This is a genomic window from Paraburkholderia diazotrophica, assembly GCF_038900755.1.
Lineage (GTDB): Bacteria > Pseudomonadota > Gammaproteobacteria > Burkholderiales > Burkholderiaceae > Paraburkholderia > Paraburkholderia diazotrophica_A.
In genome coordinates this window covers 912,550-1,026,288 of record NZ_JBBPEN010000001.1, presented here as the reverse complement: position 1 = coordinate 1,026,288, position 113,739 = coordinate 912,550, and the positions used below count along the sequence as shown (strand labels likewise).

At 63.6% G+C, this 113,739-nt stretch carries 102 protein-coding genes and 2 pseudogenes (1 of these 104 only partly in view); 39 read left to right on the top strand and 65 right to left on the bottom strand.

Annotated elements, in window-relative coordinates:
* Positions 1 to 77 precede the first annotated feature (77 nt).
* The 5 genes from AABE10_RS04765 (at position 78) to AABE10_RS04745 (ending at position 5,926) form a co-directional block, all read left to right on the top strand.
* Complete coding sequence (locus tag AABE10_RS04765) at positions 78 to 860, top strand: 2Fe-2S iron-sulfur cluster-binding protein (RefSeq protein ID WP_342932108.1); 783 nt, start codon at positions 78 to 80, stop codon at positions 858 to 860.
* An 11-nt stretch (positions 861 to 871) separates the two neighbouring features.
* Positions 872 to 1,873, top strand: coding sequence for a xanthine dehydrogenase family protein subunit M (locus AABE10_RS04760; protein WP_342932107.1), 1,002 nt, complete (start codon positions 872 to 874; stop codon positions 1,871 to 1,873).
* The gene (locus AABE10_RS04755; RefSeq protein WP_342932106.1) at positions 1,870 to 4,086 is read left to right on the top strand and encodes a xanthine dehydrogenase family protein molybdopterin-binding subunit; all 2,217 of its coding nucleotides are present in this window, start codon (positions 1,870 to 1,872) and stop codon (positions 4,084 to 4,086) included. Before AABE10_RS04760 ends, AABE10_RS04755 begins: the two co-directional genes overlap by 4 nt.
* A gap of 883 nt (positions 4,087 to 4,969) precedes the next feature.
* A complete protein-coding gene (locus tag AABE10_RS04750) occupies positions 4,970 to 5,248 on the top strand; it encodes a hypothetical protein (RefSeq protein WP_342932105.1) in 279 nt (92 codons plus the stop codon).
* A gap of 90 nt (positions 5,249 to 5,338) precedes the next feature.
* A complete protein-coding gene (locus AABE10_RS04745; protein ID WP_342932104.1) occupies positions 5,339 to 5,926 on the top strand; it encodes a nucleotidyltransferase family protein in 588 nt (195 codons plus the stop codon).
* A gap of 102 nt (positions 5,927 to 6,028) precedes the next feature.
* Here AABE10_RS04745 and AABE10_RS04740 read toward each other — a convergent pair whose 3' ends face one another.
* Entirely contained in the window at positions 6,029 to 6,376 is a 348-nt protein-coding gene (locus AABE10_RS04740) for a hypothetical protein (RefSeq protein ID WP_342932103.1), read from the bottom strand.
* 22 nt (positions 6,377 to 6,398) lie between these two features.
* Between AABE10_RS04740 and AABE10_RS04735 the strand changes: the two genes are divergently transcribed.
* On the top strand, positions 6,399 to 7,115 hold the full coding sequence (locus AABE10_RS04735; protein WP_342932102.1) for a PIG-L family deacetylase: 717 nt from the start codon (positions 6,399 to 6,401) through the stop codon (positions 7,113 to 7,115).
* Positions 7,116 to 7,300: 185 nt separating this feature from the next.
* Entirely contained in the window at positions 7,301 to 7,447 is a 147-nt protein-coding gene (locus AABE10_RS04730; protein WP_162849268.1) for a hypothetical protein, read from the top strand.
* Between the two features lie 65 nt (positions 7,448 to 7,512).
* Here the strand turns inward: AABE10_RS04730 and AABE10_RS04725 are convergent, their stop codons facing one another.
* From AABE10_RS04725 to nthA, 3 genes are read right to left on the bottom strand one after another with little or no spacing between them, the layout of a single operon-like run.
* Entirely contained in the window at positions 7,513 to 7,890 is a 378-nt protein-coding gene (locus AABE10_RS04725; RefSeq protein ID WP_342932101.1) for a nitrile hydratase accessory protein, read from the bottom strand.
* Positions 7,887 to 8,564 (bottom strand): nitrile hydratase subunit beta, encoded by a 678-nt coding sequence (nthB, locus tag AABE10_RS04720; RefSeq protein ID WP_342932100.1) that lies wholly within the window; start codon positions 8,562 to 8,564, stop codon positions 7,887 to 7,889. The genes AABE10_RS04725 and nthB overlap by 4 nt, the downstream gene beginning before the upstream one ends.
* Positions 8,561 to 9,226 (bottom strand): nitrile hydratase subunit alpha, encoded by a 666-nt coding sequence (nthA, locus tag AABE10_RS04715; protein ID WP_342932099.1) that lies wholly within the window; start codon positions 9,224 to 9,226, stop codon positions 8,561 to 8,563. Before nthA ends, nthB begins: the two co-directional genes overlap by 4 nt.
* Positions 9,227 to 10,258: 1,032 nt before the next feature.
* Between nthA and AABE10_RS04710 the strand changes: the two genes are divergently transcribed.
* Positions 10,259 to 11,905, top strand: coding sequence for an NRAMP family divalent metal transporter (locus tag AABE10_RS04710; RefSeq protein ID WP_342932098.1), 1,647 nt, complete (start codon positions 10,259 to 10,261; stop codon positions 11,903 to 11,905).
* A 271-nt stretch (positions 11,906 to 12,176) separates the two neighbouring features.
* On the opposite strand, the gene AABE10_RS04705 is transcribed toward AABE10_RS04710, so the two are convergent.
* The 3 genes from AABE10_RS04705 to AABE10_RS04695 all read right to left on the bottom strand — a co-directional run bounded on the left by AABE10_RS04705 (position 12,177) and on the right by AABE10_RS04695 (position 13,968).
* Positions 12,177 to 12,395 carry a hypothetical protein gene (locus tag AABE10_RS04705; protein WP_342932097.1) on the bottom strand — a complete coding sequence of 73 codons (219 nt, stop codon included), beginning with the start codon at positions 12,393 to 12,395 and terminating at the stop codon, positions 12,177 to 12,179.
* Positions 12,396 to 12,673: 278 nt separating this feature from the next.
* On the bottom strand, positions 12,674 to 13,426 hold the full coding sequence (locus tag AABE10_RS04700; protein WP_342932096.1) for a peptidoglycan DD-metalloendopeptidase family protein: 753 nt from the start codon (positions 13,424 to 13,426) through the stop codon (positions 12,674 to 12,676).
* A gap of 230 nt (positions 13,427 to 13,656) precedes the next feature.
* Positions 13,657 to 13,968: a cupin domain-containing protein gene (locus AABE10_RS04695; RefSeq protein WP_342932095.1), complete on the bottom strand. Its 312-nt coding sequence runs from the start codon at positions 13,966 to 13,968 to the stop codon at positions 13,657 to 13,659.
* 237 nt (positions 13,969 to 14,205) lie between these two features.
* Between AABE10_RS04695 and AABE10_RS04690 the strand changes: the two genes are divergently transcribed.
* Both AABE10_RS04690 and AABE10_RS04685 read left to right on the top strand, forming a co-directional pair.
* On the top strand, positions 14,206 to 14,526 hold the full coding sequence (locus AABE10_RS04690; protein WP_342932094.1) for a hypothetical protein: 321 nt from the start codon (positions 14,206 to 14,208) through the stop codon (positions 14,524 to 14,526).
* A 55-nt stretch (positions 14,527 to 14,581) separates the two neighbouring features.
* Positions 14,582 to 15,331 (top strand): DUF2968 domain-containing protein, encoded by a 750-nt coding sequence (locus tag AABE10_RS04685; RefSeq protein WP_342932093.1) that lies wholly within the window; start codon positions 14,582 to 14,584, stop codon positions 15,329 to 15,331.
* Positions 15,332 to 15,470: 139 nt separating this feature from the next.
* On the opposite strand, the gene AABE10_RS04680 is transcribed toward AABE10_RS04685, so the two are convergent.
* The 9 genes from AABE10_RS04680 to AABE10_RS04640 all read right to left on the bottom strand — a co-directional run bounded on the left by AABE10_RS04680 (position 15,471) and on the right by AABE10_RS04640 (position 24,053).
* Positions 15,471 to 15,797, bottom strand: coding sequence for a DUF4148 domain-containing protein (locus tag AABE10_RS04680; RefSeq protein ID WP_342932092.1), 327 nt, complete (start codon positions 15,795 to 15,797; stop codon positions 15,471 to 15,473).
* Positions 15,798 to 16,134: 337 nt separating this feature from the next.
* A complete protein-coding gene (gene gndA, locus AABE10_RS04675; protein ID WP_342932091.1) occupies positions 16,135 to 17,544 on the bottom strand; it encodes an NADP-dependent phosphogluconate dehydrogenase in 1,410 nt (469 codons plus the stop codon).
* A 348-nt stretch (positions 17,545 to 17,892) separates the two neighbouring features.
* Entirely contained in the window at positions 17,893 to 18,525 is a 633-nt protein-coding gene (locus tag AABE10_RS04670) for a DUF938 domain-containing protein (RefSeq protein WP_342932090.1), read from the bottom strand.
* A 112-nt stretch (positions 18,526 to 18,637) separates the two neighbouring features.
* Positions 18,638 to 19,495 (bottom strand): NAD-dependent protein deacetylase, encoded by an 858-nt coding sequence (locus tag AABE10_RS04665; protein ID WP_342932089.1) that lies wholly within the window; start codon positions 19,493 to 19,495, stop codon positions 18,638 to 18,640.
* A gap of 55 nt (positions 19,496 to 19,550) precedes the next feature.
* The gene (locus AABE10_RS04660; RefSeq protein ID WP_342932088.1) at positions 19,551 to 19,814 is read right to left on the bottom strand and encodes an oxidoreductase-like domain-containing protein; all 264 of its coding nucleotides are present in this window, start codon (positions 19,812 to 19,814) and stop codon (positions 19,551 to 19,553) included.
* 141 nt (positions 19,815 to 19,955) lie between these two features.
* Positions 19,956 to 20,741, bottom strand: coding sequence for an SDR family oxidoreductase (locus tag AABE10_RS04655; RefSeq protein WP_342932087.1), 786 nt, complete (start codon positions 20,739 to 20,741; stop codon positions 19,956 to 19,958).
* 49 nt (positions 20,742 to 20,790) lie between these two features.
* A complete protein-coding gene (locus AABE10_RS04650; RefSeq protein WP_428983258.1) occupies positions 20,791 to 21,699 on the bottom strand; it encodes a glutamate/aspartate ABC transporter substrate-binding protein in 909 nt (302 codons plus the stop codon).
* A gap of 61 nt (positions 21,700 to 21,760) precedes the next feature.
* The gene (locus AABE10_RS04645; protein WP_342932086.1) at positions 21,761 to 23,020 is read right to left on the bottom strand and encodes a D-amino acid dehydrogenase; all 1,260 of its coding nucleotides are present in this window, start codon (positions 23,018 to 23,020) and stop codon (positions 21,761 to 21,763) included.
* Between the two features lie 157 nt (positions 23,021 to 23,177).
* Positions 23,178 to 24,053 carry a LysR family transcriptional regulator gene (locus AABE10_RS04640; protein WP_342932085.1) on the bottom strand — a complete coding sequence of 292 codons (876 nt, stop codon included), beginning with the start codon at positions 24,051 to 24,053 and terminating at the stop codon, positions 23,178 to 23,180.
* 169 nt (positions 24,054 to 24,222) lie between these two features.
* Here AABE10_RS04640 and AABE10_RS04635 point away from each other — a divergent pair, with 169 nt between their 5' ends.
* Positions 24,223 to 25,083, top strand: a complete 861-nt coding sequence (locus tag AABE10_RS04635; protein ID WP_342932084.1) for a polysaccharide deacetylase family protein — start codon at positions 24,223 to 24,225, stop codon at positions 25,081 to 25,083.
* Between the two features lie 175 nt (positions 25,084 to 25,258).
* Here AABE10_RS04635 and AABE10_RS04630 read toward each other — a convergent pair whose 3' ends face one another.
* Positions 25,259 to 25,513: a GlsB/YeaQ/YmgE family stress response membrane protein gene (locus AABE10_RS04630; protein ID WP_342932083.1), complete on the bottom strand. Its 255-nt coding sequence runs from the start codon at positions 25,511 to 25,513 to the stop codon at positions 25,259 to 25,261.
* A gap of 184 nt (positions 25,514 to 25,697) precedes the next feature.
* Positions 25,698 to 27,119 (bottom strand): DUF2252 domain-containing protein, encoded by a 1,422-nt coding sequence (locus AABE10_RS04625; RefSeq protein ID WP_342932082.1) that lies wholly within the window; start codon positions 27,117 to 27,119, stop codon positions 25,698 to 25,700.
* Positions 27,120 to 27,833: 714 nt separating this feature from the next.
* Between AABE10_RS04625 and AABE10_RS04620 the strand changes: the two genes are divergently transcribed.
* The 3 genes from AABE10_RS04620 to AABE10_RS04610 all read left to right on the top strand — a co-directional run bounded on the left by AABE10_RS04620 (position 27,834) and on the right by AABE10_RS04610 (position 30,265).
* On the top strand, positions 27,834 to 28,304 hold the full coding sequence (locus AABE10_RS04620; protein ID WP_342932081.1) for a hypothetical protein: 471 nt from the start codon (positions 27,834 to 27,836) through the stop codon (positions 28,302 to 28,304).
* Positions 28,305 to 28,431: 127 nt separating this feature from the next.
* Complete coding sequence (locus AABE10_RS04615; protein ID WP_342932080.1) at positions 28,432 to 29,055, top strand: LysE family translocator; 624 nt, start codon at positions 28,432 to 28,434, stop codon at positions 29,053 to 29,055.
* Positions 29,056 to 29,287: 232 nt separating this feature from the next.
* Positions 29,288 to 30,265: a 2-dehydropantoate 2-reductase gene (locus AABE10_RS04610; protein WP_342932079.1), complete on the top strand. Its 978-nt coding sequence runs from the start codon at positions 29,288 to 29,290 to the stop codon at positions 30,263 to 30,265.
* A 96-nt stretch (positions 30,266 to 30,361) separates the two neighbouring features.
* Here AABE10_RS04610 and AABE10_RS04605 read toward each other — a convergent pair whose 3' ends face one another.
* The 3 genes from AABE10_RS04605 to oxlT (AABE10_RS04595) all read right to left on the bottom strand — a co-directional run bounded on the left by AABE10_RS04605 (position 30,362) and on the right by oxlT (AABE10_RS04595) (position 34,296).
* Entirely contained in the window at positions 30,362 to 31,813 is a 1,452-nt protein-coding gene (locus AABE10_RS04605; RefSeq protein WP_342932078.1) for an aldehyde dehydrogenase family protein, read from the bottom strand.
* Between the two features lie 68 nt (positions 31,814 to 31,881).
* A complete protein-coding gene (locus AABE10_RS04600) occupies positions 31,882 to 32,922 on the bottom strand; it encodes a LysR family transcriptional regulator (RefSeq protein ID WP_342932077.1) in 1,041 nt (346 codons plus the stop codon).
* A 33-nt stretch (positions 32,923 to 32,955) separates the two neighbouring features.
* A complete protein-coding gene (gene oxlT, locus AABE10_RS04595) occupies positions 32,956 to 34,296 on the bottom strand; it encodes an oxalate/formate MFS antiporter (protein WP_342932076.1) in 1,341 nt (446 codons plus the stop codon).
* Positions 34,297 to 34,644: 348 nt separating this feature from the next.
* On the opposite strand from oxlT (AABE10_RS04595), the gene AABE10_RS04590 reads away from it, so the two are divergent.
* Together AABE10_RS04590 and AABE10_RS04585 are read left to right on the top strand one after the other, a co-directional pair.
* Positions 34,645 to 35,589: a LysR family transcriptional regulator gene (locus AABE10_RS04590; protein ID WP_342932075.1), complete on the top strand. Its 945-nt coding sequence runs from the start codon at positions 34,645 to 34,647 to the stop codon at positions 35,587 to 35,589.
* A 99-nt stretch (positions 35,590 to 35,688) separates the two neighbouring features.
* Complete coding sequence (locus tag AABE10_RS04585) at positions 35,689 to 35,946, top strand: hypothetical protein (protein WP_342932074.1); 258 nt, start codon at positions 35,689 to 35,691, stop codon at positions 35,944 to 35,946.
* Between the two features lie 97 nt (positions 35,947 to 36,043).
* On the opposite strand, the gene AABE10_RS04580 is transcribed toward AABE10_RS04585, so the two are convergent.
* Together AABE10_RS04580 and frc (AABE10_RS04575) are read right to left on the bottom strand one after the other, a co-directional pair.
* Entirely contained in the window at positions 36,044 to 36,601 is a 558-nt protein-coding gene (locus AABE10_RS04580; protein ID WP_342932073.1) for an NADP transhydrogenase subunit beta, read from the bottom strand.
* 100 nt (positions 36,602 to 36,701) lie between these two features.
* Positions 36,702 to 37,949: a formyl-CoA transferase gene (gene frc, locus AABE10_RS04575; RefSeq protein ID WP_342932072.1), complete on the bottom strand. Its 1,248-nt coding sequence runs from the start codon at positions 37,947 to 37,949 to the stop codon at positions 36,702 to 36,704.
* Between the two features lie 318 nt (positions 37,950 to 38,267).
* Between frc (AABE10_RS04575) and sucC the strand changes: the two genes are divergently transcribed.
* On the top strand, positions 38,268 to 39,494 hold the full coding sequence (gene sucC / locus AABE10_RS04570; RefSeq protein WP_342932071.1) for an ADP-forming succinate--CoA ligase subunit beta: 1,227 nt from the start codon (positions 38,268 to 38,270) through the stop codon (positions 39,492 to 39,494).
* A gap of 1 nt (position 39,495) precedes the next feature.
* On the top strand, positions 39,496 to 40,368 hold the full coding sequence (sucD, locus tag AABE10_RS04565) for a succinate--CoA ligase subunit alpha (RefSeq protein WP_342932070.1): 873 nt from the start codon (positions 39,496 to 39,498) through the stop codon (positions 40,366 to 40,368).
* Positions 40,369 to 40,452: 84 nt separating this feature from the next.
* On the opposite strand, the gene AABE10_RS04560 is transcribed toward sucD, so the two are convergent.
* A complete protein-coding gene (locus AABE10_RS04560; protein ID WP_428983257.1) occupies positions 40,453 to 41,154 on the bottom strand; it encodes a GntR family transcriptional regulator in 702 nt (233 codons plus the stop codon).
* Between the two features lie 3 nt (positions 41,155 to 41,157).
* Positions 41,158 to 41,373, bottom strand: a complete 216-nt coding sequence (locus AABE10_RS04555) for a hypothetical protein (protein WP_342932069.1) — start codon at positions 41,371 to 41,373, stop codon at positions 41,158 to 41,160.
* A gap of 603 nt (positions 41,374 to 41,976) precedes the next feature.
* Between AABE10_RS04555 and AABE10_RS04550 the strand changes: the two genes are divergently transcribed.
* Positions 41,977 to 43,380, top strand: a complete 1,404-nt coding sequence (locus AABE10_RS04550; protein WP_342932068.1) for an L-lactate MFS transporter — start codon at positions 41,977 to 41,979, stop codon at positions 43,378 to 43,380.
* A gap of 22 nt (positions 43,381 to 43,402) precedes the next feature.
* Positions 43,403 to 43,528, top strand: coding sequence for an MFS transporter small subunit (locus AABE10_RS04545; protein ID WP_087739906.1), 126 nt, complete (start codon positions 43,403 to 43,405; stop codon positions 43,526 to 43,528).
* 102 nt (positions 43,529 to 43,630) lie between these two features.
* Here the strand turns inward: AABE10_RS04545 and AABE10_RS04540 are convergent, their stop codons facing one another.
* From AABE10_RS04540 to AABE10_RS04470, 15 genes are all read right to left on the bottom strand, one after another.
* On the bottom strand, positions 43,631 to 44,854 hold the full coding sequence (locus tag AABE10_RS04540) for a HAMP domain-containing sensor histidine kinase (protein ID WP_342932067.1): 1,224 nt from the start codon (positions 44,852 to 44,854) through the stop codon (positions 43,631 to 43,633).
* Positions 44,855 to 44,976: 122 nt separating this feature from the next.
* Positions 44,977 to 45,738 carry an ABC transporter permease gene (locus AABE10_RS04535; RefSeq protein ID WP_342932066.1) on the bottom strand — a complete coding sequence of 254 codons (762 nt, stop codon included), beginning with the start codon at positions 45,736 to 45,738 and terminating at the stop codon, positions 44,977 to 44,979.
* Positions 45,738 to 46,679 (bottom strand): ABC transporter ATP-binding protein, encoded by a 942-nt coding sequence (locus tag AABE10_RS04530; protein ID WP_342932065.1) that lies wholly within the window; start codon positions 46,677 to 46,679, stop codon positions 45,738 to 45,740. Before AABE10_RS04530 ends, AABE10_RS04535 begins: the two co-directional genes overlap by 1 nt.
* Positions 46,680 to 46,764: 85 nt before the next feature.
* Positions 46,765 to 47,130, bottom strand: a complete 366-nt coding sequence (locus AABE10_RS04525; RefSeq protein WP_342932260.1) for a Rieske (2Fe-2S) protein — start codon at positions 47,128 to 47,130, stop codon at positions 46,765 to 46,767.
* Positions 47,130 to 48,032: an intradiol ring-cleavage dioxygenase gene (locus AABE10_RS04520; RefSeq protein WP_342932064.1), complete on the bottom strand. Its 903-nt coding sequence runs from the start codon at positions 48,030 to 48,032 to the stop codon at positions 47,130 to 47,132. Before AABE10_RS04520 ends, AABE10_RS04525 begins: the two co-directional genes overlap by 1 nt.
* A 7-nt stretch (positions 48,033 to 48,039) precedes the next feature.
* Positions 48,040 to 49,134 (bottom strand): branched-chain amino acid ABC transporter permease, encoded by a 1,095-nt coding sequence (locus tag AABE10_RS04515; RefSeq protein ID WP_342932063.1) that lies wholly within the window; start codon positions 49,132 to 49,134, stop codon positions 48,040 to 48,042.
* Between the two features lie 10 nt (positions 49,135 to 49,144).
* Complete coding sequence (locus AABE10_RS04510) at positions 49,145 to 50,008, bottom strand: branched-chain amino acid ABC transporter permease (RefSeq protein ID WP_342932062.1); 864 nt, start codon at positions 50,006 to 50,008, stop codon at positions 49,145 to 49,147.
* A complete protein-coding gene (locus AABE10_RS04505) occupies positions 50,005 to 50,712 on the bottom strand; it encodes an ABC transporter ATP-binding protein (RefSeq protein ID WP_342932061.1) in 708 nt (235 codons plus the stop codon). The genes AABE10_RS04510 and AABE10_RS04505 overlap by 4 nt, the downstream gene beginning before the upstream one ends.
* 1 nt (position 50,713) lies before the next feature.
* A complete protein-coding gene (locus tag AABE10_RS04500) occupies positions 50,714 to 51,436 on the bottom strand; it encodes an ABC transporter ATP-binding protein (protein WP_342932060.1) in 723 nt (240 codons plus the stop codon).
* A 51-nt stretch (positions 51,437 to 51,487) separates the two neighbouring features.
* Positions 51,488 to 52,780 carry an ABC transporter substrate-binding protein gene (locus AABE10_RS04495; RefSeq protein ID WP_342932059.1) on the bottom strand — a complete coding sequence of 431 codons (1,293 nt, stop codon included), beginning with the start codon at positions 52,778 to 52,780 and terminating at the stop codon, positions 51,488 to 51,490.
* Between the two features lie 61 nt (positions 52,781 to 52,841).
* Complete coding sequence (locus AABE10_RS04490) at positions 52,842 to 53,900, bottom strand: maleylacetate reductase (RefSeq protein ID WP_342932058.1); 1,059 nt, start codon at positions 53,898 to 53,900, stop codon at positions 52,842 to 52,844.
* Positions 53,901 to 53,922: 22 nt separating this feature from the next.
* A complete protein-coding gene (locus AABE10_RS04485) occupies positions 53,923 to 55,386 on the bottom strand; it encodes an aldehyde dehydrogenase family protein (RefSeq protein WP_342932057.1) in 1,464 nt (487 codons plus the stop codon).
* A gap of 96 nt (positions 55,387 to 55,482) precedes the next feature.
* Positions 55,483 to 56,478 (bottom strand): hydroxyquinol 1,2-dioxygenase, encoded by a 996-nt coding sequence (locus AABE10_RS04480; protein WP_342932056.1) that lies wholly within the window; start codon positions 56,476 to 56,478, stop codon positions 55,483 to 55,485.
* Between the two features lie 34 nt (positions 56,479 to 56,512).
* A complete protein-coding gene (locus tag AABE10_RS04475; protein WP_342932055.1) occupies positions 56,513 to 57,004 on the bottom strand; it encodes a hydroxyquinol 1,2-dioxygenase in 492 nt (163 codons plus the stop codon).
* A gap of 169 nt (positions 57,005 to 57,173) precedes the next feature.
* Positions 57,174 to 58,139, bottom strand: a complete 966-nt coding sequence (locus tag AABE10_RS04470) for a LysR family transcriptional regulator (RefSeq protein WP_342932054.1) — start codon at positions 58,137 to 58,139, stop codon at positions 57,174 to 57,176.
* 320 nt (positions 58,140 to 58,459) lie between these two features.
* Between AABE10_RS04470 and AABE10_RS04465 the strand changes: the two genes are divergently transcribed.
* Positions 58,460 to 58,807: a DUF3564 family protein gene (locus AABE10_RS04465; RefSeq protein WP_342932053.1), complete on the top strand. Its 348-nt coding sequence runs from the start codon at positions 58,460 to 58,462 to the stop codon at positions 58,805 to 58,807.
* Positions 58,808 to 58,932: 125 nt separating this feature from the next.
* Here AABE10_RS04465 and katE read toward each other — a convergent pair whose 3' ends face one another.
* A complete protein-coding gene (gene katE / locus AABE10_RS04460; protein WP_342932052.1) occupies positions 58,933 to 61,041 on the bottom strand; it encodes a catalase HPII in 2,109 nt (702 codons plus the stop codon).
* 303 nt (positions 61,042 to 61,344) lie between these two features.
* Here katE and AABE10_RS04455 point away from each other — a divergent pair, with 303 nt between their 5' ends.
* The 4 genes from AABE10_RS04455 (at position 61,345) to AABE10_RS04440 (ending at position 65,488) form a co-directional block, all read left to right on the top strand.
* Positions 61,345 to 61,746 (top strand): hypothetical protein, encoded by a 402-nt coding sequence (locus AABE10_RS04455; RefSeq protein WP_342932051.1) that lies wholly within the window; start codon positions 61,345 to 61,347, stop codon positions 61,744 to 61,746.
* 279 nt (positions 61,747 to 62,025) lie between these two features.
* Entirely contained in the window at positions 62,026 to 63,123 is a 1,098-nt protein-coding gene (locus AABE10_RS04450) for a ligase-associated DNA damage response exonuclease (RefSeq protein ID WP_342932050.1), read from the top strand.
* On the top strand, positions 63,120 to 64,805 hold the full coding sequence (locus tag AABE10_RS04445) for an ATP-dependent DNA ligase (RefSeq protein WP_342932049.1): 1,686 nt from the start codon (positions 63,120 to 63,122) through the stop codon (positions 64,803 to 64,805). Before AABE10_RS04450 ends, AABE10_RS04445 begins: the two co-directional genes overlap by 4 nt.
* A 101-nt stretch (positions 64,806 to 64,906) precedes the next feature.
* The gene (locus tag AABE10_RS04440) at positions 64,907 to 65,488 is read left to right on the top strand and encodes a TetR/AcrR family transcriptional regulator (RefSeq protein ID WP_342932048.1); all 582 of its coding nucleotides are present in this window, start codon (positions 64,907 to 64,909) and stop codon (positions 65,486 to 65,488) included.
* Positions 65,489 to 65,592: 104 nt separating this feature from the next.
* Here AABE10_RS04440 and AABE10_RS04435 read toward each other — a convergent pair whose 3' ends face one another.
* Entirely contained in the window at positions 65,593 to 66,378 is a 786-nt protein-coding gene (locus tag AABE10_RS04435) for a class I SAM-dependent methyltransferase (protein ID WP_342932047.1), read from the bottom strand.
* Positions 66,379 to 66,628: 250 nt separating this feature from the next.
* Between AABE10_RS04435 and AABE10_RS04430 the strand changes: the two genes are divergently transcribed.
* Entirely contained in the window at positions 66,629 to 66,955 is a 327-nt protein-coding gene (locus AABE10_RS04430; RefSeq protein ID WP_342932046.1) for a DUF190 domain-containing protein, read from the top strand.
* 180 nt (positions 66,956 to 67,135) lie between these two features.
* Positions 67,136 to 67,525: a hypothetical protein gene (locus AABE10_RS04425; RefSeq protein ID WP_342932045.1), complete on the top strand. Its 390-nt coding sequence runs from the start codon at positions 67,136 to 67,138 to the stop codon at positions 67,523 to 67,525.
* Between the two features lie 126 nt (positions 67,526 to 67,651).
* On the opposite strand, the gene AABE10_RS04420 is transcribed toward AABE10_RS04425, so the two are convergent.
* Positions 67,652 to 67,891, bottom strand: coding sequence for a hypothetical protein (locus AABE10_RS04420; RefSeq protein ID WP_342932044.1), 240 nt, complete (start codon positions 67,889 to 67,891; stop codon positions 67,652 to 67,654).
* Between the two features lie 284 nt (positions 67,892 to 68,175).
* On the opposite strand from AABE10_RS04420, the gene AABE10_RS04415 reads away from it, so the two are divergent.
* The 4 genes from AABE10_RS04415 (at position 68,176) to AABE10_RS04400 (ending at position 72,885) form a co-directional block, all read left to right on the top strand.
* Positions 68,176 to 69,024, top strand: coding sequence for an SDR family oxidoreductase (locus AABE10_RS04415; protein WP_342932043.1), 849 nt, complete (start codon positions 68,176 to 68,178; stop codon positions 69,022 to 69,024).
* An 84-nt stretch (positions 69,025 to 69,108) separates the two neighbouring features.
* Entirely contained in the window at positions 69,109 to 70,521 is a 1,413-nt protein-coding gene (locus AABE10_RS04410) for an MFS transporter (RefSeq protein WP_342932042.1), read from the top strand.
* Between the two features lie 191 nt (positions 70,522 to 70,712).
* The gene (locus AABE10_RS04405) at positions 70,713 to 72,224 is read left to right on the top strand and encodes a site-specific integrase (protein ID WP_342932041.1); all 1,512 of its coding nucleotides are present in this window, start codon (positions 70,713 to 70,715) and stop codon (positions 72,222 to 72,224) included.
* Between the two features lie 259 nt (positions 72,225 to 72,483).
* A complete protein-coding gene (locus AABE10_RS04400; RefSeq protein WP_342932040.1) occupies positions 72,484 to 72,885 on the top strand; it encodes a hypothetical protein in 402 nt (133 codons plus the stop codon).
* Positions 72,886 to 72,903: 18 nt separating this feature from the next.
* On the opposite strand, the gene AABE10_RS04395 is transcribed toward AABE10_RS04400, so the two are convergent.
* The 8 genes and pseudogenes from AABE10_RS04395 to AABE10_RS04360 form a co-directional block, all read right to left on the bottom strand.
* Positions 72,904 to 74,685, bottom strand: coding sequence for a ShlB/FhaC/HecB family hemolysin secretion/activation protein (locus tag AABE10_RS04395; protein ID WP_342932039.1), 1,782 nt, complete (start codon positions 74,683 to 74,685; stop codon positions 72,904 to 72,906).
* Positions 74,686 to 74,705: 20 nt separating this feature from the next.
* A complete protein-coding gene (locus tag AABE10_RS04390; protein ID WP_342932038.1) occupies positions 74,706 to 75,284 on the bottom strand; it encodes a hypothetical protein in 579 nt (192 codons plus the stop codon).
* Between the two features lie 60 nt (positions 75,285 to 75,344).
* On the bottom strand, positions 75,345 to 75,596 hold the full coding sequence (locus tag AABE10_RS04385; RefSeq protein ID WP_342932037.1) for a hypothetical protein: 252 nt from the start codon (positions 75,594 to 75,596) through the stop codon (positions 75,345 to 75,347).
* Positions 75,593 to 77,113: pseudogene (locus AABE10_RS04380) on the bottom strand (hemagglutinin repeat-containing protein); the annotation flags it as partial. The pseudogene AABE10_RS04380 and the gene AABE10_RS04385, both read right to left, overlap by 4 nt.
* A pseudogene (locus tag AABE10_RS04375) lies at positions 77,109 to 78,569 on the bottom strand (ShlB/FhaC/HecB family hemolysin secretion/activation protein); the annotation flags it as partial. The pseudogenes AABE10_RS04380 and AABE10_RS04375, both read right to left, overlap by 5 nt.
* 87 nt (positions 78,570 to 78,656) lie before the next feature.
* Entirely contained in the window at positions 78,657 to 78,950 is a 294-nt protein-coding gene (locus tag AABE10_RS04370) for a hypothetical protein (protein WP_342932035.1), read from the bottom strand.
* Positions 78,951 to 78,954: 4 nt separating this feature from the next.
* The gene (locus AABE10_RS04365) at positions 78,955 to 79,278 is read right to left on the bottom strand and encodes a DUF6572 domain-containing protein (protein WP_342932034.1); all 324 of its coding nucleotides are present in this window, start codon (positions 79,276 to 79,278) and stop codon (positions 78,955 to 78,957) included.
* Between the two features lie 3 nt (positions 79,279 to 79,281).
* Entirely contained in the window at positions 79,282 to 88,107 is an 8,826-nt protein-coding gene (locus AABE10_RS04360; RefSeq protein WP_342932033.1) for a hemagglutinin repeat-containing protein, read from the bottom strand.
* A 1,491-nt stretch (positions 88,108 to 89,598) separates the two neighbouring features.
* On the opposite strand from AABE10_RS04360, the gene AABE10_RS04355 reads away from it, so the two are divergent.
* Positions 89,599 to 90,183, top strand: coding sequence for a peroxidase-related enzyme (locus AABE10_RS04355; protein WP_342932032.1), 585 nt, complete (start codon positions 89,599 to 89,601; stop codon positions 90,181 to 90,183).
* Between the two features lie 7 nt (positions 90,184 to 90,190).
* Here AABE10_RS04355 and AABE10_RS04350 read toward each other — a convergent pair whose 3' ends face one another.
* On the bottom strand, positions 90,191 to 93,025 hold the full coding sequence (locus AABE10_RS04350) for a sensor domain-containing phosphodiesterase (RefSeq protein WP_342932031.1): 2,835 nt from the start codon (positions 93,023 to 93,025) through the stop codon (positions 90,191 to 90,193).
* 305 nt (positions 93,026 to 93,330) lie between these two features.
* On the opposite strand from AABE10_RS04350, the gene AABE10_RS04345 reads away from it, so the two are divergent.
* From AABE10_RS04345 to AABE10_RS04330, 4 genes are all read left to right on the top strand, one after another.
* Positions 93,331 to 93,867 carry a cupin domain-containing protein gene (locus AABE10_RS04345; RefSeq protein WP_342932030.1) on the top strand — a complete coding sequence of 179 codons (537 nt, stop codon included), beginning with the start codon at positions 93,331 to 93,333 and terminating at the stop codon, positions 93,865 to 93,867.
* A gap of 381 nt (positions 93,868 to 94,248) precedes the next feature.
* A complete protein-coding gene (locus tag AABE10_RS04340; RefSeq protein WP_342932029.1) occupies positions 94,249 to 94,695 on the top strand; it encodes a hypothetical protein in 447 nt (148 codons plus the stop codon).
* Between the two features lie 274 nt (positions 94,696 to 94,969).
* Complete coding sequence (locus AABE10_RS04335) at positions 94,970 to 96,121, top strand: porin (RefSeq protein WP_342932028.1); 1,152 nt, start codon at positions 94,970 to 94,972, stop codon at positions 96,119 to 96,121.
* Positions 96,122 to 96,519: 398 nt separating this feature from the next.
* Positions 96,520 to 96,900 carry a hypothetical protein gene (locus tag AABE10_RS04330; RefSeq protein WP_342932027.1) on the top strand — a complete coding sequence of 127 codons (381 nt, stop codon included), beginning with the start codon at positions 96,520 to 96,522 and terminating at the stop codon, positions 96,898 to 96,900.
* 1 nt (position 96,901) lies between these two features.
* Here AABE10_RS04330 and AABE10_RS04325 read toward each other — a convergent pair whose 3' ends face one another.
* Both AABE10_RS04325 and AABE10_RS04320 read right to left on the bottom strand, forming a co-directional pair.
* Positions 96,902 to 97,726, bottom strand: coding sequence for a DUF72 domain-containing protein (locus tag AABE10_RS04325; RefSeq protein WP_342932026.1), 825 nt, complete (start codon positions 97,724 to 97,726; stop codon positions 96,902 to 96,904).
* Between the two features lie 17 nt (positions 97,727 to 97,743).
* On the bottom strand, positions 97,744 to 98,532 hold the full coding sequence (locus AABE10_RS04320; RefSeq protein WP_342932025.1) for an SDR family oxidoreductase: 789 nt from the start codon (positions 98,530 to 98,532) through the stop codon (positions 97,744 to 97,746).
* 387 nt (positions 98,533 to 98,919) lie between these two features.
* Between AABE10_RS04320 and AABE10_RS04315 the strand changes: the two genes are divergently transcribed.
* Positions 98,920 to 100,032 carry a porin gene (locus AABE10_RS04315; RefSeq protein ID WP_342932024.1) on the top strand — a complete coding sequence of 371 codons (1,113 nt, stop codon included), beginning with the start codon at positions 98,920 to 98,922 and terminating at the stop codon, positions 100,030 to 100,032.
* Positions 100,033 to 100,106: 74 nt separating this feature from the next.
* Here the strand turns inward: AABE10_RS04315 and AABE10_RS04310 are convergent, their stop codons facing one another.
* From AABE10_RS04310 to AABE10_RS04275, 8 genes are all read right to left on the bottom strand, one after another.
* The gene (locus tag AABE10_RS04310) at positions 100,107 to 101,129 is read right to left on the bottom strand and encodes a 2-dehydropantoate 2-reductase (protein ID WP_342932023.1); all 1,023 of its coding nucleotides are present in this window, start codon (positions 101,127 to 101,129) and stop codon (positions 100,107 to 100,109) included.
* 167 nt (positions 101,130 to 101,296) lie between these two features.
* Complete coding sequence (locus AABE10_RS04305; RefSeq protein WP_342932022.1) at positions 101,297 to 102,097, bottom strand: fumarylacetoacetate hydrolase family protein; 801 nt, start codon at positions 102,095 to 102,097, stop codon at positions 101,297 to 101,299.
* Between the two features lie 95 nt (positions 102,098 to 102,192).
* A complete protein-coding gene (gene frc / locus AABE10_RS04300; protein WP_342932021.1) occupies positions 102,193 to 103,440 on the bottom strand; it encodes a formyl-CoA transferase in 1,248 nt (415 codons plus the stop codon).
* Positions 103,441 to 103,732: 292 nt separating this feature from the next.
* Positions 103,733 to 103,960: a hypothetical protein gene (locus AABE10_RS04295; protein ID WP_090874102.1), complete on the bottom strand. Its 228-nt coding sequence runs from the start codon at positions 103,958 to 103,960 to the stop codon at positions 103,733 to 103,735.
* Between the two features lie 106 nt (positions 103,961 to 104,066).
* Positions 104,067 to 104,498: a PAS domain-containing protein gene (locus tag AABE10_RS04290; protein ID WP_342932020.1), complete on the bottom strand. Its 432-nt coding sequence runs from the start codon at positions 104,496 to 104,498 to the stop codon at positions 104,067 to 104,069.
* A 122-nt stretch (positions 104,499 to 104,620) separates the two neighbouring features.
* A complete protein-coding gene (gene frc, locus AABE10_RS04285; RefSeq protein WP_342932019.1) occupies positions 104,621 to 105,871 on the bottom strand; it encodes a formyl-CoA transferase in 1,251 nt (416 codons plus the stop codon).
* A gap of 26 nt (positions 105,872 to 105,897) precedes the next feature.
* Positions 105,898 to 107,637 carry an oxalyl-CoA decarboxylase gene (gene oxc / locus AABE10_RS04280; RefSeq protein ID WP_342932018.1) on the bottom strand — a complete coding sequence of 580 codons (1,740 nt, stop codon included), beginning with the start codon at positions 107,635 to 107,637 and terminating at the stop codon, positions 105,898 to 105,900.
* Between the two features lie 219 nt (positions 107,638 to 107,856).
* A complete protein-coding gene (locus AABE10_RS04275; RefSeq protein WP_342932017.1) occupies positions 107,857 to 108,576 on the bottom strand; it encodes a GntR family transcriptional regulator in 720 nt (239 codons plus the stop codon).
* A gap of 271 nt (positions 108,577 to 108,847) precedes the next feature.
* On the opposite strand from AABE10_RS04275, the gene AABE10_RS04270 reads away from it, so the two are divergent.
* A complete protein-coding gene (locus tag AABE10_RS04270; RefSeq protein WP_342932016.1) occupies positions 108,848 to 109,225 on the top strand; it encodes a hypothetical protein in 378 nt (125 codons plus the stop codon).
* A gap of 221 nt (positions 109,226 to 109,446) precedes the next feature.
* Here AABE10_RS04270 and oxlT (AABE10_RS04265) read toward each other — a convergent pair whose 3' ends face one another.
* The 3 genes from oxlT (AABE10_RS04265) to AABE10_RS04255 form a co-directional block, all read right to left on the bottom strand.
* On the bottom strand, positions 109,447 to 110,772 hold the full coding sequence (gene oxlT, locus AABE10_RS04265; protein WP_342932015.1) for an oxalate/formate MFS antiporter: 1,326 nt from the start codon (positions 110,770 to 110,772) through the stop codon (positions 109,447 to 109,449).
* A gap of 497 nt (positions 110,773 to 111,269) precedes the next feature.
* Entirely contained in the window at positions 111,270 to 111,989 is a 720-nt protein-coding gene (locus AABE10_RS04260; protein WP_342932014.1) for a GntR family transcriptional regulator, read from the bottom strand.
* Between the two features lie 202 nt (positions 111,990 to 112,191).
* On the bottom strand, positions 112,192 to 112,404 hold the full coding sequence (locus AABE10_RS04255) for a hypothetical protein (protein WP_342932013.1): 213 nt from the start codon (positions 112,402 to 112,404) through the stop codon (positions 112,192 to 112,194).
* Between the two features lie 367 nt (positions 112,405 to 112,771).
* Here AABE10_RS04255 and AABE10_RS04250 point away from each other — a divergent pair, with 367 nt between their 5' ends.
* Positions 112,772 to 113,739: the 5' portion of a metallophosphoesterase gene (locus AABE10_RS04250; protein WP_342932012.1), read on the top strand. It continues 379 nt past the right edge of the window; the window shows 968 of its 1,347 coding nt (coding positions 1–968); the start codon lies at positions 112,772 to 112,774; the stop codon falls past the right edge of the window.

The following is a 113,739-nucleotide window of genomic DNA, read 5'->3' as shown; positions in this document are numbered from 1 at the left end:
CTTCGCTGCGGCGCAAGCCTGCATCGACCTCTGCGTCGGCCCGTCGCGCCGACATTATTTGGAGCAAGCAGAACATCATGTCCAGACATACTGACTGTCCGGGTTCGTGCTCGCATCACGACGCGCACGCGCCCCATCGTGACGAGCGCGACGCTGCGCCTTCCAGTTCGTCACGCCGCCGCTTCCTGCAATCGGCGGCGGCCGCCGCCGCAGTCGGCAGCGCGCCCTATGCCCAGGCGCAGACGCAGACACCACCTGCGGCCGAGCCCGTTGCGCGTGCAACAGTGCCGCCGCGCGCGGTGACGCTCAACATCAACGGACGCGACTACACGATGCAACTCGAGCCGCGCGTGACGCTGCTCGACGCGCTGCGCGAATACGCGGGGCTCACGGGCACGAAGAAAGGCTGCGACCGCGGACAATGCGGCGCATGCACGGTCCTCGCGAACGGACGCCGCATCAATTCCTGCCTCACGCTGGCCGTGATGCACGAAGGCGAAACGATCACGACGATCGAAGGGCTTGCGAGCAGCGGCAAGCTGAGCCCCGTGCAACGCGCGTTCATCGAACAGGACGCGTTCCAGTGCGGCTACTGCACGCCGGGGCAGATCTGCTCGGCGACGGCTCTGCTGTCGGAGTTCGACGCAGGCGCCGCAAGCACGGTCACGGCCGACGTGCGACGCCGCCCGTCCCAACTGACGGACGAAGAGATCCGCGAGCGCATGAGCGGCAACATCTGCCGCTGCGGCGCTTATGTGAACATCGTCGCGGCAGTGCAGTCCGCGCATCGCGGCACGGTCGGCAGTGGCACGGGCGATACGTACACCACGTTCGTCATCAAGACGAGCGACGTCGCGTAAAGGAGACCACGATGGATGCGATCTCCTACGAACGCGCCGCCGACATCGCGGGCGCCGTGCGCGCCGCGCAGCAGCCGGGCACGATGTTTATCGGCGGCGGCACCAATCTGCTCGACCTGATGAAAGGCGGCGTCACGCGGCCCGTGAAGCTCGTCGACATCACGCGCATACAAGGACTCGATACGGTCTCGACGCTGCCCGACGGCGGCCTGCGCATCGGCGCGCTCGTGCGCAACAGCGACGCCGCGAATCACGCGCTGGTGCGCGAGCGTTATCCGTTGCTGTCGCAAGCGTTGCTTGCGGGCGCATCGGCGCAGTTGCGCAATATGGCGACCGTCGGCGGCAATCTGATGCAGCGCACGCGCTGCCCGTACTTCTACGACACCGCGTTCACCGCCTGCAACAAGCGCGAGCCGGGCAGCGGCTGCGCGGCGATCGGCGGCCACAACCGCATGCATGCGATTCTCGGCGCGAGCGCGCAATGCATCGCCGTGAATCCGTCGGACATGAGCGTCGCGCTCGCGGCACTCGATGCAAACGTGCGCGTGAGCGGTCCGCAAGGCGAGCGCGTGATTCCGTTCAGCGAGTTTCACCGGCTGCCGGGCGAGCGCCCCGATGTCGACACGACGCTGCGTCCCGGCGACCTGATCACGGCCGTCGATCTGCCGCCGTCCGTCTATAGCGAGCACGCGCATTACCTGAAGGTGCGCGACCGCGCGAGCTACGCGTTCGCGCTGGTGTCCGTCGCCGCTGCGTTGCAGATGGACGGCCGCACGGTACGCAGCGCGCGCATCGCATTGGGCGGCGTCGCACACAAGCCGTGGCGCGCGAGCGCCGCCGAGCAGATGATCACAGGCCACCCGCTCTCCGACGCGACGCTCAGGCACGCAGCCGCCGCCGCGCTGAGCGAAGCGAGGCCGCAGCGCGACAACGCGTTCAAGGTGCGCCTCGCGCAAAACGCGATCGTGCGCGCGGTCAATCAGGCAGCGGGACGCGTGGGAGGTTTCGCATGAGCACGATGATCGGTCATCCACTGGACCGCACCGACGGTCTGCTGAAAGTCACGGGCGAAGCGCGCTATGCGGCCGAGTTTCCCGAAGCACGTCTTGCGCATGGCGTGCTCGTCACGAGCACGATCCCGCGCGGCACCATTCAGGCGATCGATACGGGGCGCGCGGCAGCGCTGCCGGGCGTGCTGCTCGTGATGACGTATCAGAACGCGCCGCGTCTGCCGAACGGCGGACGCCCGTCGCTCGCGCCGCCTGCGGGACGCCATCTGTCGCTGCTGCAGGACAATCAGATCCACTACAGCAACGAGCCGACTGCGGTCGTCGTCGCGGATACGCTCGAACATGCGACGGATGCCGCGCGCCAGTTGCAGGTCACCTATGCCGCGCAGCCGGCGACGCTCGATTTCTTGCAGGCAAAACCGAATGGGCACGCGCCCGACAAGCCGCAGGGCCGTCAGACGGACACCTCGCGCGGCGACTACGATGCAGGGCTCGCGGCGGGCGCGGTGCGCGTCGATGCCGTCTACACGACGCCGATGGAGCATCACAACCCGATGGAGCCGCACGCGACGATGGCCGTCTGGGACGGCCCGCAGCTGACGCTCTACGATTCGACGCAAGGCGTCACGGGCACGAAGACGGCCGTCGCTAAGACGCTCGGCATGAAGCCCGACGACGTGCGCGTGATTTCGCCGTTCGTCGGTGGCGGCTTCGGCTGCAAGGGCTCCGCGTGGTCGCATGTGGTGTTGTGCGCGATGGCCGCGAAGCAGACCGGGCGTCCCGTGCGACTGGCGCTCGAGCGGCCGCAGATGTTCGGCCCCGTCGGCGGAAGGCCGTACACCGAGCAGCGCATGGTGATCGCCGCGAAGCACGACGGCACGCTGACTGCGATGCGGCACGACAGCTTTTCGAACACGTCGATGATCGAAGACTGGACGGAGACCTGCTGCATGGTCTCGCGGATGATGTACGCGGTGCCGAACCAGGTGACGACGCATCGCCTGGTGCCGCTGAATGTCGGCACGCCGACCTTCATGCGCGCACCGGGCGAGACGACGGGTTCGTGGGCGCTCGAAACGGCGATGGACGAGCTGTCGTATCAGCTGAAGATGGACCCGGTCGCGCTGCGTCTGAAGAACTATGCAGAGGTCGATCCGCAGGAAAACAAGCCATGGTCGAGCAAGGTCTTGCGCGAGTGCTACAGCATCGGCGCGCAGCGTTTCGGCTGGTCGCGGCGCAAGCCACAGCCGCGCTCGATGCGCGATGGCGACACGCTGATCGGCCTCGGCATGGGGACGGCGACTTATCCCGCGAATCGCAGCGAAGCATCGGCGCTCGCGCGCATTCTGCCCGACGGCACGGCGACGGTCGTCTCAGGCACGCAGGACATCGGCACGGGCACGTACACGGTGATGACGCAGGTGGCGTCCGACGCGCTCGGCATCGCGCCGGAGAACGTCCGCTTCGGCTTGGGCGATTCGTCGCTGCCGAAGGCGCCTGTGTCGGGCGGCTCGCAGTCGGTCGCGAGCGTATCGCCTGCCGTGCGCGACGCGTGCGAGCAGGCGCGCGCGAAGCTCGTTTCGATGGCGCTCGCGGATCGCGGCTCGCCGCTGTACGGCTGGTCCGCGAGCGACGTGACGGTGCAAGGCGGCTGGGCGATGAGCAAGTCGGACCCGACGAAGCGCGATCCCATCGCGGCCATTCTTGCGCGCGCGGGCGGCCAGCCGATCGAAGCGACGTCCGACACGAAGCCCGGCGACGAGAAGCAGCGCTACTCGTTTCATTCGTGGGGTGCGATCTTCGCGGAGGTGCATGTCGACGCGGACCTGGGCACGATACGCGTGGCGAAGATCACGGCCGTCTACAACGTCGGGCGGATGCTGAACGTCAAGACCGCGCGCAGCCAGCTGATGGGCGGGCTGGTATGGGGCATCGGCGCGGCGCTCGAAGAGCAGACGACACTCGATACGCAGTACGGCCGCTTCATCAACGCGAATCTCGCCGAATATCACGTGCCCGTGAATGCGGATGTCGGCGCGCTCGATGTGGTCGTGCTCGACGAGCCCGATCCGCATATCAACTCGCTCGGCTCGCGGGGGATCGGTGAGATTGGGATCACTGGCGTGGTGGCTGCTATTGGCAATGCCGTGTATCACGCGACGGGCGTGCGGGTGAGGGATTTGCCGATTACTTTGGATAAGGTGATGCAGGTTTAGGTTGGTCTTTATGGCTTGCCGCCGGCATTCGCGTATGCGTGCCTTTGCGCTGGCATCCGCGATCGCGGCTCGCGGCGCGGGTGTTGCCCCCGTGCGGGGCGGCACTTGCTCTTGTTTGCAACGGCTTTTGTTTTGGTTTTTTTGCCTTTGCGCTGGCATCCGCGATGCGCCTCGCGGCGCGGGCGTTGCCGCTGCGCGGGCCGGTCTTGCTCTTGTTTGCAACGGCTTTTGTTTTGGTTTTTTGCCTTTGCGCTGGCATCCGCGATGCGCCTCGCGGCGCGGGTGTTGCCCCCGTGCGGGGCGGCACCTACTCTTCTTTGCCGCGGCAAAGAAGAGTAGGCAGAAGAAAGCCGCTCACACCAACGCTTGACCCTTACCCACGGGCTCTCAACGTCCCCGTCCTTCGACCGGCAGCACACATGGCTCATGTTCGTTGCCCGCGCGCTACCTGAACGCGTCACATGCTTCATGCTCCTGCGTTACAGCCCGCGACATCGAAGATTCTTGCGCCCCTTTGCGGCAAACGGTGTGTAGGCATTCGCGCCGCACAGGACGCCCTCTACGCGATGCGGCTCAAGTGCGGGCGTTGCCCTGTACGACACAGCAACCTCATTCACTACCGATATGCGGCACTGAAACGTCCAAAGCCCTTAGCCGCGCCACGCGTGCTTGAAGCGGGTGATGCGTTCAGCAAGAGCATTGGCAACAAGCATCAGCGAGTTACGCTGCCGCGTGATTCACGGGGACGTTGAGGGCCCGTGGGTAAAGGTCAAGTGCGGGCGGTGTGAGCGGCTTTCTTCTGCCTACTCTTCTTTGCCGCGGCAAAGAAGAGTAGGTGCCGCCCCGCACAGGGGCAACGCCCGCGCCGCAAGGCGCATCGCGGATGCCAGCGCAAAGGCAAAAAAACCAAAACAAAAGCCGTTGCAAACAAGAGCAAGACCGGCCCGCACAGCGGCAACGCCCGCGCCGCGAGGCGCAATTGCGGATGCCAGCGCAAAGGAAAAAAACAAAAACAAAAGCCGTTGCAAACAAGAGCAACGCCGCCCCGCACAGCGGCAACGCCCGCGCCGCAAGGCGCATCGCGGATGCCAGCGCAAAGGCAAAAAAACCAAAAAGCCGTCGCAGACAAAAACCGCATACGCGGATGCCAGCGGCACGCTAAGAAAACAAAGCGTCGCAGACAATAATAAGCCCTTGTGCCCCACCCCGTTGCGCCGCACAATCTCTGTTCACTCCCCTTCTGGTGCCGCCCATGGCTTATGCTTCGCTCGCCACCGGCGTGCTGCTCGCCGCCGGATATGGATCGCGTTTCGATCCGGAAGGCATCCACAACAAACTGCTCGCCCGATTGCCCGACGGCACGCCCGTCGCGTATGAATCCGCGCACCGGCTCCTGCTCGTCGTGCCGCACGTGATCGCGGTCGTGCGGCCCGGCTCCGAAATACTCGCCCGCGCCCTCAACGACGCCGGCTGTCACGTGATCTTTTCCGCCGACGCCGAGCGCGGCATGGGCGCGACCCTCGCGGCAGGCGTCGAGGCAAGCGATGACGCAGACGGCTGGATCGTCGCGCTCGCCGATATGCCGCGCATCGCCGCATCGACGGTCGAAGCCGTCGCGCGCGCAGCCGACAAAGGCGCGTCAATCGTCGCGCCCTACTATCGCGGACAGCGCGGACACCCCGTCGGCTTCGGCGTCGAGCATCGCGACGCGCTGCTAGCGCTCGACGGCGACACGGGCGCGCGGGCGCTCTTCGCGACGCACGCAGTGACCCGCATCGACGTCGACGATCCGGGCGTGCTGAGCGATATCGATACCCCCGAAGACTTGCGCAACCTGTAACGCGCTCGACCTCCCGCCAGCATCACTCGAAGACGCGCAGCCCGCGTTCAGGTGAGAAGATCCGGGACCGCGATGCGCTTCAGGTGAGCAGATTCGGGAAGCTCACCCAATACCGGCTTTCGACGGCAGCGTACAAGCACAAACGGGCACAAAACGGGCACAAACGGACATAAAACGGGCACAAGCAGATACCAGGCCGTCACGAGCGAGCATCGAACGATGCATCGGACGATGCATCAAATGGGCATCGCAAACAGGCACGAACAGCCACGAACAGGCGATGCAAGCACCGACCAGGCACGCCACTTGCAGCCCGCTGCTGCGCCGCGAAACGGGCGAGCAGCCTTCGCATCGTTGGTCTAAGCTGTCGACGACGACGTCGGCTCTCGCCATGCCGCGCAGCGAACGCGACACGCCGCCGACCGCCAACTGCATCAGCCACGAATCCACCGCACTCTTCTGCCAGGACCTCATGAGCGAAACCAGCCCGCGTCTGTTCATCGTGTCGCCGCATTTCGACGATGCCGTCTTCGGATGCGGCGCGCTGCTCGCGTCGCATCCCGACGCCGCCGTCTGCACCGTGTTCGCCGCGCCGCCCGAACAGGACATGCACACCGAATGGGACGGGAAAGCCGGCTTCGCGAGCGCGCACGAATCGATGCGCGCGCGCACGATCGAGGACAACCACGCGCTCGCCGTGCTCGAGACGATCCCCGTGCGGCTGCCGTTTCGCGACGCGCAGTATCACGACTCGCCGTCCGTCACGAAGCTTGCGGCGACACTGGAGGAAACGATCTACGGCTCGACGGCGAACACGCTGCTGATGCCGCTCGGCCTCTTTCACGACGATCATTGCCTCGTGTTCGAAGCGTGCTGCGAAATCTTGCCGCGCATGTCGCATCTCGAGTGGTTCGCTTACGAAGAGGCCATCTACCGGCAGATACCGGGGCTCGTGCAGCAAAGGCTCGTCGATCTGGCCGAACGCGGAATCGTCGCGACGCCTGCCAACCCATCGACCGATCATGCGCCCGACCACGAGCGTCAGACGCTGCTCAAGCGCGAAGCGGTCTGTGCATATGAGAGCCAGTTGCGCGCCTTCGGGCCGCACGGCTACGACGACGTGTTCGCCGCCGAGCGCTACTGGCGCCTGACCGTCGACCGCCAGCGCAGCCGCAGGCACAGGCATTGATCCGGCGGGCAACGCGCGGACATGCGCCGCGTCCATCGAGCCAGCACGCTCGCGCGTCATCGCCTACGCTAATGTAAGCAGGACGCTTCGCACCGTGCCGCCGGACCGGCGGGCCATCGAAAAGGTCCGCCATCGAAAGAGTCCGCCATCGACGAGTCCGCCACCTTCTGCCACGAGGTCATGCCATGCACACGAGTCCGATTCCCGACCCGCACGCCGATCCCACGCGCGACCCCGAGGGCGATCCCCTCACGCCGCCGTCGCCGGGCCATCACAACGACGAGCCGCAGCGTCCCGAAGGCCCGCCCGACAAGGACCCCGTCACGACGTGACAGTGCAGTGACGGCTCGCGCTCGCCAAAGTGCGAGCGTTGTCGGCCGTGCGTGGCTCGCGCGCGTTAGACCAGCTCGATCGGCTGGCCGTGTGGCGTGCGGCGCGCCGCCGCATCCCAAGCGTTCTTCCGGTCGGTCAGCCCGTCGCGCGTCACGCAGCCTTTCGCCGTCGCGATGCGTTCGAGCGCCGTCAGCCAGTGCGCGTAATACGTGTCGCCGTGATCGGGGTCGCCTTGCGCCTGCGCGTCGCGGATCGCGTCCGTCAGTTGCGCGGCCCACTCGGACCACGTGAATACGCCACGCTCATGCAGCGCGAGCGTCATCGCGAACGCCGCCGCCTGCCACGGCGCGGCGAAGACAGGGCCGGCGTCGTCGCGCGGCAAGCCGGGCAATGCGTCGAGCAGTGCGCGAGAAGGCGCAGTCGTGAAAGCCGGCGCGCTCATGCCGGCGTCTCCGCTTCCCTCTCCGCTTCCAGATACGGCTCCCAGCAATCGACGCACACGGAAGCCGCCGTCGTGTCGCGGCCCCACAGTTCGGCGGCATCGAACCGTACTGTGTACAGCCACTGCGGATCTTCGCCGCGTCCGAGCGCATTCGAATCGGGAAACACATGCGCGCCGTGCACGGTGACGATCCGGCCGCGCTTGCCCCGGCAGTAGCGCGGCAGGCGCGTATGCGTCGCCGGATTGATGAGCCGCGTGCGCACCGTGTCACCGACTGCAAAGCGCGCCGCCCGGGGCGCGGGCCGCGACACGGGGCCGCCGCGAAACAGCATCGGCTCGACCTGATCGGCGGCAAGCACGCGCGGCAACGGCGCGGCGGGATGCCGGGACTTGCCGCTGTCGATCTCGTCGGGCGTCGCAAGGCCCATGTCGATCAGCAGCTTGCGCAAGCCCGCGAACCAGATCTGGTAATAGGTGCTCGACAGATATTGCGCGGGCGGCAGGCTCTCTCGCGCGGCACGCGACATGTCGATGTTCCATTTGCCCGTCGCGCCCATCGCGATTGTCAGCGCGAGGACGTGCCGCTCCCAGTCCGCGTGGAAATACGGTTCGTCGGCTTCGGAGACGACGGGCCCGAACGACTGCATCCCGCCCAGATCCTGTGCGCCGTTCATGATCGTGCTCCGCTGCGCGCTGCGGCCTCGTGCGGCGAGAGCGGCAGGCCCGTGCCGATCATCGAGTCGCGCGTGACGAGATCCGCGAGTTCATCGTCGCTCAGCGCTTGCGTGCCCGGCGGGCACATCGGCAGCACGAGATAGCGCACTTCGGCCGTCGAGTCCCACACGCGGATTTCCGTCTCGTCCGGCAGCGCGACGCCGAACTCTTCGAGCACGCCGCGCGGATCGATCACGGCGCGCGAGCGGTAAGGCGCCGACTTGTACCAGACAGGCGGCAAGCCGAGCACAGGCCACGGATAACACGAGCACAACGTGCAGACGACGATGTTGTGCACGCGCGACGTGTTTTCGAGCGCGGCCATGTGCTCGCCCTGCCGCCCCGTATAGCCGAGCGACGCGATGGCGGCCGTCGCATCGTCGAGCAGCCAGCGGCGGAAGTCCGCATCGCGCCAGGCCTTCGCGACCACGCGCGCGCCGTTGCGCGGACCGACCTTCGTCTCATACGTTTCGATCAGCACGTCGAGCGCTTTCGGATCGACGTAGCCCTTCTCGACCAGCAGCGATTCGAGCGCGCGCACGCGCAGGTCCATCTCGGGCAGCGCGCTGCCTTCGAGCGCGTGGTGGTGATCGTCGTGATCATGCGTGGCGTCGTGGCTCATGTGCTCCGCCTCAGGAATGCGACACCGAACCAGTATGGTCGGGCAAAGCGGCGAATGCAAACGGGCGCAAAACGGGCGCAAACGGACGCAAAGCACGCCCGGCCGTCATGCCGCAAGGCCCGCCTGGAATGCGGGCTGCCCCACATATTTCTGTTCTGCTTAAGGAAGCGGATTGACTTGACTTCCCGAGCAGGCATAAAATTCTCTTATCTCAATTTGAGGGGCGTTGCCTTGGACAGTTGCAGTAGTACGTTTTCGAACAGATTCGCCGCCTGACCGGCGAGACGTCCGCGCTTCCCTCATCTAGCCGCCGTCTTGCCAGCAGGTAGACGGTGCGCGTCGCAGTTTCATCCCTCGTGCATCCTGTTTAGCGCCCTTGGCGCGTAGCGCATTCGCGCACGACCGCGGTCGCCCGTTGTGGCTTCGCGTTCGCGTGGCGGCGCTTGCGCTCACGTGCGCGTATGCCGGCGACTTGCGGCGCATCGTGGCCATTCGCATCCGGTTTGGCCGCGCATGCCGATGCGCCGTATGCGTCGCGAGCCGATGCGCGGAGCCAGGCATGCGCGCTTGCACAGACGCAATGCGCCGCGAGCCGTTCGAAATCGTGTGTCCTGTCCGTCCGATATGCCGCGCAAGACACCGCGTCCCGCGACGCCGTCAACGCATCATCAACGAAATTGGAGCCGCCATGCCCGACAGTGACAGTCAGCCGATGAACCCAGATACGCCTTTACCGACCTGAGGCAGGCAAGCCGAGCGCATTCGATCACCTCGATTCTCCGGCCCTTGCCGCCTCGCATGCACGAGCCTTCGTGCTGGAGAACCGAAATGCACTTCCTGCTTCTTTCGACATTGCCGCAAACCCGCGAAGCACGCGCGCACTACGACGCGTTCCTTTCGCTGAAAGATCGACGGCGCCGCGTACTCGCGACGGCCGTTCGCGCGTTTGACAAGATCGTTGGCCGCCTGAGCAAGCGGTCAGCGGTTTAAACGGAAATCATTCGACCAACATCCGTTCAAGGGAGAATAAAAATGGCTACTCCACCACAAGCCCTGCCGACGCGCACCGCAGTTCTCGACGACGCGCACATCGGCGACATTCGCGGCGCGTTCGGCACGATCGCGCACCACGACACCGCCCCGCGCAACAACTGGGCCGCGCGTCTGCGCACGCTGCTCGCGATCGTCGGGCCCGGCCTCATCGTGATGGTCGGCGATAACGACGCGGGCGCCTTCGGCACCTACACGCAAGCGGGACAGAACTACGGCACCACGCTGCTGTGGACGCTGCTGCTGCTCGTGCCCGTGCTGTACGTGAACCAGGAGATGGTGCTGCGCCTGGGCGCCGTCACGGGCGTCGGTCACGCGCGCCTGATCTTCGAACGCTTCGGCAAGTTCTGGGGTGCGTTCAGCGTGATCGATCTGTTCATTCTCAACGCGCTGACGATCGTCACCGAGTTCATCGGCATCACGTTCGTGCTCGACTTCTTCGGCGTATCGAAGATCGCGGGCGTGTGCATCGCGGCGGCATTGACGATGGCGGCCGTCAGCACCGGCGACTTCAAGCGCTTCGAACGGTTCGCAATCGTGCTGTGCGTGATGAGCCTGCTGCTCGTTCCCGTGCTCGTGACGATCCATCCGCCCGTCTCGCAGATGGCGCATCACCTCTTCGTGCCCGCATGGCCCGCGCACGCGAAGCTCTCGGATGTGATGCTGCTCGTGATCGGCATCGTCGGCACCACGATTGCGCCGTGGCAACTGTTCTTCCAGCAGAGCTACGTGATCGACAAGCGCATCACGCCGCGCTTCATGAAGTACGAGAAGGCCGACCTGTGGATCGGCATCGTGTTCGTGCTGATCGGCGCAATCGCGATGATCTCGTTCAGCGCGGCGCTGTTCGGCGGCAAGCCCGAACTGGGTCGGTTCACCGATGCGGGCGGCATCATCGCGGGCCTCGAAAAGTATGCCGGCCGCACGCCCGCCGTGCTGTTCGCGGTTGCGCTGCTCGACGCGTGCATCATCGGCGCGGCGGCCGTGTCGCTGTCGACGGCCTATGCGATCGGCGACGTGTTCAAGATCCGTCACTCGCTGCATCGCGGCGTCGGCGACGCGAAGGGCTTCTATCTGGTGTACTTCGGCATCGTGGCCGCAGCCGCGGGACTGGTGCTGATTCCGGGCAGCCCGCTCGGCCTGCTGACGGAAGCCGTGCAGACGCTCGCGGGCGTGCTGCTGCCGAGCGCGACCGTGTTCCTGCTCCTGCTGTGCAACGATCGCGACGTGCTCGGACCGTGGGTCAACTCGAAGCGGCTGAACCTGTTCACCGGTTCGGTGGTATGGGCGCTGGTGCTGCTGTCGATCGTGCTGACCGCGTCGGTCGTCTATCCGGACATCAGCGGACGCGCGATCATCGACATTCTCGTCGGCGGCACGCTGGTCGCCGTGATCGTGCTGGCGGCGACGACGGCATTGCGACGCGTACGCGGCATACAGCCGGCGGCAACGCCCGCGAGCATCGTCGGCGAGGCGGAGCGCGATGCGTGGCGCACGCCGCCGCTCGCCGATCTGCCGAAGCCTGTGCTGACGCTGTCGCGGCGCATCTGGATGGGCGCGTTGCGCGGCTATCTGGTGGTGGCTGTCGCGCTCGTCATCGTCAAGGTCGTGCAGCTCGCGATCGCGTGAGCAGCAGGAAACTTCCCGCGTTGTTTTCGAAGAATCCTGATACTCGCTGACAGGGGGCTGTGACACAGTATCGACCGCCGGTCCATCGTGCAGGTCACTGCCGGCGCGATGCGAAGCGACTGCGCGAAGCAGGAGCGTCGCATCGCGGTTGATGGGACGTGGACCGGCGCCAATGACCGAACGGATACGACGACGCATACGACAACGAGGCGAGCCGCGCTGCGGACTCGCCTCGTTGCATTTGCGGATCAGTTCCGCCGACAACCCGACGTCATTGCAGACGCGGGTCCTGCGGCATCGGGCCATCGTACGGCATGACGACGGGATGCAAGGGCAGCGTCACCTGGGCGGGCATCGTCACAGGCGGAAGCTTGAGCCACGCCGGCGGCTCCGGCGCTTTTATCGTGAGCATGCCGCCACGCACAGTCTTGGCGGTTTCGCGATCGAGTTCATCGACCCTCGGCAGGTCTTTCACAAGCAAAGTGTTCATGATGTGTCTCCGGCAACGGTATGTGGAATGGTGAGCGCGAGCGGCGCCGTGCTCGGTCCACTAGCTGCACGCACCATGCCATCACGCCGCGAAGCCTTGCATGACGGGGCTCGCGCCGACTTCGTCACGCCAGGGTGATTGCTGCGGACCAACTGTCGGTTGTCGAAGTGTTGTCTGGCGGATGGATGCGGGCGTGCTGCCCGCACGGGTCCATCCATCCGATGCGCTAGCGGAGAAACCGCGCCCGTTGAATAGGCGCGGCGTGCATTCATACCTGTTTATCGCGGCAGCCACCCAAGCGGATCGACGGGCTTGCCGTCCTTGCGCACTTCGAACTGGATCGACGGCACGCCGTTGTTATCCGTGCCCACTTCGCCGATCGGCTGGCCTTGCGCGACGGCATCGCCTTCCTGCACGAGCAGCCGGCTGTTCTGACCGTAAGCGGTGATCAGCGTGTCGTCGTGCTTGATGATGACGAGCGGCCCATACGCCTCGATGCCCGTGCCCGCGTAAACGACGCGCCCCGCGGCGGCCGCTCTCACCTGATCGCCCGGACGTCCGCCGATCACGATGCCCTTGGTCCTGCCGGGCACGAACGGCTTGAGAATCGGCCCGCGCAAAGGCCACGCGAGCACGCCTTGCACTGGGCCAGCAGGCGCGGCGGCGGGCGGCGGAACGGGCGTGGTGGAAGGCGTGGGCGTCGGCACAGGCGTGGTCTGTGCAAAGGACGGCGGCCCGACGCGCAGCACCTGGCCAGGCGCGACAGGCGATGACGGCGTCAGCCCGTTCCACGTCGCAATGTCTTGCGGATGCTGGCCGAACGCGCCCGCGACGCTTTGCAGCGTGTCGCCGGGATTCACGCGATAGAAACCGGCGGGCACGCCATTGGCCGCGGCGCCGCCCTGCGTCCGGTAAGTGGGCGCCGGCGCCTGCGTCGATTCCCACGGATACGTCGTGCACGCGCCGAGCATGCTCGCGGCCGCGAGCGAAACCAGAAGCTGCATGACGACCTGTTGCCGTTTTACTGTCATTTTTGTGGCCCTCGACGCGGTGTGAGACAGCGGCTCTCGAAAGCCTGCCGTCGTTTGAACGTGTAGCGGGATCGAAAATGCAATCTGCGGTGCAATTATTATGCCTCGCTCATCGGTCTGCACAATGACGGCCGGCCGACGTCGACGTATCAGGGCCGATCGACTGAAGGCATCGGGTCCACATTTAATCCGTCTGCAATCCCAATCAATCTACGCCGTCCTGCGAGCGTTCATACGCTGCCTTCCGATTCGATCACCAGAATGCGCGCCTCGCCGATGGGATGAGCGACGTGCTCGGTGCCGATCGACGCATGGAACACGTCGCCCGTCTCGAGCACTGTCGAGTGCTCGACGCCCGCTTCGCAATAGCGCATCTCCACACGGCCATCGAGCACGGCGAACACTTCTTCGCCGTCGTTGACGTGCCACTTGTACGGCTGATCGGTCCAGTGCAGGCGCGCCGTAATGCCGTTCATGTTCGCGATATCGAGCGCGCCCCACGCACGCTCGGCGGTAAAGGTTTTGCCACGGACGATTTTCATGACCTGCTCACGCGTTGTCGGTGTCGGGAGGGTCATTATAGTGGCCGTCCCCCATCGTGCACGCTGCTTGCTCCCACCCCGCAGACGACCGTTTCATGCGGTTCGCAAGCCATTGCATAGCTGAAGTGCTCGTCTATACTGAACCTGGTGTCCTGTCAGACGAATACGCGTGCGCGCGTGGCGATGCGCGAGACGGTCGGTCCACCATCAGTGGTTCGATGCCAGCGAGGAGGTCCGATGAACAAAGCCCTGTTTCTTGCCGTGCAACTGAACGTCGACGAAATGAGCGCGTCGCCCGCGCTGGTCGAATTGCTCAATGCTCATCTCGTGTTCGCCGTCGATGTCGCCGAAGCCGCCGATGCCCTCGTGCAACTGGCGAGCGTGCGCAAGCTGTCGAGCGGCGTCGAAGCGAGCGTCGAGATTCCCGCCGTCGCCGTCGAGCAGTTGCGGCAAGCGCTCGAAACCCTCAGCGAATACGACCAGTCGTGGCTGTTCGCGCTGGAACCGGACCATGCGCTATTCGACGATCTTGCGCGTCCGCAACGCACGTTGCATTGATGCGCCCGCAACCCTGACGAGGTCCGGCCTTTCGCCCGCCTATCGAGGATTCATCGTGAAAAGTCTTCTGCACATGCGTCGCGCGCCGGCCGGCAATGGCGCCGCGCGTCAGTTTCACTTCGAGGCGCCCGACGTCCCGCGCAGCCAATCCGTCCAGAGCGACGAGGAGCCGGTCAGCGAGAGCACCACGTCCGAGACTCCAGGCCCATCGTCCGTCAATCCGCCGTTGCGCCCTGTGACGCCGCTGCATGCGGTACAGCTCGCGCCCGTGCAGCCGAACGGACGCGCCGTGCAACTGGCGGACGCAGCCGACGTCGAGCGCATGCTCGACAACGAAGAGCTGACCGTGTTTCATATATTTCGCACTTTTGACTATTCGGTGAACCTGCTGTTCTATCCACGGGAATTGAAATACTTCGTCGCGCTGTTGCAGGACGACCAGTTGTGGCGCGTGCTGACCACGAGCGACATGAACACGGCGAAGCAGCTCTTTCACCACATGCAGGAACAGGCGACGCGTCTCGCCGACGGTCAGACTCGGCGCTTGCAGCTCGAAGCGCAGAACGAGCAGCTGAAGCGCCTGATCGCCGAATCCGAGACGCAGGCCGAGCGTCTGCGCCAGAGCCTGCAACGCACGTCCGCGCAGGATCAGACCGTCACGAGCCGTCAGCATCAGTTGCGCAAAGACATCGCGCAACTCGAAGCGCAGCGCACGGCCGCGCAGGCCCAGTTGAACAAGATGCATCGCCAGGTGCATCAGTTGAACGTCGCGAGCAACGAAGCGATACCGCATATGCCGCGTTGAGCGGCGGCCCTTCGTGCTCTTCGCGCTTCATGCTTGATGTGCTCTTGTCCGCGGGCACCAGACGCGACAACGCCGGCTAGGACAATCCTGGCCGGCGTTTCTTTTACCGCCTTGCTACAGTCGAAGCGTTCAGTCCGGCTTAGTTGCCGAAGAACACCGAGCGCGGACCCTTTTCATCGGCCAGCGAACGGGTCGACGCTTGCGACGTGCCGTTCGTCTGCACGCCATAGCCGGTCGTATCGGCTTGCGCGACGGCGTCTTGTGCGTGGACGCGTGCTTCGGCGGCCTGGATGTGCTTCGGGTATTCCGTGCGATCGGCCAGCGGATTGTAGCCAGCCTTCTCCAGACGGACCAGATCGGCGCGAACTTCAGCGCGCGTCAACGGCTGCTGGTTCGATTGCGCAAACGATGCGACGGGAGCGGCAACAGCGGCAGCGAGAACGACTGCGGAAATCAGGGCTTTCATGGACAACCTCCGAAAACTTGTTTTTTGATTCGCTTCGAACACCGTGTTCGTTCAGCGTTGAGACTAGTTTAAGGAGGCAAGCGACCTAGGGAAATCCCTTATTTAACGAAACTCTATTGTTCCGATTGCAACAATTGGTCGAAATCCGCGTGAAGCGAGTTTTTGAGATCGTTAAATCGCAACACTGTGTTCCAAAAGTCGTGCATCGGACGCCAGAAACGCCCTTGCACGGCGGGAAACAGAAACGCCCCAGCGCCATACGGGCGCTGGGGCGTTGCAGGAACAGCCGCTCGACGAAGCGCAAGCGAGCCGAACAGAAAACCGGCTAACCGTTCCGTCAGGACCAGTTCGCGTGGAAGCTGCCCGGCTTGTCGACGCGCTCGAACGTGTGCGCGCCGAAGAAATCGCGCTGCGCCTGAACGAGGTTCGCGGGCAGACGCGCCGAGCGGTAGCCGTCGAAGTACGCGATCGCGGACGAGAACGCCGGCACGGGCACGCCCGCCGTCGTCGCGGCGATCACGACGTCGCGCAGTGCGCCCTGGTAGTTCGCGGCGATGTCGCGGAAATACGGATCGAGCAGCAGGTTCGCGAGCGCCTTGTCCTTCGCGTAGGCATCCGTGATCTTCTGCAGGAAGCGCGCGCGGATGATGCACCCGGCGCGGAAGATCTTCGCGATCGTGCCGTAGTCCAGATCCCACTTGTACTCTTCCGATGCCGCGCGCAATTGCGCGAAGCCCTGTGCGTACGAGATCACCTTGCTGAAGTACAGCGCGCGGCGCACGGATTCGATGAACGCGGCGCGGTCGCCGGAGAACGGCTTCGCCGCCGGCCCTTCGAGCACCTTGCTCGCCGCGACGCGCTGATCCTTCAGCGACGACAGCACGCGCGCGAACACGGCTTCCGTGATCAGCGGCAGCGGCGCGCCGAGGTCGAGCGCGTTCTGGCTCGTCCACTTGCCCGTGCCTTTTTGCGCGGCGCGGTCGAGGATCACATCGACGAGGTCCTTGCCCGTCTCGTCGTCCTTCTTGCTGAAGATCTTCGACGTGATTTCGATCAGGTAGCTGTCCAGCTCGCCGTTGTTCCACTCGGTGTAGACGGCGCCCAGCTCTTCGTTCGACAGGCCGGCCACCTGCTTGAGCACCGAGTAGCTTTCGGCGATCAGCTGCATGTCGCCGTATTCGATGCCGTTGTGGACCATCTTCACGAAGTGGCCCGCGCCGTCCGGCCCCATGTACGCGACGCACGGCTCGCCGTCGGGCGCCTTGGCCGCGATTTCGGTGAGGATCGGCGCGACGAGATCGTATGCGTCGCGCTGGCCGCCCGGCATGATCGACGGGCCTTTGAGCGCGCCTTCCTCGCCGCCCGACACGCCCGTGCCGATAAAGTGCAGGCCCGACTTCGCGAGGTCCTGATTGCGGCGGATCGTGTCGGTGAAATGCGTGTTGCCGCCGTCGATCAGGATGTCCCCCTTCTCCAGCAGCGGACGCAGCGCGGCAATCGTCGCATCGGTGCCTTCGCCCGCCTTCACCATCATCAGGATGCGGCGCGGCTTTTCCAGTGAATCGACGAATTCTTCCAGCGTATAGGTCGGAACCAGCTTACGGTCGGGAAACTCCGCGATCAGTTCGTCGGTTTTCTCGCGGGTGCGGTTGAACACCGACACCGCGTGGCCGCGGCTTTCGATGTTCAGAGCCAGATTCCGGCCCATCACCGCCAGCCCCACTACGCCGATTGCCTGTTTGCCCATGTGAATTCTCCAGATTCCAGTAAGTCGTGAAGCCGCGCCAGCCATCGAGGCGCGGCGTCGAGGATGAAAGGATAAAAGAAATGCCCGGATGACGCTCGCGTGCGCCCCGTCCGCCGCCGGCCATCCCGTCCGGCATCGACGACGCGCGTGGCTTTCGACGCGCTTTCGCGTCGACGGCGCGCATCGCCGTTCACCGGATATTGTCTGCCGCTTGTCGCGCGCTCGAAAGTTCGGTGCGTTGGATGTCGCGGCGCTCGCGTTGCCTTCGCGTCATCACGATGCGCGCGCGGCACGCGATTCAAGCTTAGTCCGCGAAACGCGTCACGGCGGAGCGCATCGGCTGCGTGGTCAGACTTGCTGCGACGGCTGACGTTTCCGGAACACGAGACTGAAATTGTTCGCGGGCATCGCGATCGGTTCGTCGCACGCGAAGCCTGCCGCGTCCGCGAGCGCGACGACGTCCTCCATGTCGCGTACGCCCCATGCCGGATTGCGGCTCCTCAACTGCTCGTCGAATGCCGCGTTGCTCGGCGCAGTATGCGCGCCGCCGCGCCGGTACGGCCCGTACAGATAGAGCACGCCGCCCGGGCCGATGAGCCGCCCCGCGCCGTCGATCAGCGCCCGCGCCGATGCCCACGGCGAAATATGGATCATGTTGATGCAGACAATCGCGTCGGCGGCATCGATGCCCCATCGGGCTTCGCGCACATCGAGCGCGAGCGGCGCGCGCACGTTGGACAGACCGCTCGCCGCTGTCCACGCGGCAATCGACGCGCGCGCGCCGTCGTCGGGATCGCTCGGCTGCCAGACGAGTTGCGGCAGCGCCGCGGCGAAGTGGATCGCATGCTGGCCCGTGCCGCTCGCGATTTCGAGCACGGTGCCCGTAGCGGGCAGCACACGTTCGAGCACGGCGAGGATCGGCTCGCGGTTGCGCTCGGCGGCGGGCGCGTATTGACGCGCGTTGAGATCAGGCGTGGTCATCGTGGTTCAGTACATCGTGATCCGGTACGGACAGGTACGCATTCGTTACGCGAGGCCGCGATCATACGCGAGCGGATCGAAAGTCTCACCGGAAATCGTCCCCGCCGGCTCGTCAGCCCGCTGCAAGACTCGCCGCCAGCGCAGCGAGCGCATCGCCGCACGGCGCGTGCACTTTCAGCGACAGCAACGGATCGGCGCGCGTGCGTCCGAGATTGATCGCGGCAATCGGCTTGCCCATCTTCTGCGCCCACACGCAGAAACGATAGCCCGAATACACCATCAGCGACGAGCCGACGACGAGCACGGCATCGGCGGACTCCAGCGCATGCGTCGCGGCTTCGACGCGCGGCTTCGGCACGTTCTCGCCGAAGAACACGACGGCCGGCTTCAACAGGCCGCCGCAATCGGGACACGCGGGCACGCGAAACGCGCCGAGGTCGTGCCATTCGAGATGCGCGTCGCCATCGGCGGCGGGTTCGGCGATCACGTCGAACAGCGCGGGATTGTCGTTGATCAACCGCTGCTGGATCGACGCGCGCGTATGCTGCGCGCCGCAATCGAGACACGCCACCGCGCCGATGCTGCCGTGCAGCTCGATCACCTCGCTGCTGCCCGCGCGCTGATGCAGGCCGTCGACGTTCTGCGTAACGAGCGAACGCACGTGCGTCGCGGCTTCGAGTTGCGCGAGCGCGCGATGCGCGGCGTTCGGCTGTGCCTTTGCGACGACGGGCCAGCCGACCGTGCTGCGCGCCCAGTACCGCTGGCGCGACGCGACGGAGCCGAGAAATTCCTGCAGCGTGATGGGCGGCGAGCGCTTCCATTCGCCGTTTTCGTCGCGATAGCCGGGGATGCCGGAATCGATGCTGATGCCCGCGCCCGTCAGCACGAAGAGCCGTGGATGGCGTTCGATGAAATCTTGCAGCGCGGCGAGCGCCTGGGGTTCGATCAGCGGGGACGGGATGTCTTTCACGAGTCGGTCATGAAGTGGGCGCGGGACGGTGTTCGGACATGGACATGCGGCAGGCTCAACGCTTTGCGCGCGACTTTTGCGACTTGCGCAGCTTGTTCGCGGGCGCAGACACGGACTCGGACTCGGGCGCGGACGGCTGCGCATGCCGCGCCTCCCATGCAGCCAAAGCCGCGCGATACCGCGTGAGCTCGTCTTCGTACAGATCGAAAATACACGTATCGCAGCCGCTATGACAGCACTCGTCGGGGTCGGGCCGCGTCGGCGGCGTGGGACGCGGATCGTCGTCGGCCGGCTGACGCGCGGCCTCGTCTGCAGTCACATCCACTTCCAGAGTTCGGGAGAGCGTCCAGTATAAGTCCGGCGACGCGACGGCGCTGTGTCACGCAATACGCTCGCACTCACCTGGTCACGACCCACATCACACCGTCATCACACCGTCATCGCGCCGTCATCGCAAACATCACCCGCGCCCGACGAACGGCATCTTGCTCGCCATGATCGTCATGAACTGCACGTTCGCCGACAGCGGCAGATTCGCCATATGCAGCACGGCATCGGCGACATAGTCGACGTCCATCAGCGGCTCGACGGCGATCGCGCCGTTCGCCTGCGGCACGCCGCGCGCCATCCGCTCGGCCATCTCCGTCGCTGCATTGCCGATGTCGATCTGGCCGCAGACGATGTCATAAGGCCGGCCATCGAGCGACACCGACTTGGTGAGGCCTGTGATCGCGTGTTTGGTCGCCGTGTAGGCGATGCTCAACGGCCGCGGCGCATGCGCGGAGATCGAGCCGTTGTTGATGATGCGGCCGCCCTGCGGCGTCTGCGTCTTCATCATCGCAAATGCCGCGCGCGTGCAGAGAAACACGCCCGTCAGATTCGTATCGACGACGGAGCGCCAGTCGTCGAGTTCCATCTGGTCGATTTCGACGGGCGGCGCATTGCGGCCCGCATTGTTGAACAGCATGTCGAGCCGGCCATAGCGCAAACGGATCGCATCGAAGAGCGACGCGACGCTCGCCGCGTCCGTCACGTCGCATGCGAGCGCGAACGCGTCCTCGCCGCGCTCGCGGGCTTCGTCGGCGAGCGCATCGAGCGGCGCCTGCCTGCGTCCCGTCAGCACGACGCTGTAGCCGTTCGCGAGCAGCTTGCGCGCCGTCGCCTTGCCGATGCCGCTGCCCGCGCCCGTCACGAGCGCGATTTTGTTCCGTGCATCTGCTTGTTCCTGTACCTGCGATTGCGTCACGACTTGTCTCCAGGTTGATCTGCCCGCGACGCGCCGTGACGCATGCGCATCAATCGAGCGCGCGGTCGTTCGGCTTCGCGAACAGCTGTTTCATCTCCGCCGACAACGGGTAGTTCAGGTTGATGCCCTTCGGCGGAATCGGTTGCGTGAACCACTTCTGATAGAGATTCGCCGCTTCGCCGGAAGTTTGCAAGCGCGCGATCACGCCATCGGCGAGTTTCTTGAAGCCCGGGTCGTCCTTGCGGAACATGCAGCCATACACTTCCGACATCGGCGACGTGCCCGTGATCAGATACTCGTCCGCGTTCGCCTCTTTCGCCTTTGCGCCGTACAGCAGCGGATCGTCCATCACGAACGCGACGGCACGCCCCGTCTTGACGTTGAGGAACGACTCGGCGTGATCCTTCGCGCTGATGAGGCTCATGTTCATCGACTTCTCCGCGTTCATCTGGCGCAACAGACGCTCTTCGGAGGTGCCCGCCGTCGTCACGACCGTCTTGTTCGCGAGATCGCCGAAGTCCTTCACGCCCGAGTCCTTCTTCACGATCATGCGCACGCCGTACTGGAAGAAGCTGTTCGAAAACGCGACCTGATTGTCGCGTTCCTTCGTGTGCGTGGTCGAGCCGCATTCGATGTCGATCGTGCCGTTCTGCACGAGCGGAATGCGGTTCTGCGACGTGATGGGAATCTCGCGAACCTTGAGGTCGGGCAGATTGAGTTCCTTCTTCACCTCGTCGACGATCTTCAGCGCGATTGCCTGCGAATAGCCGATCACGTGCTGCTGTTCGTCGTAATACGAGAAGGGCACCGACGACTCGCGCACGCCCAGCGAAATCGCCCCTGTTTCGCGGATCTTCTTGAGCGTCGCGCTCGGGTCTTGCGCCTGCGCGTGGCTGCATGCGAAGGCCGTCGTCATCAGCGCGGCAAGTGCGGCTCTCGTCATCGTCGTCGTTTTCATGTCATCTCCTGTATGGTGGTGTAGCGGTTTTTGTCTATACAGCTGTTGTTGATGCAACGGTTCAGCGGTCGCATGCATAGGCCGCGATGTCGATCGATGGCTCGCGGCCCGCGATCGCATCGGCGATCACGCGAGCGCTGCCGCATGCAAGCGTGAAGCCCAACGCGCCGTGGCCCGTATTGAGCCACAGGTTGCGGTACGGCGTCCTGCCGATCAACGGTTTCGAATCCGGCGTCGCGGGACGGTGGCCGCACCAGGTCTGCGCGCTCGCGTAATCGCCGGCAGCGGGAAAGATTTCCTGCGCGTGATCTTTGAGCAGCGCGATGCGCCCCGCTCGCTGCGCGTCCTTCAGGCCCGCGATCTCGACCATGCCCGCGATCCGCAGACGCCCGCCCAGCGGCGCATACACGACCTTGCGATGCAGGTCCGTCACGCTGACGCGCGGCGTCTGGCGCGGATCGGCGTCGTGAATCGTGAGGCTGTAGCCCGTCAGCGGATAGACGGGCAGACGCACGCCGAGCGCGCCGAGCAGCGGCACGCTGCCGAGGCCGAGCGCGACGACGAACGCATCCGCTTCGATATCGCCGTCGTCCGTCCGCGCCGCGACGATGCGCGAACCTTCGCTCACGAGTTCTCGCACGCGCGTCTCGTAGCGGACCGTCACGCCGCTGCGCCGTTGCAGCACATCTGCGAGCGCCGCGCTGAAGCGCTGACAATCGCCCGCCTCTTCCGACGGCGTATGGATGCCGCCCGCGAGCAATGGCTGCGCGCGTGCGAGCGCCGGTTCGAGCGCGGCGCATTGGCACGCATCGAGCGCACGCTGGTCGGAGCCTGCCTCGATGAGCAGTTCCATCTTGTGTCGCGCGCGTTCGAACTCGTGCGCATCGCGATAGACGACGAGCTTGCCGTTGCGCACGTAGTCGAACGAGTCCGACACAAGCGGCTCGCTCTCGACGATCTCATGCAGCGCCGCCTTACTGAGCGCGCCGAGGCTCAGCAGTTCGAGCGCCGTCTGCCGCGCGCGATGGCTGCGGCACGCGAGCAGGAACGCGACGCACCAGCGCCATTGATCGATGTCGAAACGCGGAATGAAACGCAGCGCCGAGTCGCGCTTCAGGAGCCACGCGGGCAGCTTCGGCAGCACGGCGGGATCGGCGAGCGGCGCGACATAGCTGTAGCTCAGTTGCCCGCCGTTGGCGAAGCTCGCTTCGAGCGCCGCGCCGTCGCGCGCTTCGACGATCGTCACGTCGTGGCCGTCGCGGGCCAGACTCCAGGCCGTCGTCAGACCGACGACGCCCGCTCCGAGGACACACACATGCATGAATGCTCACTACCCTTGCGTTTTCATTGCAGGCGAGTGTCGCGCGCCGAAATTGCCGCATCAAATGACGGAAAGCGCGGTTGCATAACTTGAGGTTAAGTCGTTGCGCGAAGGCGCTTCGCGTCGCGTAAAAACGTCGGACGTCAGCCGGGCGTGGTTACGCGAAGCGCGCGCGCAGCACGTCGACGAATGCGTTGCCCGCCTGCGAGGCCATGCCGCCGTCGCGCGACAACGCGTACACGCCGACCGACAGCGGCGGCACGATCGGCCGCACGGTCACGGCTTCCGCGCCGCTCTTCGCGGTCAGCTCATCGAGCAGCGCATAGCCGATGCCGCGCGCGGCCAGCGCTCGGGCGACATGCCACGTGTGCGCCTCGACGGTGGGCACATGTCCGTCGAGGCCGAGCGCATGCAGCGCATTGCCGATCAGCTCGCCCAGGGGATCGACATTGCCGATGCTGATCCAGTTGCCTTCGACGAACGATTGCAGCGTCAGCGGCCCGGCTGCCGGGGTGTCGTCTCGCGGGCCGACGCACACGACGGGCGTGCGCCCCAACTCGACGGACGCGATGCCCGGCCGCGCCGGCGGATTCAGCGCGACGGCGAGATCGAGATCGCGCGTGAGCAGCGCGTTCAGCAGTTCTTCCGTGTGCCGCGTCTGAATCTTCAGCGACACGCGCGGATACGCGGCCCGGAACGCTTCGACGGTCGACGGAATCAGGCTCAAGCCGAGGCTCGGCAGACAGCCGATGCGCAAATGCCCTTCCGGTTGCAGCGCGAGATTGCGCGCGAGATCGCGGATGCTGTCGAGGCTCGTCTGCAGCTTCTGCGTTTCGGAGAACAGCAGTTCGGCTTCACGCGTCGGCTGCAGGCGGCCGTGCACGCGGTTGAAGAGCGTCAGGCCGGCGCTGCGCTCCGCATGCGCGAGCACCTTGCTCACGGCGGGCTGCGAAACGCACAGCAATTCGGCTGCCTTCGACAGCGAGCCGGTGCGCATGATGGCGTGGAAGACTTCGATGTGGCGCAGGCGCATGGCGCGGGATGGCGGTCAGCGGATCATTGGAAAGAGATCAAGCATACTGTCTTTCGACGGGCCGCCAAATCATGACGCGACACACACGAATGGTATTGTTCGCGTTTGACGTGCATCACGAGATGCCTGGCCGCCTCGCGAAACGAAAAGCCGGCAGGCGCAACGCCTCATGAATCAACCGAATCCGCCCCTTCCGCGCGCCGCCGGGTCGGCAGAGCCCGTCCGCCGCTGGCCGCGCGCCGGCAATCCGCCGATGTTCAACGCCACGCTCACGTGGCATGCGCTGATGTTCGCCGGCTGGATAGTCGCGCCGTCCGCGTGGCCCTGGTGGGTCGCGGGCATCTTTGCGAGCCATCTGGTCGTCGTGACGATCGGGCTATGGCCGCGTTCGTCGCTGCTCGGCCCCAACTGGACGCGTCTGCCCGATACGCCCCGCAACGCGGACGCCGTCGCGCTCACGATCGACGACGGCCCCGATCCCGTCGTCACGCCCAAGGTGCTCGACCTGCTCGACGCGCACGGCGTGCGCGCGACGTTCTTCTGCATCGGCGCGCGCGCGCAGCGTCATCCGGCGCTCATGCGCGAAATTGTCGCGCGCGGGCATGCGGTCGAAAACCACTCGCAGGTTCACGTGCATACGTTCTCGGTCACGCTGCCGCGCGGGCTGACGCGGGAAATCGACGCCGCGCAGCGCACGCTCGAGTCGCTGACAGGCGAGCGCCCGATGTTCTTCCGCGCGCCCGCCGGCCTGCGCAACGTGTTTCTCGAGCCGGTGCTGCAAAAGCTCGACTTGCGGCTCGCCGCGTGGACGCGCCGCGGCTTCGACACGCGCGAGCGCAATCCGCAGCGCGTGCTGGAGCGGCTCGTCGACGGGCTCGCGGCACGCGACATCCTGCTCGTGCACGATGCGACAGCGGCGCTCGGCGCGTCGGGCGAACCCGTCGTGCTGGACGTGCTGCCGCGTCTGATCGAAACGGTCCGCGCGCGCGGCTTGCGTTTCGTGACGCTGCGCGAGGCGCGCGGCGCGTGACTGTCCGACGGGCGCGCGGAAAGCGTGGCGTGGCGTGCGGCGTGCCCTCGCGTGTGCTTGCATGTGCTTGCGTGTCAGCCCCGGCGCGGTGTGCCCTCGCCTCTGCCTTTGTGTCGCCATGCCCCGTCGCGCCGCGCGCGCCGCATCGCGCCGCGCGACGCCTGTGCGGCAGCGCCTACGCGGCGCGTCGGCGGACGAGATGATAGATCACGAGCAGCACGATCGCGCCGATGATCGACGCGATCCAGCCCGCCGCCTGCCCCGGCTGATACCACCCGAGCGCGCGCCCGACATAGCCTGCCAGCAGCGAGCCGGCAATGCCGATGATGATCGTCATGATGAGACCCATGCTGTCGTCGCCCGGCTTGAGCGCGCGCGCAATCAAACCGACGATCAAGCCGACGACTATCGTACCGATGAGGGAAAGCATGCGAACCTCCGATGAAAGTGGGCACCACGGTAGACTGCTACTGCTCGATACTGCCAGACTGCGCTGCAATTCTGTATGACGGCATCGCGCGCATTGCGCGGATCGGGCCGCGATGCCGCGTAGCGCGCGCCGCCATCACAACGTGACCGCATGATGGCCCGCGTCATAGCGCCGGACGCCGCGATCAGATGCGGAAATCGGCGGACATGTCGTCGTCGGTGCGCGCCTCGATTTCTCCGCTTCGGCACGCCTTCATGAACACGTCATAGTCGCGCTCCACCTGGTCTGCATACGCTGACGCGTACTCGGCGAGCGCTTCCGCAAACTGGTCGCTGCGGCCGATATACGCGCCGATCTCGATCGCCTTGCCGCTCGCCTTCGCGTGCGCGCGCGCCAACGCCCAGCCGCACAGACGCGCATAGCCGTTCATCTGGTCGACGTCGAGGAGATCGACGTTCGGCGTCAGCTTCATGTCGCGCAGTTGACGCACATAGAAGTGCCCGCCCGTCGGCCCCGTCGACCAGCCCAGAAAAATGTCGCTTGCCGCCTGGAGCATGCGCTGCCCCTGCACGATGCGCTCGCCTTCGTGCCTGGGCTCGGACTTGCGCGAGCCCGCCTTGAAGTGCTGCGCGATCACCGAGCGCCGCGCTTCCTTCACTTGCAGGAACAGCGGCTTGCCGTGCGGATCGGCCGTGAGCAGCACGAGGCAGCGCGTGGCCACGCTGCCGACGCCCACCACCTTGAACACCAGATCATGCAGCGCGAAGTTGCCGAGCAGTTCGCGCCGGTCGTCGGAGAGCGTCTTCAGATAGCCCTCGTACATGCCGTGAATCAGCTTGCGCCAGTCGCCGAGCCTGAACCAGTCGTCCGTGGAATCGAACAGCGTGCTCGAACCGTGCACGTGAAAGAGACTGGGCGGCGCGTCGCGGATCACATAACGGTCGCCGTCGCGCTCCGCCATCTTTTCGAGCATGCTTTCGTGCGTGCGGCCGCTCGCCCGTTCCATCGCGCGCCGGATGAGCCGGCGATTCTCCGCGTTCACGGCCATGTCGACCATGCGGTCGAACGTAATGCGCTCGTACCACAGTTCCAGCGCGCCGCTTTGCGCGTACTGCGCGATGCGGTCGCGGTACTGGTTGACGGCCGTCATCACGAGATCATGGGCCGCGCCACGGCTGAACCGCATGTGCCGCGCCGCAACGACGAAGCTCGCCGCGAGCCGCTTCAGGTCCCATTCGAAAGGCGCGGCGGACACCTCGTCGAAGTCGTTCAGATCGAAGATCAACTGTCGCTCGGGCGTCGCGAAGCCGCCGAAGTTCAACAGATGCGCATCGCCGCAGACGGGCAGTGTAAGCGTCGTATGCGGCGTCATACTGAGGTCGTGCGCCTGGACGATCGCGCTGCCACGAAAGAACGCGAACGGCGACACCGTCATGCGGCCGTAGCGCAGTGGCACGAGCCGCTCGACGCGGCCTTCGCTGCTTTGACGCAGCAGATCGATCGGATTGCGGTGCATATGGCCGATCGCGCGGTGGCTGGAGCGCTTTGCGTGCTCGCGGGCCGCGCGCCCGCTGGCTTCCCGTTCCGCGATGGTGCTCGCCTTCATGCTTTTCTCCGTTCTTGTGAATCAGCTTGCATCGGGCCGCATGTCAACGGCTTGCGCCGACGATGCATCGTGACTTTTGATCGCGTCGGGCTGGCGTGAATGGTTCGCTCCGTGGTTCGCTCGTTCCGTGTTGCGCCGCACAGCGGCAGTAGCCGCGCGGGTCTCAGGTTCAGTCGCGAGCGGTTATGTCGGGTGTTGCTCGACACGCCGGCGCGTGATTGCGCGTGCCGCCGGCTGCCGCTTCCCGTCGATTCCGGCTGCCCCGCCAGATAGTAAACGTCCATCGCTGGACTGTATTAAATCTCGCGGCGCACGGGCGCGCAAGTCTACGCGCCGCCGACAGCCGTACGCGAACTGGCCGCAAGCGACACGTTGAAGTTCCCGTGAGCGACGCAAATGTGACGCGACAGGACGGCCTCGCGCATGTGCGACGGCTGAAGGCAAACGGAACGATGAAACGAAATCGATGAGCATCGCTGAATATCTGAAAGAGAACTGTGAGAACCATCCCAATGCGATAACGCGCACCGAATTTAGGACGGGTCTCATTTCCCTCGACGAACCCCGGCAACAAACTCTTCGCCTTTCGACTTCTTCCCGCAGCGTCACGCGTGCTGCGCTATCGACGTGAATCCGCTACTGCTCAAACGATCCGGCCTTGCCTGCTTCGCGCTCCTCACGGCCGCCTGCTCGTTCTTCGTCCCTCGCGCCCCATTGTCGCAAGTCACACCCGCCGGTAACGCACTCGTCATCGCCGCCGCGCGTGAGTTCCCGTATATGCCCGCGCGCGAAGGCCGTATCACACCCGACCGCATCGCCAACACGGCGACGACTGCCGTCCTGCTGAAGAAAGGCGTCGAAACGACTGTGCGGCAAGCCGTCGCCGCCGCGTGGCGCAAATCGGGCATCACCGTGACGACGCACGACAGGCTGGTGCTGAGCGGCGGGATCGAAGCACTGTCCGTGGACGATGCGCGCCCGCCCGCCATCTGGACGATCACCGTGCGCTACGTCCTCACTAGCGCGTCGACGAAAGCAACCGTCTATGTGAAGTCGACCACGGTGCATATGTACCGGCAGACGTTCACCAATCCCACCTTCGCGCTCGACGACATCGTGAAGCTCAGCATCGATGCGCTCGTCAGAGACCCGTCGTTCCGCGACGCGCTGCAACCCATGCAGTAACCGCCCTCCTCGCATTGACGTTGCGCGCCGGCATTTCGCTACAATCGAACATTCCTTTCCTGATTTCGCTGCCGCGCCGCACCATGCCGATGGGCGCAGCGCGGCGGCCCGTCGCGAGCGTGCCGTCATGTCTCTTACCGCCTGGCTGTTTTTTCTCCCTGCGTGCTTCGCGATCAACATGGCGCCGGGCCCGAACAATCTTCTGTCGATCAACGTCGCGGCGCGGCACGGGTTCATGACCGCGTTCGTCGCCGGATGCGGGCGCCTCGTCGCGTTCGCGGGCATGATCGTGCTGGCCGCAACGGGCCTCGCCGTCGTGCTGCACGCGTCGGAACTGTTCTTCCTCGCGATCAAGCTGACGGGCGCCGCCTACCTGATCTGGCTCGCGATCCAGTTGTGGCGCAGCGACGCCGGTCCGATGGACGCGCTCAAGCAGGACGACGCGTCGCTGTGGCGCATCGCGCGCCAGGAATGCTTCGTCGCCGCGGGCAATCCGAAGGCGATTCTCGTGTTCACCGCGTTCCTGCCGCAATTCGTCGACGTTGCCAAGCCGATGCTGCCTCAATTCGCCGTGCTCGGCGGGAGCTTCCTCGTGCTCGAATGGTTTGCGATCGGGCTCTACTCGTGGGCGGGCATGCATCTCGGCAAGTGGCTGACGCGCGCCAAAGTGCGCCGCTGGTTCAACCGCTGCTGCGGGATGTTTCTCGGCGCGATCGGCGTGAGCTTTTTGCTGGTGCGGCGCTCCGCGTGACGAATCGCAAGGTTTGTGGCCTGCTTTTTGCGTCGAGCAGAAAACAGTCGAAGCAGGCCCATAATCGATCGCGAATGCAGTCGGAGAGACACTCTAACTGTCGCTGATCGCTGAGCGCCCGTATGCTGAGGCCATCGCCGCGCAGCCGCGGACGCTCGCCGTGTGCTTCCGGCAGGAAACGGCGCCCGCATGCACGCGCGCAAAACGATTCCAATGTCAGGAGGCGGCAATCATGAAGATCTGTATCTTCGGCGCGGGTGCGATCGGCGGCTTGATGGGCGTGCAGCTTGCGCGCGCGGGCGCGGACGTCGGCTTTATCGCGCGCGGCCCGCATCTGGCGGCGATGCGCGAACACGGCGCGCGACTCGTCATCGACGGCGAAGAAGTGTCGGCGCGCGTGCGCTGCACGTCCGACCCGAAAGAGCTCGGCGTGCAGGACATCGTCATCGTCACGCTGAAGGCACATTCGCTGCCGGGCGTCGTCGATTCGATGCAGCCGCTGCTCGGCGAGCACACCGCCATCGTCACGGGCACCAACGGCATCCCCTATTGGTACTTTTACAAGCACGGCGGCCAGTTCGAAGGCACGCGCCTCGCGAGCATCGACCCGGACGGCTCGCAATGGGCAAAGCTGGGCCCCGAGCGCGCGATCGGCTGCGTGCTGTATCCCGCTGCTGAAATCGTCGAGCCAGGCGTCATCAAGCACGTGTACGGCAAGAAATTTCCGATCGGCGAGCCGGATGGCGAACGCACGCCGCGCATCCAGCGGTTTCACGACGTGATGCAGGCAGCCGGTTTCGAAGCGCCGATCCGCGACAATATCCGCGATGAAATCTGGCTGAAGCTGTGGGGCAATCTGTGCTTCAACCCGATCAGCGCGCTCACGCACGCGACGCTCGACGTGCTGACGAGCGACCCCGGCACGCGCGCCGTCTCGCGAACGATGATGCTCGAAGCGAAGCGGATCGCCGATCATTTCGGCGTGCATTTTCGCGTCGACGTGGACAAGCGTATCGATGGCGCGGGCGCCGTCGGCGCGCACAAGACCTCGACACTCGTCGATCTCGAGCATCGCCGGCCGATGGAAATCGATCCGTTGCTGACCGTCGTGCAGGAGATGGGCCGGCTCGTCGGCGAAGAGACGCCCGCGATCGATATCGTGCTCGCGCTCGTCAAGCTGCGCGAGAAGATGGCGCTGAAGGGGGACTGAATCGGATGCGCGTAGACGTGATGCGCGTGGAGGACCGGGCGCTGCGCCCGGTCCTCTTTTCATTTACGGCGTCGTCTCTGTCGATGCGTCAACGCTTCAATGCTCGATCGCGAGCCAGATCGCCTTCGGTTCCGTGAAGTTCTCGATCGCGACGTCGCCGTGCTCGCGGCCGAAGCCCGAATCGCCGGCGCCCCCCCACGGCAGGCGCACGTCCGTATAGCCGTAGGTATTGATCCACACGGTGCCCGCCTTCAGCGCATGCGCGACCCGATGCACGCGGCCGATATCGGCGCTCCACACACCCGCGGCAAGACTGTACGCGGTGCCGTTCGCGATGCGCACGGCGTCCTCTTCGTCGTCGAAGGGAACGACGCTCGCCACGGGGCCGAAGATTTCCTCCTGCGAAATGCGCATTTCGTGCTCGACGTTCGCAAACACCGTCGGCTCGACGAAGAAGCCCTTTTGCCCGATCCGCGCGCCGCCCGTCACGATCGACGCGCCTTCTTTCCTGCCGATGTCGACGTAATCGAGCACCGTCTTCATCTGCGCGGCGGACACGAGCGGGCCCATCGTCGTCTCGCGCTCGGCGGGATCGCCGACCTTGATCGCCCGCGCGCGCGCCGCGAGCCGCTCCACCACGTCGTCGTAGATGTCCCCGTGCGCGAGAATGCGCGAGCCCGCCGAGCATACCTGGCCCGTATTGAAGAAGATGCCGGATGCCGCGGCGCGCACGGCGTTGTCGATGTTCGCGTCGGCGAAGATCACGTTCGCCGACTTGCCGCCCAGCTCCAGCGTCACGCGCTTGAAGTTGCCCGCCGCGCCTTGCAGGATGCCGCGCCCCACCGACGGCGAGCCCGTGAACGTCACCTTGTCGATGCCGGGATGCGCGACGATCGCATCGCCGACCACGCGCCCCTTGCCCGTCACGATGTTCAGCACGCCGGGCGGCACGCCCGCCTCCAGCGCAAGCTCGCCGACGCGCAGCGCGGACAGCGGCGTGATTTCGGCGGGCTTCACGATCATCGTGCAGCCGCACGCGAGCGCGGGCGCGATCTTCCACATGCCGATCATCAGCGGGAAATTCCACGGCACGATTGCGCCGACCACGCCGACGGGCTCGCGCACCGTGTACGTCAGCGCGTCGGGGCGCACGGGCACAACCTGTCCGTTGATCTTGTCGCACCAGCCCGCGTAGTACGCGAGCGTGTCAATCGCGGCGGGCACGTCCTGGCGCTTGACGGCTGCGAGCGGCTTGCCCGCATCGAGGCTTTCGAGCGCGACGAGTTCGTCTTGATGCTCGCGCAGGAGTTCGGAGAAGCGCATCAGGATGCGGCCGCGCTCCGCCGCGCGCATGCCGTTCCATACCTTGAGCGCGGCGCGCGCCGCCTTCACGGCCGTGTCGACGTCCTGCGCGCTGCCTTGCGCGACGAGCGCTATCGGCTCTTCCGTCGCGGGGTTGATACTGGTCGAATATTCACCGGTGCCGGGCGGCAGCCGTTTTCCATCGATGAGAAGGTCATGGCGTCTGAGGTCGGTTTCAGTATCCATCTCGTACTCCTTGTGATTAGCGATATGGCATATTCGCGAACCGTCGGCTGAACCGCCCCTCCCTTCGACTACGACGCTCTCATCAGCGCCTCGCCTTCAGGGACGAGCGGTATCGGTTCGTCCGTTGCTCCTTGTATTGTTCTGTGGGTTGCTGATACTGCGCCTGGATTGACATGCATGCTCAAACGCGGATTCACGCGCGCCGTGGCCCCCGTTGCCGGGGAATCCGCGGCGGCAAAGAGCGACCACACCGCGTCCGCATTCGGACGCAGCGAGCGATTGCGGCGGCGCACGAGCATCGTCGTCACGGAGACTTCCGGCACCAGCGGACGCGCGACGAGCGAGACGGGCAGCGTCGATGCGTGCGCGTCGATGGGCAGCACGCCGGCGCCGAGACCCAGCTCGACCATGCGCAGCGCGGCCGCCACGTGCCCGCACTGGTTCGCGCGCTGCGTGTCGATGCGATGCGTGTTGAGCGCGCGTTCCGTCGCGTTGCGCGTGCCCGCCTCGGCGTTGAGCGTGATGAGCTGCGTCTCCCGCAATGCTTCCCAGCGCAGCGCGGCGCCGCATGCGAGGGGATGCGCGCGCGGCAGCACCGCGCAAAGCGGCGTCGAGATGAGCGGTTGTGCGTGAAAGACGTCGGCGCCCGCGATGTTCGCGTCGCACAGCACGCCGAAATCGACTTCGCCCTGCTCGATCGCGGCGAGCACCGCATGTTGAGGCTGTTCCTTCGCGGTGACGATCAGATCGGGAAAGGCCGAAGCGCAGCGCGCGAGCCGCTCGGGCAACCAGCCCGACGACAGCACGGGATCGCACGCGACGACTACGAGCCCCGTGTGCTCCTCGTGCGCAGCGCGCTCCTCGCGCAGCGTCAACTCGATCTCTTCGATCAGACGGGCGATGCGCCGCTCGAGGCGTGAGCCCGCTGTCGTCAGTTCGACCTGACGCGTCGTGCGATCGAAGAGACGTAGAGCGATCGCCTCTTCGAGTTCGCGCACGCACCGGCTCACGGCCGACTGCGTGAGGTCGAACTCGCGCGCCGCGCGGGTGAAGCTCCGCTGACGCGCGACGGCGACGAACACCTTCAATTGCTGCAGCGATACGTTCATGTGTTCAGGTCGCCAGAGAGAGTGATCCGGACGTTATTCGCCCGTCTGTTCCGGCCAGTGACGCAGGCCCGGTCCGTTTGCCGCGAGTTCAGGCTCGAGATCGCGCGACGTTTCGTTCGATGAAGCGATCCAGCGCGCGCGCATCGGCGCGAGAATGAATTTCGCCGACACGCCCGCCGCAATCGTCACCACGGCCGACACGATGAACACCAGGTTCCAGCCGCCCGTCGCCGCGAGCACCGATGCGATCGGCACGATCAGCGACGCAGTGCCCTTCGCCGTGTAGAGCGTACCGGCATTGGCCGCAGCGTATTTGCTGCCGAACGTGTCCGCGCAGATCGCCGGGAAGATCGAGAAGATCTCGCCCCAGAACAGGAAGATCAGCGCCGCGAACGTCATGAACGCATACGGGTTCTGGCCGTATTCCATCAGGCCGAGCAGCGCGAGGCCTTCGCCGATGAAGATCGCGAACATCGTGTTCTCGCGGCCGATCTTGTCGGAGATGAACCCGCACAGCGGACGCGTGAAGCCGTTGCAGATGTTGTCGATCGACAGCGTCATCGTGAGCAGCGGCAACGTGGCGCCGAAGAGCGTCATCGGCAGCTTCGCGAGGCCCCAGTCTTTCGCGATCGGACCGAGCTGAGCGGTCGCCATCAGGCCGCCCGCCGCGACCGCGACGAACGACAGATAGATCACCCAGAACACAGGCGCCTTGATCATCTGGCCCGGCGTGTAATCGGCCTTGGTCACGGCGAACTTGCGCTTCGCAGGCGGCGCCTTTGCGGTGTCGGGCTTGCGCAGCAGCATCGCGAGCAGGAAGATGCACACGCCTTGCAGGATGCCGAAGAACAGGAACGTCTGCTCGTAGCCCTTGGCCGTGATCATGTTCGCGATGGGGATCACCGTGATGGCCGCGCCCGCGCCGAAGCCCGCTGCCGTCAGACCCGCGGCGAGGCCGCGCTTGTCCGGGAACCACTTCAGCGCGTTGCCGACGCACGTGCCGTACACGCCGCCCGCGCCGATGCCGGCGACGACGGACGCAAAGTAAAGCTCAGGCAGCGACGTCGCGAATGAATTCAGCACCCATGCAAGGCCCGCGCAGAGCGCGCCGCCCGCCACGACGGGACGCGGACCGAAGCGGTCGACGAGCCACCCTTCGATAGGCACGAGCCATGTTTCAGTGAGAATGAAGATCGAGAACGCGAGCTGAACTTCGGCACGCCCCCAATGATGCTTTGCGCTCATCGGTGAGACGAACAACGTCCATGCGTATTGCAGGTTGGCGACGAGCGCCATGCACAAAATACCGAATGCCAGTTGCCACCAGCGGTTGCGCCAAAACGCAACCGGAGCTTGCTGCGAAATGCTGTTCATGTGCCTGTCTCCGCTATCTATTTAGGGCAACCGGCTAAAGCGCCGGTCTCTATCCATGCCGCCTTATAGTTGTGTCCCGACCAGATGGTTTCGGGGTATTTCCTGATGCAAATTCCAGTACTTCTTCTCTCAAAACCTTTAAATCGCTTTACCCGTTCCTTTATTCGATCTTTTAGAGGAATGCCGGTCTTTGAAACCTGTCTTGCCGCTTTGCGCCTTGTTTTTAGGCGTTAACCCGATGTTTGAGCCTGGAATCGAGCATTACAGAATCCATGCTAGGGTCATTGCTGAATTACTGATAATTAAAGTTTGTTACCATGAAGATTCATCTTCGCTTATACATCTGCCATGACAATGCGTAACGCGACCCTGCGCCAGCTGAAAGTATTCGAAACGGTGGCTCGGCATCTCAGCTTCTCGCGCGCGGCGGAAGAGCTGCACCTCACGCAGCCCGCCGTTTCCACCCAGGTCAGGCAGCTCGAAGAGCACGCCGGCCTGCCGCTTTTCGAACAGCTCGGCAAGAAGATTTACCTCACGCCGGCCGGCACCGAAATGCTTCACTACAGCCGCGCAATCATTCAGCAGTTTCATGAAGTCGATGAAGCGATGGGCCAGCTGAAGGGCGTATCGGGCGGCAAGCTGAACGTCGCCGTGATCAGCGCGGGTGACTACTTTTTTCCACGGCTGCTCGCCGAATTTACGCGCCGCTACGCGGGTGTCGAACTGAATCTCGCGGTACACAACCGTGAAGAACTCCTGCATCAACTCCATACCAACCAGACGGATCTCGCGGTAATGGTGCGTCCGCCACAAGAACCGGATGCGATCAACGAAGCATTTGCGCCGCATCCGTACGTGATCGTGGCCGCGCCGACACATCCTCTCGCCAGCAAGCGCAACATCAGGTTGAGCCAGCTTGCCAGCGAAGCATTTGTCGTGCGCGAGCGCGGTTCGGATACGTGGAATTCGATGGAAGAAGGCTTTGCGGGGCGTCTTACGAACCTGAAGATCGCGATGGAAATCAAGAGCACGGAGACGATCAAGCAGGCCGTGATCGCGGGCATGGGCATCGCGTTCCTGTCCGCGCATACGATCAGCCTCGAATTGCAGGTCGGGCATCTCGTGGTGCTCGACGTCGAAGGCTTTCCGGTGATGCTCAACTGGTACGTCGTGCATCGCAAGAACAAGCGGCTGCCCCCTGTTGCCGTCGCGTTCAAGCGCTTTCTGATGGAAGAAGGCGCGAATCTCATTGAACAGATTACGCGCGTGAATCAATTGGCGGTCCATAAATGAGCCGCTATGGATTGCCAATAAAACTTTAACTATTGCGGATTCATTGCGGCTTCTATGCTTGTGTCGATTCTTATCACTCGACTGCCTGGGAGCATTGCAATGAATCAGTCTGCCGACCCGCACAATGAAGCGCTGCTGAGCGCGTATAACGCTGCGTTCAGCGAGCTCGGCCTGCGCTTTCGCTGGAGCCAGGCCACGCTGGATTTCTTCGACGACGTCAGCAATGAACTTGCGCGCATCACCGCGTACATCGAGCGCTTTCATTCGCATTTGCTCAATGCGTATGACGCCGACTTTCTCGCGCAACTGATCTTCGACCGGAAGAACCAGTTCTATCGCGAGGCCATCGTTCAATGACGCAGGGTTGCAGTTCATCGTGACTCTCTTCTTTGGCGTTCCCGCTTCGCAAATGAATGGCACTACTCGACGAAGCGGCGGACGTCACGTGTTTTCATCAATGATGCCTTGCCTTGTAGCGCTGCCGGCTGCGCACGCGCACCGCTGCGTGCGTCAGATGCATGTTTCGCGCCGACGACGCACAGCGCGCCTGCGTGCGGGGCGGATTGCTCGCCCAGCTCCAGCGCTGCGTGAAATCGTCTGCGGGCTGCACGTGCGAAGGATCGCCGTCCCACGCGAAGCGCAACGACGCGCCGCTCCGCGATGAGGAACCGCAATGCGCAGGCGTGCGCGCATGAGGCTCGTGCGTCGTCAGCATCACGTGCGCGCCAAGCGCCGCGGCCAGCAGGCTGACGGCAAACAGCGCCGCAATTCCCGGCATCTGCGCAGGCTCGCTGACAAAAGCGTAACCAACCCAGATACATAATCCGAGCGCGAGCATATCGACGAGCTTGTCGCCCGCCGCGCCTTGCCGCGCGCTTCGCCTGCCGTGCTTGATCCGGTTGGCGAGCATCATCGCGGTTATCGCGAAGAGCAACCCGCCCGCGAAAACGAACACATACAGTTCCAGGCGCTCCAGCCCCGACCACGCGATGAAACTCGCACAATCCGGCATGTCATCTCCTCGCTCTTTGCTGCTCTTGCCGCGCGTTGCTGCTCGTTACATTCGCGGACGTTGGTCCCGTGATCCTGTCGAACCGCTCTGACGGCCTGCCTCAAATGGCGCCAGCTGCTCTGAGCGCATCGATCTGCTCGCGTGAATAGCCGAGTTCGGCCATCACTTCGTCCGTGTGCTCGCCGAGCAAGGGTGAGCGTTTGACGTCCGTCGGGCTGTCCGACAGCTTGATCGGATTGCCTACCGTCAGATACTTGCCGCGCACAGGGTGATCGACTTCGACGATCGTGCCTGTCTTGCGCAGCGACTCGTCCTCGGCGATCTCCTTCATCGACAGGATCGGTCCGCATGGGATGTCATGCTCGTTGAGGATTTCCATCGCCTCGAACTTGGTCTTCGTCATCGTCCAGCGCTCGACTTCCGCGAAGATTTCCTTCAGGCGCGGCAGGCGCGCGTCGGGCGTCGCGTAGTCCGGATGCGTCGCCCACTCTTCCCTGCCGATCACGTTGCAGATCTTCACCCACACGGGCGCCTGCGTGATGAAGTAGATATACGCGTTCGGGTCGTGCTCCCAGCCCTTGCACTTGAGAATCCAGCCCGGCTGACCGCCACCCGATGCATTGCCCGCGCGCGGCACCGCCTCGCCGAACGTGCCGTTCGGATACTGCGGGTACTCCTTCATCACGCCCGTGCGCTCCAGGCGCTGCTGGTCGCGCAGCTTCACGCGGCACAGGTTCAGCACGCCGTCCTGCATCGCCGCGAGCACCTTCTGGCCGCGACCCGTCATCGTGCGCTGATAGAGCGCCGTCACGATCCCCAGCGCCAGATGCAAACCCGTGCCGCTGTCGCCGATCTGCGCGCCCGTCACGACAGGCGGGCCATCGTCGAAGCCCGTCGTCGACGCTGCGCCGCCCACGCACTGCGCGACGTTCTCGTAGACCTTGCAGTCCTCGTACGGCCCCGGACCGAAGCCCTTCACCGACGCGACGATCATCCGCGGATTGAGCTCCTGGATGCGCTCCCACGTGAAGCCCATGCGATCGAGCGCGCCCGGCGCGAAGTTCTCCACCAGCACGTCGCACTTCTGGATCAGCGCTTCGAGCACGAGCTTGCCTTCGGGATTCTTCGTGTCGATCGTCACCGAGCGCTTGTTGTGGTTGAGCATCGTGAAGTACAGGCTGTCGGCGCCCGCAACGTCGCGCAATTGCTCGCGCGTGATGTCGCCCGCGCCCGCGCGCTCCACCTTGATCACGTCCGCGCCGAACCACGCCAGCAGCTGCGTGCACGTCGGCCCCGACTGCACATGCGTGAAATCGAGAATGCGCACACCGTCGAGTGCTTTGCCCATGTTGTCCCCTCCGAGCAATTCGCCTGGCTATCTCTTGTAAGGCCGGTTTTGTTCGTCCGTGTTCAATACGGTATGTGATATATCAAAACGCCGCAAGCGCTTTCAGCCGCGTAAGGATAATCCCGGAGACACGGGATAAGCCTTTAAAAACAAGGCTTACGGAGTGAACGACCAAACCGGCGCGCGTTCCGTAAAGGGAAAACCCCGAGCCTTTTGATTGCTTGAGAACTGTTGATATATCACATACCATATTCAAACCCTGAGCCGACCGCCCACTTTTACGCCACCAGGCGTCGAATTCAACCAGCGAGGAGACAGGTGAACATTCACGAATATCAGGCGAAAGAGCTGCTGAAGGGCTACGGCGTCGCCGTGCCGAACGGGCGCATCGCGTTCACGCCGCAGGAGGCGGAAGACGCGGCGCTCGCGCTCGGCGGCGCAGTTTGGGTCGTCAAGTCGCAGATTCACGCCGGCGGGCGCGGCGCGGGCCGCTTCGCGAACGATCCGGGCGGCAAGGGCGGCGTGCGCGTCGTCGGGACGGTCAGCGATGTCGGCCTGCACGCTTCGCAGATGCTGTCGCATGTGCTCGTCACGAAGCAGACGGGGCCGGCAGGCCGCGAAGTGAAGCGCGTCTATGTCGAGGAAGGCTGCGCGATCGAACGCGAGTTGTATCTGGGCATGCTGATCGATCGCAGCACGTCGCGCATCACGGTGATGGCGTCGACGGAAGGCGGCATGGAGATCGAAGAAGTGGCCGCGAGCACGCCGGAGAAAATCCTCAAGGTCGCGATCGATCCCGCGACGGGCCTGCAACCGTTTCACGCGCGCCAGATCGCGTTCGGCCTCGGGCTGACGGACAAGCAGATCAAATCGGCGACGCAGTTCATCGCCAATGCGTATCGCGCGTTCGTCGAACTGGATGCGTCGATCGTCGAGATCAATCCGCTCGTCGTGACGCAGCAAGGCGACGTGATCGCGCTCGACGCGAAGATCAATTTCGACGACAACGCCCTCTTCCGCCACCCGGCTATCGAGGCACTGCGCGACGAAGCCGAAGAAGACGCGGCCGAGCTCGAAGCCGCGAAGCACGGCCTGAACTACGTGACGCTCGACGGCAACATCGGCTGCATGGTGAACGGCGCCGGTCTCGCGATGGCGACGATGGACATCATCAAGCTCTATGGCGGCGAGCCGGCGAACTTTCTGGACGTCGGCGGCGGCGCGACCAAGGAGCGCGTCGCGACCGCATTCCGGCTGATCCTGCGCGATCCGAAAGTAGAAGGGATTCTCGTCAACATCTTCGGCGGCATCATGCGCTGCGATGTGATCGCGGAGGGCGTCGTGAGCGCCGCCCGCGAAGTCGATCTGCGCGTGCCGCTCGTCGTGCGGCTCGAAGGCACGAACGTCGAGCTCGGCAAGCAGATCCTGCGCGATTCGGGACTGCCCATCGTTTCTGCCGATCATCTCGCCGATGCGGCCAGCAAGGTCGTCGCGGCAGTCAACAACAACAAGGCCAAGGTGCCTGCAACGTCGGAGGCGAACTGACATGGCCGTTCTGATCGATCGCAATACCAAGGTGATCTGCCAGGGCTTCACGGGATCGCAAGGCACGTTTCACTCCGAGCAGGCGCTCGCCTACGGCACGCAGATGGTGGGCGGCGTGACGCCCGGCAAGGGCGGCACGATCCATCTGGGACTGCCCGTCTTCGATACCGTCGCCGATGCCGTCGATGCGACGGGCGCGAACGCGTCCGTGATCTACGTGCCGCCGCCGATGGCCGCCGACGCGATTCTCGAAGCCGTCGATGCGGAAATTTCGCTTGTCGTCTGCATTACCGAGGGCATTCCCGTCATCGACATGGTGCGCCTCAAGCGCGCGCTGGCCGGTTCGGCGACGCGCCTGATCGGGCCGAATTGCCCGGGCGTCATCACGCCGGGTCAATGCAAGATCGGCATCATGCCGGGGCACATTCACCGTCCGGGCAAGATCGGCGTCGTGTCGCGCTCGGGCACGCTGACGTATGAAGCCGTCGCGCAGACCTCGGCGGCAGGCCTCGGCCAGACGACGTGCATCGGCATCGGCGGCGACCCCGTGAACGGGACGAACTTCATCGACTGCCTGGAAATGTTCGTCGCCGACGACGACACGGAGGGCATCATCATGATCGGCGAGATCGGCGGCTCGGCCGAGGAGGACGCGGCGCAGTTCCTCAAGGACGCGCGCACGAGCAAGCCGGTGGTGGGATTCATCGCCGGAACGAGCGCGCCGCCCGGACGGCGGATGGGTCACGCGGGCGCGATCATTTCGGGCGGCAAGGGAACGGCGGGCGCGAAGATCGACGCGCTGCGCTCGGCGGGAATTCATGTTGCGCAATCGCCGGCGGCGCTCGGCGAGACGATGCTGCACGCGATGCGCTGACGGTTCGCATAGAGCGATGAAAAAGGCCAGCGGACTATCAGGTCCGCTGGCCTTCCGGCGTAACGCATTTCACCCGCGCTCAACTCAGTCGAGAAAATCGCAATTCGCTTCGACGAACGCCGCAAGCCCCAGCGAGTGATCGCGCACCAGGCGCTCGGCGAGTTCGGTGTCGCGCTTTTCGAGTGCTTCGATGATGCGCAGATGATCGACAATCGAGCGCGACGCGCGGTCGCTCTGTGAAATCGTCATCCGGCGAATCGCGCGCACGTGAATGAAGATGTTCTTGATCGTGTCGAGGATGATCTGCGATTTCGACAGCTCGACGATCGCCTGATGGAACGCGATGTTCGCGTTCGAGTACTCGGCGATATGCTCGGCGGGCGTCGAATCGCGGAACTGGTCGAACATGTGGCGCAGCCGCGCGATCTCTTCATCCGTCGCGTGCAGCGTCGCCAGACGCGCGGCCATGCTTTCGAGCGCGGCCCACATCTGGATCATCTCGACGATCTCGCGCTTGCTCTTGCGCACGATATAGATGCCGCGGCGCGGCACCATGCGCAGAAAACCTTCCTGCTCCAGCAGCGTCATCGCCTCGCGCACGGGCGTGCGGCTCACGCCGAGCGATTCGCTCAGCGCGCGCTCGTCGAGACGGATCTCTTCGCGCGACGCGTAAATGTCCGCGTCCGCGATCGCCTGACGCAACATTGCGTAGGCCTGGTCGCGCAGACTGGCGTTGTTGCCGATGGGCTGCAACGCCAGGGGCAGGTTCAGTGCAGGTGTAGCCACAGCTTAGTTCGACGACCCGACCGCGTTCATCGCCGCTTCGACACGTGCACGGTACGGCGTGGCTTCACGAACGGTAGCGGCCTCGAGACCGATATAACGGCCGTGCTTCGACGCAAGCTCAGCCACATGCTGCGGCACCCAGCGCGTCAGCAGTACGGTTGCGGCCGAACCCAGGCCCACGACAGCGACGGCAAAGAAAGCGAGCGAGACGAAATCCATTTGTTGCTCCGGTCATTGAGTGATTGGATGACTCAATCATATGCTGCGTCGCGACAAAAATCAAGTATCTTGTATGTGATATATCAAATACTGTTGTTCAAAGGCAGCAACAGTCAAAACGTAGCACGGCGGGCGCAAACCCAACGGGGATAAAGCTTCGGACGAATACTGTGCTTCCCGGGGCATCGGCAAATTGTACTTGTGCAGATGTTCTTCAAAGGGAAACGGCCATGTGACGCCACTTTGAAAACCACGCGATTCCTCGTTTCATGTGCAATTGCAGCAGAAATCATGTCGCCGCCTCATTTTCCGCGCGGCCGATGCACGCACGTGGTGCGTCAGGCTGCCGCCTGCGACCCAATGTCGCTTTCAATCGCTGCATTCCGCTTCGCACAACGCTGCCGGCGATTTCCATATGCATTCAATTCTCATATTGCCAAGCCGCATCGGGCCGCCTATCGTCTCGCCAATTGCCGAACTCGCCTGACAAGCGGCGCATTGTCAAATATGTTGCACGCCAGCATATCCGCTTGAGCGGGCACCGCTCCAGTTTCGGCAATTGCAACCGATAACTAGTACGTTCAGCCTGACCGGAGACCGACCATGAGCAGCATTACTGAGCCCGGCGGCAACGCCCGCTCGCCGTCCTTCTTTTCAAAGCAGGCAACGATCGCCCAACCCGGCTTTTCCCGCTGGATGGTGCCGCCCGCCGCCCTCGCCGTGCACCTGTGCATCGGCCAGGCCTATGCGTTCTCCGTGTTCAACGGACCGCTGACCAAGGTGATCGGCGTGAGCCAGTCCGCGCCCGACGACTGGTCGCTGACCACGCTCGGCTGGATCTTCTCGCTTGCGATCGTGTTTCTCGGCCTGTCGGCGGCGTTCGCCGGCAAGTGGCTCGAAAAAGTCGGCCCGCGCCGCACGATGTTCACGGCCGCCTGCTGCTTCGGCGGCGGCTTCATCGTGTCGGCGATCGGCGTATGGACGCACCAGATCGTGCTCCTCTATCTCGGCTATGGTGTGATCGGCGGGATCGGCCTGGGGCTCGGCTACGTGTCGCCCGTCTCGACGCTGATCCGCTGGTTCCCCGACCGCCGCGGCATGGCGACGGGCATGGCGATCATGGGCTTCGGCGGCGGCGCGATGATCGCTGCGCCGCTGTCAGTCGCGCTGATGAACCACTTCAAGAGCGCAACGAGCGTCGGCGTGGCCGAGACGTTCGTTGTGCTCGGCATCGCGTACTTCATCTCGATGTCGATCGGCGCGCTCGCGATCCGCATCCCGCCCGCCGACTGGAAGCCCGCCGGCTGGACCCCGCCCGTCGAGACGAAGCAGAAGATGATCACGCGCAATCACGTGCATATCGATCAGGCGCTGAAGACGCCCCAGTTCTATCTGATCTGGCTGGTGCTGTTCCTGAACGTGACGGCGGGCATCGGCATTCTGGGCCAGGCGTCGGTGATGATCCAGGAAAGCTTCAAGAACACGGTGAGCGCCGCCGCCGCCGCGGGCTTCGTCGGCCTGCTGTCGCTCTTCAACATGGGCGGCCGCTTCGTGTGGGCATCGGCATCGGATTACGTGGGCCGCAAGAACACCTACTACATCTTCTTCGCGCTGGGCGCCGTGCTGTACTGGCTCGTGCCGACGTTCGCATCGGCGGGCAACATCGCCCTCTTCGTGCTGTGCTATTGCGTGATCCTGTCGATGTACGGCGGCGGCTTCTCGACCGTGCCCGCGTATCTCGCGGACATGTTCGGCACGGCGTTCGTCGGCGGCATTCACGGACGTCTGCTGACGGCATGGGCGGCGGCCGGCGTCGCGGGCCCCGTGCTCGTCAACTACATCCGCGCGTATCAGGTGGCGAACGGCGTCGCGAAAGCAGATGCGTACACGATGACGGTCCACATCATGACGGTGCTGCTCGTGATCGGCTTCATCTGCAATCTGCTCGTCAAGCACGTGCACGAGAAGCATCACATGACGGAAGCGCAGCTCGCGGCCGGCAACTGAAACCAGACAACGGAGAAACACAATGTCGACGCAAACCGCTCATCCGACGAACAAGGGACTGCTCGCCGTGTTCTGGCTGTACGTGCTGATTCCGCTGACGTGGGGCGTGGTGAACACGCTGCTGCAGGCAATCAAACTCTTCAGCTAGATGCTTTAGCTGATCGCGCCTGCAACCTGTAACGCAGGCCGAAACGAAGAGCCGGGCATTGCACATGCAATGACCGGCTTTTTAACGCCTGCGCCCCGCGCATCAGTCAGCCGCCGACGGACGCAGCTGCGACGGAAACGTGATCTCGAAGGTCGTCCCAACGCCTTCCTGCGAATCGAAACGCAGATCGCCGTCGAGCACGCGGCACAACTCCTTGACGATCGCGAGTCCCAGTCCCGCGCCGGGCACGTCGTCGTCGCTCGCGCGCTCGAACTCCTTGAAGACGCGCTCGCGATCCGACGCGCCGATGCCCACGCCCGTATCCGACACCCGCATGCACCACGTGTCGGCGCCGCGCGCGCTCAGCTCGAGCGCGACCTCGCCCGCTTTCGTGTACTTCGCGGCGTTCGTCAGCAGGTTGATCGCGATCTGCTTGAGCTTGAGCCGGTTCGACCGCACGAACTTCAACTGCGCGTCGCACGATGCGTTCAGCTTGAGCCCCTTCTCGCGAATCGCCGGATCGCACGACGCCACCAGTTCGTCGAACAGCGCGCGCAGGTCGACTTCCTCGACGGCCAGTGGAGTCGTATCGCCAAGCACGACCGAATACTCGACCAGTTCGTCGACGAGCACTTTCATGTCCGCGGCCTGCCGGTTCGCGAGCGCGAGCGCCGCCTCCGTTTTCGACGGCGCGCGCGAGACCAGTTGCAGCGCCATCGAAAACACGTTGAGGAAATTGCGCAGGTCGTGCACGACGCTGCGCGTGATCTGCATGCGCGACTCGTACAACTGGCCGACGAGCCGCTGCTTGAGCACCAGTTCGTGATTCGCGCGTTCGAGCCGCCCCGTGTATTCGTCGATCTTGCGATCGCGCTCGGTCACGACTTCGCGGATCGACGTGAGCGTGACGAAGCTCACTGCCTCGTCGATGAAATAGCGCGCGCGCTCCTCGTAGCGCCGGCTGAATGCGGGATGCGATTCCGCGTATTGAACGACGGAGCCCATCAGCACCTGCCGAAACAGATCGAGTTCGCGCACGAGCTCGTCGATCCGATACCCCTGTTTCCAGCGCATTTTGCCGTGCAGCTTTGCCTTGCGCTCGATTTCCGGCTCGACCTCGCCGAGATCCTGCGCTTCCAGCGCGCTGCAGATGCTCGCGAGCATGTCGGGGATATGATCCGACAACTGCTGGTACGTCAGGCGATCGGACTCCGTCAACTCGACCTCGGTGAACACTGCGTTCATCCAGCGTTCGGTGAGCGCGGCTTCGTCCTGCCTGATGTGATCGGCGAATGCACGCAGCGGTCGTGATTGCGTCGTGGCCATGGGTGTCAGTCGCCCCTCGAAGTATCGTGTGCGATGTCGAACGGCCTGCCCGGCACGCGCTCGATGCCACCGGATGCCAGGGCAATCCCCATGTCGGCTACACGCCGACGCCGGTCATCGTACTACGACTTCAGCCGATAGCCCGTTTTGAAGATCCACGCGATCACGACAAGAAAGATGCACAGAAAGATCGCCGTCATGCCGAGGCTGATGCCGACGCTCACATCCGCAAGCCCGAAGAAGCTCCAGCGAAAACCGCTCACGAGATAAACGATCGGGTTCAGCAGCGTCACCACTTTCCATCCGGGCGGCAGCATCGCGACGGAATAGAAGCTGCCGCCGAGGAACGTCAGCGGCGTGATGATGAGCAGCGGCACGAGTTGCAGCTTCTCGAAGTTGTCCGCCCAGATGCCGATGATGAACCCGAGCAGACTGAACGTGATGGCCGTCAGCACGAGAAAGAGCACCATCCAGAACGGATGCTGGACCTGAAGCGGCACGAAGAGGCCCGCCGTCGCGAGAATGATCAGCCCGAGCACGATCGACTTGGTCGCGGCCGCGCCGACATAGCTGATGACGATCTCCACATACGATACGGGCGCTGACAGCAATTCGTAAATCGTGCCCGTAAAGCGCGGGAAATAGATGCCGAACGACGCATTCGAAATGCTCTGCGACAGCAGCGACAACATGATGAGCCCCGGCACGATGAACGAGCCGTAGCTGATGCCCTCCACTTCGCGGATGCGCGAGCCGATCGCCGAGCCGAATACGATGAAATAGAGCGAAGTGGAAATGACGGGCGCGATCACGCTCTGCATCAGCGTGCGCCCCGTGCGGGCCATTTCGAAGCGATAGATCGCGCGGATAGCATGGAGGTTCATCACGCGTTCTCCTCCTGTTTGCGGTGCACGAGACTCACGAAGATGTCTTCGAGCGAGCTTTGCGTCGTGTGCAGGTCCTTGAAGCGGATGCCCGCTGCGCTGAGATCGTTGAGCAGCGCAACGAGGCTGTTGCTCTTCTCGCGCTCGGCGTCGTAGGTATAGATGAGCTCGCAGTTGTCGTTCGCGAGTTCCAGCCCGTACTGCGCGAGCGCGGCCGGCACGCTCGCGAGCGGCGCTTCGAGTTGCAGCGTCAGCTGCTTCTTGCCGAGCTTGCGCATCAGTTCCGCTTTCTCTTCGACGAGCATGATCTGTCCGCCGTTGATCACGCCGATGCGGTCGGCCATCTCTTCGGCTTCGTCGATATAGTGCGTGGTCAGGATGATCGTCACGCCGCTCGCGCTCAGCGACCGGACGAGCTTCCACATGTCGCGGCGCAATTCGACGTCGACGCCCGCCGTCGGTTCGTCGAGAAACAGCACGCGCGGCTCGTGCGACAGCGCCTTTGCGATCAGCACGCGCCGCTTCATGCCGCCCGAGAGTTGAATGATGCGGCTGTTGCGCTTTTCCCAGAGCGAGAGATCGCGCAAGACGCGTTCGATATACGCCGGGTTCTTCGGCTTGCCGAACAGGCCCCGGCTGAACGAGACGGTTGCCCAGACGGTTTCGAACGCATCCGTGGTCAGCTCTTGCGGCACGAGGCCGATCAGCGAACGCGCGGCACGATAATCGCTGCGGATATCGTGGCCGTCGACCGTCACACTGCCTTCGCTCGCATTGACGATCCCGCAGATGATGCTGATGAGCGTGGTCTTGCCCGCGCCGTTCGGCCCGAGCAATGCAAAGATTTCGCCTTTGCGAATGGAGAGATCGATACGCTTGAGGGCCTGAAAACCCGATGCGTATGTCTTGGATAGATTTGAAACCGAGATGATGGGCTGCATATCCGCGACGATAGCAGATGCCGCCGCGAAACGCCGCTACTCTGCTCAATCTGCCGCTCCCGCGCGGTCAATCGACGTTGAATTGTCAAACGTCGTCGCCGTCGTCCGCATCTTCCTCGACGACCATGCGCGCTTCGATGCGCACGGGCACGCGCGTCAACGCCGCGCCGAGACACGGCCCGTCGACGCACACGCCGTCCTCGAAGCGGAACATCGCGCTGTGATGCGCGCACATCAGATGCTCCGCTTCGTATGTCCAGAAGGTGTCGGCTTCGTAGTTGAGCGGTATCGAGAAATGCGGGCACACGTTGCGGTACGCCCATACGTCGTCGCCGCGCCGCAGCACGACGATCGCGGGCTTGCCCGCGCGTTCGTCGGCGCGGCTGCATGCGATTTCCTTGCCACCGCCATCGGGAATGTCATCGAGCGGACACAACACCGTGTCCGTCATCATCGCGCCACGTCCCGAGAGCGCACCAGCACGAAATCGCGCTGGACGTCGAAGAACGGACGCGGCAAATCCCACTCTTTCGCATCGGCCGCGCTGTCGTTCTTCACATACTCGACAATCAGCGATGCCTTCACGCCGAACACGGCATCCGATTCCACATAACGATCATCGGCACTGTAGAGCGCCGTCGTGATGGTCTCGTAGCCCGGCGCCTGAATCAGGAAGTGCACGTGCGCGGGCCGCATCGGATGACGGCCGACGGCGAGCAGCATCTGCCCGACGGGGCCGTCCGTCGGAATCGGATACGGCGTCGGCTTGATCGAGCGGAACGCGTATTCGCCGTTCGGCCCCGAGCGGAAACGGCCACGCAGATTGCTCTCCGGCTGGTCCGGGTCCTGGCCCTCGTACATGCCGTTGTTGGCCGTCTCCCATACTTCGATCAGCGCGTTCGGCACCGGCTTGCCCGACTCGTCGACGAGCCGCCCGCGAAACAGCGCCGGCTCGCCTTCCGTGCGCGCGATGTTCGCGCCATACGCTTCGTCGTGCGCGCCTTCGCGGTAGAACGGACCGAGCAGGCTGTTCTCCGTCGCCGACCCGGTCACGTCCTGCTTGCGATGTATCGCGTCGAGCATGATCGACAGGCCCAGCGTGTCCGACAGCAGAATGAACTCCTGGCGAATGCCGTCGCACTTCTTGCCCGTGCGCGTGAGAAAGTCGATGCCGCGCCGCCATTCGTCGCCCGTCAGTTGCACTTCTTCGGCGAACGCGTGCACATGCCGGATCAGCGCCGACATGATTTCCTTCATGCGCGCATCGCCGCAACCCGAAAGCGTTGCCAGCACCGTTTCGGTGATGGGATGAATCGCGCGATCGGCGGCGCGCTGAGTGGGTGTCTCGCTCATGATGTCCTCACGCTCTATGGGCGTTGGTCGAATGCGGATCGAGCGCCTGCGCGATCTCGTCTGCCTGCGGTTGCTGACGCGGCGCGGCAGTGTCGCGGAACACGACGCGCCGCCCGACGGGAAACAGTTGCAGATGCAGGCGCTGCGACACGTAGCCCCACAATCCCTGCGGAAAACATATCGTCACGACGATAGCCAGCGCGCCGAGACCGATCAGGTACCACGTGCCATAGTCCGACAAGAACTTGTTCAGCACAAAGAAAATCAGCGCGCCGACAATCGGCCCTTCGAGCGTGCCGAGCCCGCCGATCAGCACGATGAAGATGCCGAACGCCGTCCAGTTGACGGAGAACGCCGCATCCGGCGAGATGCGCAGATTGCCCACAAAGTACAGGCCGCCCGCGAGCGCCGCGCCGCACGCCGAGACCAGATAGACGACGAGCCGCGCGCGCTTTACATCGACGCCCTGACTGCTCGCCGCCACCGCGTTGTCGCGCATCGCCGTCAATGCGAGGCCCGCTCGCGAACGCAGGAACAGATACAGCAGACCGATCGCCGCCGCGACGATCGCGAGCGCGAGCCACAATGTGAGCGATTCGCGCAGCGCGCGCGGAATGCCGCGCAGCGCAATCAGGCTCGTGCCCGAGCCGCCGCCGAGCGCGCTGATATTCGCAAACGTGAGTCTGAACACTTCCGCGATGACCCATGTGCCGATCGCGAAGTAGCCGCCTTCCAGACGAAACGCGATCATCGACACGGGCACTGCGGCCACCGTCGCGATCAGCGCGCCGAGCGGCACGGCGAGAAACGGCGATACGCCGCAGTAGTTCGAGAGCACGAGCATCGCGTAGCCGCCGATGCCGAAGAACGCCTGCTGCCCGATCGACACCATGCCGCCATAGCCCGCGAGCAGATTCCACATCATCGCGAACACCATGTACGCGGCGAGTTGCACGAAATCGTGCAATGCTTCGCGCCCCGCCCACCACGGCGCGCTCGCGGCCGCGACGGCGAATGCCAGCAGCGCGAACAGCGTCACCTTGCTCGCGCGCGTCGCGCGATGGACTTCGAACGCGCGCGCCTGATTCAGATGCATCGTCATGACAACCCTCTCATGCCGTTTTCGGCAACAGGCCTTGCGGCCGCACGACCAGCACGCACAGGAACACGATATGGCCGAACCAGATGCCCCAGCCCGGATCGAAATAGAAGCCGATCTGCTGCGCGATGCCGAGCGCCATGCCGCCCGCGAAAGTGCCCCAGAACGACCCCATGCCGCCGATGATCACGGCCTCGAACGCGAACAGCAGCAACGCGGGTCCATCCGTCGGGGAGACGGCCGTGCGCATCGAATACAGCGCCGCCGCCACGGCGATCAGAACGAACGCGATGCCCATCGCGAGCGCGTAAGTGCGCCGGTACGACACGCCCATCAGCTGAACGATCTCGCGGTCGTCGGAGGTCGCGCGAAAGGCGCGGCCAAGCGGCGTGCGCCCGAAGAGCCACTGCATCGCGAACGCGAGCGCGAGTGTAGCCGCGAGCGTCACGAGCGGCAGATAGCCGGCCGTGATGCCCGCGAACGTCACGCTCTGCGCTTCGAAGCTGCCCGTCGCGATCGAGCGCGGGTCGGCGGAGAACAGTTGCTGCAACACGTTCTGAATCACGATCGACAGCCCGAACGTGACGATCAGCGAAGGCAGCGGATCGCGGCTGCTCACGCGGTTCAGCACCGTGTACTGCAGCGCGTATCCCGCGCCGAACGCGACCGCGAGCAACAGCACGAGCGACAACGCGAGCGGCACATGCAGCAGGCTCGTCAGCGCGAACAGCACGAACACGAGCAGCACGATGAAGTCGCCGTGCGCCGTATTCGTGAGCCGCATCACGCCGAACACGAGCGACTGCCCCATCGCAAAGAGCCCATACAGCGCGCCGAGCAGCACGCCTTGCACGACGATGTTGGCGAGCGTATTCATGCGGCCACTCCGAAATAGGCTTGCGTGATCGCTTCGTCGGAGACATCGGCGGACACGCCCGAGAGCGACACGCGCCCTTCCTGGAAGCAATAGAAACGCGACGACACGCGCCGCGCGAGCTGCACGTCCTGCTCGACGACGATCGCGCTCATGCCGTCCGACACGATGTCCGGCAGCGCCGCGTAGATCTCGCGGACGATCACGGGCGCGAGCCCCAGCGACAGCTCATCGCACATCAGCAGATCGGGATTGCTCATCAGCGCGCGGCCGATCGCGACCATCTGCTGCTGTCCGCCCGACAGCGCCGTGGCCGCATGATGCCGCCGCTCGCGCAACGCCGGAAAGAGCGTGTAGACGGCATCGAGATTCCAGCGTCCGGGCCGCCCGCTATACGCGCCGAGCAGCAGGTTCTCCTCGACGGAAAGACTCGCGAAGAGCCTGCGCCCTTCGGGCACGAGCGCAATGCCCTTGCCGACGATGCTCGCCGCCGCCATCCCGCCGATCGCTTCGCCGCGATAGGCGATCTGCTCGCGCTTCGCTTTCGTCAGCCCCGCGAGCGCCTTCAGAAACGTCGATTTGCCCGCGCCGTTCGAGCCGATCAGCGCGACGATTTCGCCGGGCTGCACGTCGATGTCGACGCCGAACAGCGCCTGAAAATCGCCGTAGAACGCCGTGAGACCGCGCGTCTCAAGTAGTGCCGCCATGTCACGCCTCCAGTCCGAGATAGACGCGCCGCACGTCGGGATCGTCCATCACGGCAGCGGGCTGGCCCTCGGCCAGCTTGCGGCCGAAGTTGATGACGAGGAGGCGATCGGCCACGGCGAGCAGCGCATGCACGACATGTTCGATCCACACGATCGTCACGCCGTGCTCCTTCACGCGGCGAATCTCGTCGACAAGCTCATGCGTCTCGCCCTGCGTCAGCCCGCCCGCGATTTCATCGAGCAGCAGCAGTTGCGGCTGCGTCGCGAGCGCGCGAGCGAGTTCGAGCCGCTTGCGATCGAGCAGCGCGAGCGTGCCCGCAAGCTGGTTCGCGCGACGCTTGAGGCCCGTGCGCTCCAGCACGTCGACGCACACATCGCAGGCCGCGCGCTCGTCGAGCTCGCCGCCGAAACGCGCGCCGACCAGCAGGTTCTCGAACACCGTCATGCCGCCGAACGGACGCGGCACCTGATACGAGCGGCCAATGCCCGCCGCGCAGCGACGATGCGGCGCGAGATGACCGACGTCGGCGCCGTCGAACTCGACTGTGCCCTCATCGGGCTTCGCGTCGCCGCTGACGAGATTGAACAGCGTCGTCTTGCCCGCGCCGTTCGGCCCGAGAATGCCGTATGTCTCCCCGCGCCCGACTTCGAAGCTGATCGCATCCGTCACCGTCAGCGCGCCATAGCGCTTCGATACGTTCGTGAGTCTGAGCAATGCGCTCATCGCAACTCTCCTCATGATGCTGGTGATGCCGCTGATTCCGCCGATGCGCTGTCACGCGATCAGCCTGAGCGGCCCGCTGACGGGCACAGCAGGCGCAAGCTGGTTGTTGACGATGGCGAGATCGAAGCGATGCTTCCGGCCTTTCACCCATTGCCCGCCGACGAGCGGTGTCTTCGCGACGTTCTTCACGGGCCCATTGCCCCACGCCACGTGACCGACGAGTGTGTCCAGCTTCGTCGACGCCACCGCATCGCGGATCGCTTCGTTCGAGTCGATGTCCTTCGCCCGCTTGAACGAGTCGATCGCGATTTCGAAGAGCGCGTGCGCGAAGCCGATCGGCTGCGTCCATTGCTTCGACGTGACCCGTTCGTATTCGTCGGCGACCTGGCGCGCGTTCTGCCCCGTCAGCGACGATTTGAACGGATGCGACGGCGACCACCACACTTCCGTCGACAGCCCTTCGCCAAGATCGCCGAGCGCTTCGATCGACGTCGGAAAGAGCAACGCCTTGCCGATCGAAATGACCTTGGGTTTCAGGCCCTGCTGACGCGCCTGCACGAGAAAATTCTTCGCGTCGGGCGGTATCACGACGCCTGTCACGATCTGCGCATTCGACTGCCTGAACGCGGAAATCTGCGCGGAAAAGTCCTGCGTCATGCTCTGGAAGCGGCCCGGGTCTTTCAATGCGAAGCCCTTTTGCGCGAGCACGGGCGGAAAGCCGAGCTTGGCGTCGCCCCACGCGTTGCCGTCGCCGTCGTTCGGAAAGAGGCCGCCGACGCTCCTGTTCGTCTGCACCGACTGCCACATGCCCGTGTACACGGCGATCACGTCTTCGAGGCCCCAGAAGAAGTGATACGTGTAGCCAAAGCCCTTCTTCGGATCGCCCTTGCGTCCGAAGAACCACGGCTGCCACGGCACGACCGTCGACACGCACGGCATCTCGTTCAGCTCGCAGGCGTCGCTGACGGGGTTCGCCGTTTCAGGCGTTCCCGAGACGAGCATGATGTCGACCTTGTCCTTCAGGATCAGATCGTTCGCCACTTCGCTCGCGCGATTCGGATTCGACTGGCTGTCCTTCACGACGATCGACACGGGGTACGTCTTGCCGCCTATCGTCACGCCGTTCTTCAGCGCGCCCTGCATCTGCTGGATCGTGAAGCGGTCCGCCTCGCCGAACGGCGCGAGCGGCCCCGTCTGCGGCGACACATAGCCGATCTTCAGCGTGCGCGTGCCCGCCGCGAACACGCGCGGCGAGAACACCGGTGCCGCCGCAGCAGCCAGCGCACCGCCCGCCGCGAGACTTACGAAGCGGCGTCTTCCTCCGTTGATGAGATCTCCATCCATTGCTGTCTCCTGCTTTTATACGTGGCGTATCTTCCTGCGTATCGTTCTGCGCACAGCCGCGCTATCCGGGCCTGCGCCCTTCGAATGCATCGCGCAGCAACGCGCGAAGCGGCTCGCGTTCCACCGGGCGCGGATTCCAGTAGGGACTCGTCAGCGCAAGCTCCAGCGCCACATCGATATCCGCCTCCCTGAGGCCGATGTCCTTCAGCGCGGTCGGCGCGCCGTGATCGCGCGCGAGATCGAAGACGGCTTGCGCGGCATCGTCCGCGTGCAGTGCGCGCGCGATCCGCCGCATCGCGTGAGGCGCCGCGTCGCGGTTGTACGCGAGCGCGTGCGGCAAGACGATCGTGTGCGTCTCCGCGTGCGGCAGGTTGAACGTGCCACCGAGCGTATGGCACAGCTTGTGATGCAGCGACATGCCGACGCTGCCCAGCACCGCGCCGCACAGCCACGCGCCATAGAGGCACGCGGCGCGCGCATCGAGATCGTCGGGCTTGCGGATCACGCCCGGCAATCCATCGCCCAGTGCGCGGATGCCCTCCTCCGCCATCAGGCTCGTGATGGGATTCGCGTCTTGCGCATAGAGTCCTTCGGCGGCGTGCGCAATCGCGTTGACGCCGCTCGTCAGCGAGAGCGCGGGCGGCAACGATACGGTCAGCGACGGATCGTAGATCACCGTCTTCGGCAGCACGCGCAGGTCGCGGCCCGTTTTCTTCACGCCGCCGTCCGTGAGGCCGTAGATCGGCGTCATCTCCGAACCCGCGTAAGTTGTGGGAATCGCGATGATGGGCAGCGCCGTTTCGAGCGCGATCGCCTTGCCGAGGCCCGTCGTCGAGCCGCCGCCGATCGCGATCGCGCAATCGGCGCCGAGTCGCGCGGCGACATCGCGTGCGGCACGCGCCGTTTCGACGGGCACGTGCATCACAGCTTCTGCGTACACGCCCGCTGCGCGCGGCCCGATGCGCGCGGCAAGCTGCTCGGCCTGCGCGCGCTGTTGCGGCGTCGCGAGCACGAGCGCGCGTTGTGCGCCGAGCAGTTCGATCTCGCGATCCAACTGATCCAGGCTGCCCGCGCCGAACACGACGCGCGAAGGCAAGCCTTGATAGACGAACGGTTTCATGACGTGTGCGTGCAGGTGCGCTTTAGCGCGGAAAATAAGGGGGAATCTGCGCATCCACGTTGACCCACACCGACTTGGCCTGCGTGTATTCGCGCATCGCTTCGAAGCCCATCTCGCGTCCGTAGCCGCTCGCGCCGAAGCCACCGAACGGCGAGCCCGGGCTCACGCGCTTGTAGCAGTTGACCCACACGATGCCGCTGTGAATCTCGCGCGCAATCAGATGCGCACGCTGCAGGTCGCGCGTCCACAGGCCCGCGCCGAGGCCGTATTCGGTGCCGTTCGCAATCGCGAGCGCTTCTTCGTCGGTGCGGAACGTCGTCACCGTCATGAACGGGCCGAACACTTCTTCCTGCGACACGCGGTCGGTCGGCTTCGCTTCGACGATGGTCGGCTCGACATAGCAGCCATTTGCGAGCGCCGCGCTATCCGGCGACTTGCCGCCCGACAGAACGCGTCCGCCCTGCTCGCGCGCGACGTCCACATACGACAGCACGCGGTCGCGATGCTGGCGCGACGTGAGCGGGCCCATTTCCGTCGTCGGATCGAGCGGATCGCCGATGCGGATAGAGCGCGCGAGCGCGACGAATTTTTCGAGCACTTCGTCCGCGACCGATTCGTGCACGATCATCCGCGACGCGGCGATGCACGCCTGGCCCTGGTTGTGGAAGATGCCGAACGCGGAGCCCTGCACGACGGCATCGACATTCGCGTCACCGAACACGATGTTGGCGCCCTTGCCGCCCAGTTCGAGCTGGACCTTCTTGAGATTGCCGCTCGACGCCTGCACGATCTTGCGCCCCACGGCCGTCGAGCCCGTGAACGCGACCTTGCCGATCTCCGGATGCTCTGCGATGTACTGGCCCGCCACCTGCCCGAGCCCCGGCAGAATGTTGACGACGCCTGCGGGAAAGCCCACTTCGGCCATCAGTTCCGCGATCGCGAGACTCGACAGCGGCGTAAGTTCGGCGGGCTTCATGATTACGCAGTTGCCGGCCGCGAGCGCGGGCGCCATCTTCCAGCTCGTGAACATCAGCGGGAAATTCCACGGCACCACCTGTCCGACGATGCCGACCGGCTCGCGCGTCAGGTAGTTCAGAAAGCCCTGCTCGACGGGAATCACCGAGCCCTCGAACTTGTCGGCCATGCCGCCGAAATAGCGAAACGTGGCGGCCGTGCGCGGCACGTCGAGATAGCGCGTGTCGCGAATCGGATGACCTGTGTCGATCGATTCGAGATGCGCGAGCCTGTCCGCGTTCGCTTCGATCGCATCGGCGAGCTTCAGCAGCAAACGGCCGCGCTCGGCCGCCGCGAGGTTGCTCCACTTCGGAAACGCCGCTTTCGCCGCGGCCACTGCGCGATCGATGTCGGCGTGATTCGCCATCGACACGTCGGCGATCACGGAGTTGTCGTGAGGATTGAGCGTGGCGAGGGTTTCGCCGCTAAGCGATGGCACGAAGCGGCCGTCGATGAAGAGTTGCGTTTGCATGTCAGTCCTGCTCGATGAGTCGTTTGGGCGTGAGCGTCCCCGCGGCGCCAGCTGTCTGGCGCCGTGCGTCGCATGATCGGTAACAACCGGAAGTGCTTAGAACTGGATCGGGTAAGGCGGCAGTTCGCCGGTCTCGTATCGCTTCGGCAGATCGGGCGTCGCGTTCTCCCACACCAGCAGCATCGAGCGCTTCTGCGAATAGCCCTTGTGACGGATGTCGGCGGGCATCGCGGCGATGTCCCCAGCGTTCATCGTGATGCGCGCGCGCGGCTCGCCCGTGTCCTTGTCGGCTACATCCCAGACGATCTGATCGGACAGTTGCAGGAACCACTCGACGCGATCGTTGCCATGAAACACGGGCAGCACGAATTCTTCCGTGGTCGGGCAGAAGAGGCTCTGCTTGCACACCGACGTGACGGACGGATTCCAAGTGACATCCGAGCGCGACAGGTACTTGAAGAGATTGAACGCGTGCAGTTCCTTTTCGAAGCCCGGCGCGGCGTGAATCTCGGGCTCGTCCTGCACGACGTCGGCGAACTGGCGATTGATGGGGAAATCGTCGCGCAGCGGCGAATCGCCTTCGAGTCCGGGCATGCGTTTCGTCGCGATGCGGGTGCGCTCGATAGCGGCCACGTTGTCGCCATGCTTCGTGCCGAATGCGGAGCCCGTTTCTTCCGGGGCCGCGAACGGATCGAAGCCTTCGTTGACCCAGTCCTTCAGGATCGCCTTGAACGTCGCCATGATGACGGGCGTGTCGAACTGCTGCGTATGATCGACCCCTGCCTCGCGGAAGCTCGCGTTATAGGCGCCCGCATACATGTCGACTTTGCCGTAGTGATTGCGCGTGCCGATCACTTCGTCGAAGTTGACCCAGCCGTAGAAGAAGCCCCATGCGACGTCTCGCATCATCGCGCGCAGAAAGTCGTCGGCGTGCATCTGGTGCGAGCGCTGCTGGCCTTTCGCGGGCCACTTGAGGGTGACGAAATACGCGTCGCGCGAGAACTCGAAATCGCCGAGCTTGAACGTGCGATAACCCGTGACGACATCCGGCTCGCTCGCGCAGATGTTTTGCAGTGTGGTGACGGTGCTCATGACCTGCTCCAGAAAAGAGAATGTGCGTGTCGGGTTATTGAATGCAGATGTCCTGCCACTTCTCGACTGAGTAGCGGCCCAGAATGGTCTGCACGAGCAGCACGCCCTTTCCTGCCGTTTCGAAACGGTACGCGGCGCCTGCGGGCAACAGCGCCTGATGGCCGCGACGCAGCCGCACGAAGCCCATGCTCTTGCCGGACGGCGTGCCTTCGAGACGCACGCTGCCTTCCGTCTCTCCATCGACGAGGGGACCGTCCGACGGCTTGATGAAGTGCACGTCGATGTCGCCGTCCATCACGACGCAGAACTCGTCGTGCGAGGCCGTGAACCACGGCGACGTGCCTTCGGCGCGCAGCGTTTCGATCACATACTTGAGGTTCTTGCCGACCACGATCTTCTCGTATGGCGCGGCGTGGCTCGCAACTTCGAACACATTCGACATCGCATAGTGTTCGGGCTTGCCTTTGATGATTTCGATCGAGCCTTTACGGTAGCTGTCGAGACTCGCCAACCAGGTCTGCTGCATGATTGCCTCCTTGGATCTCCGTTGATCTTCGACACGTCGTGCGTGTTTCCATGGACGCAAGAGTAAGTGCCGCAAAGCGCAACAGCAATGATCCGAGGTTCGGCAAATCAGAACGCCGGGTGCGGACAACGGACCCCAGGGGAAGTACCTGGGGCGTCCGCCGCGTCCGCTACTGGTCGGCCAGTTCTTCGCCGACGCTCTTCATGTCGTCGTCATCGGGGACGATGCCGAGCGCCCTGTCCCACTGCGGCTCGCGCAGATAGCGCGCGCGCAGGAAATCGACGAACGCCTTCACCTTCGCGGTCGAGCGATGCGACGCGGGGTATACGGCCGACAGCCACAACGGCGGCGCCGCATAGTCGGGCAACACGCGTTCGAGCCGGCGCTCGAGCAGATCGATAGCGGCGACCATCGTCGGCAGATAGACGACGCCCGCGCCCGCGCGCGCGAACTCCAGCAGAAGATGCACGCTGTTGGTCTTCAGCACGGGATTCAGCGCGATCTCGAAGCATTCGTTGCCCTTCATCAGCGGCCACTTGTCGCCCCACGGATAGTACGAGTAGCGCGCGAAGTCGTGCCGCAGCAGATCGAGCGGCGTCTCGATCACGGGTTCTTCCTTCAGGTAGCCAGGCGCCGCGCACAGCACGCCGCGCACGGGAAAGAGCCTTCGTTCGACGAGCAGGTTGGATGCGGGCGGATAGATCTGCAACGCGAGATCGAAGCCTTCCTGCACGGGGTCGATCACGCGGTCGTTGACAGTCACCACGAACTCGATGCGCGGATGCTTCTCACGAAACTCGATCAGTGCCTGTGAGAAATGCCCGAGCGCGAAGCCGGGCAGCACGTGGACATTGAGCGTGCCCGCGAGCGACTCGTGCTGCTCGATCGAGCGGCCCGACAAATCGTGGATCTTGTTGACGAGTTCGGCACACTCGCGATAGTACGTCTCGCCGATCTCCGACAGACGCACGGCGCGCGTCGAGCGATGAAAGAGCGGCATGCCGAAATGCTCTTCGAGCTGCTTCACCCGCGAAGTGACGACGGATTTCGCCACGCCGAGCTGGCGCGCGGCGCTCGCGAAACTCTGGGCCTCGGCGGCCCGCACGAACGCCTCCATCGACATGAACAGATCCATGCTGTCTCCTGTGTCAGGCCGAACCGACCTTCGGAACCGACCTTACAGGCAGTCCGCCGCTCCGTTGCTGCAATGCACGACGGCCCGCCCTTCTGATAGTCCAAGTGTACGTTCTTTTGCGCCGTGGATCGCCCGAGGCGCCCGGATCAGCGTGCCGCGTAAAAACGGTCGGGCGCTTGCACTTTGTACAGCCACGGCGACGCGCGCGATATGACACGCCATGCCGCGCCCCCTTGCTGCAGCGCAATCGCAATGTCGCACGCTGGTTGGAACAGGCGTTGCTTCAAACGGCGAAAGCCATTGGCCTGACGGGAGGCTACATGCGTCTGTCGATCCTGATCAACACGTCCGACCCCACGGTCAATCACGACTATGCGGTGTTGTGGCTCGACACGCTCAGCCATGCGTGGACGTCGCACGATCGTCGCGGCGTCGAATTGCCGTCGTCGGGTGAGATGCGCGAGGACGGGCACATCGTCTCGCTGTGCGCACGCGGCGCGGATCAGCCGCTCGTGACGCTGTACGGTGTGCGCGTCGACCGGCGCGGCAACATGACGTCCGCGCAAGGCCAGGCGACGTGGATTTCACACCCGCGCGCCGATCCTGTCGCGGGCTTCTGGCGCTTGCAGGCCGTCGAGCGAGAGAGTTCGTGTGCAACGCGCCGGTAGTGCTCGCGTTGATCGTGCGTTTGCCAAGCACGAATAGCGCAAATGAAAACCGAAGCGCCGTTGCTGCAACAATCACAGCAACGGCGCTTTACTTCGAACGCGCGCTCAACGCGCGCTGATGTCAATCAAGCCGGCACCGATTCCGCCAGCTTCCTGCGCGACCATACACGATGCTGGCCGACGGCATCGATGAACGGCTTCAGCACAGCGTCGACGTCGTCGCCCGTCGACACGCCATCGGCGTTGTCGGGCAGATGCGCCGCGTTCAGCAGTTCCTTGCCCGCGCCGAGCGCCGCAATCGCCTTCAGATGCCGGAACGCTTCGAGCACGAAGTGGCGCGCATCGCCCGATTGCGTGAGCGTTTTCGCGCCCTGCTCGCCGCCACAGATCACGATGCCGTCGAACATGATCGACGGCATGCCGGCAATCGTCGCATCGGGGTTCATGCCGTCGATCGCGGCGAGCGTCGGCGCGATCAGCAGCGGCGTTGCCCCTTGCGCCTTCAACGCGGACTGCACGCTCTTGATGGCCGCGCCGTCGCTGCCCGGCGCGGCGATCACGGCGATCTTGCGCGTCTTGATGCCGGGCTTCACGCGATTGAGCAGGCTCAACGCAGGCGAAGGCGTCTGCTTGCCCGCCGCGCGCGCGCCCTTGCCCGGCTTCGGCAGACCGAGACCTTCGGCCACCGTCGCCGCGAGATCCGCATCGAAGTTCGCGAGAATTTCGTTGACGACGCGCGCGCGAACCTCGGGCTTCGTCACCTTGCCGAGTTCGAACTGGTACGCGAGCGCGATATGTTCTTTCTCGACGTCGCTCATGCTTTGATAGAAGAGCGCGGCCTGCGAGAAGTGATCGGCGAACGACTCGCTGCGCACGCGTATCTTCGTGCCTTCCATCGGTTCGGGAAAGCTCTCGAAGCCGCCGTCGGATACGGACGGCTTCGTTTCGACGGGCCAATCGTCGTTCAGCGAGTTGGGCTGATACGACGCCTGTCCGACGTTGATCGTCTGCCGGTGCATGCCGTCGCGCTGGTTGTTCACGTTCGGGCTCAGTGGACGGTTGATCGGTATCTCGTGGAAGTTCGGGCCGCCAAGACGGCTGATCTGCGTATCGGTGTACGAGAAGAGGCGCCCTTGCAACAGCGGGTCGTTCGTGAAATCGATGCCCGGCACGATATGGCCCGGGTGAAACGCGACCTGTTCCGTCTCGGCGAAGAAGTTGTCCGGGTTGCGGTTCAGCGTCATTTTGCCGATGATCTTCACGGGTACGATTTCCTCGGGCACGATCTTGGTCGGATCGAGCAGATCGAAGCCGAACGAATCCTGGTCTTTCTCTTCGATGATCTGCACGCCGAGTTCGAACTCCGGATAGTCGCCGCGCTCGATCGCTTCCCACAGATCGCGCCGATGAAAATCCGGGTCCTTGCCCGCGAGCTTTTGCGCTTCGTCCCACAGCAGCGAATACGAGCCGAGCACAGGGCGCCAGTGCAACTTCACGAGACGCATCGCGCCCTTCGCATTGACGAAGCGGAACGTATGGACGCCGAAGCCTTCCATCGTCCGCAGGCTGCGTGGAATCGCGCGATCGGACATCGTCCACAGCACCATGTGCGTGGACTCGGGCACGAGCGACACGAAGTCCCAGAACGTGTCGTGCGCCGATGCGCCCGTCGGCATTTCATTCGGCGCTTCCGGCTTCACTGCATGCACGAAGTCGGGAAACTTCATTGCATCCTGAATGAAGAACACAGGCATGTTGTTGCCGACGAGATCGTAGACGCCTTCCGATGTATAGAACTTCGTCGCGAAGCCGCGCACGTCGCGCACTGTATCGGCGGAACCGCGCGGTCCCTGCACCGTGGAAAAGCGCACATACACGGGCGTTTGCACAGACGGGTCCCGCAAAAACGCTGCTTTCGTGTATTCGGCCATCGACTCGTAGACCTGAAACACGCCATGCGCCGCCGAGCCGCGCGCATGCACGATGCGCTCTGGAATCCGCTCGTGATCGAAGTGCGTGATTTTTTCACGCATGATGAAATCTTCGAGCAGCGACGGGCCGCGCGCGCCCGCGCGCAACGTGTTCTGGTTATCCGCGATCTTGACGCCCTGGTTTGTGCGCAGCGCTTCGTTCTGCGGCCGTGCGCGCGAGCGTTCGAGGTCCTGCGACTTCAGGTCTGCCGCTGGTCCCGAGGGCTGTCCGTTGCGCGGCTTGTTCGTGGACTTGCTTGTCATCGGTCTGACTCCTTGCATGAGTGAATCGCGCGGCGACGGCTCGACGTGCGCGCGCATCAACAAGTGAGTTTTGCAAGGAATGTTCCCGGAAGTTGGGCCTTTCATCGGCGCCTTCATTGGCCCCTTCATTCGCTTGTGTTCGAGCCTTTCGTTTGATCTTTCGTCGATGCCGCCGCGTGCATACGGCACGCAGTTCACGCATGCGCGACGGCACTGCGCGGCACAGGGTTTGCGCAATAAAAGGTACGGGCGGGTCGACAGCACCGACTCGGAATGATCAATCCAACCCTGGGAGGTTAGACGATGAAAACCACGACGAAGAAGGTACTTGCTACTGCCCTGGTCATGGCCCTATCAGGCGGCGTGTATGCACAGGCAGGCGGCGGTGGCGGTAACGGAGGCGCGGGTGCAGGCGGCGGCGCGGCCGGCAACGGCGTCGGCGCAGGCGGCGGCAACACGGGCGGCGCAGGCGGCGTCGCGACACCTGGCGCGGGCGTCAACAGCATACCGCGCGGCACCACCAACGAAAGCGGCTACGGCTCGCCAGGCGTGACAGGCACGGGCGGCGGCACGGGCACAGGCACGGGCGCATCGCCGCAAAGCTCGGGCATGAACCGTTCGTACAACGGCTCGTCGAGCAACGGCACGATGTCCCAGCCGGACACGATGCAGCAACCGGGCAACGGCTCGCAGGGCAGCCAGTAACGGCTATCGATACGCGATCCACGTTCGATGAATCGAACGGGCGCCCCGACGTCATGACGATGTCGGGGCGCTTCGTTTGCAGCGGTATCTCGCGTGCGTGTCGCGCGTGTTCCGCGTGCGTGTCGCGTGTGTCCCGCGTGTGTCCCGCGTGTGTCCCGTCGAGTGATCGCGAGAGCCAAACCGCGCTACGATGCACGCACACTCGATCGCGCGCATGCCCTTCGCTCACGCGATCATCGCTGTTCGCGCAGACAACGCGGAAACAACGCGGAGACAACCTTGACTCAACAAACGGATCTGATCGTCGCGCGTCCCGAGGGCCTGTACTGCCCTCAAGGCGACTTTCATATCGATCCGTGGCAGCCCGTCGAGCGCGCGGTCATCACGCATGCGCACTCGGATCACGCGCGTGCCGGACATCAGCACTATCTGGCCGCCGAACCCGGCGCGCGCGTGCTGCAATCGCGCCTGCCCGACATCTCGCTGCGGACGCTGCCGTATGGCGAGCGCATCGCGATCGGCGGCGTGCAGGTGTCGCTGCATCCGGCGGGGCATGTGCTGGGCTCGGCACAGGTGCGCGTCGAATATCGCGGCGAAGTGTGGGTCGCATCGGGCGACTACAAGCTCGACCCCGATCCGACCTGCGTGCCGTTCGAGCCTGTGCGTTGCGACACGTTCATCACCGAATCGACATTCGGCCTGCCCATCTACCGCTGGGACGCGCCGCAAGTCGTGTTCGACGGCATCGACAGCTGGTGGCGTCACAACGCGGCGACGGGCCGCGCGTCCGTGCTGTTCTGCTATTCGTTCGGCAAGGCGCAGCGCATTCTGGCGAGCGTCGATGCAGGCATCGGGCCGATCTTCTGCCATGGCGCCGTCGAGCCGTTGAATCGCGCGTATCGCGAAGCGGGTGTCGCGTTGCCGCCCGTGCGGCTCGTCGGCGAGATTCCCGCGCGCAACAAGGATGTGTTCCGCCAGGCGCTCGTGATCGCGCCGCCGTCGGCGCAAGGCAGCGCGTGGCTGCGGCGCTTCGGCGACTATAGCGATGCGTTCGCGTCGGGCTGGATGCGTCTGCGCGGCACGCGCCGCCGACGCGGCGTCGATCGCGGCTTCGTGCTGTCCGATCATGCCGACTGGCCTGCGCTGCAAACGGCCATCGCCGCGACGGGCGCGCGCCGCGTGATCGTCACGCACGGCCAGGTGGAGCCGATGGTGCGCTGGCTGCGCGAACAGGGCCTCGAAGCGGGTGCATTCGCAACCGAGTACGGCGACGATGCAGTCGAAGCCGACGCAGCCGCCGGCACGGAAATCGATACTGCGCCAGGCTCAAACGCAGCGAGCGCAGCCACCAGCGAAGCGGAGCGCGACACGTCATGAAGCGCTTCGCCTCGCTCTACGCGGCACTCGACGCGACGACATCGACGCGCGACAAGCTCGATGCGCTGATCGCCTATTTCTCCGCCGCGCCGCCCGCGGACGCCGCCTGGGCATCGTACTTCCTCGCGGGCGGCAAGCCGCGCCAGTCGGTGCCGACGCGCCTGCTCACCGAGATCGCGCGCGCACGCGCGGGTTTGCCGGAGTGGCTGTTCGAAGAGTCGTATCAGGCCGTCGGCGATCTGGCCGAGACCATCGCGCATGTGCTGCCGCCCGCCGAACGGACGTCCGAGCTCGGCCTCACGCAATGGATCGAGGAACGCATCCTGACGCTGCGCGGCACGTCGCCCGAGGCGTTGGGCGAACGGCTTCCTGCGTACTGGGACGAGCTCGACTGGAGCGGCCGCTTTCTGTTGACGAAGCTGATCGGCGGCGGGTTTCGCGTCGGCGTTGCGCGTCAGCTCGTCGTGCGCGCGCTCGCGGATGTCGCGGGCGTCGATCACAAGCTGATCGCGCAGCGCATGGTCGGCTGGACCGATTCGAGACAGGCGCCCGACGCGGCGCGCTATCTGCGGCTGATCGCGCCCGCGCCCGCAAGCGGCTCGCACGACGACGACGAGCCCGCGCGCGTGCTGCACGAAAGCGAACGCGGGCTGCCGTATCCGTTCTTTCTCGCGCATCCGTTGCAGGCCGATCCGTCGACGCTCGGCGATCCTTCGTCGTGGTTCGCCGAATGGAAGTGGGACGGCATCCGCGCGCAAGTCGTGAAGCGCGATGGCCGCGTGTGGCTCTGGTCGCGCGGCGAAGACCTGATCACCGATCGCTTCCCCGAAGTCGTCGCGTCGGGCGAAGCGCTGCCCGATGGCTACGTGCTCGACGGCGAGATTCTCGCGTGGGAGCCGGACGCGCTCGCGCCGCTGCCGTTCGCGCGGCTGCAACCGCGCATTACGCGCAAGTCGCTGACGAAGCGCGTGCTCGCCGAATCGCCCGCCGCGTTCCTCGCCTACGATCTGCTCGAAGCGAACGGCAACGATCTGCGCATGCAGCCATTGCAGCAACGGCGCGAGCAACTCGACGCGCTCGCGGCCCGTCTCGCGAATACGCTTGCGAAGGATCTGCTGCGCGTGTCGCCCCTGGTCGTCGCGAGCGACTGGAGCGCGCTTGCCGCGCTGCGCGACGAGAGCCGCGAGCGCGGCGTCGAAGGTCTGATGTTGAAGGACCGCGCGTCGATGTACGGCGTGGGCCGCACGAAAGCGTCAGGGACATGGTGGAAGTGGAAGATCGATCCGTATTCGATCGATGCCGTGCTGATCTACGCGCAGCGCGGCCACGGTCGGCGCGCGAGCCTCTACACGGATTTCACGTTCGCCGTATGGGACGAAGCCGACGGCGTGCGCACGCTCGTGCCGTTCGCGAAGGCCTATTCGGGTCTTACTGACGAGGAGATGCGTGAGGTCGATGCGATCGTGCGCAGGACGACGGTCGAGAAATTCGGCCCCGTCCGCAGCGTCACGCCGACGCTCGTGTTCGAGATCGGCTTCGAAGGCATTCAGGCAAGCCCGCGCCACAAATCGGGCGTGGCCGTTCGCTTTCCGCGCATGCTGCGCTGGCGCACCGACAAGCATATCGACGACGCCGATACGCTCGCGATGCTCAAAGGCTTCATCGACGGGCGCGCACGCTGATCGCAGCCACGGCAGCATGCCCGACGCGTTCTTTGTGCATTCTAGCCATTGGTGTCAAAATAACGTTTCGGGCCATTCCACGACTGAGACTGAGGGAAAACATGGCAGGAGTTCGTCAATTCAACGAGGACGACGCGTTCGTGCACGCGCTGGACGTCTTCTGGCGCAAGGGCTATCGCGCGACATCGATGCTGGATCTCGCCGAGGCCACGGGCGTGCAGCGCGGCTCGCTGTACAACGCATACGGCGACAAGGAAGAGATCTTCATGCGCGTATTCGAGCGCTATGCGGAGCGTTTCGTCGCCGATGCGCGCAAGGCGCTCGACAAGCCCGATCTGCACGATGCGCTGACGTCGTTCTTCACGTTCGCGATCCGCTCGATCACGCAAGGCTCGCCGACGCGCGGCTGTCTGTCGACGAAGGCGGCCGTCGAGATCGAGCCGGAGTCACCGCGTCTGCGCGAGGCCTTGCAGACCATGCTCGACGCGCTGGAGGCGGCGCTGCTGTCCGTGCTCGACACGAAGGAAGCGCGCGCGCAATTGACGCTGCCGCCGCAGCAGGCGGCCAGCCTGATCGTCACGACGACGCGCGGCATCGCGGTGATGGAGCGCGTCTACGGTGATCCGAAGAAACTGAGGCAGACGGCGTTCGCGCTCGTCGATGCGCTTGTGCGCAAGCACTAGGCGTTGCGTTTCATTTTGCGTTTCATCTTGCGTTTCGCTTTGCGTTTCGCTTTATCAGGCAGCGCGTTTCGCGCCGCCCGCATGCGCGTCATCCGTCGATCCGATCAGTCGATTCGCGTGGCTCGACACGCATGCGTGACGTACGGCACCGTCACGACATCGCGTGACGCCAGCGCAGGCTCGGATGCGATCAGCGCGCGCACCTCGCGTTCCACCTCGGCCCATTCGTCGGGCGGCAACGCGAGAATGAAGCTCGTCGAATGCACGCGCTTCACGATCACATCGTCGATGGAGCCTGTATGGCCATGCGGCATGTGCCGCCCTTCGAGTTCCGTGAAGCCTTCGAACGGGAACGCGTTGCGCCACTTGCCCGTGTGATAGCGCGGCACATCGCCCTCGCGCACGCTGACGATCGCATCGAGCCGCGCGACCCAGTCGACGCGCGCATCGCGCACGTTCCACACGAGCCCGAGATGCCCGCCGGGTTTCAGCACGCGACGAATCTCGGCGAGCGCCTCGCGCGTCGCGAACCAGTGGAACGACTGCGCGCAAAGCACGGCATCGACGGATGCATCGCCGAACGGCAACGATTGCGCAGTGCCTTCGCGCACGTCGGCTTGCCGTAGCGCAGCGGCGAGCTGCGCGCGCATCTTCGCGACGGGCTCGACGGCCACCACCTTCGCGCCCGACTCGATCAGGCGCGGCGTGAACTTGCCCGTGCCCGCGCCGAGATCGACGGCGACCTTGCCGGGCCCGAGCGCCAGATCGCCCGTCAGCCAGCCCGCCAGTTCGGACGGATAGTCGGGGCGGCCTTTCGCGTAAGTGTCCGCGCCCTTCGTATAGCCCTCGGCTGCGGCGTGGTGAACGTCATCCGTTTTGTTGTGGGTCATGTCGGCAACCCGGAGTATCGAAGCGCTTCATTGTGAACGATCCGCTCGCGCATCAGCAAATGCGCGGGCCGGCGAACACCGCGATGGATGACGCGCTGCGGCATCCGCTTGCGTGCGTCAATCGTGCGCATACCATGCGTATATCGCTGCAATGGGCATCGCGATTGCGAGAGCTTGCGAGACTGTCGCCACGGCGCATGCAGCGCGATAATGGTTCGCATCCGTCAGCACGATGCGCAGGGAGTCGGCGATGCAAGGCAGCCAGCTAACCGTCTACGCGGCAACCACGGGCCCGTGCAAGCACCACAAGAATACCGTCGACTGGATACTCGACGAGGCGCAGCACGCGGGCCTTCGCGGCGCGACCGTCATTGAGATCAGCGAATGCATCGACGTGCACGGCAAGTATCACGCCGCGCGTTTTCTCGAACTCGCCGATCAGCCGCGCGCCGTTACGCTCGTGGGCGATAACGCGCGCGTCGATGCGCTGCTCGATCGCTTGCGGCATGGCGGTGTGCTGCTCTTCTACACGCGCTGTCCCGTCGAATTCGAGGTACTAGGCGGCGACGTTCCGTGAAAACGCGTAATCTGCTTCACACCGGCGCGTGGGCCGCGCCGCACGGACTGCGACGCACGGGCTCGCACGACGGCGTGCAAACAACCGCGAACATACAGAACAAAACACGCGGACGCTTTTCGACACGCGATGCTGCGCGACAGCAGTTTCGCGCAGCATGCCGATATCAGGAGAATCGCGATGAAAACAGAGCCAAGACTCTTGCACGATGTCGGACTGTTCGAAGCGGTGTTTGCATGTGTCCACGACACGGTTCCTTCCGTGCGCGAGGGCGCGATGTTCGGCTGCCCGGCCGTGTTCGTCGGCTCGCATCTGGCGTTTTGCGTGTATGGCAGCGGGATCGGCATCAAGCTGCCCGCCGAACGCGCCGCGATGCTCGTCAATGCCGGCCGCGCCTTCGCCTTCCAGCCGTATGGGCGCTCGGCGATGCGCGAATGGGTCGAGATACGGATTCCGCGCGAACGGGTCGGCGAAATCGCACCTGTGCTGATCGAAGCGATCGAATATGCGCGGCATCACATCGGTCATGCGGACGGCAAGGCCTCGTCGGCTTCGGCGTCGCGTGCATAGCGGACCGTTGGTTTCACTCGCTGGAAATGCGCTGACACGGGTCATCGCACGATTCGAGAATCCATCGTTCATCGTGCTGATGAGCGAGACGGATGCTTTCCCGCACGCCTTGCGTCTGGACCGCTTTTACTGCGACGCGCCCTTGGCTTTATTCGCCTCCTCATTCGCTGCCGCGTTCGCCGCCGCAGCCGCTGCGGCCACGGCCGATGCCGCAGACGCCGTCACAGCCGCGGAATTATCGCGCTTGTACCCGCGCTTTTCGGTGATCGAGCTGTAGACGATCGTCGCAATCAGCAGCCACACGGCGACGACGATAAACACGGTGATGCCAAGCGTCTCGCTTCGCTTCTCGCGCAGATCGTTCATGGATGCACTCCGTCGGGCACACGCCCTCGTCGACGGGCGCGCCACGTGGGCGAGGCCGCGCTGCACGATCGATCAGCGCCCTTTCCCGACCACGGCAGCCCGCGCGGGCAACGCCGTCTCCTGTTTGATCCATTGCATCCTCGCAAGATCCATCGATGATGGGACGCCAGCAGGCTCATAGCGCCTGCGACCGTCATGAGGCCGGTGGTGCACGCGCTGCATCGCAGCGGGCGATAGCGTTATCCTGCGGGATCGCATATCGCCACATGGACGAAGGAACATACATGCCGTCACTTTTTGACCTCGATGGACGCACTGCTCTCGTCACGGGCTCGACGCGCGGCATTGGCCTTGCGCTCGCCGAAGGGCTCGCACAGGCGGGCGCGCGCGTAATCATCAACGGCACGCGCGAGCAGGCCGTCGCCGATGCCGTCGACGCGCTCAATGCGAAACTGCCCGATATGCAGCGTGCGAGTGAACGCGCGAATGGCCTGGCAAATGGCTTGGCAAATGGCCCAACGAATGGCCGCGCGATCGAGCGCGCGATTGGCCGTGCATTCGACGTCACCGATGAAGCCGCCGTCGGCGCCGCATTCGAGCAGTGGGACAGCGAGGGCATCGACGTCGATATTCTCGTCAACAACGCGGGCATCCAGTTCCGGCAGCCGCTCGTCGACCTGAAGCTCGCCGACTGGCAACGCGTGATCGACACGAATCTCACGGCGGCGTTCATCGTCGGCAGAGAGGCGGCGCGCCGGATGATTGCGCGCGGCAAGGGCGGCAAGATCATCAACATCGGCTCGCTGACGAGCGAAGCGGCGCGCGCGACGGTCGGCGCATACACGGCGGCCAAGGGCGGCATCAAGATGCTCACGCGCGCGATGAGCGCCGAGTGGGCCCCGCACGACATTCAGGCGAACGCCATCGGCCCCGGCTACATCCTCACCGACATGAACGCGCCCCTCGTCGCCGATGCGTCGTTCGATGCGTGGGTGAAGAGCAGCAATCCCGCGCGGCGCTGGGGCAAGCCGGAAGAGCTGATCGGCACGGCCGTGTATCTCGCGTCGGCGGCATCGAGCTATGTGAACGGACAGATCATCTACGTCGACGGCGGCTGGCTTGCCGTGTTGTAAGCCGCACCGTTGCAGCCACAACGTCGTGGCGCGCGCGGGACGGGCTATGCAATAATCAGCGGTCACTTACATCGCTCGCCGCCCGTGCCGCCTGCTATCAAGGCTTTTACCGCTCCCATCATCGTCGCCTGCGCGATGTTCATGGAGAGCGTCGATGCGAACGTCATCGTCACTGCGCTGCCGGAAATGGCGCGCGCGTTCGGCCGGGACCCCGTCACGCTGAAAATCGCCGTCACCAGCTACGTGCTTGGGCTTGGCGTGTTCATCCCCGTATGCGGATGGCTTGCTGACCGCTTCGGCGCGCGCTCGGTGTTCCGCACGGCGATCGGCATTTTTGTCGTCGGTTCGCTGCTGTGCGCGGCATCGACGTCGCTCGCGCCCTTCACGGTGGCGCGCTTCATTCAGGGCGTGGGGGGCGCGATGATGGTGCCCGTCGGGCGCATCATCATCTTCCGCGTCGTGGACCGCTCCGAGTACGTGCGCGCGATGAACTACCTGAGCGTGCCCGCGATGCTCGGGCCCGCAGCGGGGCCGCTGCTCGGCGGCTTCATCACGACGTATCTGCACTGGCGGCTGATTTTCTTCATCAACATTCCCGTCGGCATTCTCGGCATCTGGCTCACGAACAAGTACATCAAGAACACGCGCGAGCCGCATCCTGGGCCGCTCGACTGGACGGGCTTCATTCTGTCGGCGGGCGGCGCGTCGCTGTTCCTGCTGGGGCTGTCGCTCACCGACGGCGAACTCGTGACGGGCACCACGGCCGTCGTGATGACGCTCGTCGGCGCGGCGATGCTCGGCCTCTATGTGCTGTATGCGCGGCGTGCCGAACGTCCGCTGCTCGATCTGCGTTTTTTCCGCGTGCCGACGTTCCAGGCGAGCGTGCTCGGCGGATCGCTGTTTCGCATCGGACTGGGCGCCGTGCCGTTCCTGCTGCCGCTCGTGCTGCAGGAGGGGCTCGGCATGAGCGCGTTCGAATCGGGGCTGATCACCTGCGCGTCGGCGTTCGGCGGCATTTTCATGCGCACGCTCGCGGCCACGGTGTTGCGCCGCTACGGCTTTCGCACGGTGCTGATGTACAACGCCGCGTGCTCGGGCATGGCGATTGCCGCGTGCGGCGTGTTCTTTCCGGGCACGCCGACGTGGCTCATCTGGGTCATCGTGCTGCTTGGCGGCTTCTTCCCGGCGCTGCAGTTTACGAGCCTCAATTCGATGACTTACGCCGAGATCGAAAGCCGCGACGTGGGCCGGGCGACGAGCCTCGGCAGTGTCGTGCAGCAAATTTCGCTTGGGCTCGGCGTGACGGTTGCGGGCATCGTGCTGCAGATCACGCGAGCGTTGCATGGCCATTCGGCGCTGCAATGGCAGGATTTCTGGCCGGCGTTTGTGGTGGTCGGGTTGTGTTCGTTTGCGTCGATTCCCGTTACCAGGCGGTTGTCGCCGAATGCCGGCGATGAGATCGTGAGGGGTAAGCGGGAAGTGACGACCAAGGCCTGACTTTTGTCTGCGACGCTGGTTGGTTTTTTGGCTTGCCGCCGGCATTTTGCGTATGCGGTTTTTTTTGTCTGCGACGGCTTTTTGCTTTTTGCTTTTATGGCTTGCCGCTGGCATCCGCGATTGCGCCTCGCGGCGCGGGTGTTGCCGCTGCGCGGGGGATTTACAGACTCCGCGCAGGAGCGTAGAAGTACGTGCAAGACCGTAAATCCTTGAGTGAAAAGACTTTGTGGTCCGTACAGCTCCGTGTCAGTTCGCGGTTGTCCGTACCGGATTTCACCCACGGATTACCCACGGGACCCACAGGATACCCACGAACAGAAAAACACGGTGCGCCTCTACGCATGGCTAACGCTCGATACGAGGCAAGCATGGCACGCAGCACCAACATCACCCGCGACCTTCTCGACCGAATCCGCAACGCGGGCGGAACCGGCAAACACCAGGACATCTACGACCACCAGCAGGATTTCATGGTCCGCGTGACGCCAGCGGGCGTCATCAGCTTCTGTTACCGCTACAGGAAGCCCGACGGTACATACGGTCGCAAGACCATCGGCCGCTATCCCGGCAAGACCGTCTCCGAAGCGCGCGCCGCCGCGCTTAAATTCACCCAGGACCTGGAGCACAAGACCGACACGCCCGGCGAGATTCCCCGCAAGCGCGAGAAGGCCTCGAGCGACGCCAGGGCGGCAATGGTTGTGCCGACCATCAACGGCTTTCTTGACGACCGCTACGCGAAGCACCTGCGCCTGAAACTGACCAGGAAGGAGCAGGCCGAGCGGACCATCAAGGAGATTCGCAAGATGGGCGGTGCGATGCCCGACGCGCTGAACATCATCGACGACGAGACGATTCTCGACTGGATTTACGACGAACTGGAAAAGGAAACCAGTACCAGCAAGCCCATGAAACCGGCGACCGTCGCGCGCAAGCTCAAGTCCCTGTGCGGTCTTTTCACGCTTGCCGTCGACTGCCGGATCATCGACCGCAATCCTGTTTCCTCCGTGCAGAAGAAACACAAGGCGCTACTGGACGAAGGCGAACCGCGCGACCGATGGCTGTCCTATGACGAACAAGAACGCCTGCGCGATGCGCTCGACCGGCGCGAAGCCGCTTTCCGCGCGCGGTATGACCTGATTCGCAGCAATCCCCGCTTCGATCCGGTTTACCGGCTCGACGATCCATTTATCGATCCCGTCAAACCCGCCGTTGTATTCTCGTTCCGTACCGGCCTGCGCCGCGGCGAGCAGATGCAACTGACATGGCCTGACATCGACTTCCAGCGCGAACGAATCCGTGTGCGGGGCGCGACGAGCAAGGGCGAAAAGACGCGCTACGTGCCGATGTGCCAGGAGGTTATCGATTTGTTGACCGCGTGGAAGGCACAGACATGCCGCGACGGTGTGCAGCCGATACTCGTGTTCGGCAATGCGGTGGGCGAGCCACGCCGGGAAATCAGGGCGTACCGCGACGTGCTCGCCGACGCACAGATCGAGGACTTCACCTGGCACGACCTGCGACACACGTTCGCGACACACCTCGCAAAAGCAGGCGTGCCGATCGAGCGTATCAGCCGGTGGCTTGGACACACGAATATCCAGCAGACGATGCGCTACGCGCACCATTGCCCCGACCAGCAGCGCGAACATATCCGCACGCTCGACAGGCGCAGCGCAGCGAGCGAGGCGCGCGCCGCAGCCTGACGATTTAGCAAGATTCTTCGCATAATCGGCCCCCGCACTGCGGGGGCTTTCTGTTTGTGGCAACGCTGAATGCGAGTTGACGAATATTTTGCGAGTCCATCACAGGTCATCGCCGGGAGTGCCGCTGTCCGCCTGGGTCGCGACAGTTTTGCAGAAATACGGTCAAAACCTTGCGCAAGAATCCACCGCAGCCGTCGCTTTACGGCGTCGCACAGATGAATACGATACGGCTACGAACGCTTACGAACGGATGCGAACCATGCCGTACCCCGACCCTATACCGACGCCCGAGCGCGTTGTAGTGTCGATTCCCGAGTTCTGCACGCGCTATCGCATCGGCAAGACTTTTTATTACTCGTTGCGCGCCAAACGAAAAGGACCGCGTGAGCTTCGCCTGTCCGCGCGCCCCTCCCGCCAATCAGGTAACTTCGAAACGACGCCGCTTGCGGATGACGACAACTGGCGCCAGCCCTGGCGATGTTGCAGGCTGCGCAAGCGGCTTAACAGGGGGTTCTTCCATCCTTTGTCGGCGCGCCTCGTAGCCCTGGCTGCGCACATTGTTTACCTTATGTCTGCGGTTCTGCGTGTAGGGATGACCTACGCCCCGAGCCTGGTTCTGCTGCATATCCCGTTCTTCTGCAGGACAGGCGTGCGGTCGTGATGTCTCTTTCATGGCTGTTCAGAACTGCACCGTCGCCTGCACCCCGACCGTCGCGCGCGCGGTCGGGAATGCTGCCGGTTTATAGATCGGCGTCCCCACGAACAGGTCATACGAGAACCCCGCATACCTGGCCGGTACACCGCCGCGAATGCCGATTACCGCGCCTGCGAGTTGCGTACCCGCCAGGAATGCCGTGTTCGGCCCGAACACGCGCCCGTAGTCGATCCCCGCATAAAGAGACTGTCCCGTCTGTCCGATCGGCCATTGCAGTTCGTTGCGCCAGTAAAAGCCTTTCTCTGCCGCAAGCATCGTTTCGCCGTCGAAACCGCGCACCGTGTAGCGGCTTCCGATTGTCAGATCGTCGATGAAAAACAAAGTGTCGTTCGTGTACTGGCCGTGAACGGTTGTCACGTAGCGGAAGTTCTGTGACGCGATGGAAAACGGCACCGATAGGTTCGCATCGAGCACGACCATTTTGTACAGGTATGTCGCGCGCGGCTTGCTGTCGTCCGTTGGGGAATACAGCGTCGGGTCAGGGTCGCCCGTTGCGCCGAGGTCGTGAATGCCCTGTCGGTACGCAAGCGTGCCGTCGAACTGCGATGCGCCGAAGTAATGGCGGTCAGTCAGTCCCGCCTCGATGAACGTGTTGTTGCGCTGCTGGATCGGCATGGTCGTGCCGTCGATGAAGCTCTCGCCGAAACGCTTCGATACTTGCAGTTCCATACCGAATACGTCGTTCTGGCCGCGCGAGAGCACGCGCGCGAGACGCAGCGCCGCTGTCTGTGCATTGCCGCTGGAGACAAATGTCTGGTTCACGCCCGCGATGTTCTGAAAGTAGGTGTTCGTGTTGCCCGACAGTGTCGCGGTCCAGTAGCCCCACGGCACGGAATACGAACCATTGAAACCGTGCGAGCCGAGCGTCTTGTTGCCGAATGACAGGTCCTGGTTTGCGCCGAGCGTCAGCACGTCGTTCAGCCCGAGCGGGTTATCAAAGCCCACGCTCACGTTGCCTTGCCACTTGCCGGTTGCTTTCGTACCGCTGTTGTCGACCGACGCAACGAAGCTCCAGGGCTTCGAGCGCTTGACCGTAATCACGACATCACTTTCGCCAGGCGCATCCGTTGGCTCGATCTTCATGTCCACGTCCTGCGACGCGACGCGCTTCATCTGCTCTAGGCCCTGTTCGAGGTCGCGCAGGTTCAGCAAGTCGCCGTCGCGCGCAGGAAACGCCGACTTCCATGTGCCGCGTGTTTCCGGATCTGCAAAGCGCAGATGCCGCACGACGCCAGGCACGAGCGCCACTTTCAGCGTGCCCGCCGATACGTCCTGTTCGGGCAGCAGCACGCGCGTTGTCACATAGCCGCGCGAGAGAATGGCCTGTTGCAGATCCTTCGTGAGCGTGTCGAGTCCGGCCTTGCCGACGCATTGCCCTCGGTAGTGATCGAGCCATTCGCGCGCGAACGCGAATGGGTCGAGCGGTAGGGCCGATGCGCCCTGTTTGCGGATTGCATTGGGCAGTGTCGACGGTACGTCGAGCGCGAACGTGTCGATACGGAAACACGGCGATTCAGTGGGCAGCACGGGAAAGCCTTCGGCCTTCGGTGCGGTCGAGCGCACGGCAGGAGCGTTGACGGTCTGCGCGCGATGCTGCGCGTCACGTTGCTGCTGTAGCTGCTGGTTCTGTTCCGCGTTCGCGCGTGCGGCGGCGGCTTCGTCTGCTGGTATCGGTGCGCGCTGTGCAGACGCGAGTGTTACCAGGGCTGTGAGCGGCAACGCCGCCAGCCTCTTGCTTATTTTCATTTCGTTTCCGTATTTGGTGACTAGAACACTATGGCGCGACTACGGATCGCTGCTGTGCCCTGTGCTGCGAGATAACCAACTATGGCGAGCAACGCAGAAAACGGAAAAGCAGCAAACCAAAGTTGTAGTGGCTGTCTGGTAAGCACATAGACGGGCATCGCGACAAGCCATGCCAATAGAACAGAAAAGCAGACGTGTGCGAGCCGGTCATTTGCAATACGACCCGTGAGAATTCCATAGACCAATGGCGTTAAGAGCACATTCGATGACATCAGGCCGATAGCTACCAACGGAGTTCCACGCAAAAGGTAGCCGATTCCAATCCCGCCCAAAGGCGGCACGACTGCAACAAGCAGAAAAGGCACAAACCATTGTCGGAGCCGAAATTGCCACTCGGTTGAGTCGCCCTCGTGGGCGTTCAATCGGCGACCCACTAGTTGTGCCAATTTGCAACCGATAGCACCGACCGCGCCGGCTACGATGCATCTTGCAAAATTGAATCCGTGCGTCTGGTCGAACAGGCCGGCGAAGAAACCCTCAAAGATAGCCAACGCAAACACAACGCCAAAGGCGGAATAAAGCCGAATTTTCTTTCTCATTTGTTAATGCCAGATTTCTTTCATGCAATGAGCGACCTGTGGACGCTGCCGTGAACAACACTACTTCTTATCTTTGTCGTCCTCTATATCGGCGGCGCTTTTCTCGCAGTTGATGGCACGAAGTTCCTTGGACACCTGATAGGTGATGGCAAAAAAGAACGTCACGTATGCCGGTATGCCTATGAGCATAGGGCGCCAACCGGCCCCCTTCGCCATCGAGACAAGTAGGATAAACAGTGGTAGCGCGCAGGCTGCGCAGTATGCGATTCCCGCGCGCCGATAAATATCCCGCCTCCGTTTAGAGATCGTCATTTGCTTCTCGTTTTGTCGGTAGCATTAGTAATCGCGTTTTGTGCAGGGCCGGACATGATTTGATTGATTTGGTTTATAACGTTGCCAACGCGTCCGGGCATCATCGTGGTCATGACAGTCCCGAGTGCGGCTGAACCTGCTCCAATGCTGCCGGACAGGTCTGCACTTCCAGAATTTGTCGCTGCCGTTGCACCGAATGCCCCCGCACCGCCTATGGCAGAGTTATACGCACCGACAACTATCTTTCCAGCCGTACCAGCATTCTCACCGAGCGTATCCAAGGGTAACAATAACGGCGTCATTGCCGCGCCGATACCTCCAACCGTAAGAGACTTCCCGACGTCCGGCGTATCCGTGGATAGGCCCAACGCATGACTAATTGCGTCTCCGGCAAGGTCGTAAGCCGTACCTATTCCCCAAGCGGCGGCAATACCTGGAGCCACTGCACCAAGTGCTACAAGGCCCGTCGCGGCGCCTGCCGCGAGGCCAATTTGCGGATGCGTGTCATGTCCGGGTAGCGCTTTTTGCTCTGGCGTCAGTGAACCGTCCTTGTTGCCACCAAGAAGCGGATTGTTGTATTCCGCCGGAGTTGCAGTGAAAAGATTGCCGGCGTTCTGGCTGATGTACGCGACGGCCGTCGCGTCCCCGCCAGGTCCTTTACTCGCCGCAGCATCGACGAGCCGGTATCCGTTTGCCAGAAGCATGTTTTGAGCCTGTTCTGGCGTTATGTCCTGGCCTGTCTTGTCCTTATAGAACTGCGCAAAATTCTTCGCATTATCCTTGGCCCACTGACGCTCATCGGGGTGCAGTTGCCGGTTGAAACGGTCGACGTTATACGCGGACGAGCCACCGGCATCGCCGCCAATCGCTGCGCCCGCTGCCGTCGCCAGTCCATTCGCAACGATGTTGCCGAGCGCCTTGGTCATATCAGAATTGCCAGTCAAATCAGCAACCGTGCCGCTCAGTTCGTTCAGCTTGCCCTTCACGTTGATGTCGAACCCGCCCGAACCCGCGTGAATCCCGGCCTGTTCGTTCACGCCCGCATAGCTACCGTTCGCGCTGCCGTTCGTATGGCTGAAGCTCGCGCTGCCGCCGCCCTGACTGATCGCGATGCCGCCGCCCGTGCTTTCCTGATGCGCGTTGCTGGTCATTGTGTCCTGCACGCTCGCGACGTTCAGGTTGCCGCCAATGTCGCCATTCACCTGGCGGCCGTTCACATTCGCGCCGATAATGTTCGTATCGCCGCCCGAAATGATCGTCACAGTATTCGCAGCCGTGACATGCGTATTGTTCTGCATAGCCGCGTCGCTGTTCGCGTTGCCGTGCGCGGCCGACGCCGACGCATCAACACCCCATCCCTGTGTGCCATACGACACGCCCACGCTCGCGCTGCTGGATTCATTCGTGCTGTGTGTCGAATCGGTATCTCTCGTATTGACGAGATTCACCTGGTTCTTCGCGGCAAGGACCACGTCGCTTGCGTTTACATTGGAACCGGAAATCGTGACGTTACCGCTTGCCGATGGTCAGGTCGTCGATGTAGAACAGTTTGTCGTTCGTGAACTGGCCGTGAATGGTCGTCACGTAGCGGAAGTTCTGTGAAGCGATAGAGAACGGCACCGAGAGGTTCGCATCGAGCACGACCATCTTGTACAGGTATGTCGCGCGCGGCTTGGTGTCGTCGGTCGCGGAATACAGGGCTGGGTCGGGGTCGCCCGTTGCGCCGAGGTCGTGAATGCCCTGTCGATACGCAAGCGTGCCGTCGAACTGTGCCGCGCCGAAGTAGTGACGGTCGGTCAGGCCCGCCTCGATGAATGTGTTGTTGCGGTCCTGGATGGGGGCTGTCGCGCCGTCGATGAAGCTCTCGCCAAAGCGCTTTGACAGTTGCAACTCCATACCGAATACGTCGTTCTGGCCGCGCGAGAGCACGCGCGCGAGTCGGAGCGCGGCCGTCTGCGCATTGCCGCTGGAGACAATTGTCTGGTTCACGCCCGCAATGTTCTGGTAGTAGGTGTTCGTGTTACCCGAGAGCGTCGCGGTCCAGTAGCCCCACGGCACGGAATACGAGCCATTGAAGCCGTGCGAGCCGAGCGTCTTGTTGCCGAATGACAGGTCCTGGTTCGCGCCGAGCGCGAGCACGTCGTTCAGGCCGAGCGGATTGTCGAGGCCGACGCTGACGTTGCCTTGCCATTTGCCTGTTGCTTTCGTGCCCGAGTTGTCGACGGACGCGACGAAGCTCCAGGGCTTCGCGCGCTTCACCGAAATGACGACGTCGCTTTCGCCTGGTGCTTCGGTTGGCTCGATCTTCATGTCCACGTCCTGCGACGCCACGCGCTTCATCTGCTCCAGGCCCTGTTCAAGGTCGCGCAGGTTCAGCAGGTCGCCGTCCCGTGCGGGAAACGCCGACTTCCATGTGCCGCGTGTGTCCGGGTCGACAAAGCGCAGATGCCGCACGACGCCAGGCACGAGCGCCACTTTCAGCGTGCCCGTTGATACGTCCTGTTCGGGCAGCAGGACGCGCGTTGTCACGTAGCCGCGCGAGAGAATGTCCTGTTGCAGGCCCTTCGAGAGCGTGTCGAGTCCTGTCTTGCCGACGCATTGGCCCTTGTAGTGATCGAGCCAGTCGTGCGCGAACGAGAACGGGTCGAGCGGCAGCGCTGACGCGCATTGTTTGCGCATCGCATCGGGAAGTGTCGACGGTACTTCGAGCGCGAACGTGTCGATACGGTAGCACGGCGATTCAGTCGGAAGTACGGGAAAGCCTTCCGCCTGCGGTGCCGCCGAGCGCACGGCTGGAGCATTGACCGTCTGCGCGCGCTGCTGTGCGTCGCGCTGCTGCTGTAGTTGCTGGTTCTGTTCCGCGTTCGCGCGTGCGGCCGCGGCTTCATCGGCTGGCGTCGGCGCGCGCTGCGCGGACGCGAGTGTTACCAGGGCTGTGAGCGGCAAGGCCGCCAGCCTCTTGCTTAACTTCATAGTTGGGTTAGTCCCTGATTTTGCGCGCGACGTGGCGAGCGGCCGAAGGCCGCTGCCGTCTAGTAGTGCTGTCGCGCTTTGTCTTGTTTAGGCGTTTGGCATCTTTGCGCGTTGCCACGCTGCCGTTTCTGAATCTCGCCACGCGTGCCAACCCAGAGGCAAATCAGCAAGTAGCGCAACCGAAGGATCGCGCATCACAATTTGCTCAAGGCTTACAAGCACCGCGTCAGCTTCGGCCAGTTCAGGCGCGCTTGTGTGAAACTGCCACGCTCCGTCATCAAGGTCGTGCGTGACATATGCAATCCATTCCTGATCGTCAAAGATATGGCGATTTGCAAAAACCGAAACATTTCGAGGATCACTAAAGGGCCAGTGTGCCATTGCGTCAGCCGACCCGATATATCAAGTCGAATCCCCCGCCTTGAACTATCTCGCGAGCCTTTCGGATGAACTGCAACGCTTCCGATGATGGTTGAAATTTCATCGCGATTTCGATTTCGCACCTACACCCCTTCGCGTCAGGATAATGCTGCTCTAACTCACCACCCTCAAGAAACCGAAGATAGCTGTTGATCTTCTCTTGCAAGAGAAGCAAGTGCTCGTCTACGGGCTGCGTCCATTCGAGATGGTCGGTAATGATTAAGCGAGCGATTCCCTTGCTTGGATCAACACCGACGATATCGACCACGTTTGTATCAACAATAGACATGATTTATTTGCCTACACTATTTAAAGGAGGCCGAACGATTTCAACCTTGGTAGGCGGTATTACCGTCCCGCCTTCGAAGCCGGGCTTACCTTTGCCCACAATAACCGCACCTTGGCTCTCGACCAACGGAAACGCCGCCGCCTGATTCTTCGTCAACGGAGCAGAGTCCGACGATTTGCATTCGATGCAGCCAATATTGCCATCAGGATCACGAGTCATTATATCGACGCGGGTACGCGTTCCGTCGCTGGTCTTGATCGTTACCTGTTGTCCGACTTGCGGATATTGAGCTCGCGCAGCATCCGCCTTGTCGTTTTCGAAAGCGTCACCTTTCGCCTTGTTATCCTGAACGTTTAAATTCGCATATCCGTCGTCGTAACCAGCGATAGTACTGCTTGATGCTGTGCCCCCGGCAATTGCTTGTCCCGCGCTAGAGTCAACTAGCACAACACCAGGGCTTTGCGCGGGCGGCTTGCCGCCGCCCATCCCGACTGTAGCAGCAAGCCCGTTGGCTGTGCCCTGAGCGACCAGGTCAGAAGGTGATTCTGACATCTTTGCTTTCGTGTCATCCTTCGCCATCCTGCCGACCTGGCCGACCACAGAAGCAACAGCGTTCGTCCAGGCATTCTTCAGATCGAGCACGCCGCTAACAGCGTTCGCGATTGCACTGTCGAGGAACTGGCTGCCCGTGCTGCCTTTGCCTTGTCCGTTCGTTCCGTCGCGGTTATACAGGTCAGAGTTCGCCGCAGTGAAAGTGCCCGAGTTCCCGCCGACCAGTCCGCCGATCCCGCCCGCAATGATGTTCGCCGCGACGTTGCCCGCTGTCAGTCCCGGATCGGCGCCTTCGCCGTTGCCGCTGCTGAACGTGTCCGCAAGCTGGTTCAGCTTGCCGCCGATGGCAGCCGACAGGCCCGCGCCGACCGCGCCGCCGACGGCGCTCCCGCCGCCCAGGCCCGCGATCAGTGCGCCGCCCGCCGTGTGCAGCGCGACGCGGTACGTGCCGCCTTCATCCCACTTGTCGGCCTCGGCCTGATACTGTGCCGCGAGTTCGGTATCGCCCGATGCCTTCGCCTGGTCCGCCGCCTTTTGCGCTGCGTCGTGCTTCGCGTTTGCAATCGCGCCGATCTGCGTCGCGACGGCCGAACCCGCTGCACTGGCCGCGCCCATCATGTCGGCCTGCCTGTCCAGCAGGTTGTTCACGTCCGGCAGTTTCGCGATCGTGCCATTGGTATTCGACGTGTCGCGGTTCAGGCCCGCCACGTCCTGCGTCTGGTGCGCGGTGTCCGTGACATTGACCGTGCCCGCGCTGATACCGCTTGCCGTCGTGGCGCTGCTGCTGCCGCTGTCGTTCTGGCTCAACATCGGCGTGACGCCGCCTGCATTGCCGACCGACGATACGCCCGTCCCCTTCGTCGGCGCGCCAACCGATGCGCCTGCGCTGAACCCGCTGCTCGACGCGCTGTAGTCTGAATGGTTCTGCACGTCCGACCAGGTTAGCGTGCCCGTCGTCAGTGTGTTCTTCGATGCGTCCGCGTCGCTCGCGATCACGGCCCCCTTGAGGTCCGTACTCCCCTTGACGTTGACATCGAACCCGCCCGAACCTGCGTGAATCCCGGCCTGTTCGTCCACGCCCGCATAGTTGCCATGTGCATCGCCGTGCTGCGAACTGTAGTTCGCGCCGCCGCCAGCCTGACTGATGCTCACGCCGCCGCCGGAGCTTTCCTGATGCGCGTTGCTGACGGTCGTATCCTGCACGCTCGCGACGTTCAGATTGCCGCCCACATCGACGGATACCTGCTTGCCGTTCACGTTCGCGCCGACGATGTTCGTATCACTGCCCGACGTGATGGTCACGCTGTTCGCGCCGTTGACGTGCGTGTTGTTCTGCATCGCGGCGTCGCTGTTCGCATCGCCGTGCGCCTTCGACATCGACGCATCGACACCCCATCCCTGCGTGCCATACGACACACCCACGCTCGAACTGCTCGACTGGTTCGTGCTGTGCGTGGTGTCCGTGTTCGTCGTGTTGACGAGATTGACATTGTTCTTCGCGGCAAGCAGCACGTCGTTCGCGTTCACGTCTGAACCGGCAATCGTCACGTTGCCGCTTCCCGGCGTGCCGTTGCCTGTCGCGGCGAACGCGGCTGTGCCCCCGGCCGTCACGGTCGAACCTCTCTGCGTCGTGCTGTCTTCCGTGAATGTGTTCTTGCTTTGGCTGCTGCCAAAGCTGAGTTCGACCTTCACATCGGGTTTGCCGCCCGCGAGCGATTCGCCTGCTGCTGCCGCATCGCCTACCGACGCAATCGCATGAAGGGTGGATGCGCGCGAGTCCTGGCTGTTGCCCGATGCGTGCGCCTGGTCAATGGCGCCCTGGATCTGGTCGACCAGTCCGCCCGCAAGACCGAGCGTAAAGCCGCTCTTGCTGACTTCGTGCGTCTCGTCGTGGTGCGTCGTACCCGTGGCCGCGTCAATCGTCACGTTCGCGCCGGTACCTGTCACATCCTGCGCGGCGATCAGGTCGCTGCCCGTCACATGCAGGTCATTACCCGCCGACAGATGAACACTGCCGTCCGTGCTGCCAACCAGACTCGCGTTGTTCGTCACCGAACTGTCGTGCGTCGTGTCCTTCTGGTCGCTGTGTCCATAGGCAATGGCCGCGCCGCCCGTACCGCCCAGGCCTGAATGCGTGGCCTCGTGGAATGTGCTGCTCTGGCTCGTATCCTGCGATGTGTTGACGGTCAGGTTGTTCGCCGCCGCAAGCGTGACGTCATGCGTCGCTGCGACGGTCGACCCGCTAATGGTCATGTCGTGACCGGCTGCGCCCGTGACCGTATCGCCCGATACCGTCGAGCCGTTTGCGATCACCTGATGCGAACTGGCCGCATCCGTTGTCGTGTCTTTCGACAGGAAGCCCGAATGCTCGTCATGCGACCAGCGTTGCGCATCGTGTGTCTCGCTGACACTGCCGATCGTCACGTCGCCCGTCGAAACGAGTCTGACGCCGCCGCCGTTCGCATCCGTCGCAACGGTCGAACCGAGCACGGCCAGATTGCCGCTACCGTTCTGACCGGCTGCCAGCGTGATGTTGCCGCCTGCGCTGACGTTCGAACTCTGTACCGCTTCGTCATAGCTCGAACTCGTGTACTGGCTCGTGCTGTCGGCAAGCGACTTCTCGCTGTGCGTGTGCGTGTCTTTCGCGGCCGTGACGGTCAGGTTGCCGCCCGCGATCATCGCCGTGTCGCCGCCCGAGCGAACCGTGGCATCCGTGAGCGTCGTATCGCGTCCCGATACGGTCGTCACACTGCCGCCCGCGACGATGGCGCTCCCCAGGTTCTGTTTTACAGCGTCGTGATAGCCAAACTGGTTGTCGTGGCTGGTCAGTTCGTTGGTGGCGGTCAGCGTTGTCGTGCCGGCGTTGATATCGCGGCCCGCAGCAATGGCCGCATTCCCGCCCGCCTGGACCAGTGCGCCGTTCAGGTTCACATCGCGGCCCGCGATGACGGTCGCGCTGTTCGTCGCCGAAATCGTGCCGTTGGCATCGACGCCCGTACTGGTCACGCTGCCCGTCAGCTTGCCCGCGCTATACGTTTTCGATGCCTGGGTCGTCTGCGTCTCGTTGATGACGTCGCGACCGGCCTGCACGATGACATCGGCCCCGCCGATACGACCGCTTGTGTTGCGCACGTCCTGAACGGCTGCAACGGCCGTCGTGCCCGCGCTGCCGATGATGCCGCTGTTCGTGATGTTGTTGCCGATCACGGTTGTCGCGAGATGGCTCGACACGTGACCGCTGTTGTTCACGTCGCCGCTCGCGTTCAGGTTCACTGCATTGCCCGCGACCAGCGCGCCGCTGTGCGTTAGATCGACCGTGCCCGACTGCGCGAGATACACCTGTGGCACAAGGACCGTCTGATGCGAGCCATCCGGCAATGTCACGTCCTGCGAGACGAGCCACACCATATCGGTTGTCAGTTGCGACATCTGCGCGGGCGTCAGCGCAATACCGGGCTCCAGCCCGAACGCCTTCGCATACGCGACGCCGCTGTTCATCAGCGCCGTGTATTCGTCGAGGTTGTCGGTGTAGCCCGCGAGGAACGTGCGGCCCGTCAGTTGCGTGACCTGGTTGCGGATCAGCGTTTCCTCATACAGCCCGTCGCCGAGGCGCTTTTCGACTTCCATCGGATTGAGGCCGAGCTGTCCGAGCATGTAGTCGCTCGAAATGAAATTCGCGTACTGCGTGAAACGCGGATCGGTCGCAATCAGGTACGTGGCACCGGGCGCGGTGTTGTAGCTGTACAGGCCGCTCGTCGGCAGTTTCAGATTCGGTATGCCGCCCGTCGCGCCGCCGACCGTCTGCGGACGTGACGACTGGCCGCTGACGGTGCCCGTCTGCGTACCGTCCGCGCTGCCGCCCGTGACACCGGACCCGGCCACCGTCTGACCCTGGCGGTTCACGGAGTTGATCGTGATCGCCTGCGCGTCGGTCTGGACGTTCTGGTTCGACGTGGCGATTGCGGGAAGCGCATCGACGGTGGTCGTCGACTGCGTGATGCCATCCGATATCGGCGGGGTGGTGAAACTGCTGCCACCTGTTTTCTGATGCCAGTAGAAGATCGAACTCGTATCCTGCTCAACCGTCTGTTGCAGGACCGTGCCCGTATCGTTGACGCTGCCGCCATTCGCGCGCCGTACCAGGTCGCCGCCCGCCGCCATCGTCGACGACTGGTTGTTGATGCTGCCGTTGTCCGCATTGATGCGGATTGCGCCTTGCGCCTGGATCGTCGCCGCGTTGCCCGCGCTCACGAGCTGGTCGGTCGTGGTCGTCGTGCTGGACGTGCGGGAGATTTCGGCGTAATCGTGCGTGCCGTCGTTGTTCAGGCCGTTGCGCGTCTGGACCTGATCCGGCCTGATGTTTTTGTTCGGATCGAAGTCCGGCCAGAAGACAATCGAATACGTGCCGTCGCCGTTGTCGGTGAGGCTGTTGTACCACTGCTTCGGGTTGTTCGTGATGGTGCGCGTCTGCGTGTTGGGCGTGCTGCACTGCGTCGGGTCGGTGGCGCACATCATGGCAGTGGCCCCCGGATTGGGGTCGTACTGATCCTGTATCGGCTGCGTGAGCGAGAATGTCTGTGCTGTCGTATCGAGGTTCGTGACCTGGTCTTTCGGCACTGTCACCGTGATCGGGTGCAGCAGGTGGCCCACGACGCCATAGCCCAATGCGCCGTCGCTCCATCGCCATTCGGGATGAAGCAGGCTGTAGTAGACCCCCATGTCGTCGGCGGGCAGGCCCGCTGTCCAGATCGTCAGCGTGGTCGAGCCTGCGTCCTGCGGCGTGCCTGCCTGCGTCTGCACGCCTGTGCGCAGGTTGTTGACCGTGTTCGCGGCGATGTCGATATCGCCGTCCGCCTCGATGGTCGCCGCGCTGTTCGTGAGCGTGCCCGTCTGATTCGCGAGCAGGCCCGAACTGTCGCGCATGCCGTCTCTGCCGATTTCCAGATTGCCCGCGCTGTAGATGAGCGCGCCGTCCGCGTTCGTGACGGAGTTCTGCGCGTACACATGAACGCTGTTCGCGCCCGCGATCACCGCTGCGGCGCCCGTATTCTGCACGTCGTTGGCGTTGACCGTGACATCGTTGCCGATCACCGCGCCGGTATTGTTGAATGCGCTGCTGTTCGTCGTGACGGTATCGCCCTCGATGCGGCCGTCGTTCTGCAAGGTGCCAGCAGCGTTGACGGTCGTGTTCGATGAATTGATATCGCCCGTTGCCGTGTTGACGATGTTCGCGGCTGTTGTCGTAAGCGCACCGTTGGCGGCGAGTGTCCCGGTGTTGGTGAGCGTGCCTGTGGCGCTCACGTTCATGTCGCCGTCCGCGTGCAGGTTGTTCGCCGCGCCGTTCGTGTAGTCGCCGTTCACGGCCAGCGACAGGTTGCGCCCCGCGATCATCTCGCCCGAGCCAGTGACCGCGCCGCTCACCGTGACATCGCGGTTCGCCCGGATCGCGCCGCCTGCGTTCGACAGCATCGCGAGCGCCGCCGAAATGTCGTAGCCCGCCAGCAGCAGGCCCGCGTCGTTGATGAGCGTCGCGCCTGGCTGGTTGATGTTGAACGCCGTGCCGCCGTACATCATGCCGCTGGTGTTGTCGATCCGGTACGCGACATTCAGGTTCAGCGCACCGCCCGCGACGAGGTTTGCGCCCGCGTTGTTCGCGAGGTTCTGCGCGTTGACGGTCACGTCACCGTTGCCGCCGAGCGTGCCGCCCGTGCCCGTGATGTCGGTCGAGGACGTGACGGTCGTCGCGCCGTCGCCTGCGTTTGTCAGCTTGCCCGTGGTGTTGTCGATGCTCGCAGCGGATACGTCCACCGTGCCGTGCGCGCCGTTGGCTGACAGCGTGCCCTGCGCGTTGACGAGCGCGCCGCCCGCATTCACAGCCAGGTTGCCCCCCGTCTGTGCGGAACCTGTGGCGTTGTCAAACGCGCCCTGTGTGGAGACGGTCAGGCCGGCCCTGCCATAGAACAGGCCGCTGCGGTTGACGATGCCGTTCACGGCATTGATCTGCGCCGCGCCTTGGGCCGACGCGGTGCCGTTCGTGTTGTCGAGACTCGCGGCGGTTGCGTTCAGTGCGCCGTTCGTGACGATCTGGCCTTGCACGTTCGACATCGCGCCTGTGCTGCTGACGTTGAGCGCGCCTGTGCCCGCGTGCTGGATTGCGCCGTTGTCGTTGGTGATGCCATTCGCGGATACCGTCAGGTTCGTCGCGTTCGACGCGATCGTGCCGCCTGTGTCGTCGAGCGCGCCGCCCGCGCTGATGGTCTGGTCTGCCGTGCCGTACTGCGTGATGTTGCCGCCGCGATTAATGAGGTCGCCTGGCGTCGCGAGATTGACCGTATCGCCCTCGATGTCGCCGGTTGTGTTGTCGATGGACGAAGCGCGTACCGTCGTCGTCGAACTGGAGAGCGTACCGCCCACATTGTTCAGCGCGCCGTCCGACGACGCATTGAGTGCGCCGCCCGCCGTCATGCTGCCCGCGTGGTTGTCGATGGCTTGCGCGTGAACGGTGGCATCGCCCGCTGCGGACATTTGCCCCTGGTTCGCAAGCGTGCCCGCATCCACGTTCAGCGCACCGTTCGTGCCGATGGTGCCGCCCGGGCCATTGACGAGTGCGCCCGTCGTGGTAAGGGTCAGGCCGTCGTCGTTGAGCGACACGATGCGGCCCGCTGTGTCGTCGAGTGAGCCCGCGTTGATGGTCGCGCCGCCCGCCGACTGGATAACACCCTGAGCATTGCCGAGCGCGCCCGCCGTGTTCAGCCCGAGCGTCGAGCCTGACACCATCTGACCGGCCGCATTCGAGACATTCGTCGCCGATACCTGCATCGCCGCGCCGCTCGATAGCTTGCCTGCGTCGTTCGTCAGCGTGCCCGCTGCGTTCGCGTTGAGTGTGCCGCCTGCCGTCGTCGTCGCGCCGGCGAGATTCAGGTCGCCGCCGCTTGCCGTCAATGCAAGCGCGCCGTTCGCCGACGTGTTGCTGCCCGCAAGACTGACCGACGTGCCCTGTATCGTCGTGTTGCCGCCGCCTTCGTTGCGGCCCGCTGCCATGACCGCGCCCGTCGCGGAGACGGACAGGTCGCCCGCGGTTGCAATCGTGCCGTCGCTGTTCACGCCCGCGCCGAGCGTGCCCGTCGATGCGACACTGCCCGCGCTGACGGTCGTATTCTGTTGCGCGGCGAGTGTGCCGCTGTTGGTGAGCGCGCCCGACGTGTTCGCGCTGACGTTCTGCTGCCCGTAAGTGGTGCCGCTGTTGTCGATGCCATCGCGCGCGCTCGCCGTGATGTTACCGCTTGCGTTCGTCTGTCCCGCGAGTACCAGCTTGCCTTGCGTTGTCAGGATCAGGTCGCCCGCCTGTGCCGCGAGCACGCCCCTGTTCGAGACGCCGACACCGTTCTCCGTGCCCACCAGCCAGATACGGTTTGCGTACATGCCGCCCAGATTGCTCACGTCGATGGACACGCCAGGCGCGGGGCCATTGCACGCAATGGGCGTCGCGTTGAGCGTGTCATGGTCGATGCTGTTCGCGCCCGTGATGACGTTCAGGTTCTTCGCGTAGATCGCGGCGTTGACCTGAACGGCTCTTGCGAGCAGGTCAACCTGATCGACGTTTGAGGCATTGAACCCCGCACCCTGGACCGTGATGTTGCCTTGGGTCACGGTGAACCCCGACACCGAACCGTCCGGCGCAAGGTTCGGCGTGCCCGTCGTCAGGACCGCGCGCGAAGTGTTGATGAAGCCCGCGCCGTCCAGAAGCAGCCCGTTCGGATTCGCGACGATGACCTCGGCGCTGCGGCCCGCAACTTCGAGATAGCCGCGCAGTTGAGACGGCGAATTGCTGTTGACCTGATTGACGATCACGCGCGCCGAGTCGTTCGGCCCGTAGTTCGGGTTGCCATTCACGTAGCCCGCCAGTTGGGTGTTCGTGATCGTCGGCGAATTGTTCAGTATCGCGCCCCGGTTCGACACGTCGAACTGGTTGTACGTGTTCATCGACACGCCCGAGCCCGAGGGTTTGTTGATGTTCACCTGCGGGATACCGTTCTGCGTCGTGATGACGCCAGGCGCATGCGCGCCGCCTGGCACTATCTGCGCGAACGCAAGCACGGGCGCGACGGCCAATAACAGCGCGACGAGACTGCGCAGCGAAAAGCCCGTAACCTGTACGCCCGAAGCGCGGCCCGCGCGTGTCTCGCCCGATTTTCCCGTAGCGGTTGCGGTTTCCTCGACGGCCACGAGCATTCCGCGAATCCGGCTGAATACGAGCCGGTAAGCTCTCTTGTTCATTATTTTTCGTTTTACTAATTAAATAAGCGGTAAACCTAGCCGAAGACCCGCATCATTTCTGTCAAGGTGTGTCAATGCTCGCGCGTGCGCAACACTTCGCGATAATTCGAACTTCTCTGATTGCGGCCCGCGAAATTTGCACGAACCCGGCAGGCGAAAAAAGCCCGCTTGTGGCGGGCTTGAGGTACCAGCTTTTCAGGCCGAACGCTGGTAACGCATGCGCGACTCCGAGAGCTTCACCGCGCAACGTTCCGGCAATGTATAAGGCACGCGTTCCGGCGGTCGATCAGAAAACTCCGAATCTGAAAGGCCATGTAAAGGTCGGTTTCCGAACGCGGGATTGGCTGCCTGCGGGAGGAATGAACTGATGTGCTATTCGGCTCAGATCGGGGCGGATTAACGTGTCGCCTGCGAGCGGGATGAGCGGTTCGGTCGCCTCCCGGGTCTCTTGCCCGGCCAGTCCGAAAGTCGTCCTCCGCGAGTCGCCCACGTTTCACCCACAAAACACCCACGGCTCGCCGGACAACCTACGGCGTGAACGGGGCACGATCAGTAACCCTTATCCCGTAAGGCTTCCAGAGAATCAGGGTTTACGAGTAAAATGCCCCTGTGCGGGGCGGCACTTGCTTTTGCTTTTGCTTTTGCACTTGCTTTTGCTTTTGCTTTTGCTTTTGCCTTTGCCTTTGCCTTTGCCTTTGCCTTTGCGCTGGCATCCGCGATTGCGCCTCGCGGCGCGGGCGTTGCCCCTGTGCGGGGCGGCACCTACTCTTCTTTGCCGCGGCAAAGAAGAGTAGGCAGAAGAAAGCCGCTCACACCGCCAGTGCTTGTCGTTTACCCACGGGCTCTCAACATCCCCCATCCTCCATGCGGCAACACGCTGGCTCACGTGCGTTGCCAGCGCACTACTTAAGCGCGTGGCCTGCTTCATAGACCCTCGTTGCAGCCCGCGACATCGAACGTTCCTGCGCCCCTTTGCGGCAAACTGTGTGTAGGCATTCGCACTGCACAGGAAACCTTCGCTACGCGATGCGACTCAAGTGCGGGCGTTGCCCTGTACGACACAGCAACCTCATTCACTACCGACATGCGGCGCCGGAACATTCGATGTCCCTAGCCGTGCCACGCGTGCATGAAGCGGGTGAAGCGTTTAGCCAGAACGTTGGCAACTACATAGGGCAGTACGCCGCCGCTCGAAACATGGGGACGTTGAGAGCCCGTGGGTAATGGTCAAGTGCGGGCGGTGTGAGCGGCTTTCTTCTGCCTACTCTTCTTTGCCGCGGCAAAGAAGAGTAGGTGCCGCCCCGCACAGGGGCAAGACCCGCGCCGCGAGGCGCATCGCGGATGCCCGCGGCAAGCCATAAAAACCAAAAACAAAAAACCGCATTCGCGAATTCCAACGCAAAGGCAAAAAACACCGACAATAAAGCGTCGCAGACAGAAAACATCGACCAGCAAACACCAGCGTCGCAGACAAAGGAAAGGAGGCATGCCATGACAAACGCCCGCGCCATCAGCCGCTACCCAGTCCCCGCACCAGCCGAATGGCCCGACGACATCCGCGCGCGGATTCTCGAAGTCCAGGACAAGGCCGGCTTCGTGCCCAACGTGTTCCTGACGCTCGCGCACCGTCCCGACGAATTCCGCGCGTTCTTCTCCTATCACGATGCGCTGATGCTGAAGGAAGGCGGCCTCACGAAAGCGGAGCGCGAAATGATCGTCGTCGCGACGAGCGCCGTGAACGAGTGCCTGTATTGCGTCGTCGCGCACGGCGCCATTCTGCGCATCTACGAAAAAGCGCCGCTGCTCGCGGATCAGATCGCAGTCAACTACCGCAAGGCCGACATCACGCCGCGCCAGAAAGCGATGCTCGATTTCGCAGTGAAGGTGTGCCGCGATTCGGCCTCGGTGAACGACGATGACTTCGCGACGCTGCGCAGCCACGGCTTCAGCGATGCCGACATCTGGGACATAGCCGCGATCACCGCGTTCTTCGGCTTGTCGAACCGGATGGCAAACGTCATTTCGATGCGGCCCAACGACGAGTTCTATCTGATGGGCCGCGTCCCTCGCACATAAAACGGCGCTACTGTTCGAGCGCCTTCGAGCGCGGCGAGAGCGGCGACGACATCAGGTCTTCCAGCGACATCGGCCGCGCGAGGTGATAGCCCTGTCCGTGCGCCGCGCCGATCGTGCGCAGCAGTTCGAGCGTCGGCTCATCTTCGATGCCTTCGGCAACCACCGTCAATTCGAGCGATTCCGCCATCCGCACGATCGCGCGCACGATCGCGCGGCTGCGCGTGCTCTGCGTCAGTTCGAGCACGAACGACTTGTCGATCTTCAGGCCGCTGAAGCGGTACTGGTGCACATAGCTCAACGACGAAAAGCCCGTGCCGAAGTCGTCGAGAACGACGCACATGCCGTTGTCCGCGAGGCTTTGCATCGTGTTGCGCGCAAGGTCCGGCTCGGCGACCAGCGCGCCTTCCGTCAGTTCGAGCGAGATGCGCGACGGGTGCACGTCGTAGCGCTTGAGCAATTCGAGCAGCTCGTTCGCGAACTCGGGACGCGTAATGCTGTAGCTCGACAGATTGACCTGCACGAGCGGCCAGTCGATATGCTCGCGCTGCGCCAGAATCTCGGCGACGCGCGCGAGCATGTACATGTCGAGCCGGCCGATCAGCTTGAGCCCTTCCACAGCAGGCAAAAAACGGCCCGGCGCCCAGATTTCGCCGTTCGGCTGCCGCCAGCGTATCAGCGCTTCGAGCGCGACGAGTTCGCCCGTCGCGATATCGACGATCGGCTGGAAATACGGCACCAGTTCGTCGTCGCGCTTGAGCGCGTTGCGCAGCGCGCCTTCCGTTTCGATCTGATCCGACAGCTCGCGGCACATCTGCTGGTTGAACACCGCGAAGCTGTCGCGGCCGCGATTCTTCACGCGATACATCGCGGCATCCGCGTCACGCAGCAGATCGGCGGGCTTCAGATGGAACGCGCTGTCGGCGCTCACGACGCCGACGCTGCACGACGTGAACACCGTCTGCTCGTCGATGCTGAACGGCGCATCGAAGGCCGCGAGGATGCGTTCCGCAAGCGACAGCACCGTTTGCAGGCTCGCGCCCGGCACGACGACGGCGAACTCGTCGCCGCCCAGCCGCGCCAGCAGATCGTCGCGCCGCAGACATTCGCGCAGACGCGCCGCCACTTCGACAAGCAACGCATCGCCGAACAGATGGCCGAGACTGTCGTTGATGACCTTGAAGCGGTCGAGGTCGATGAACAGCACCGACAGCGGCTCGCCGCGCCGGCTGTAGCCATGCCACGCCGCTTCGAGCCGCTCGTATAGATGCGTGCGGTTCGGCAGCCCCGTCAACGCGTCGTGATAGTTCTCGTGCAACAGCCGCGCGTTGGCCTCGTCGAGTTCCTGCGTGCGCGCGAGCACGCGCGCTTCGAGTTCAAGATTTGCCGCATGCTGCGCCTCCGCGACGCGCCGCCGCGACAGCGCCGTATCGATGTGACGCGAGACGAACGTCAGCAGCTCCTGATCGCGCCCGTCGTAGCGCACGCTCGTCGAATAGCTCTGCACGACGAGCACGCCGCGCACGACATCGCCGTCGAACATCGGCACGCCGAGCCACGAGCGCAAGCGAATGTTCTCGCTGTCGAGGCTGATCTCGCCCGCTTCGGCGAGACGCACGGCATCGTCGGTATCGAACAGGCACGGCACGCGACGGCGGATCACGTATTCGGTGAGGCCGCGCTCGCCACGGCGTGGCGCGGGCACGTCGCGCAGCGTTTCGTCGATGTAATACGGAAACGACACTTCCGCCGTGGCGGGATCGAACAGCGCGATATAGAAGTTCTTCGCATACAGCAGCCCGCCGACGATCTCGTGCAGGCTGCGAAAGAACTTGCCGATTTCGACGGATTGGCTCGACAGTTCCGCGATTTCAAAGAGCGCCGCCTGCAAATGCTGCGCGCGCTCGCGCTCGGCGATCTCCGCGCGCAACGTGTCGTTCAGACGCGACAGCTCGGCCGTGCGGCGCGCCACTTCGGCTTCGAGTCCGACGCGATGCAGAATGCGGTCGAGCGCCATCGCCACATGCCGCGCGACGACGAGAAAGAGCGCGCGATCCTCCGCGCTGTAGATGCGCGACGAGTCGTAGACCTGCATCGTCACCATGCCGAACACTTCGTCCGACGCGTTCTTCAACGGCGCGCCCATCCAGAACTTCGGCCGATGTCCGACACATTGAAAGCGCCCCGCCGCGGCCGCCTCGGCGATGCCCTTCTCGTCGATCAGTAGCGGCTGGCCCGTGGTCAGCACGTAGCCCGTCAGCGACAGCCGCTCGGGATCGACCACGTCCGTGTGGTTCGCGTCGACGGTCTCGGTGTCGATCAGGTCGACGTAGTACGGGTACGTGACGGCGCCCGTCTCGCCGTCGTACAGCGCGAGATAGAAGTTCTCCGCGTCGATCAGCGTGCCGAGCCGTTCGTGAATCGCCTGCAGGAATTCGGTGCGCTCGCTGATCGAGCTGGCGAGATACGCGATGTCGTACAGCACGCGCTGCACGTTCTGCGCGCGCAGCAGCGCATCCGTCTGCATCTGCTCGCCGATCGCGCGCGCGAGCGCGGCAAGCCGTGCATCGGATGCGAATGCGGCAGGCGCGAGCAGCCAGCCGAGCGCAAGCTCGCTGCGCCCCGTGGGCCACACGACCCAGCCATACTCGGCGCACGCGTCGTGCAGCATCGAAGGCACGATCGTGCGCGGCCAGTCGAAACGCGTCGCGCCCTCGCGCACCAGTTCGAGCTGCTGGCCCGCGCGATACCACGCCCATGATGCGCCGAGCGCGTCGACGGCGCGCGCCGCATCGTCGATCGATTGCGCCTCCGTTCCGCTTGCCGACAGACCGGCATTCCACATAAATCAGCCCTCGCGCCGTCCAGGATTGTTTTTCGTTCGTTGGCGTCGACGGGAATGTGCTCTTCAGTGCGTGCCCCCGTTTCATCCAGGACTGTTATATCGACGAAAGCGAAAGCAAACTTGATGTATCTGACCCGCAAATAACATCCGTGAGACAGCCTGAAAACGTTTGCTCGACGACGCTCGCGATTCGGTTTTGCCCTGATTGCTGCGGAACGGCACTTGCTGTTTAGCTAACGTCCGTGCCGCTCAGGCGACTGATCCTTTCCGTTCCCTTGCGCGGCGCACCGTTTCGAGGAGCAGACATGCAAGCACATTCGAGGGGCGCGGTGCACGCCGACGCATTCCGGCTCGGCCCGCGCGACTGGGTGCCGAACAACGGGCATCTGCCCGTCATCCTGTATCGCGACGTGCTGGACGATCCGGGCGACGGCGACAAGCTCGCCGCCACGTTCGAAGCGATGTTCACGCGCAACGGCTGGCCGCCGAAATGGCGCAACGGCGTCTTCGACTATCACCACTTTCATTCTTCGGCCCATGAGGTGCTCGGTATCGCGGGAGGCACCGCGGATGTGATCGTCGGCGGGCCGGGCGGGCGCGTCGTGCATCTGGAAACAGGCGACGTGGTCCTGCTGCCCGCGGGCACGGGTCACTGCCTCGAATCGTCGAGCGGGCCGCTGCTGGTCGTCGGCGCCTATCCGCCGGGGCAGCAATGGGACATACGGCGCGAAGCGCTGACCGAAAAGGAACGCATCGCGATGGAGGCGCTGCCGTTTCCTCACAGCGATCCCGTGCTCGGCGCACAAGGGCCACTGACGGAGAACTGGCTGAAGGCCGCGTGAATCGCGCGGCTGTACTTGCCGCCAAAAACCCTTCGCAAGCGCTTCGACACGCGGCCATCGCGCGAAATCATCGTTCCGGGCCGGCGACGCGGACATCGACGTCGATCGAGGCCGGCTTGTTTCGCGCATTGCATTGCGCGCGCACGGCTTGCCCGAAGCGCAGGCGCGACCTGGAACCCGCCTCGCGCGCAGCCCGGTCGTGTCCGATGCGTGCGCGACACATGCCCGATACGTATCCAATGCATCGCCGATGCGCCCATGCGCAGCACTGCGCAACGATCGCTACCGTACAGACGTCCGCTGATGTTCGCTGACGTGCGCGGCGGGTTCGGGCTAACATCGCGTAACGACGTTCGCCGGTCAGGGTCTCGCGCCAGTACCATGACAAAGGGCATCATCCATTCGCTTGCCGTACTGACCGCAGTGGGAACGGGACTCTGCGCACTACCCGTGCACGCGCTCGAACTCGATGCGCAACTCGTCTGCAAGACCGACGCACATACTTTCATCCAGGCCCTGCTCGACGATCAATACATCGATCCGAATCCGATGCGCGTCGAAGCGAATTCCGTCAATGCATTTCGTCCGTTGCACGGCCGCGATCTCACGGCATTCGGCTTTCGCGTCTACGCGATACTCGGCTATCAGCGCGACGACGCGATCTTCCGAAAAGGCAAAGGAAAGGAAGAAGCGGATTCGATCTATGGCGCCGTCGTGTCGGGGCCTTCGGAGTCGGTGCGCGTGCGTGTCCAGCAGGCCGGCAGCGGCGCGACCGTCAAGCAGGTGCTGCCTTTCGTCCTCACGGCGATCGTGTGCAGCGACGGCTGAGAACGCCGAAAGTCAAGACCGTTGTAATTCCCCAAATGGTGCGCGCTGCCATCAAACGGCCACCCCGCCGCCGCTAATCTTTCTCGCGCAGTTTCATGCGCTGCGGGTCAATCGCGGGCGGCTCTTCATCGCGATTGTTTCGATTTGATGACGCATTACCGCGTCGCCGTGCAAGGGTCTCCTTCAGTCACACGGCGTTAAATCGAGCCCCGCATTTTCCTATACTCGCCAGGCTGTTTTTTCACTCACTGTCTGGACTAGCTGGAGCTCAACCATGAAAAGAATTCCCGCCGCAGTCGCGGTGCTCGGCCTGTTTGCCGCATCGGCCGCACACGCGCAAAGCTCGGTCACGCTGTATGGCCTCATCGACGCGGGTCTCATGTACACCAACAACGTGCAGAAGAGCGGCACGACGGGCGCGCTGTGGCAGGCGACGAGCGGCACCATCAACGGCAGCCGCTTCGGCGTGCGCGGCGCAGAAGATCTGGGCGGCGGCTACAAGGCGCTCTTCGTGCTCGAAAACGGCTTCAACGTGCAGAACGGCACGCTCGGCCAGCATAGCCGCCTGTTCGGCCGCCAGGCGTATGTCGGTCTCGGCAGCAGCACGTACGGCACGCTGACGCTCGGCCGCCAGTACGACTCGCTCGTCGACTTCGTCGCGCCGCTGTCGGGCACGGCCGGCACGTTCGGCGATACGGGCTTCGCGCACCCGTTCGACAACGACAACCTGAACCACTCGGTGCGCATGAGCAACTCGGTCAAGTACGCGAGCAACAACTACGCGGGCTTCAAGTTCGGCGCGCTGTACGCATTCTCGAACAGCACCGACTTCGCGATGAACCGCGCGTATAGCGCGGGCGCAAGCTATCAGTGGGGTCCGTTGAACATCGCGGCCGGCTATCTGCAGATCAACGGCTCGAACAGCACGACGAACACGGCCGGCGCGATCGATACGGCCGAATCGGCCGCGAACGGCACGGGCGGCTTCCAGGTCGGCGCGGGTGTCGAGCGCGTGTTCGGCGCGGGCATCAACTACGCGTTCGGTCCCGCGGTGGTCGGCTTCGTCTACACGAACAGCCACTATCAGCAGTCGTCCGCATTCGGCATGACGAACGGCTCGATGCACTTCGACAACTACGATCTGAACTTCAAGTACGCGCTGACGCCTTCCGTCACCCTCGGCTTGACGGACACGTACACCGACGGCCACACCAGCGGCTCGCGCGCGTTCGGCTCCGATCCGAAGTTCAACCAGGTCAACGCGCAAGCCATCTATTCGTTCTCGAAGCGCACGGACGTGTACGCCGAAGCGATGTATCAGCACGCGATCGGCCACGGCTATGTCGCGTTCATCAATACGTCGGGCGGCGCTTCGTCGACGGCCAATCAGGTGGTCGCCACGATCGGCATGCGCCATCGCTTCTGATCGCTCTGCTTCAGTCTGCGTCACATCATCCATCCGGACTTTGCTTTTCAAAGCCTGCCGCATTTCGTGCGGCGGGCTTTTTTTTCGTACCTCGTCGCGCATTGTTCGATCGATTCGCCGCATCGCCGCATTTCACGCTAAAGCACGCGCTTTCGTTAGCGGTTGTCTAACGTTTGATCCCGCGACGCCACATGCCGTTGACGCCAAAACAACGATTGGACCGACAGCTCGACGGCCCTTTGTGCATTGCACCATGATTTTGACTATAGTGATGGGTGTACATGCATGTCTTTCGCGTTCGCGAAAGCGCTAACTATTGACGGAGAGTCCGCTGCGACGCGGATGCCAGCCCGCCGCAAGTCATCGTGCTTGCGATGATCAGGCGAGGAGAGATCACGATGTTCGATGCCGAAATCGCCGCGAAACTGTTGAACCGGTGGACGGTCAAGCCGCCCGCCGCGCAGCACGATACTTCGCCGCACGACAGCTATCTGGATATGCTGCGCGAAGGGAATCTCGACTTCACCCATCAAATGGGACACGTGACGCTGGGCGACGTCAGCGCGGACGGTCTGTTCGATCTCGAGTCGCTCGTATTCGTCGACGGGTCGCGCGCGCTGCGCCTTAGAACGCCGGGCACCGTGCCCGGCTGGACGCAGTGGGCCGCATTCGAGCCGCCCGTCGCACGCGGCGCGGAAGAGAACGCGTCCTTCCGCACGCCGTCCGACGCGCGAAGCGACGACGAATCGTCGTGCACGCTGGAGGCGCCCGAGCGCTAGGTCACGCGTCCGCGTCGTTGATCCTCTCGATCAGCGCCATTGCGGCTGCGGGATTGTGCGCCTTGTGGCCGCTGATCACGTACAGGTACACGTCGCGCGCCTTCTTCGCCGCAGGACGGCCGTAGCTGTCGAGATCGTCGGGCGCGCCGCCCGCGGCCCATGCTTTCGCGCGCTCGACCCATCGGTCGAGCGCATCGTCCGCATAACCGAGCGGGTTCGCCTCTTCCGTGCCCATGATGCGCGCATAGACGAACGGGGCCGTCGGATCGGCGATCTGCGGATACTTCGAATCGCCCGCGATAATGATCGCGACATCATGCTTGCGCGCGAGCGCGACGAACGCCTCGTCGCAAAAGCTCGCGTGGCGCACTTCGATGGCGTGACGCAATGCGTGCCCGTTCACTTCCGCGGGCAGCAGTTCGAGGAAGTTGCCGAAGTCGTCGGCATCGAACTGCTTGGTCGGCGCAAATTGCCAGTTGATCGGGCCCAGCTTGTTCTTCAGTTCGAGCACGCCGCTCGCAAGAAAGCGTTCGACGGAATCACGCGCTTCCGCGAGCACGCGACGATGCGTCGCGAAGCGTGGCGCCTTCAGCGAAAAGACGAAATCGTCGGGCGTTTCGTCGTGCCACTTCGCAAACGTCTCGGGCTTTTGCGAGCCATAAAACGTGCCGTTGATTTCGATCGTCGTCAGGTGCTGGCTCGCGTATTCCAGTTCGCGTTTCTGCGCGAGCCCTTCCGGATAGAACACGCCGCCGCGCCACGGCTCGAACGTCCAGCCGCCGATACCGACGCGTATGCGCGTTGCCGTCTTTTTTCGAGTGGCCATCGTGACGCCTTTATGAATCAGAATGCGGCGCGCACGACGCCGCCGTCCACGCGCAACGCCGCGCCATTGGTCGCCGACGACAGATCCGAGCACACGTAGACGACCATGTTCGCCACTTCCTCGGGTGTCGTGAAGCGCTTGAGAATCGAGCTGGGACGCGCTTCTTCGAAGAACTGCTTCTCGAAGGCCTCGAAGCTTTGTCCGCCCGAGAGCTTCGCGACGAATTCCTCGACGCCGTCCGAACTCGTCGGCCCCGGCAACACCGCGTTGACCGTCACGGCGGTGCCCGCGCATGTCTCTGCAAGGCCACGCGACAGCGCGAGCTGCGCGGTCTTGGTCAAGCCATAGTGAATCATCTCGGTAGGAATCTGAATGCCGCTTTCGCTGCTGATGAACACCACGCGCCCCCAGTTCTTTTTCTTCATCCCCGGCAGATACGCGCGCGACAACTGCACGCCCGACAGCACGTTGACGTTGAAAAAGCGCTGCCACTCTTCATTCGAGATCTCTTCGAACGGCTTCGGGTCGAAGATGCCCATGTTGTTGACGAGAATATCGACGTGCGGAAAGCGCTCGACGAGACGCGCGACCTGCGCGGGATCGGACACGTCGCCGGCAAAGCCTTGTACGTTTGCGCCGGGCACGTTTGTGCGCAGCGCTTCGATCGCCTGATCGACCGACTGCCGCGAGCGCCCGTTGACGATGACCTGCGCACCCTCGCGCGCGAGTCCGACTGCGATCGCATGGCCGATGCCCTTCGTCGAGCCGGACACGAACGCGAGCTTGTCCTTGATCTTGAGATCCATTTGACGATGTCCTTTGAAGTCGAGCGTGAGATGCATCGCGAGCAAGCGGCGTGGCATGGCGCTTGCGCTCGCATCGCGACGCCGCATTCGCGAGTGTAGAACCGCGGCAAAAATCGTGCAGAAGGACAGACATGACGACACACGTGGATCGTACTGAGACGACGACGCAATCGCATCGGAGTCGCTGCAATATCGGCGAACGGCGCTGCGTCAATGAGCACGCGCCAGCATGAAAAAACGAACGGCGCTAGCATTCGACAGACGTTCGTCCAGCCTCGTCGACGTGGTTGTTCATCGCATGCGGATCTCGTATGCAAACCGGGTAGCGCGTGAACCCGATGTCGAATAACAAGCTATCCATCCGATCAAGGATATGCGGAGACGCCAATGAAACGACGTACCCTGCTTGCCGTGCTGATCGCGCTCGTCAGCCCTGCCGCGCTTGCGCAGAACAGCGTGACGCTCTATGGACGCCTCGACGGCGGCCTCCAGTACCTGAATCACATCGCCACGCCTTCGGGCGGCAGCACCTCCAGCTGGACCGCCGAAGGCGGCGACTGGGGCACGAGCATGCTGGGCTTCAAGGGCTCGGAGGATCTGGGCGGCGAGCTGTCGTCGGTATTCGATCTGGAAACGGCGCTGCAGGTGATGAACGGCACGACGGGCGGCGGCCGGCTCTTTTCGCGCCGCGCTTATGTCGGGCTCGCCGACAAGCGCTTCGGGCAGATTCAGGCGGGCCGCAATCTGTTCATCGACAGCGACGGCGTATGGGAATTCGATCCCTTCGTGCAGCAGGCATTTTCATCGGCATCGCTGGTGCGTGGACGGAACTGGCAGCAGACGAGCAACAACGTCGAGTATCACAGCCCCGTCTTTTATGGCTTCGACGTGCAGGCGCAGTACGCATTCGGCAATCAGGCGAACGGGTTCAACCGGGGCGCGCCCGGCGAGTTCGGCCGCTCGGACGGCATCATGCTGACGTATCACTCGCAATTGTTCGACGTGCGCGGCATCTACGACGAACTGCGCAATGCGGACGGACGCATGACGAATATCTTCACCAGCTCGCGCGAGTTCTTTGTCGGCGCGAATGTGCGCGTGTCGAAAGTGAAGATTCAGGGCGCCTATACGCATTTCTCCGCGCCCGACACGCCCGCCGGTCTGTCCGACAGCGCCGATTACTACTGGCTCGGCGCGACATGGGATGCGACCCATCAGTTCGCGGTCACGGCCGCGGCCTTCTACGTGCACGTGAACGAAGGCTCGGGCGACGCGACGCACGACCCCGCTGGACATGCGACGATGTTCACGCTCGGGTCCACCTATCACCTGAGCCAGCGCACGTTTCTGTACGGCACCGTCGCTTACGTGCGCAACAGCAGCCAGTCGAACTTCTCGCTGCTCGCAACTTCACGCGATGCGACGGGCAATGCCAGCACGAACCCGTTGCCGGGCGAATCGCAGACGGGCGCGTACGTCGGCTTGATGCATATCTTCTGAGCGCGCGTGGGCCGTCCATCCGCTTGCGTGGATGAGGCGGCCCGCGCGTGCAAGTGCGCGATGGCTACACGCCGTTACGCGGCTTTCGCCTGTTCCGGCTTCGCAGCGTGCGCCGCACCCGTGTCCTTCTGCTGCGCGATCTGCTCGCGCAGCTTGATGAGCGCAAGCACCGTGTCGATGGTCGGCGTGTCGTGACTGACGAGGCGCCCCATCTCCTGGACGACGGTCAGCAGCGGGTCGATCTCCATCGGACGTCCGGCTTCGAGATCCTGCAACATCGAAGTCTTGTGCGCGCCCACGGCGCCCGCGCCGTCGATACGCCTTTCGACATCCACGCGGAAATGCACGCCGAAACGGTCAGCCACCGACTTCGCTTCGAGCATCATCGTCCTGGCGACGGCGCGCGTGCCGACGTTGCTCGTGATGACATCGAGCGTCGCGTGCGTGAGCGCGCTGATCGGGTTGAAGCACAGATTGCCCCACAATTTCAGCCAGATTTCGTCGCGGATGTTGTCGCGGATCGGCGCTTCAAGGCCCGCTGCCACCATGATCTCGTGCAGTGCCTGGATACGCGGCGAACGCGTGCCGTCGGGTTCGCCGATCGGAAACTTCTTGCCGTACACGTGCTTGATCACGCCCGGCTCGACGATCTCCGCTGCGGGATAGACGACGCAGCCGATCGCGCGCTCGGGTCCGAACTTCTTCCATTGCGTGCCGCCCGGGTCGATGCTTTCGAGCGTCGTGCCCGCGAACTCGCCGCCATGCTTGTAGAAGTACCAGTACGGGATGCCGTTGACGGCCGTGACGATCGCCGTATCCGGTCCGAGCAGCGGCTGGATCGCATCGACGACACCCGGCACCGAATGCGCCTTCAGTGCAATGATCACGTAGTCCTGCGGACCCAGTTCGCGCGGGTCCGATGAACAGCGCACGTTGACGAGACGCTCGGTATCGTCGATCAGCAAACGCACGCCGTTGCGCTGCATCGCGGCCAGATGCGGGCCGCGCGCGACGAAACTGACATCCGCGCCCGCAAGCGCCAACTGTGCGCCGACATATGCGCCAATCGCGCCGGCTCCATAAACACAGATCTTCATCTATCTGCTCCCATTCCAAGAAGTGATCAGTGAGATCGAGCCGGGGCGTCCAAAGACGCGGCGCGCGATCGTCATCGTCGGTTCATCGTTGCCGACTCATGCACCCGCTCGTTGACGGGCATATTGACGAAACGCGCGGCCGACTCATCCGCGTACCCAATGCGCGTTTATTGCGCGGCCGCCTCGACGGGGCGAGCAGCCGCAAGCTGGTTCGGCAAGGCGCCGATGCCTTCTATCGACACCACCACCGTCGAGCCGTCTTTGATCGAGCCGACGCCGATCGACGTGCCGCACGCGATCACGTCGCCAGGCATCAGCGTCATGTCGTGCGAAATCATGCTGACCTGTTCGGCGGGCGTGAAGATCATGTCCGAGAGCGGATAGTTCTGGCGCTCGACGTCGTCGAGACGCGTGACGACACTCGCGTTGCGCCAGTCGAATTCGCGTTCGATGACGGGACCGATGCAGCTGAACGTATCGAAGCCTTTCGAGCGGCACCATTGCGCGAAATTCGGATCTTCGTTCAGCAGGTCGACGGCCGTGACGTCGTTGATGCACGTGTAGCCGAAGATATAGTCGTCGGCGACCTCGGGTGAGACATTCGTGCAGCGCTTGCCGATCACGATGCCGAGCTCGCCTTCGTATGCGATCTTGCCGCTGTAGCCTTTCGGCCGGCGAATCGGCGCGCCGGGGCCGATCACCGACATCGGCGGCTTGATCAGAAAGAGGGGATGCGACGGCGCGGCCTTGCCGAGCTTCTGCGACAGCGCGTGAAAGTTGTTCCAGAGCGCGACGACCTTGGTCGGCATGCACGGACTCAGCAACTCGACTTCGTTCAGCGGCCAATGCTTGCCGCTGGGTTTCGCGTCGCTGAACATCTCGCCGTCGTATTCGGCAATGCTTGCGTTATCGAGCACGCCGAAACCGATATGTCCTTGCGGCTGCCGAAAGCGTATCCACGATGTCATCGAACCGTCTCCACAATGTTTTTTATCGACCGACACGGTGAATACGCCCGCGTCACGAGTTGAAGCGTGTTTGTGTTTTCGTTGTTCAGGCTGGCTTAGATCGCGCCGGCCGTTCTGAGCGCGTCGATCTGCGCGGGCGAATAGCCGAGTTCGGCCATCACTTCGTCCGTGTGCTCGCCGAGCAGCGGCGAGCGTGTCACTTCCGTCGGGCTGTCCGACAGCTTGATCGGATTGCCTACCGTCAGATACTTGCCGCGCACAGGGTGATCGACCTCGACGATCGTGCCTGTCTTGCGCAGCGACTCGTCCTCGGCGATCTCCTTCATCGACAGGATCGGACCGCAGGGAATGTCGTATTTGTTCAGGATTTCCATCGCCTCGAACTTGGTCTTCGTCATCGTCCAGCGCTCGACTTCCGCGAAGATTTCCTTCAGGCGCGGCAGGCGCGCGTCGGGCGTCGCGTAGTCCGGATGCGTCGCCCACTCTTCCCTGCCGATCACGTTGCAGATCTTCACCCACACGGGCGCCTGCGTGATGAAGTAGATATACGCGTTCGGGTCGTGCTCCCAGCCCTTGCACTTGAGAATCCAGCCCGGCTGACCGCCACCCGATGCATTGCCCGCGCGCGGCACCGCCTCGCCGAACGTGCCGTTCGGATACTGCGGATACTCCTTCATCACGCCCGTGCGCTCCAGACGCTGCTGGTCGCGCAGCTTCACGCGGCACAGGTTCAGCACGCCGTCCTGCATCGCCGCGAGCACCTTCTGGCCGCGACCCGTCATCGTGCGCTGATAGAGCGCCGTCACGATCCCCAGCGCCAGATGCAAACCCGTGCCGCTGTCGCCGATCTGCGCGCCCGTCACGACAGGCGGGCCATCGTCGAAGCCCGTCGTCGACGCCGCGCCGCCCACGCACTGCGCGACGTTCTCATACACCTTGCAGTCCTCGTACGGCCCCGGACCGAAGCCCTTCACCGACGCGACGATCATCCGCGGATTGAGCTCCTGGATGCGCTCCCACGTGAAGCCCATGCGATCGAGCGCGCCCGGCGCGAAGTTCTCCACCAGCACGTCGCACTTCTGGATCAGCGCTTCGAGCACGAGCTTGCCTTCGGGATTCTTCGTGTCGATCGTCACCGAGCGCTTGTTGTGGTTGAGCATCGTGAAGTACAGGCTGTCGGCGCCCGCAACGTCGCGCAATTGCTCGCGCGTGATGTCGCCCGCGCCCGCGCGCTCCACCTTGATCACGTCCGCGCCGAACCACGCCAGCAGCTGCGTGCACGTCGGCCCCGACTGCACATGCGTGAAATCGAGAATGCGCACACCGTCGAGTGCTTTGCCCATGCTACGTCTCCATCATTGTTTGCTGTACGTTGCGGACGCTGTTCGCGCGCTTCGGGACTGTCCTGCCCAGGCTTCGAATGCATCTGATATGTGATATATCGTATTTACAGCCCGGTATTTGAGCAAGCTTTTTCGGGCGTTTTTTTGCGGGGAAAAACCCTTATGGGCAACGCAGGTACTCAGCGCCCACTGCGGACGCGCCCCGCCCTCGCGTTCCGCCCGAAGGCGAATGCGATGCTGGCGGTCGGCAGATTGTGGAAGCGTGAAGGGAGAAGCGGCGCGATCGGCGAGCCTACGGCTCGATCAACGCAAAGGCGGCACCACGCGCGGCTGCGATAGCCGCGGCTTCGGTGGCGAATACGGTGTGGTCGGCGACCTGTTGATACGGCAGGACATGAACGGGCGCCTCGGCGCCGTCGTCGAGTTTGCGCACGGCGGCGAATGCGGCCCAGCCGCCGTTGTGAATGAACTGCATGGCCGACAATTCGACTTGATACGGCCCGAACGTTTCTACACGCATCGATGTTCTCCGTGCTGATCGCCGCGATGGCGATCGACGTGATATTGACTGCGCGAGTGCGGGACGGCGCACGCGCCGCCCGCGAGCAACAACCCGGAACGACACTTCAGGCGCTGACGCGCGCCTCGAGTTCCGCGATGCGCTTGCGCAGATTGCGGTCTTCCTGGAAGCGCGCGGTTTCGTCGCGAATGACGGCAACGATGCCCGTCAGTTCGCGCGTATCCGAATACAGCAGTGCAACGGTAAAAGCGATGGACAGCGCGCGGCCATCCTTGTGGACGGACGGCACCCGCAGCACATCGTTGCCATAGCGCGTCTGTCCCGTCGCCATGGTCTTTTCGTAGCCTTCCCAATGACGCCCGCGCAGACGTTCGGGAATGATCAGATCGAGTGATTTGCCGAGTGCTTCTTCTTGCGTGAATCCGAACATGCGCTCGGCTGCGGGATTCCACAGCGTGATCGCGCCGCTCTTGTCGGAGATGACGACGGCATCGCCGATCGCGTTGACCAGTTGTTCGTAATCGATGGCTGCTTGCATATTGGGGCTCGTGTATATGGCTGCCGCTCAGTGAAAAACAGCGCCTGGCTAAGGCGCTGTTCGACAGGGCTCCGCTGCTGGCGCTGTTGCCGCATACGGAGCCCGTTGAAACGCCTCTGCGATTACACCACTTTCGCTTCCCGCATGCTGGCGATCTGGTCGAAGCTGTAGCCGAGACCCTTGAGCACTTCTTCCGTGTGCTCGCCGAGCAGCGGCGAACCCTTGATCTCCGGCTTCATGTCCGAGAACTTGATCGGGCTGCCGACCGTCAGGTACTTGCCGCGCGCCTTGTGGTCCACTTCGACGATCGTGCCGCTCTTGCGCAGCGATTCGTCATTGGCGATTTCCTTCATCGACAGAACCGGCGAGCACGGAATGTCGAACTTGCGCAGGATGTCGACGGCTTCGAACTTCGTCTTGTCGGCAAGCCATTGTTCGATCGTGTTGAAGATATCGAAGATGTGCGGCTGGCGCGCTTCGGCCGTCTTATACGCGGGATCGTCGATCCACTCCGGCTTGCCGATCGCGCGGCAGATCGGCTCCCACGCGTGGCCCTGAACCGTGAAGTAGATGTACGCGTTCGGATCGGTCTCCCAGCCTTTGCACTTCAACACCCAGCCCGGCTGACCGCCGCCGCCCGCATTGCCACCGCGCGGCACGACATCCGTGAACTCGCCGTGCGGATACTGCGGATACTCTTCCAGATAGCCGACGCGATCCAGACGCTGCTGGTCGCGCAGCTTCACGCGGCACAGGTTGATCACGCTGTCCTGCATCGACACCGCCACCTTCTGGCCCTTGCCCGTCTTGTCGCGGCCGATCAGCGCGGTGAGAATGCCGATCGCGAGGTGCATGCCCGTGTTGCTGTCGCCGAGCGCTGCTGCGCTCACCGTCGGCGGACCGTCCCAGAATCCCGTCGTCGACGCGGCGCCGCCTGCGCACTGCGCGACGTTTTCATAGACCTTCAGGTCGTCGTAGTGGTGGCCGTCGCTGAAGCCCTTCACCGACGCGACGATCATCTTCGGATTCAGCTCGTTGATGCGCTCCCACGTGAAGCCCATGCGGTCCAGCGCGCCCGGTGCGAAGTTCTCGACCAGCACGTCCGATTCCTTGATCAGCCGTTCGAGCACTTCCTTGCCGTCTTGCGTCTTCGTGTCGAGCGTCAGCGAACGCTTGTTGCTGTTGAGCATCGTGAAGTACAGCGCGTCGACGCCGGGGATATCGCGCAGCTGGTTGCGCGTCACATCGCCCGCGCCCGGACGCTCGACCTTGATCACATCCGCGCCGAACCAGGCGAGCAGCTGCGTGCACGCAGGACCTGCCTGCACGTGCGTGAAGTCGATGATCTTGACGCCTTCAAGGGGTTTGGTCACTTTCGTATCTCCGTGGTTGGCTGAGGTCACTTTTTCATTGCCGCGCTTTGCGGGTTCAGATTGGTCAGGCGTCCGCTTTCCGTACCGGCAGCCTCGTCGATCACTGCATTGATCAGCGTCGGCTTGCCGGATGCGATGGCTTCCTTGAGGGCCTTTTCGAGTTCTTCGGGCGTCGTCACGTTGTAGCCGATGCCGCCGAAGGCTTCGATCATCTTGTCGTAGCGCGCGTCCTTCACGAACACGGTCGGCGCGACGTCCTTGCCGCCCGTCGGGTTCACGTCGGTGCCGCGATACACGCCGTTGTTGTTGAAGATCACCGTGCAGACGGGCAACTCGTAGCGGCAGATCGTCTCCAGCTCCATGCCGCTGAAACCGAATGCGCTATCGCCTTCGATCGCGAGAACCTGCTTGCCGCTCGTCACGGCCGCGCCGATCGCGAAGCCCATGCCGATGCCCATCACGCCCCACGTACCCGAGTCGAAGCGCTTGCGCGGCTGGTACATGTCGATGATGGCGCGCGCATAGTCGAGCGTGTTCGCGCCTTCGTTCACGACGTTGATGTCGGGGTTCGCCTTGACGATGTCGCGCAGCACGCGCAGCGCGCTGTGGAAGTTCATGGGCGTTGGACTCTTCGCGAGCGTCGCCGCCATCTTTTCGAGGTTCTTGTTCTTCTTCTCGTTGACGGCGTCGAGCCATTCCTTCGGCGGCTGCGGGAAGTTATCGCCGACCTGATCGACGAGCGCGGCTACGCACGATGCGATGTCGCCGACGAGCGGCGCCGCAATCGCGACGTTGCTGTCCATTTCCTGCGGCGAGATGTCGATCTGGACGAACTTCTTCGGGTTGCCCCACGTCTTGCCCTTGCCGTGCGACAGCAGCCAGTTCAGGCGCGCGCCGACCAGCACGACGACGTCGGATTCGGCGAGCACGAACGAACGCGCGGCGGAGGCCGATTGCTCGTGCGTGTCGGGCAGCAGGCCCTTGGCCATCGACATCGGCAGATACGGGATCCCCGTCTTCTCGATGAACGCGCGGATTTCCTTGTCAGCCTGCGAGTACGCAGCGCCCTTTCCGAGCAGCACGAGCGGACGCTTCGCGCCCTTGAGCAGATCGATCGCGCGCTTCACCGAATCCGGCGCGGGCAGCTGGCGCGGCGCCGCGTCGATCACGCGCACGAGCGATTGCTTCGCCTTCACGGCATCGATGGTTTGCGACAGCAGCTTTGCGGGCAGGTCCAGATACACGCCGCCTGGACGGCCCGACACGGCCGCGCGGATCGCACGTGCAACGCCGATGCCGATGTCCTCCGCGTGCAGCACGCGATACGCAGCCTTCGCGTACGGCTTCGCCGCGTTCAGCTGGTCCATCTCTTCGTAGTCGCCCTGTTGCAGGTCGACGATTTCACGCTCGCTCGATCCGCTGATCAGGATCATCGGGAAGCAGTTCGTCGTTGCGTTGGCGAGTGCCGTAAGGCCGTTCAGAAAGCCCGGCGCGGACACCGTGAGGCAAATGCCGGGCTTTTGTGTCATGTAGCCAGCGATGGCGGCGGCATTGCCCGCATGCTGCTCGTGACGGAAACCGATAAAGCGCATTCCTTCGGCTTGCGCGAGGCGCGCAAGGTCGGTGATAGGAATGCCGACCAGACCGAAAATCGTGTCGATATCGTTCGCTTTCAGTGCATCGATGACGAGGTGGAAACCGTCCGTCATTTGTTGTGCGTTCTCTTCAGCGGATTCCTGCGGTCTGATCTCAAGTACATCTGCCATGACGTCTCCTCCTTGGCCGGGTGTTGTGTGGCGTCTCGTGATATACAATATTCCAAACACAATATTAGTCAACGGTTTTTTGCGGCTGTCTGTTCGTGCTGCTGCATCGCAAAAGATCGCTGGGGCTTTGTGTCTGAAGGGTGTGGGCGCTTGAATCGTGCGCTGCATCAAGCGCCCCTACGGGATAGTCCTGGGGTCGTGCGAGGGGTTTGCGAGACCTCAGTCCAGAAAATCGCAATGCGCTTCGACGTACAGCGCGAGGTCGAGCGAGTGCTGGCGCACGAGCGTTTCGACGCGCTCGGTGTCGCGCGCCTCGAGCGCTTCGATGATGCGCATGTGGTCCTCGATCGAGCGCGTCGCGCGGTCGCTCTGCGCGATCGTCATGCGACGTATCGCGCGCACGTGCATGAAGATGTTCTTGATCGTATCGAGGATGATCTGCGAGCCGAAGAGCTCGACGAGCGCCTGGTGAAACGCGATGTTCACCTCCGAGTACTCTTCGATGTGATCGGTCGGCGTGGCCTCGTTGAAGTGATCGAACATCGCGCGTAGCCGCGCGATGTCCTCGTTGGACGCGCGCTGGGTCGCAAGTCGCGCCGCCACGCTTTCGAGCGCGGCCCACATGCAGATCATCTCGACGATTTCTTTCTTCGTCTTGCGCAGGATGTAGACGCCGCGACGCGGGATCGTGCGCAGAAAGCCTTCCTGTTCGAGCAGCGTCATCGCCTCGCGAACCGGCGTGCGGCTCACGCCGAGCGCTTCGGTCAGCTCCTTCTCATCCAGACGCACTTCTTCACGCGAGTGGTAGATGTCGGTGTTCGCGATCGCATGCTTCAGCCGCGCATACGCCTGGTCGCGTAGCGATGCCGTTGCGCTGATCGGCGTCAGGTTCAGGCTCAACGGGACCGTGCGGACATTCTCTTGCGTGTCGGTGGACATGGTCGACGTGTCTCCTCGTTGTCGAAAACGGTGGTGGTCCGCTTGGCTCATGCGCCTGGTGGGCGCGGTCGTGGGGCCTCGCGATGGCCTCTTTGTATATGCGCAATACTGTATATCACATATCTACTGGACACCAACTCTCCTGCACCCTGGGTTTGCAGCACCCTTTCCATAAACGTTGATCAATGGTTTTCAAAGAAAACTTTAACTATCGTGAATCGATTGCGCGACCTATGCTGTCCTCCACGGAATCGATGAAATGGAGGAGATCATGCGCAACCCACACGATGGACACCGGACTGACTACGACCGCGCAGTCGATGCGCAGCTGTGCGCGTTCAATAGCGCATTCGCCGACCTGGGGCTGCGTTTTCGCTGGGACGCGCAAACGCTGACATCGCTTGCGGCGATCGACGGCGAACATGCGCGCGTCGTCGCGTACATCGAGGCGCAGCAGCCGCATTTGCTCAACGCTTACAGCGCGGAGTTCCTGAGCGAGGCGATTCTCGCGAAGAAGCGCGCGCACACGCCGGACGCGCTGCCGACGCGAGTCGAGGCATCCAGCGGCCGCGCGCAGCGGTCGGCGGCGTTCTCGATCGCCCAGTACTTCGCCGACGACGCCGGCCTGCCGGCGCTGGCAGGCGCGTGATCCGCAGGCGGCTACGAGCCAGCAAGCCGCCGATGGTGCAAGCCGAACGAAGTCTTCCGTGCATCGCGGCGCGGGAGACTTTTTTCTGGGTATCGGCTAGTCGACTGACGTCACCCGAATAACCAAACAAAAAGCGGTGCATGGCGATTTAAGCCATGCACCGCTTCAGCTTCCTTCGGTCATGCGATCACACAGCGCCGCTTGCGCAGCAGCGCCCTTCGTCAGTCTCCCGAGCTGGCGCCCAACGGCGACGAACTGCTTGCAGAAGCAAGCGAAGCGCGCGCCCCCGACGTCTCGATCCAACGCGCTCGCATCGGCGCGAGGATGAATTTCGCCGACACGCCCGCCGCAATCGTCACCACGGCCGACACGATGAACACCAGGTTCCAGCCGCCCGTCGCCGCGAGCACCGATGCGATCGGCACGATCAGCGACGCCGTGCCCTTCGCCGTGTAGAGCGTACCGGCATTGGCCGCCGCGTATTTGCTGCCGAACGTGTCCGCGCAGATCGCCGGGAAGATCGAGAAGATCTCGCCCCAGAACAGGAAAATAAGCGCCGCGAACGTCATGAACGCATACGGGTTCTGGCCGTACTGCATCATCCCGAGCAGCGCGAGCCCTTCGCCGATGAAGATCGCGAACATCGTGTTCTCGCGGCCGATCTTGTCGGAGATGAAACCGCACAGCGGACGCGTGAAGCCGTTGCAGATGTTGTCGATCGACAGCGTCATCGTGAGCAGCGGCAGCGTGGCGCCGAAGAGCGTCATCGGCAGCTTCGCGAGGCCCCAGTCTTTCGCGATCGGACCGAGCTGAGCGGTCGCCATCAGGCCGCCCGCCGCGACCGCGACGAACGACAGATAGATCACCCAGAACACAGGCGCCTTGATCATCTGACCCGGCGTGAAATCGACCTTCGTCACGGCGAACTTTCGCTTCACGCCGCTTGCCGCGCGCGCGACCGGCTTCTTCAGCAGCAGCGCGAGCACGAAGATGCACACGCCTTGCAGGATGCCGAAGAACAGGAACGTGTGCTCATAACCTGAGCGCGTAATCATGTTTGCGATCGGGATCACGGTCACGGCCGCGCCCGCGCCGAAGCCCGCCGCCGTCAGACCCGCGGCGAGGCCGCGCTTGTCCGGGAACCACTTCAGCGCGTTGCCGACGCACGTGCCGTACACGCCGCCCGCGCCGATGCCGGCGATGACAGACGCCGCATAGAGTTCGGGCAGCGTCGTCGCGTATGAATTCAGCACCCATGCAAGGCCCGCGCAGAGCGCGCCGCCCGCCACGACGGGACGCGGACCGAAGCGGTCGACGAGCCACCCTTCGACGGGCACGAGCCATGTTTCAGTGAGAATGAAGATCGAGAAGGCAAGCTGAATCGATGCCTGGCCCCAGTGGTGCCGCGCATTCATCGGAGCGACGAAGAGCGTCCACGCATATTGAAGATTCGCGACCAGCGCCATGCACAGCATGCCGATGACCAACTGACACCAACGGTTCGAAAAGAAACCGCTTCCCGTCGCCTGTCGGGTGTTTCCATTCATGTGCATCGTCTCCGCTCTCGACGGCAGTTCGCGCTTTAGCGCTTGTTTCCGTCGCATGCAAAATGTTGCGTTCTAATTTTCGATGCGGACTGCCCGATTCAGGATCGTTGCGTCCGCAAGCGCCTTACTCGTTTTCTTCTACCCGGCGTTGGGTGACTTTCGACAGACCTGCGTAGTTAACCATTCAAACAGGCTGCGGTCTTTTCATTTTTATTCCAATGGGCTGCGGATTTTCCCTTACGCGATGCGCTTCGAGGAGCAAAAGCAAGCGTTAACCCTTAACCCAAAGGCTCATCCCGGGCGAACCCATGCTAAGCGGATGTAGCGAATTGCGAATAATTAAAGATAGTTATCGAATCGATAGACGATCGTTTATGGAAGCGATGGAGTGGGACGCGCAGAGGAGCTTGCCGCCTGGCAATGAGGGAAGATGCGGACATCCGCAAACGGATGTCCGCTAGAGAAGAGGGAACAGTACTGCTGAAAACGCGCCGCGCCTAGTCAAGGAAATCGCAGTTCGCCTCGATGAACGCGGCGAGATCGAGCGAATGCTGACGCACCAGACGCTCGGCGAGTTCTGTATCGCGCTTTTCGAGTGCTTCGATAATGCGCAGATGATCGACAATCGAGCGCGACGCGCGGTCGCTTTGCGAAATCGTCAGCCGGCGAATCGCGCGCACGTGGATGAAGATGTTCTTGATCGTGTCGAGAATGATCTGCGACTTCGACAATTCGACGATCGCCTGATGGAACGCGATGTTCGCATCCGAGTACTCGGCGATATGTTCGGCGGGCGTCGAATCGCGGAACTGGTCGAACATGTGACGCAGCCGCGCGATCTCTTCGTCCGTCGCGTGCAGTGTCGCGAGACGCGCGGCCATGCTTTCGAGCGCGGCCCACATCTGCACCATCTCGACGATCTCGCGCTTGCTCTTGCGCACGATGTAGATGCCCCGGCGCGGAATCGTGCGCACGAAGCCTTCCTGCTCGAGCAGCGTCATCGCCTCACGCACGGGCGTGCGGCTCACGCCGAGCGATTCGCTCAACGCGCGATCGTCGAGACGGATCTCTTCGCGCGACGCGTAGATGTCCGCATCCGCGATCGCCTGACGCAGCATCGCGTACGCGCGGTCGCGCAAGCTCGCGCTGGTGCCGATAGGTTGCAATGACAGGGTGAACGGCGTTGCCGCTGGCCGGCTGTCCAGTTCTGACGACATGCATCGCCTCTGATGGGTCGGTGTCTTGAACACCGTGGTTGTTCAAGCGGCCGGATGCGCCGCGCCCGTATTGTGTCGCGCTGTGCCGCGCGCGGCCATCGCCACGCGGACTGTCGACGTATTCAGTATATCAGTGTGTGAGGTATTGTCGACGGGCGGCGCGTCCCGTCTGGCGTAGAGCGAGGTGGCGCGCTGTCGCAGCTTATGGATTCGGGACGCTCGTCGCGGGGCCGTTCACGGACGCCGTCAGCGCACCCGATGCGGACGCTTCATGCGGCGCTTCGAGCATCACCGCGCCGCATTGCAACTGGCCGTTGTCGTTTGATTCGAGTTCGGCGGCCGTCAGGTTCGCGCACGCCGCATCGATGATCGTGCCGATGTCGTGCCGGTTGCGCTCGCGCGCTGCGTGCGTCATTTCGCGCTGGAGCCATCCGCTGAAACTCACGACGGCGAATACCGCAACGGCTAAAAGTACTGACTCGAGCTTCGTCAAACGCATCTTGGGTGAAGGCTTTGCAGAGGGATGGCCAATCACGATATCGGCATCGCCGAGAAAAGCTTGAGCCCGCGCGCAGTTGGAAAGCGCGTCGCGGTGTCCCGTTGATCGCAATCGGGAAATGCCCGGCTATATCCGGTCGCGCGGCGCTTTTTGTGTAAATTGCGACGGGCCAATCGTCTTGGTGTTGCCGGAACGATCCTTAAGTCTGTCGATAGCTTCGGCACCACAACTTTACTTGCAGCTTTCGCATAACAAGCCGATCCGCATTGAACGGGAGAGCGTCATGGCCACCGAGCCCGAAAGTTTCCGCGATCAGTTCGTCTCGATGTTTCAGTCCGTCGTCGATGAAGTCGTGCGCACGACGACGCCTTCCACGGGTCTCACGTCGCGACCGGGCCTCGATAACCCGCTCGTCGACGCCGCCGCGACGATCGCGCAGTTGAAGGCGCAAGGCGCAGCGTCGCTGCCCGATGTTGCGCCGGGCGAAATCGCGCAAGACGCGTGGACGTGCGCGAAGATGGGACTCGATCTGATGGAGGCGCGCGCACGCGGCGACAGCGCAACGGCCGACAGCATCCAGAACGACATCCGCTACAACGTCTGCGATCCGGCGTGGCTCACGGTCATCGAAAACTACATGCAGTACTTCGGCCCGGACGGCAAGCGCGCTGCGATTCCCTACCGGCGCGCGGCGGCGATCGGCCCCGTCACGGTTCCGCTGAAAGCGGGCGCCACGGTCGCGCTGATCGCCGACTGGGGCACGGGCACCCAGGTCGCCGTCGATCTGCTGAAACAGGCCGCGCTGCAAAGCCCCGACGTCGTGATCCATCTCGGCGACATCTATTACTCGGGCACACCGGAGGAATGCGACGCGAACTTCAAGAAGATCGTCGATGCTGTGCTTTCGCGCGATACGAAGGACGTGCCCATCTACACGTTGTCGGGCAATCACGACATGTACTCGGGCGGCGTCGGATATTACGGGCTCGTCGACACGCTCAACGATCACGCGCGCCTGCAACCCGCCAGCTTCTTCTGTCTGCGCAACGACGACTGGCAGTTCATCGCGATGGATACGGGCCTGCACGACTACAACCCGTTCACGGTGACTGACGTCGTGACGTTTCTCGAGCAGGACGAAGAGGACTGGATCGTCGAGCGCATCGCCGAATTCAGCGGCAAGACGATCCTGCTTTCGCATCACCAGCTGTTTTCAGCGCTCTCGCAGATCGGACCGCCGCAGACGGACGG

Excerpts from the sequence above, each read along its gene's own strand:
- AABE10_RS04765 (WP_342932108.1), top strand. The coding sequence starts at position 78 with ATGTCCAGACATACTGACTGTCCGGGTTCGTGCTCGCATCACGACGCG.
- AABE10_RS04760 (WP_342932107.1), top strand. The coding sequence starts at position 872 with ATGGATGCGATCTCCTACGAACGCGCCGCCGACATCGCGGGCGCCGTG.
- AABE10_RS04755 (WP_342932106.1), top strand. The coding sequence starts at position 1,870 with ATGAGCACGATGATCGGTCATCCACTGGACCGCACCGACGGTCTGCTG.
- AABE10_RS04750 (WP_342932105.1), top strand. The coding sequence starts at position 4,970 with ATGCCAGCGCAAAGGCAAAAAAACCAAAACAAAAGCCGTTGCAAACAA.
- AABE10_RS04745 (WP_342932104.1), top strand. The coding sequence starts at position 5,339 with ATGGCTTATGCTTCGCTCGCCACCGGCGTGCTGCTCGCCGCCGGATAT.
- AABE10_RS04735 (WP_342932102.1), top strand. The coding sequence starts at position 6,399 with ATGAGCGAAACCAGCCCGCGTCTGTTCATCGTGTCGCCGCATTTCGAC.
- AABE10_RS04730 (WP_162849268.1), top strand. The coding sequence starts at position 7,301 with ATGCACACGAGTCCGATTCCCGACCCGCACGCCGATCCCACGCGCGAC.
- AABE10_RS04725 (WP_342932101.1), bottom strand. The coding sequence starts at position 7,890 with ATGAGCGCGCCGGCTTTCACGACTGCGCCTTCTCGCGCACTGCTCGAC.
- nthB (WP_342932100.1), bottom strand. The coding sequence starts at position 8,564 with ATGAACGGCGCACAGGATCTGGGCGGGATGCAGTCGTTCGGGCCCGTC.
- nthA (WP_342932099.1), bottom strand. The coding sequence starts at position 9,226 with ATGAGCCACGACGCCACGCATGATCACGACGATCACCACCACGCGCTC.
- AABE10_RS04710 (WP_342932098.1), top strand. The coding sequence starts at position 10,259 with ATGGCTACTCCACCACAAGCCCTGCCGACGCGCACCGCAGTTCTCGAC.
- AABE10_RS04705 (WP_342932097.1), bottom strand. The coding sequence starts at position 12,395 with ATGAACACTTTGCTTGTGAAAGACCTGCCGAGGGTCGATGAACTCGAT.
- AABE10_RS04700 (WP_342932096.1), bottom strand. The coding sequence starts at position 13,426 with ATGACAGTAAAACGGCAACAGGTCGTCATGCAGCTTCTGGTTTCGCTC.
- AABE10_RS04695 (WP_342932095.1), bottom strand. The coding sequence starts at position 13,968 with ATGAAAATCGTCCGTGGCAAAACCTTTACCGCCGAGCGTGCGTGGGGC.
- AABE10_RS04690 (WP_342932094.1), top strand. The coding sequence starts at position 14,206 with ATGAACAAAGCCCTGTTTCTTGCCGTGCAACTGAACGTCGACGAAATG.
- AABE10_RS04680 (WP_342932092.1), bottom strand. The coding sequence starts at position 15,797 with ATGAAAGCCCTGATTTCCGCAGTCGTTCTCGCTGCCGCTGTTGCCGCT.
- gndA (WP_342932091.1), bottom strand. The coding sequence starts at position 17,544 with ATGGGCAAACAGGCAATCGGCGTAGTGGGGCTGGCGGTGATGGGCCGG.
- AABE10_RS04670 (WP_342932090.1), bottom strand. The coding sequence starts at position 18,525 with ATGACCACGCCTGATCTCAACGCGCGTCAATACGCGCCCGCCGCCGAG.
- AABE10_RS04650 (WP_428983258.1), bottom strand. The coding sequence starts at position 21,699 with ATGAAAACGACGACGATGACGAGAGCCGCACTTGCCGCGCTGATGACG.
- AABE10_RS04645 (WP_342932086.1), bottom strand. The coding sequence starts at position 23,020 with ATGCATGTGTGTGTCCTCGGAGCGGGCGTCGTCGGTCTGACGACGGCC.
- AABE10_RS04640 (WP_342932085.1), bottom strand. The coding sequence starts at position 24,053 with ATGCGCCTGCGCCACATCGAAGTCTTCCACGCCATCATGCGCACCGGC.
- AABE10_RS04635 (WP_342932084.1), top strand. The coding sequence starts at position 24,223 with ATGAATCAACCGAATCCGCCCCTTCCGCGCGCCGCCGGGTCGGCAGAG.
- AABE10_RS04630 (WP_342932083.1), bottom strand. The coding sequence starts at position 25,513 with ATGCTTTCCCTCATCGGTACGATAGTCGTCGGCTTGATCGTCGGTTTG.
- AABE10_RS04625 (WP_342932082.1), bottom strand. The coding sequence starts at position 27,119 with ATGAAGGCGAGCACCATCGCGGAACGGGAAGCCAGCGGGCGCGCGGCC.
- AABE10_RS04615 (WP_342932080.1), top strand. The coding sequence starts at position 28,432 with ATGTCTCTTACCGCCTGGCTGTTTTTTCTCCCTGCGTGCTTCGCGATC.
- AABE10_RS04610 (WP_342932079.1), top strand. The coding sequence starts at position 29,288 with ATGAAGATCTGTATCTTCGGCGCGGGTGCGATCGGCGGCTTGATGGGC.
- AABE10_RS04605 (WP_342932078.1), bottom strand. The coding sequence starts at position 31,813 with ATGGATACTGAAACCGACCTCAGACGCCATGACCTTCTCATCGATGGA.
- AABE10_RS04600 (WP_342932077.1), bottom strand. The coding sequence starts at position 32,922 with ATGAACGTATCGCTGCAGCAATTGAAGGTGTTCGTCGCCGTCGCGCGT.
- oxlT (WP_342932076.1), bottom strand. The coding sequence starts at position 34,296 with ATGAACAGCATTTCGCAGCAAGCTCCGGTTGCGTTTTGGCGCAACCGC.
- AABE10_RS04590 (WP_342932075.1), top strand. The coding sequence starts at position 34,645 with ATGACAATGCGTAACGCGACCCTGCGCCAGCTGAAAGTATTCGAAACG.
- AABE10_RS04585 (WP_342932074.1), top strand. The coding sequence starts at position 35,689 with ATGAATCAGTCTGCCGACCCGCACAATGAAGCGCTGCTGAGCGCGTAT.
- AABE10_RS04580 (WP_342932073.1), bottom strand. The coding sequence starts at position 36,601 with ATGCCGGATTGTGCGAGTTTCATCGCGTGGTCGGGGCTGGAGCGCCTG.
- frc (WP_342932072.1), bottom strand. The coding sequence starts at position 37,949 with ATGGGCAAAGCACTCGACGGTGTGCGCATTCTCGATTTCACGCATGTG.
- sucD (WP_342932070.1), top strand. The coding sequence starts at position 39,496 with ATGGCCGTTCTGATCGATCGCAATACCAAGGTGATCTGCCAGGGCTTC.
- AABE10_RS04555 (WP_342932069.1), bottom strand. The coding sequence starts at position 41,373 with ATGGATTTCGTCTCGCTCGCTTTCTTTGCCGTCGCTGTCGTGGGCCTG.
- AABE10_RS04550 (WP_342932068.1), top strand. The coding sequence starts at position 41,977 with ATGAGCAGCATTACTGAGCCCGGCGGCAACGCCCGCTCGCCGTCCTTC.
- AABE10_RS04545 (WP_087739906.1), top strand. The coding sequence starts at position 43,403 with ATGTCGACGCAAACCGCTCATCCGACGAACAAGGGACTGCTCGCCGTG.
- AABE10_RS04540 (WP_342932067.1), bottom strand. The coding sequence starts at position 44,854 with ATGGCCACGACGCAATCACGACCGCTGCGTGCATTCGCCGATCACATC.
- AABE10_RS04535 (WP_342932066.1), bottom strand. The coding sequence starts at position 45,738 with ATGAACCTCCATGCTATCCGCGCGATCTATCGCTTCGAAATGGCCCGC.
- AABE10_RS04530 (WP_342932065.1), bottom strand. The coding sequence starts at position 46,679 with ATGCAGCCCATCATCTCGGTTTCAAATCTATCCAAGACATACGCATCG.
- AABE10_RS04525 (WP_342932260.1), bottom strand. The coding sequence starts at position 47,130 with ATGACGGACACGGTGTTGTGTCCGCTCGATGACATTCCCGATGGCGGT.
- AABE10_RS04520 (WP_342932064.1), bottom strand. The coding sequence starts at position 48,032 with ATGAGCGAGACACCCACTCAGCGCGCCGCCGATCGCGCGATTCATCCC.
- AABE10_RS04515 (WP_342932063.1), bottom strand. The coding sequence starts at position 49,134 with ATGACGATGCATCTGAATCAGGCGCGCGCGTTCGAAGTCCATCGCGCG.
- AABE10_RS04510 (WP_342932062.1), bottom strand. The coding sequence starts at position 50,008 with ATGAATACGCTCGCCAACATCGTCGTGCAAGGCGTGCTGCTCGGCGCG.
- AABE10_RS04505 (WP_342932061.1), bottom strand. The coding sequence starts at position 50,712 with ATGGCGGCACTACTTGAGACGCGCGGTCTCACGGCGTTCTACGGCGAT.
- AABE10_RS04500 (WP_342932060.1), bottom strand. The coding sequence starts at position 51,436 with ATGAGCGCATTGCTCAGACTCACGAACGTATCGAAGCGCTATGGCGCG.
- AABE10_RS04495 (WP_342932059.1), bottom strand. The coding sequence starts at position 52,780 with ATGGATGGAGATCTCATCAACGGAGGAAGACGCCGCTTCGTAAGTCTC.
- AABE10_RS04490 (WP_342932058.1), bottom strand. The coding sequence starts at position 53,900 with ATGAAACCGTTCGTCTATCAAGGCTTGCCTTCGCGCGTCGTGTTCGGC.
- AABE10_RS04485 (WP_342932057.1), bottom strand. The coding sequence starts at position 55,386 with ATGCAAACGCAACTCTTCATCGACGGCCGCTTCGTGCCATCGCTTAGC.
- AABE10_RS04480 (WP_342932056.1), bottom strand. The coding sequence starts at position 56,478 with ATGAGCACCGTCACCACACTGCAAAACATCTGCGCGAGCGAGCCGGAT.
- AABE10_RS04475 (WP_342932055.1), bottom strand. The coding sequence starts at position 57,004 with ATGCAGCAGACCTGGTTGGCGAGTCTCGACAGCTACCGTAAAGGCTCG.
- AABE10_RS04470 (WP_342932054.1), bottom strand. The coding sequence starts at position 58,139 with ATGGATCTGTTCATGTCGATGGAGGCGTTCGTGCGGGCCGCCGAGGCC.
- AABE10_RS04465 (WP_342932053.1), top strand. The coding sequence starts at position 58,460 with ATGCGTCTGTCGATCCTGATCAACACGTCCGACCCCACGGTCAATCAC.
- katE (WP_342932052.1), bottom strand. The coding sequence starts at position 61,041 with ATGACAAGCAAGTCCACGAACAAGCCGCGCAACGGACAGCCCTCGGGA.
- AABE10_RS04455 (WP_342932051.1), top strand. The coding sequence starts at position 61,345 with ATGAAAACCACGACGAAGAAGGTACTTGCTACTGCCCTGGTCATGGCC.
- AABE10_RS04445 (WP_342932049.1), top strand. The coding sequence starts at position 63,120 with ATGAAGCGCTTCGCCTCGCTCTACGCGGCACTCGACGCGACGACATCG.
- AABE10_RS04440 (WP_342932048.1), top strand. The coding sequence starts at position 64,907 with ATGGCAGGAGTTCGTCAATTCAACGAGGACGACGCGTTCGTGCACGCG.
- AABE10_RS04435 (WP_342932047.1), bottom strand. The coding sequence starts at position 66,378 with ATGACCCACAACAAAACGGATGACGTTCACCACGCCGCAGCCGAGGGC.
- AABE10_RS04430 (WP_342932046.1), top strand. The coding sequence starts at position 66,629 with ATGCAAGGCAGCCAGCTAACCGTCTACGCGGCAACCACGGGCCCGTGC.
- AABE10_RS04425 (WP_342932045.1), top strand. The coding sequence starts at position 67,136 with ATGAAAACAGAGCCAAGACTCTTGCACGATGTCGGACTGTTCGAAGCG.
- AABE10_RS04420 (WP_342932044.1), bottom strand. The coding sequence starts at position 67,891 with ATGAACGATCTGCGCGAGAAGCGAAGCGAGACGCTTGGCATCACCGTG.
- AABE10_RS04415 (WP_342932043.1), top strand. The coding sequence starts at position 68,176 with ATGCCGTCACTTTTTGACCTCGATGGACGCACTGCTCTCGTCACGGGC.
- AABE10_RS04400 (WP_342932040.1), top strand. The coding sequence starts at position 72,484 with ATGCCGTACCCCGACCCTATACCGACGCCCGAGCGCGTTGTAGTGTCG.
- AABE10_RS04395 (WP_342932039.1), bottom strand. The coding sequence starts at position 74,685 with ATGAAAATAAGCAAGAGGCTGGCGGCGTTGCCGCTCACAGCCCTGGTA.
- AABE10_RS04390 (WP_342932038.1), bottom strand. The coding sequence starts at position 75,284 with ATGAGAAAGAAAATTCGGCTTTATTCCGCCTTTGGCGTTGTGTTTGCG.
- AABE10_RS04385 (WP_342932037.1), bottom strand. The coding sequence starts at position 75,596 with ATGACGATCTCTAAACGGAGGCGGGATATTTATCGGCGCGCGGGAATC.
- AABE10_RS04370 (WP_342932035.1), bottom strand. The coding sequence starts at position 78,950 with ATGGCACACTGGCCCTTTAGTGATCCTCGAAATGTTTCGGTTTTTGCA.
- AABE10_RS04365 (WP_342932034.1), bottom strand. The coding sequence starts at position 79,278 with ATGTCTATTGTTGATACAAACGTGGTCGATATCGTCGGTGTTGATCCA.
- AABE10_RS04360 (WP_342932033.1), bottom strand. The coding sequence starts at position 88,107 with ATGAACAAGAGAGCTTACCGGCTCGTATTCAGCCGGATTCGCGGAATG.
- AABE10_RS04355 (WP_342932032.1), top strand. The coding sequence starts at position 89,599 with ATGACAAACGCCCGCGCCATCAGCCGCTACCCAGTCCCCGCACCAGCC.
- AABE10_RS04350 (WP_342932031.1), bottom strand. The coding sequence starts at position 93,025 with ATGTGGAATGCCGGTCTGTCGGCAAGCGGAACGGAGGCGCAATCGATC.
- AABE10_RS04345 (WP_342932030.1), top strand. The coding sequence starts at position 93,331 with ATGCAAGCACATTCGAGGGGCGCGGTGCACGCCGACGCATTCCGGCTC.
- AABE10_RS04340 (WP_342932029.1), top strand. The coding sequence starts at position 94,249 with ATGACAAAGGGCATCATCCATTCGCTTGCCGTACTGACCGCAGTGGGA.
- AABE10_RS04335 (WP_342932028.1), top strand. The coding sequence starts at position 94,970 with ATGAAAAGAATTCCCGCCGCAGTCGCGGTGCTCGGCCTGTTTGCCGCA.
- AABE10_RS04330 (WP_342932027.1), top strand. The coding sequence starts at position 96,520 with ATGTTCGATGCCGAAATCGCCGCGAAACTGTTGAACCGGTGGACGGTC.
- AABE10_RS04325 (WP_342932026.1), bottom strand. The coding sequence starts at position 97,726 with ATGGCCACTCGAAAAAAGACGGCAACGCGCATACGCGTCGGTATCGGC.
- AABE10_RS04320 (WP_342932025.1), bottom strand. The coding sequence starts at position 98,532 with ATGGATCTCAAGATCAAGGACAAGCTCGCGTTCGTGTCCGGCTCGACG.
- AABE10_RS04315 (WP_342932024.1), top strand. The coding sequence starts at position 98,920 with ATGAAACGACGTACCCTGCTTGCCGTGCTGATCGCGCTCGTCAGCCCT.
- AABE10_RS04310 (WP_342932023.1), bottom strand. The coding sequence starts at position 101,129 with ATGAAGATCTGTGTTTATGGAGCCGGCGCGATTGGCGCATATGTCGGC.
- AABE10_RS04305 (WP_342932022.1), bottom strand. The coding sequence starts at position 102,097 with ATGACATCGTGGATACGCTTTCGGCAGCCGCAAGGACATATCGGTTTC.
- frc (WP_342932021.1), bottom strand. The coding sequence starts at position 103,440 with ATGGGCAAAGCACTCGACGGTGTGCGCATTCTCGATTTCACGCATGTG.
- AABE10_RS04295 (WP_090874102.1), bottom strand. The coding sequence starts at position 103,960 with ATGCGTGTAGAAACGTTCGGGCCGTATCAAGTCGAATTGTCGGCCATG.
- AABE10_RS04290 (WP_342932020.1), bottom strand. The coding sequence starts at position 104,498 with ATGCAAGCAGCCATCGATTACGAACAACTGGTCAACGCGATCGGCGAT.
- oxc (WP_342932018.1), bottom strand. The coding sequence starts at position 107,637 with ATGGCAGATGTACTTGAGATCAGACCGCAGGAATCCGCTGAAGAGAAC.
- AABE10_RS04275 (WP_342932017.1), bottom strand. The coding sequence starts at position 108,576 with ATGTCCACCGACACGCAAGAGAATGTCCGCACGGTCCCGTTGAGCCTG.
- AABE10_RS04270 (WP_342932016.1), top strand. The coding sequence starts at position 108,848 with ATGCGCAACCCACACGATGGACACCGGACTGACTACGACCGCGCAGTC.
- oxlT (WP_342932015.1), bottom strand. The coding sequence starts at position 110,772 with ATGAATGGAAACACCCGACAGGCGACGGGAAGCGGTTTCTTTTCGAAC.
- AABE10_RS04260 (WP_342932014.1), bottom strand. The coding sequence starts at position 111,989 with ATGTCGTCAGAACTGGACAGCCGGCCAGCGGCAACGCCGTTCACCCTG.
- AABE10_RS04255 (WP_342932013.1), bottom strand. The coding sequence starts at position 112,404 with ATGACGCACGCAGCGCGCGAGCGCAACCGGCACGACATCGGCACGATC.